A 114,303-nucleotide genomic window follows, 5' to 3' on the forward strand; every position below is an offset into this window, starting at 1 on the left:
ATATGGCGGCGACTCGGCGGCATCGAACGAGACCACGCAGATGATCGACACGCCGTGCAGGTTCACTTCGCCGAAGCGTCCGCGCGAGAAGCGTTCGTAGCCCGCCAGATCGGCGCCCAGCCCGTGCTTCCTAAAGAGTTGCACCGCGATTGTCGCGGCCAGATCGTCCAGTTCGCTGCGCCCTGCAATGCACAACACCGACGCCGTGTGACCTTCCGCTTGCGCGTCGAAATGCGGCGGCGGCGCTTCGTAGGCGAGCGGCACCGCTTCGTCCGGCGACTCCAGACTCGCGGGCGGATCTTCGCGATGAGGCGGCGGCAGCACGGCGGTATCGTCGGTTTCCTCCAGCCCTTCGATGATGTCGAGCGCCGACTCGTTGATGCGCCGCAACTGATCCACCGTCACCACGCCGCGCAGCACGTCGTTGTGCGCGAGCCGCAAGCCCTCGAGCGCGACTTCGTCGTAGTAAGCGATCAGCGAGCGTTCCGTCAGCAGCGATTCCGCTTGCGCCAGCGCTTCGTCGGGATCGTTGGCAAGCAGGCGCTGATAAAAATTTTCCGCAGGGGTGAGCGCTGGCCGGTCGCCGAACAGCACATCGAGAAATTCGAGGCGATCCACATGGCGCCCGAGAATCACGAGGCACAGCGTGAGCGGCGTCGACAGCACGAGACCGATTGGCCCCCAGATCCAGCTCCAGAAGATTGCCGCGACGATCACCGCGAACGGCGAAAGCCCGGTGCTGTGACCGTACAGGAGCGGCTCGACGATCTGTCCCGCGACGATGTCGGTCACGCCGAACAATACGATGGTCCAGATCAGCATGGTCCAGCCGGGGCCAACCGCCGCCGCGAATACCACCGCGACGAGCGCGGCGATCCACGTCCCGACGTACGGCACGAAGCGCAGAAGCGCCGTCATCACGCCGAACAGCAATGCGCCCGGCACGCCGATAACCGCGAGCCCGATCGAAATGATGATGCCCACGCTCACGTTGATGCCGAGCTGCGCCAGAAAATAGCGCGAAAGACGGCGCGCGGCTTCGTCCATCGCGGTAGTTGCCCGATGCAGATCGCGCGAGCCGAATAGACGGATCAGCCGGTCGCGTAGATCTTCACGCTGCAACAGGATGAACACGGCGACCACCAGCACGATGCCCGTCGTTTCAAGCGGACTGATGACCGGCGAGAGAAATCGCTGCGCCAGTTCCAGCGGCGACGGCGATGGTTCGTGCACTTCCACCGGCATCGGCTGATCGATCGGCGAGGCGGCGGGATTGTTTTCGGCGGTGCGCTGCTCCTGCTCGCGCGCGGGCGAAATGCGTTTGAGCGCACGCGATGCGCGCCCGAGAAATTCGTCGGCGCGACCGACTGTCAGGCGCTGCACGGAGTCGATCTTGCGTTCTACCGCAACCTGATACTTCGGCAGATCGCCCGCAAGTTGCGCGACCTGCGCGCCGATTAGCGCGCCGACAGCCGTCAGCACCGACAACGCCAGCAACACCGCGACGATCACCGATGGCACCTGCCCGAAGCGAATGCGCCGCAACATATCGACGAAAGGCGCGAGCAGAAAGCTCAGCAGAATCGCGAGGATGATCGGAATAAGTACCGCGCGCCCGAAGTACAAAGCGCATATGACGATGACACCAGTCACCAGCGACGCCAGCGCACGCAGACCGGGCGCGTCGGGCGGCAGTATTTTGGCGGGTGGACGGCGCGAGCCGGGTGCGGGAGGCATTTGAATTATTCGCTCGCTCGTGAGGAGGGAAAAGCGTCATCGGCGCAACGGACGTGTCACGCATTTGTCCGCATGAAGCAAGCGTCATGCCGCAATTCGGGTCAAAGGTGAGGGTTTGCGGGGCACCGCTAGGCGGCGCTATGAGGATCATCGAAACAATCAGTTGGCGACGCGGGCACGCAGCGTGCGAAATTGTTGGCCCACTGTCACGCCCATGCGGCACTTTCACGGATAAATCATGGGAGTCGATTCGCCCTGCATCAGCATCTGCAAGTTCGATGAAAAGACGGGCTTCTGCATTGGTTGCCTGCGCACGAAGGAAGAATGCAAGGAATGGAAGAAGATGAAGGACAAGCATCGCGTGCGGATAATCGATGAGCGCGGCAAGCGCAAAGCCAAACTCAAGAAACACAAGAAATAGCGCGCGCTTGAGACAAACGCTGGACTGGTCGACGGTAGGGAGATCAGCGTTCGTGGCACGGCGCGGGTCTAGACTCAAGCAATGCGGACCGCTTCGCGCCGCCACCTCGGGAGTTTTGTCATGAACGTTCGCCTTTGTGTTTTTACGGGCTTGTTGCTCGCGGCGTCGAGCGCGTTTGCGCAGTTGCATCCGCCGAGTGCGGAAACGGATATGAGCGCGCCTCAGAACAACCCCAAGCTCATGCCGGACGCGCCGCTTGGAAGCCAGTACCCGACGCACGGGAATGCGCAGGCGGGAGAGTTGAATTTGAATCCGAGCGATCCGCGAGCGCAACTAGTCAATGGACTGCCTAACAACGCGAATAGTGGCGGGTATGGGTCGCCGCTGGCGGGGAACAAGGCGAATGTGCCGCCGCAGAATTAAGGTTGCGCGTGGCCCGCGGCGTCTGGTGCGCGTAGCAGTCTCGTCAACAATGAGCGCGCTTGCCCGGTAACTATTCCAAATCGCGGCTGATACGACCGTTCGCTTCGTTGGCTCGGTCACACGGCGCAAGGCGCTGTGTTTATCGCGGGCTGATGGCACTGTCCTTGCATAGGAAGCTAGCAACTCAACCAACGCGCGAACGGGGCGACTTATGCAAATTCTGGTGTTGGACGACGATCGCGATTTCGCGGCAGGCATTGCTTCGCTGATCGGCAAACTGGGGCATCAGGTTCAGCTTGCTCACGATTGCGGCGTCGCACGCGAACTTGCGCATGCACATACCTTCGATGTGATCCTCGCGGATGTCGAGCTGCCCGATGGCGACGGCCGTGAAATGTGTGAGGGCTTGCGGGCCGAAGGCGCTTCTCACGATGCATACATGATCGCGATGACAGGGCGCACGGAATTGGGCGACAACGACTTTCCGTCGTTCGACGGGTATATGCATAAGCCGGTGACGTTTAGTGGTCTCGAACGAGCGCTGGAGGAATGGCAGGCTGCGGCGGGACTGGATTGAGAGCGTTGACGCGATGCTGATGGCCCGTGTTGTTATGCGGGCCAAGTCTAAGAAATGATCGACTTGCCTTTGCCATGCATACGCGGTATCGAGCCTTTGATGCCATACATCTCATAAAATCTTATTAATTTCGAGGCCATTGCGAGCTTGTATTCGCGAGGCAGCGCCGCGCTTTGCGCGTTCTCCGTATCCGCTCGGGAACGAGGAGTCTCTTCGCAAAAAGAAATCCGGGCTTCGTATCCGCTCGGGAACGAAGCGCCTTGCGACGCGCATTTCAAATGCGGTCGCTTGCAGTTCAATTAAGCTGCCCTTCCACCGCGCGCCTACTCAAGCGTGAATCAAAATCTCCCAAATACCTCACCGTTCTCCAAACAAGAACAGTGATTTGAATCCATCTGGTATTCAACTCAGCAGGACAAGTCCCCATACTTGGTTCGTACACGGAGAGACCCTCCGTAAAGGTCAGCAAAACGCGCCTCCGCGTCAGAAGACTGTCAAGAACCCAACATAAGGACAAGCCCGCCATGAAGCTCTATCACCATCCCCTCTCCGGCCACTCCCACCGGGCGCGGCTTTTCTTGCACCTTCTTGCCCTGGATCACGAAGAAGAAGTCGTCGACCTCGCCGCCAACGCGCACAAGTCGCCTGAATTCCTGCGCCTGAATCGCTTCGGCCAAATCCCGGTGCTTACCGACGGCGATCACGTCATCGCCGATTCGAACGCCATCCTCGTCTACCTCGCGAAGAAAAGCGGCGATGCCCGCTGGCTCCCCGAAACGCCCCTCGAAGCGGCCCAAGTGCAACGCTGGCTCTCCGTTGCCGCAGGCCAGATCGCCTACGGCGCATGCGCGGCGCGTCTCGTCACCGTGTTCGGCCGGAAGTTCGATACCGAAGAAGTCATCGGCCGGGCGCACGCCTCGCTCGAAGTCATCGACGAAGAATTGCAGTCGCGCGACTGGATCGCCGATATCGGCAGCTCGCATCCGACCATCGCGGATGTCGCGCTCTACAGCTACATCTCCAGCGCGCCCGAAGGCAACGTCGATTTGTCCGGTTATCGCCATGTGAACGCGTGGCTGGCGCGCGTGGAAGCGCTGCCCGGATTCATCGAGTTCCAAAAGACGGCGGCCGGGCTGCGGGCCTGAGACGATCATGTCCTTCTCCAGTCCCGTCACGATGGACGCGCCGTGGCATCGCGGCGAAATCACGCTGCAGAAAACCGCGGGCGTCTACGAGCGCATGCAGGAACAAGGGCGGCGCGTGGTGCGCAGCTTCATGCCGGAGCAGCATCGGCAATTCTTCGCGCAGCTGCCGTTCATCGTCACGGGCGCGGTCGATCGAAACGGCGACGCCTGGGCCACGCTCCTCGCGGGCCGTCCCGGTTTTCTGCAAACGCCTGACGCGACGACTCTCGCCGTCAGGCATCCGCGCGACAAGAACGATCCCGCCGATGCCGGCATGAACGATGGCGCATCGGTCGGCATGCTCGGCATCGAACTGCATACGCGGCGGCGTAACCGCATGAACGGCGTGATTCATCGCCATGGCGACCGCGCGTTCGAAGTGGCCGTCGAACAGAGCTTCGGCAATTGCCCGCAATACATTCAACTGCGCGATTTCGAATTCGTGCGCGAGCCTTCCGAGCCTTCGAGCTCGAAGCCGGTCGAAGAAGATCCGCACTCGCCACGCACAAGGGCGATGATCGAACGCGCCGACACCTTCTTCGTGGCATCGTATTTCGACCGCGAAGACGGGCATCGTCAGGTGGATGTGTCGCATCGCGGCGGCAAGGCGGGTTTCGTGCGCATCTCCGACGATGGCGTGCTCACCATTCCCGACTTCGCGGGCAACCTCTTCTTCAACACGCTCGGCAATATTCTTGTGAACGGACGCGCCGGTCTGCTCTTCACGGACTTCGAAAGCGGCACGCTGCTGCAACTTACGGGCGACGCCGAAGTGCTCACCGATTCACCCGAAATCGCCGCGTTTCAAGGCGCGGAAAGGCTGTGGCGCTTCACGCCGCGTCGTGTCGTGCTGCGCGAGAATGCGCTGCCCTTGCGCTGGGCGCTGCGCCGCGAAGGCTTTTCGCCCAATGCGCTGATGACGGGCGACTGGGCGAAGGCATCCGAACGCATGAAGGCGGCCGCGCTCGCCAACGCGTGGCGGCCGTTCAGGGTGAGCCGTATCGTCGATGAAAGCGATGTCATCCGCTCTTTCCATCTGCAACCGGCGGATGGCGCGGGCATCGTGGCGCACGCGGCCGGCCAGCATTTGCCGATTCGCGCGCATCTTCCCGGCGAAGCGAAGCCGCTGATCCGCACGTACACGCTGTCGGTGGCGCCATCGGACGGGATGTATCGCATCAGCGTGAAGCGCGAAGGACGCGTGTCCGCGCATCTGCACGACACATTGAAAGTGGGCGATGTCGTCGAGGCGCGCGCGCCGGCGGGCGACTTCACCATCGACGCGCTGGAGCGACGCCCGGCCGTGCTGATCGCGGCGGGCGTCGGCATAACGCCGATGATCGCGATGCTGCGGCACGTCGTCTACGAAGGCCTGCGCAAGCGCCGCATCCGCCCGACGTGGCTGATCGTATCGGCGCGAACGCTCGCCAATCGCGCGTTCGCCGCCGAGATCGATGCACTCGTGCAAAGCGCGGGCGGCGCGGTGCGCGTGATTCGCGTGCTGAGCGACCCGCAAGGCGCGACCTTCAAGGAAGATTACGAGGTCTCGGGGCGGATCGATATCGACTTGTTGACGAGCTTTCTGCTGTTCAACGACTACGACTTCTATCTGTGCGGACCGGGCGCGTTCATGCAATCGCTCTACGATGGCTTGCGCGCGCTCAACGTGGCCGACACGCGCGTCCATGCCGAAGCCTTCGGTCCCGCATCGCTGCTACGCACGGCCGATCGCGGTAGCGAGACGAAGCCGATGCCGCCAGCGGCAACGCAAGCCGTATCGGTGAGCTTCCTCAAGTCGGACAAGCGCGTGCAATGGTCGCCCGAAAGCGGCTCGTTGCTCGATCTGGCCGAAGCAAACGGCATCGACGCGGAGTTCAACTGTCGCGGCGGAACGTGCGGCACGTGCAGGACGCGCATCAGGGAAGGCGCTGTGACCTATGCAAGCGAGCCCGCGTTTCATGTCGGCGACGACGAAGCCTTGATCTGCTGCGCGCTTCCCGCGGAACAAAGCGCGCCGCTGCTACTCGATCTCTAGATTGCGCGGCGCGCCAGCATGCCCGAGAATGCACGGCAACTTCCCAGCCCGCAGGCCGTGCGCCCCAACATGGATCGTTTCCAGGCAATGTCGACCTTCGTCACCGTGGTCGAAACCGGAGGCTTCGCGTCCGCCGCGCGCAAGCTCGAAGTGTCGCCATCGGTGGTGAGCCGCGTCGTCACGGAACTCGAAGAACGGCTTGGCGTGCGGCTGCTCACGCGCACCACACGCGTCGTGCGTCTCACCGACGCAGGCCGTGGCTACTTCGAGGACTGCCGCCGCATTCTCGGCGAACTCGACAGCGCCGACCTCGCCGCGACCGGCACCCATTCGTCGCCGCGTGGCGTCCTCGCCATCACCGCGCCAGTCATGTTCGGCCGACTGCATGTCATGCCGGTGATGCTCGACTACCTTTCGCGCTATCGGGAAGCGGACGCCAGTTGCTGGTTTGTCGATCGCGTGGTGAATCTCGTCGACGAAGGTATCGACGTGGCGGTGCGGATCGCGGAACTGCCGGACTCGTCGCTGCAGGCGATTCCCGTGGGCCACGTGCGGCGGGTGCTGTGCGCGTCGCCCGAATATCTCGATGAACACGGCACGCCGCAACATCCCGACGACCTCGATGACCATACGATCATCACGTCCACCGGCTCCTCGACGCCGCCCGAATGGCGTCTTTACGAGGGCGAGCGGCATATCGTCGTGCGCGCGCGGCCGCGCCTTTCCACCACGACCAACGACTCGGCGATGGAAGCCGCGCTCGCGGGCTTCGGCATTGCGCGGCTGCTTTCTTATCAGATCGCGTCGCATCTGAACGAAGGCGCGCTCGTCACCCTTCTCGCCGATTTCGAACCGCCGCCGCTGCCGGTGCATCTCGTGCATCGCGAAGGGCGCCATGTCGCGCAGAAGGTGCGCGCGTTTCTCGATCTCGCCGTGCCTGCGTTGCGCGCTAATCCATCGCTGAACTGGCGTTAGTTTTTGGTTGCGCGCGGCGGGCAAGACACGCGCGCTTCGAAGCTCGTCCGCTCGAATCGAACGGCCGTTAGCGCGCGCCCCGTGCAAAATGCCGGCAAACCATGCAACATAGCTCTCTCGACCGGATGTCACGGTCGCCGCGCTTCGGCTTTCCTGAACCTTCAACGGCTCACGCACCATGACGAATCAAACATCTTCCTCGAATGAACGCCCGCTCGACATGATCATCTTCGGCGGCGGCGGCGACCTTGCCGCACGCAAGCTGCTGCCCGCGCTCTACATGGCTCATTCGCATTGCAATCTGCCGCCCGACACGCGCATTCTCGCGATCGGCCGCAAGGACTGGACGCGCGAAGACTATCTGAAGAATTTCATGGAGAAGCAGTCGCGCCCGTTCATCGACGAAAAAGGCTTCGATGCGCAGTCGTGGGACAAATTCCTCGCGCTGTTCGACTACGTGCGCGTGGATGTCGAAAACCCGGACGACTTCCGCCGTCTCGCCGAAGCATCGCGCGAAAACGCGCAGCGCGTGTTCTATCTTTCGACCTCGCCGGAACTGTTCACCACCATCTGTGACAATCTCGCGGCAGCGGGTCTCGTGGACGAGCAGTCGCGCGTCGTGCTGGAAAAGCCGCTCGGTCACGATCTCGCCTCGGCGGTCGAGATCAACAACGCCGTCGGCAAGCGCTTCAAGGAAGAGCAGATTTATCGCATCGACCATTATCTCGGCAAGGAGACGGTCCAGAACCTGATGGTGCTGCGCTTTGGCAACGCCATCTTCGGTCCGCTGTGGCAAGCGCCTTACATCAAGAGCGTGCAGATCACGGTGTCGGAAACGGTGGGCGTGGGCAGCCGCGCGGGCTTTTACGATCACACCGGCGCGCTGCGCGACATGGTGCAGAACCACTTGCTGCAACTGCTGTGCATCGTGGCAATGGAACCTCCCGTCTCGCTCGATCCCGACGCCGTGCGCGACGAAAAGCTCAAGGTGCTGAAGTCGCTGCGGCCCATGTCGGTCGCGGATATCGCCCGCGACACCGTGCGCGGTCAGTATGCGGCGGGCGCGGTCGGCGGCGAGGCGGTGAAAGGCTATCTGCAGGAAGACAACGTACCCGCCGAAAGCCGCGCCGAGACCTTCGTCGCATTGCGCGCGCATATCAACAACTGGCGCTGGGCCAACGTCCCGTTCTTCCTGCGCACCGGCAAGCGCATGCAGAACCGGCGCTCGGAGATCGTCATCGACTTTGCCGACTTGCCGTTCTCGATCATTCCGGCGGGTCCGCGTCATTACGGCAACCGGCTCACCATCACGTTGCAGCCGGAAGAATCAATCCAGTTGCAGATGATGGCGAAGGAACCCGGCAGCGGCATGCAAATGCTGCCCGTCAATCTGAACCTCGATCTGCAGCAGGCGTTCACCGAGCGCCGCGCGGAAGCGTATGAGCGTTTGCTGATCGACGTGATTCGCGGCCGTCTCACGCACTTCATGCGCCGCGACGAACTCGAAGCGGCTTGGGCGTGGGTCGAGCCCATTCTCAACGGCTGGAAGGAACTTGGCGACAAGCCGCGCGGTTATACGGCGGGAACGTTCGGCCCGGCGGCTTCATCGGCACTGATGGCGCGCGAGAATCTCGCGTGGGCCGAGGAAGCGTGATGCGTTGACTTCGCGCTGACTTCGCGGCGGGCGCTTTATCGCATCATCGAGCGAGCGCCCTGCCGCGCGGACCACGCCGTGCCGACCGCCATCACCCACGCGAGCACGACGATCCCGCACAGAATGCCGGACAGCCGCAGCACGGCGGGCATCGGGTCCGACGACCAATGGTGGTCCTGCACGAAGACCATGATGAACGCGATGCTGAACTGCCGCCCGACATAGCTCGCGCCCTGCGAGCCCGTCTGCACGTGACAGCCAAGCCACACGCCCGCGCACAGCGCGAGCATGCAGGCGAACGCGTTGTCGCCCAGCAGTGGCAAAAGCGCGAGGCTCACCGCTCCCGCCAGCAGACAGCCGACGAGCCGCTGCACCATGCGCTGCGTGACGGGTTTTTTCGTCGGCTTGTCCAGTGCGGATGCGGGCAAGATCAGCACGGCAACGGCCGTTACCATCGCCTGCGCGAAGCCGGGCAAATTCCACGCATACGCGAGCGCCGCGAGAATCATGATCGACCACGCGGACTGCCATGCCAGGCGCTTGCGCATGACGTCGGCAACGTGCTGCGCGTGCGCGGCTTCGAGCGCTTGCACGGCTTGCGCGGCATCGGAGGGAACGAGCGTGATGGCATGCGTGACGGCGAGGCTGTTGGCATTCACCCTGTCGGCCGTGGACGATGCCTGCGCGCCCGGCACGAGCGCCGCGCCACGCTTTTTCCGATAATGCTGCACGCCCGCGTGAAAGAGCGCCGACACGGCCACACACGCCACGGTGCCAACGATCACCTCGACCACGCGCAGCACCGCGAACGAAGCCGTCGCCGATGCCGAATCGAGCCGATGCGCCTCGAACGTCACCATCAGCGCGGTCACCGCGCCGAGCACCCAGGCGTAGCCGGCATCCGAGACGAGCGCGCGAAACACCGAGAAGCCTGCGATCAACCCGAGCAGCGGCACGAAGAGCCACGGCACATCGCCGATGAGCGGCCCAGCCACCGCCCCGAGCAACGCGCCCGCCACCGTGCCGAGCACGCGATGCACGCCGCGTTGCGCGCACGCGGAGAACTTGGTCTGCATGACGGCGAAGCCGCTGATGGCGGCCCACCAGATGTGCGTCAAGTGAAACGCGTAGGCCAGCGCGACCGCGAGCGCCACCGAGAACATCGCCTGCGTGGCGAAGAGCGCGCGCTCGGGCGTCGGTTTGATCGCGATGAGTTCGCGGCCCAGCGAGACGAAGGCATCGCGCAGAACGGGCGCGAGCGCGTCCACGCCGCTCAGGGCGTCACGTTCGAGCGGCGGGGCGGCTCGGGTCGAGTTTTCGTTGGGCATTGTCCGGGCGTCTTCGAGGATGCACTTTGCAGCGTAGTCGCGATGCGGCCCGAGCGCAAAGGCAAGACAAAAAGACGGCGGTTTGCGTCAAACCCGCGAAGTCAGCAGTCGAATGCCTGCGACTGCGAAGACGAGCGCGAGCGCGGCGTCGAGACCGCGCTGGATGCGCGTGTAGATGCGGCGCGCCGATGCCATCGAAAAAAGCGCGGCATAGCCGCCGAACACGCATACGCCGATACACAGACAGCCCGCGACGACCGCGAGCATGTGCGCGGTGCCCTCGCCCGCCGATGAGCCGAGCGCCGCCACCGACATCCATACGAGAATGGCCTTCGGATTGGTCAGATGCAGCAGCGCGCCGCGTGCATAGAGCTTGCGCGTGTCTGGTTGCTCAGTCGTTTCCACCGACGATGCACGGCGCGCCGGCCGCCACGCCGAGCGGCCCGACTTGAACGCGAGCCACAAGAGATACACGCCGCCACACAGCTTGACCGCGACGAGAAAGCCCGTGTATGCCGTCAACACGGCGGAAAGGCCGAGCGCGGCGAGCATCGCCCAGAAGAAGGAGCCGGAGATCACGCCCGCCGCGAAAGCGAACGCCGCGCGCCGGCCGAAAGTGCTCGCAATCGACATGATCGCGAGATTGCTCGGGCCGGGGCTTGCCGTGCCGACGAAATAAGCGGAATAGGCCAGCAGAAGGTTGGCGCTGACAAATGCGTGAGCAGACATGGAGTGGCTCCGGCGAGTCGAGTGTTTGCCGATGAGCGCGAGCTTTCGCGCCCGCCGATATTCTCGCCGACCGAAGCACCCCCGCACATGCACGATTCCCACGTGAACCGGCAGGCCAGTGCGTGATCAGTCCGCATAGCGCTCGATGCCATCCGCCAGCGCGTCGAACACGGCGCGGCAGCGCGGACTGCCGCGCAGATCTTCGTGCATCGTCACCCAGGTTTCGAGCTGAAACGTGAATATTTTCGGCAGCACGCGCACGAGCGAATCGTTGCGCCGGGCGAGCGCCACCTGACACATGCCGAGGCCCGCGCCCGCGCGGATCAGCGCAAGTTGCGCGAGGTCGCTGTCCGAGCGCAGGGCGAACGTATCGCGCGAAAATTCCGGCAGCGACTTGCTCGCTTCGCGTACGAAGGCGTTCGGCTGATCGAAACCGGTGATCGCATGCCGATCCAGCGCCGCCACGTTGCGCGGCGTGCCATGCTTCGCGAGATAGTCGCGATGCGCGTGCAAGCCCACTTCGATCCGCCCGACGCGCCGCGCGACGAGTTGCGTTTGCTTCGGCCGCACCATGCGCACGGCGATGTCGACTTCGCGTCTGAGCAGGTCCTGCACGCGATTGCTGAGGACGAGTTCGATCACGAGACGCGGATGCCGCTCGCGCAACGCCGCGAGAATGGGCGGCAACACTTCGACGCCCACGACTTCGCTCGCCGATATCCGCACGGCGCCCTGCACGCTTGCGCCATCCGCATGACCCGTCGCGGCGCGTTCGAGCGATGCGGCCGTGCTGTGCATCGCCTCGGCATGCGCGCGCAGGTCGAGCGCGACATCGGTAGGTTGCAGGCCGGTTTGCGAGCGCGTGAACAAGCTTACGCGGAGCGCCTTTTCGAGCGCCTCGATATGCCGTCCCGCAGTAGGCTGCGTGATGCCGAGCGAACGCGCCGCGCCCGAAAGCGAACCTTCCTGCAAGACCGCCAAAAAAGTGCGGTACAGCTCCCAGCCAATACTCTCTGCCATACGAATTTGTATATCTGCTCAACGAGGTTAGGCAATTTTATTGTATCGCTGCACGGCACAGAATAAGGTCTTCGATCCATAAGAGGCGCAAGACATGACACACGGCGAACAGGCATTGGTGCTCGGGGCGAGCGGCGGAATTGGCAGCGAAGTGGCCCGGCAGCTGCGCGATGCGGGCTGGCGCGTGCGCGGCATGAAGCGGGGCGCACCCGACGCGCGGCCCGACATGCATGGCATCGAATGGATTCAGGGCGATGCCATGAACCGCGCGGATGTCACGCGCGCCGCACGGGGCTGCGCGGTCATCGTGCATGCGGTGAATCCGCCGGGCTACAAGCGCTGGGCCGACTTCGTCTTGCCGATGATCGATCACACCATCGCCGCCGCGAAAGCCGAGGGCGCGACCATCGTGCTGCCGGGCACGGTGTACAACTTCGGGCCGGACGCGCTGCCCTTCATCGATGAGCGCGCGCCACAGCGTCCGCTCACGGAAAAAGGCGCGATACGCGTGGAGATGGAAGCGCGACTGGAACGCGCGAGCAAGGAAGGCGCGCGCGTGCTGATCGTGCGCGCGGGCGATTTCTTCGGGCCGAAAGCGGGCAACAACTGGTTTTCGCAGGGACTCGTGACGCCGGGCAAACCGGTCAGGAAAATCAGTTGTCCCGGTGCGCGCGGTGTCGGACATGAATGGTCGTATCTACCCGATGTGGCGCGCACGATGATCGAGTTGCTTCGACGCCGCGATACGCTCGCACCCTTCGCGCGCTTTCACATGGGCGGACATTGGGACGAAGACGGCATGCAGTTCGCTCGTGCTATCCAGCGCGTCGCCGCGCGCAACCGGCCGCGCATCGTCGGGTTTCCGTGGTGGTTGCTCGCGCTGGCATCGCCCTTCAATACGACGTTTCGAGAGCTGCGCGAGATGCGCTACTTATGGCGCACGCCGGTGCGCATGAACAATGCCTTGCTCGTCCATACGCTCGGCCACGAACCGCACACGCCGCTCGATGAAGCCGTCGAAGCCACGCTCGTCGGACTCGGCTGTCTCGATCTCGGCGAGCGCGCGTGACCGAAGCGCGGACTACTTCCGGGCGCAATGAAGCTCGGCTTCGTAAGCAGCTGAAGACGACGGCTCCCGAAAGCGCTCACCTTTAGACGCTCGAAAGCCGCCAAATCGATGGAAAAGCCCTTTGTTTTCAAGGCTCCGTGCCAACCGCGAACATGCCTCCCGAATACCCTCACCTTTCGCGCTAATACGCGTCATGCGACTCGCACGCGCTAGCGGCTTTTTGCCTGCGCTATGCTGCCTTTCCTTCCAACGGCGATTGCAGGAGACAAGTCCATGAGCATTACCGCGCCCGCGCCCAAGCAGCAAAGCGACGCTTTTCCGCCGCAAGGTCTCACGCCCACGCGCGAGCAGATCATCCGGCATCTGCGGCATTCGAGCGTTATCGCCGAGCGTGCAACCTTGCTCGGTCATCATCCGTTCGGCGCGATCCTCGTCGGTCCTGACCAGGAAACCGTGTTGATGGAGCAAGGCAATGTCGATACCGTGAATCACGCGGAGTCGGTGCTCGCGCGCGTCGCGGCGCTCAACTTCACGCCAGAGTACTTGTGGAGCTGCACGCTCTATACGTCCGTCGAGCCGTGCTGCATGTGCGCGGGAACCGCGTATTGGGCGAATATAGGACGCGTGGTGTATGGACTGACGGAAGCGCGTCTGCTGGAAGCCACCGGCAATCACGAAGAGAATCCGACCATGAGCGTCTCGTCACGCTACGTGTTCGATCACTGCCAGAAGCCCGTCGAACTGATCGGCCCGGTTGCCGAAGTAGAAGACGAGGTGCTACGCGTGCAACGCGAGTTCTGGGCCAAACGCTAGACAAGCCGCTTGCAGTGCAACATGGAGCAAGCAAGATGCATTAGCCGTCATGCGTTGACTGCATGCATGAGCCGGGTTCATGCATGGATGAACATCGATCGTTTGTCATCGGATCGCGGCGGGGAGACTATAACGATACGAGGCAACAAACATTGGAGACCCGCCATGAACGAAGTGCTCGAAAAACCCACATCGTCGATCGTCAAGGAAGGCAAGGTATCGATCTATCAGCCGGAGCAGGAAGGGCTGATCTTTCCTGAATTGCCGGAATTCAAGAATGCGGCCGAACATCGGCAGTATTTGAAAGAGCGGCTAGTGGGTGCATGTCGCGCGTTCGCGCTGCAAGGCTTCGATTACGGTTTCGCCGGGCATCTCACCGTGCGCGATCCGGAAAACCCGGGCCTGTACTGGACTAATCCGATGGCCATTCACTTTTCGCAAGTGAAGGTGTCGAATCTGATCTGCGCGGATCACAAGGGCACCGTCGTCGAGGGCAATCACGCGATCAATCGCGCCGGCTTCGTGTTGCATGCGGCCGTGCATGAGATGCATCAGGATATCGTCGCCATGTGCCACGCGCACACGCTCTACGGCACCGCGTTCGCGTCGCTCGGCAAAGCGCTCGAACCGATCTCGCAAGACGCGGCTGCGTTTTTTGAAGATCACGTCGTGATCGGCGAGGAAGCGGGCAAGGTTGCAGTGGAAGTGAAAGGTGGCAACAAAGTCGCGCTCGCCTTCAAGGGCGTGAAAGCCGCGATCCACCAGAACCACGGGCTGCTCACGGCGAGCCGCCACAGTATCGACTCCGCGGCGTTCTGGTTCATTGCGCTGGAGCGCTGCTGCCATCAGCAACTGATGATCGAGCAAACCGGCATCACGCCGAAGCTCGTCACGCCGGACCGCGCGCGTTATAGCCGCGAACACGTGGGCAGCGACTATATCGGCTGGCTGCACTTCCAGACTATCTGGAATGACCTCGTCGCCACGCAGCCGGACATGTTCGACTGATCAGATCACGTTGAGCATGTTCAACGCCGTCTCCTGAAGCGGCGGCAAGACCCGAGCGAGCGCAGCCTCGCTCGTTTCTTTTCCGATCGGCATATTTGCCGACAAAGCCGCGACCACTTGCCCGTGACGGTTCTTCATCGGCACGGCGATCCCGCGCACGCCCACCTGCAATTGCTGTTCGATTGCAACGTAACCCTCCACGCGCGCCGCGCGAATCTTTTCGTACAACCTTTCCTTGTTGGTGATGGTGAGCGGCGTGAACGGCTTGAACTCCGTGGCGTCGAGCCACTTGCGCACCGCTTCCTCGTCCGGCTTGTGCGCGAGCAGAACGATGCCGCCCGACATCAACGCCGCCGGCACGCGCGCGCCGAGCACGAACCCGGTGGTCATGACGCGCGTCGAGCCGTTTCGCGCGATGATGACGAGATCCCATTCGTCCAGCACACTCACATACACTGACTCGTGGATCAGCGCGCTCAACTGCTGCAGATAAGGCTGCACGATACGCGGCAGCCGCGCCGAGTCGAAGTACGACCAGCCCACGCGCAACACGCGCGGCGTCAGGTTGAAGAGCTTGCCATCGGTTTGCACGTAACCGAGATGTGCCAGCGTCAGCAAATAGCGGCGCGCGGCCGTGCGCGTCATGCCGGTGCGCACGGCGGCTTGCGTCGGCGTCATGCGAGCGTGCTGGTCGTCGAAGGCTTCGAGAATGGCCAGACCTTTCTCCAGTCCGGCGATCCAGTCGCGCTTGTCGAGTGTCGATGTTTTCGTCATGTTCGTTGCTCGAATGGGGCAGCCGGCGTGCGCTGACAAAGCCGAAAGGTCAGTGCTAACCCCCAATTCGGTCGATTATCGGACACACGCGTACGATTATCGCGCAAAATGCGTCATAAGTCGTTGCCGCGATCAGCCAGCGCTCTTATGCTCGAAACACTCTGAGCGAGGCGTATTCCGGTGATCCGAATGCCCTGCCGCTCGGCCACGAGCAGCAGGCCAGAAAGCGGCGGCCTCGGTGGCAAACGGGTTCTACTCATAACCATTGTCGGAGACATTACATGGCTAGCCTTCAGGACGAAGCACACGGCGGCCGCCAGGCGAAGAAAGCGACGGCGAGCGGCTGGATCGGCTCGGCGCTCGAGTACTACGACTTCTTCATCTACGCCCAGGCGGCAGCGCTCATCTTCCCGCAGTTGTTCTTTCCCTCGGGCAATCCGAAGGTGGCTATCGTCGCGTCGCTCGCGACTTACGGCGTGGGTTATGTCGCGCGTCCTATCGGCGCATTCGTGCTCGGCCATCTGGGCGACACCCACGGCCGTAAGAACGTCCTGTTGGTCTGCATGTTCCTGATGGGCTTTTCCACCATGGCCGTGGGCCTGTTGCCGACATATCACAGCGTCGGCATGCTCGCACCGACCTTGCTCGTGATCTTGCGTCTGGTTCAGGGCTTCGCCGTGGCCGGCGAAATCTCCGGCGCAAGCTCGATGATTCTCGAACACGCGCCTTTCGGACGACGCGGCTTCTTCGCGAGCTTCACGTTGCAAGGCGTGCAGGCGGGCCAGATTCTCGCCGCCGCCGTGTTCCTGCCGCTCGCGTACTTCATGCCGGAAGACACGTTCAACTCATGGGGCTGGCGCATTCCGTTCCTGCTGTCGGCGGGCGTGCTGGTCGCGGGTTACATCATCCGTCGCGAGGTTCACGAAACGCCGGCGTTCACGGCAGAAGGCAAGCACGGCGATCTGCCGAAGTCGCCGATCAAGGAAGCGTTCGCCAACAGCACGCCTGACATGCTGCGCGTGATCTGCATGGCGCTCATGAACGTCATTCCCGTGGTCGCCACGATCTTCGGCGCGGCTTACGCGGTGCAGGCTTCCTACGGCATCGGTTTCTCGAAGAGCGTGTATCTGTGGATTCCGGTCGCGGGCAACATCCTCGCCGTGCTGGTGATTCCGTTCGTCGGCAATCTGTCGGACAAGATCGGGCGCCGTCCGCCGATCATCGTCGGCGCTATCCTGTCGGGGCTGCTGTCGTTCGCTTATCTGTGGGCGATCAGCATCCACAACGTGCCGGTTGCCATCGTCATGTCGCTGCTGATGTGGGGTCTCGTGTATCAGGGCTATAACGCGATTTTCCCGAGCTTCTTCCCGGAACTGTTCCCGACGCGCTCCCGCGTTTCGGCCATGGCGATCGCGCAGAACATCGGCACCACCATTACCGCGCTCTTGCCCGCCCTCTTCGCAGCGGTCGCGCCGCCGGGATCGAACAATATTCCGATGACGGTCGGTTGCATCACGCTGGTGGTCACGATCATCGCGGCGCTCGCGGCATGGTCGGCTCGCGAGACCTTCCGCGTTCGCCTGAACGATCTGGGCAAGCCGGACGCCGTGCCGATGACCCAGCAGGAATACGACCGTCAGCGCACCGACTCCATGGCCGTGGAAAAAACCGCCAAGGCGCACGCCTGATCAGAAAGAACACGCGATGTTGGAGTGATTGCCGGGCTTTTCGAAGCCCGGCTTTTTTTCGTCCGGCACGAACTCATCTGTCGATACGCACGCCCGACAGACGCTCGCAAATGCCGATGAGGCGGTCCTGCATGGCTTCGTCGCGCGCGGCCGGATCGCACGAGCGCTCACGCAGATGGAAGAAGTAGCGGCCCGATACGCGCGCCTTGTCGTCGTCGCTGGCCGCGAGCCACGCTTGCGTGCGATGCGCCTTGTCCATGTCGTCGGGCGCGGAAGCGCCGCCCATCTTCGTCGGCACCCAGCCGGGTTCTAACGCGTTGGACAGCACATCCGGCCAGTAGCGCGCCACCGCCAGCGCGAGCAGCACGTCCATGAACTTGCTTTCCGCATACGCGAGCGAGCCGTTCCAGCGGCGTTGCGTCCATTCGATGTCGTCGAGATTCGCGGGCGTGCCGTGATGCATGCCGGAACTGAGATACACGAGCCGCGATGGCTTCTCGATCAGCGCCGTCAGCACGTACGGCGCGAGCACGTTGATGGCGAAGACATGCGGCAGGCCATCACAGGTTTCGATACGGTCCGGCTCGCGATACCCCACGCCCGCGTTATGAATGACGGCATCGAAATGTCCCAGCCGGTTGACTTGCTCCGCCACGCCGCGCGTGGCTTCCAGATTCGCGAGATCGCCCGTGACGACGCCTTGCGCTTGCGGCAGGACAGTGCGTGCGTCCTCGGCGCGCGCCGCGTTGCGCGCATGCAGCACCACGGCATGCCCTTGTTCGATCAAAAGACGCGCGGCCATGAGACCGAGCCCGTCGCTCGATCCGGTGATGAAGATTCGTGACATGCAACGCTCCTATGGCGATTGATCCAGAGCCCATTCTGCGCGTGAAGGCGCCGCTTCGCGATAACATGAAAGCCATTTCATCGATGACGCGGAGGCATGAATGGCGGGCTTCAACGAACGCATCCTGAACGGCATCAGCGTGTTCGCGGCTATCGTCGATGCAGGCACGTTCGCCGCCGCGGGCAACCGTCTCGGCATGTCGCAGCCCGGCGTGAGCCGCGCCATCGCCCGCCTGGAAGCGCGTTTGAGAGTGCGGCTATTCGATCGCACGACGCGCAGCGTGTCGCTCACCGACGACGGCCGGCGCTTCTTCGAACAAGTCATGCCGCATCTGAACGGACTGGAAGAAGCGGCGGCCACCGCTTCGGGCGGCGCGACCGCCGTGCGCGGCCGGTTGCGCGTGAATGTCGATCCCATTTTCTCGCGCCTCGTGCTCGGGCCGAAGCTCTACGCGTTCATGGACGCGCACCCGGAGATCGAACTCGAACTGATCACGAGCGACCGCCTTGGCGACATGATCGCGGACGGCTTCGATCTGGCGATCCGTTTTGGCGAGCCGCGCGACTCGAGTCTCGTCGCTCGCAAGCTGCTCGACACGCCGGTGCGCACCGTGGCCGCGCCTTCATACATCGCGCGATGCGGACGGCCCGCGACACCGCAAGCGCTGGAAAGCGACGCGCATACGTGCGTCGAGTTTCGCGATCCTGAAACAGGGCGTCCGTTCGTGTGGGAGTTTCACCGCAAGAAGAAGCGCATGACCGTCGATACGCGCGGCCGCCTCACGCTCAACGATGTCGGCACCATGTTGAGCGCCAGCCTGTCGGGCTATTGCGTCGCGCAGATTCTCGAACTCGGCTCCGAACATCTGTTCACGGAAGGCAAGTTGATCGACCTTTTTCCCGACTGGCCCGACGAGCGCTTCCCGCTGTACGCGTACTATCCGTCGCGGCATCATCCGCCCGCGAAGACGCGGGCGTTTCTCGATCTCGTGATTTCGCTTGCGCAGACGAAGTGAGGCCGTTCGTCATTCAGGCGAGCGCCACGGACTTTCCAGTGCGAGCGCTTTCGATGATAGCGGCCAGCGTCGCCGCGTTATCGAGACTCGCCTGCGCGTAGAACTCGATGGCCGCCGTATCGTGCGTGGCGACCATGCGGGCGAACGCTTCCGCCGTGAAGAAGAAGCCGCTGCCCGTGTCCGCCTGCACTACTTCGAACGGCACCGAATTGGGAATGCCGCGCCGCACGCGCAACTGGCTCGGCAGATAGCCATACGGATGCCCGTGCGTCAGATCGCTCGTATGGTTGAGATACTCGGTATCGATCGTGCCTTCGGAACCGATGATCGTCGCATATCGATGATTCGCGCCATCCATTGCGCAGGAGAGTTGCGCGCGGCGGCCATCGGCATAGATGAGCGTCGCCATGAGGCTGATGTCGACCTTGGTATCGGCCCACGTCGCCACGGCCTGCACGCTTTGCGGTGCGGTTCCGGTCACGAGGCGAATCAGGCTTAGCGGATAGCTGCCTGCATCGAGCAGCGCGCCGCCGCCGAGTTCCGGCTTCATGCGGATGTTCGCGCCCGGGTTGCCCACAGTGAAGCCGAAGTTCGCCTGAATGGCGCGCACCGCGCCGATGGCGCCTTCGCCGATCAGCGACATCATCTGCGCGGTCTGCGGCTGGAAGTACCACGGGAAGGCTTCGAGCAACAGCACGTCGTTGCGCTCGGCGGCCTCGAACATGCTGGCGGCTTCGTCGCGGGACAACGCGAGCGGCTTCTCGCAGAGGACGTGCTTGCCGTGGTTTGCTGCCTTGATTGCCCATTCGGCATGCAGGCTGTTGGGCAAGGGAATGTAGATGGCATCGACATCGGGGCTGGCGAGCAGTGCTTCATAGCTGCCGAACCATGCGCCGATGTCGTTCGCTTCCGCGAATGCTTTTGCGTTGTCGTCGCTGCGGCTCGCCACCGCGACGATGCGCACGTTTTCGCTTGGCTGCACGTCACGCGCGAATTGCCTGGCGATATTGGCGCCGCCGAGAATACCGAGGCGCAAGGGCGATGAGGCTTGAATCGATGACAAGGCAGCTCCTTACTTGAACGAGAGAAATGAGTGGAATCGATCAGGAACCGTATCACAGCTTGACTGCGCGGCGCTTCATGTACGTGTGAAAGGTGAGGGTTTGCGGGATCGTGTGTTTGTGCGCTTCAGTTGCCTGGATTTCGCTTCATTGGATGCGCTGCTCGAAGCGCGCGGAGCATTGCTGCATAAGGACAAGCGGCATGACGCTTGTTTTGCTCAAGCTCCGCGTATGGACGCGCTCTTCGACCAAAGGTGAGCGTTTTCGGGGAGCATGTCTGCAGACAATTAGCGCGATAACCTTAGGCGCCCTTGGGCTTATCGCTTAAGCTCAGGATGAAGCTTAAGGCGCGTTGCCCGTGCAAACACAGAGAGTCGTTGGCGTATGAAGTCGTTGAAACTGCAGGAAATGTCTGGATGGGCTCACGTGTGCACGTCGGAGAACGTGCCGTGCGAAGCGGCGCGCGCCGTTTCGTATGGAGATAGACGACTCGTCGTGTGGCGCGATGGCGAAGGCGGCATCCATGTCTGGGACGATGCTTGCCCGCATCGAGGCAATGAACTGTCGACAGGACGCGTGACGGGCGGGTTGATCACGTGCGCATCGCATGGCTGGCGCTTCGATAGCAACGGTCAGCATGTGCGACCGCTGACGGTCGCATCGTCGTGCCGCGATGACTCTTACGCGAAAACATATGAAGCGCGCGAACACGACGGCACGATTCTCGCGATGCTTTGAGGACCGCGGTATCAGCGAAAGAGCGGTGACGAATCCACATCCGCGAGCTTCGACAACTCTTCGCCACGTTCGTCGCATGACTGCCGGATCTGGCCGCCGTAGCCAATCCATATCGCGAACGATGCCACCGACACGCTGCCAAGCAGCATGAACGCAACCGGATAGCCGAACAGGTGCGCGAGCCATCCGCCAATAAGCGGACTCAGACACGCGCCCGCCGCCTGAACGCCCTGCACCGCGCCCTGCCCCAGATTCACGCGACCGCTGCCATGCAGAAGATGCACGACAAGCGCCGGCACGGCCACGCTTTGCAAACCGGCGCCAATGCCGTCAAGAATCTGCACGGGAAGAATGCCCCATGGCGGCTCTAACCACGCTGCCGTCACCGCGCGCAACGGCAAGGTCAGAAGCGTGACGAAAATGGTCCACCAGAAGCCGAAGCGCCGCGTCAGACGGCTCGCGAAAGCCGCCGCCAACAACATGACGACCTGCGCGATCACGATATTCGCCGCCGTGATCTGGCTTGCGCCCGCTTTGTGTGTCGATGCGACCGCGAGACTGTAGAGCGGCAGCATCGCCGAATTGCCGAGGTTGAACGCGGCAAGCGCGATGGCCAGCAGGAGCAAGGGCCGATTGCGCACGAGGATACTCGCGCTGTCGGTTTGTACCGGCGCGTTGTCGTCGTTGTCATCGCGAGCAATACCGCGTGCGTGATGCCTATGCACGGAACGCGCGGGAATCAGGAACGCAGTAAGCATGCAGCCCACGCCGAAAGCCGCGCTCAAGGCAAACACATAGACGATGCCAAGGCACGCGCCAAGCCATCCAGAAAGCAAGGCAGCAGCAATATTGCCCGCATGATTCGCCACCTGATTGCGGCCGAATTGCCGGTCGAAGTTTTGTCTCCCGACGATGCCAAGCGTCAGCCCCGCCAGGGCCGGTCCCATGGCGGCGCCCGCCACTGCCGTGGCGATCTGCGAAAGCGTGACAGGCCAGAAGCCTTGGCCCAGCCAGATGATCACCGCCGCCAGCACCGTCAGCGCGCCGCCCGCGGCCACGATGCTGCGGCGGCGCGTGGTGGCGTCGACGAGCGCGCCCGCGGGCGCCGTCACCAACATGCCGACGATGCCCGCGATGGTCAGCACCGTGCCGATCTTTTCCGACGTCCAGCCATTGGCCAGCAGATAGATGCCAAGGAACGGCCCGACGCCGGCTTGTACATCCGCTGCAAAGAAACTGACGGCGATTAGAGGAAAAGTCGGCTTCACGCGATAAACCGCCGCGATGCAGGCAGTTCGAGGTCAGGCGGATAAGCGCAGGTCACTTGCTGATCTCCCGTAGTTGGCGGTCGAGGAGCAAAGTTCGCGCCAGTGATCGGTCGTCGCGCATCCGCCAGACACGTCTTGCCGCGCGACGGTACGCCGATTGCTCGAACAATGACGATGCAATCGAACCATCGCGACCAGGTGACGAAATGAAGCGCACTGCCCTGCCGACACTCATCCTCGCCATCGCGATGGTCTCGCTCATAACCGGCTGCAAGCGCAACACGGACACAGCCGCTTCGACCACGCCCACATCTTCCGCGCCCGCAGCGGCAAGCTTCCCTGCGACGGCCGCGAGCGATACGCCGGGCGGCGCCAGCCAGTAAGCCATACGGCTCGAATGCGGCACAACGAATGCTTATTGGATTTTCAAAGTTCATCGACCTCCACGAATCATGAAAGAGCCAGTTTCCGGACGAGCCAAGCTCGTGCTGTTCCCGCATAAGAAGGATCGCAATGCAAAGCCGGGTTTGACCGATGACGACTACGCGATTTACGCGTCATATCGGCCGCATGTGGGAGGCGGTTATGTCGGCACGCTGAAAGTCGTGCGCTTGACGGATGCCCGCTTGCTCTTTCCCTTCGAGGGCGCGGAAGATATTGGCCCGTTCGATTCGAAGCAGACGGCAAAAGATGCTGCCGTGCTGCGCGGCCGGGAAATCGTCCAGGCCGATTTGCAGGTTCCCGAGCTTTAAACGCAGCATTCTTTATCTCTGCTACGTTGCGACATCGCGACGTACGCGTGCGCTTTTTGCTTCGTCATCCGGAGAAAAATTCCATGTCCACTACTGTCGGCGATTTTCTGATCGACCGTCTGCACGCCTGGGGCGTGCGCCGTATTTATGGCTATCCCGGCGACGGAATCAATGGCGTCTTCGGCGCCATGAATCGCGCGAAAGGCAAGATCGAATTCATTCAGGCGCGGCACGAGGAAATGGCCGCGTTCATGGCATCCGCACATGCGAAGTTTACGGGCGAACTGGGCGTGTGCATCGCGACATCGGGACCGGGCGCGGCGCATCTGATCACCGGCCTTTACGATGCGCGGCTCGATCACATGCCAGTGCTCGCCATCGTCGGCCAGCAGGCGCGCGCCGCGCTTGGCGGTCATTATCAACAGGAAGTCGATCTGAGCGCGTTATTCAAGGATGTCGCGGGCGCGTTCGTGCAACAGGCAAGCGTGCCTTCGCAGATACGGCATCTCGTCGATCGCGCGGTGCGCATCGCCATTGCCGAGAAGCGCGTGACCGCCCTCATCCTGCCGAACGATCTGCAGGACCTCGACTATGAAGCGCCTGGCCGCAAACACGGGACCCTGCATTCGGGCGTGGGCTATCGCGCGCCGAAGACCGTGCCGTATCCCGATGACTTGCAGCAAGCCGCCGATGTGCTCAACGCCGGCAAGAAAGTCGCGATACTCGTCGGCGCGGGCGCGTTGCAGGCAACCGATGAAGTCATCGCCATTGCGGAAAAACTCGGCGCGGGCGTGGCCAAGGCGCTGCTGGGCAAGGCTGCATTGCCGGACGATTTGCCTTTCGTGACCGGTTCCATCGGCTTGCTTGGCACCGAGCCGAGCTACAAGCTCATGACCGGATGCGACACGCTGCTCATGATCGGCTCGGGTTTCCCTTATGCCGAATTCCTGCCGAAGGAAGGCGCGGCGCGGGGCGTGCAGATCGACTTGAAGGCGGACATGCTGAGTATTCGCTACCCGATGGAAGTCAACCTCGTCGGCGACAGCGCCGAAACCTTGCGCGCACTTCTGCCCTTGCTTGAAGAGAAGACGGATCGCGCGTGGCGCAAGGACATAGAAGGATGGATGAGCGACTGGTGGAAGACGCTCGAAAAGCGCGCGCTCGAACCCGCTACAACCGGCGTGAACCCGCAGCGCACCGTGTGGGAATTGTCGCCGCGCGTGCCGTCGAATGCCATTGTCACGAGCGATTCCGGCTCGTGCGCGAACTGGTATGCGCGCGACCTCAAGGTGAAACGCGGCATGATGTGCTCGCTCTCGGGCGGCCTTGCATCGATGGGCGCGGCCGTGCCCTACGCCATCGCGGCGAAGTTTGCGCATCCCGAGCGGCCGGTGATCGCGCTCGTCGGCGACGGCGCCATGCAGATGAACAACATGGCCGAACTCATCACCGTGGCGAAGTACTGGAAACAATGGTCCGATCCGCGCTGGATCTGTCTCGTGCTCAACAACCAGGACCTGAATCAGGTGACATGGGAGCAGCGCGTGATGGAAGGCGACCCGAAGTTCGAGGCATCGCAGGACATTCCATCGGTGCCGTATCACAAGTTCGCCGAGATGATCGGCCTTAAAGGCCTGTATGTGGACGATGCCGAACGCATGGCCGCCGTGTGGGACGAGGCGTTTGCATCGGACCGGCCTGTCGTGATCGAAGTCAAGGCCGATCCCAATGTGGCGCCGCTGCCGCCGCATATCACGCTGCAGCAAGCGAAGGCGTTCGCGACCACACTCTTGAAGGGCGATCCAAACCAGGGCAACGTGATCGTCGATACCGCGCGGCAAGTCCTGGGCGCTGTGCTGCCGGGGCATCGGGACAAATAGCTTTCGATGCGACGTGATGCATTGCGGCGGCATAACCGTTGCTGCGTTATTTGCGTAACCGTTGTAACTGTGCGGCCGACCTTCGGCGCACTGATCCTCGATCAGGAGTAAAGAAATGAATAGCGAACCTTCGGACCCGGTGGAACGCGCGGACCAGCGTCGCGAAGCGATTGGCAAAGGCGACGTGAAGGAGAAGGCCGACGGCACGATCGAACAGCGCGAACACGGAAACATGGATGCATCGCTAGTCCCGAAGGGCAAGGACCATCCAGAGCAAGGGCCTTACACGCCGGAGAACGATCATATCGATCCCGATGTCGATCCGGACGCCGGGCCCGATCATCCATCGAGCAAGCGCGATTCGGAAGCGTGAGTCTTATCGAAAAGGAGAGATGCCATGAAGATCAGCAAGCAACTCGTTCTATGCGCACTCATGTCGGGATTGTCCGGCGCGGCGGTCGCGCAAAGCGCGCAGACACAGCCGGGTGCGAGTCATGGTCCGGCCAGCCCCGGACAGGTCAATAGCGATATGACTCGTTCGGGCACCGCCGATATCACTACTGGTAAATCGGCAACGGGTGGGTCCTATAACGGCACGAGTGCCGCGGGTCGTGGCACGAATCAGGGCTCGGGCGGCATGCAGCCGCGCGTAACCGGATCGGGCGGCGGTAGTTCGAATGGTGGAACGAGTCCTTCAACCAATGGCGGCGGTGGACAGGGCTTCTGATAACCGATCGCTTGAGCGCAATGCGGCGGTGTTCGATGGTTCGGACACCGCCGCTTTTTTTATTACGCGCTTGAGGAAGTTATGCGGTGTGGACCGCATATCGACTGTCATTGAAGCTTTCGAATAACCATCGAATTAACTTTCAACTAGCATTCGTTCCGAGTGCTCGACCGTGCTCCTACGTGCGTTCGATGTTCCTCCTATTAGTTAGGATGCCGACTATTTTCACGATTCTCCCGTTGCTGATCGATGCATTTCTCCCATTGCGGCAAGGCAAAATTTCCGCTGATGATCGGCTCCACGTGGTAACTGCAACCGTGTCTTTTGTGGCTTATGCAAACGTTTTCTGAGAGGTCGCGCACGCCCTGCTACATGGCCGCCCGGCGCTAGGTTGAGTAACGCACAGAACGACATCCTGAGACTGCCATTCTTGCCCCACATCGCGTTAAACGCCTCACCGAAGCGTCGCGATAGCCAAACTACGGGGAAGACATGAGGAACCCAAACAAATACAAATTGAGGACGGCGCTCAAGCTTAGCGTGATCGTTATCGCGGCTGCGGTGTCGAATCTTTCACATGCTCAGATAGCCACGGAGGCTTGCAATAACCTGACATCGGCGGCATGCGCGAATGGTGTCATCGGGGTTGCGCCGGCGGCGGTGTCTGCTGCAACGGACCCGCAAACGCGCGCTCAAGCCGCCGTTTTGCCGGGACGGATGGTTGGACTTCCAGCGGGTAACCGGAGCGGGACATCCGCTGGTGCTGCGGGTACTTCGAGCAGCAATGGCGCGAGCACGGGTAGTGGAACCGCTAGTGCTGGAACGGCGGCTGGTCAGGGATCGACCGGAGGGCAAGGTGCGGGGTCGACTGGTTCGCATGGTGGCTCGAGTTCCGGTAGTACGGGGTCTGGTTCTGGGTCGGGTTCGAGTTCGGGTGGCGGGAGCACGGGGTCGGGTGGTGTAGGCGCTGGTGGTGGTAGCACGGGCGGTGGCAGCACGGGCGGTGGCAACACGGGTGGTGGCAGCACGGGTGGTGGCAGCACGGGCGGTGGCAGCACGGGTGGTGGCAGCACGGGCGGTGGCAGCACGGGCGGTGGCAGCACGGGCGGTGGCAACACGGGCGGTGGCAACACGGGTGGTGGAAGCACGGGCGGTGGCAACACGGGCGGTGGCAGCACGGGCGGTGGAAGCACGGGTGGTGGTAGCACGGGCGGTGGCAGTACGGGTGGTGGAAGCACGGGCGGTGGCAGCACGGGTGGTGGTAGCACGGGCCATGGCGGCGGCAGCTCCGGTCACGGCGACGGCGGTCATGGCGATGGTGGTCACGGCGACGGCGGTCACGGCGACGGCGGTCACGGCGACGGCGGTCACGGCGACGGCGGTCACGGCGATGGCGGCCACGGCGACGGTGGTCACGGCGACGGCGGCCACGGCGACGGTGGTCACGGCGACGGCGGTCACGGTAACGGTGGCGGCAACGGCAGCAGCGGTGGTCACGGTGACGGCGGCCATGGCGACGGCGGTCACGGTAACGGTGGCGGCAACGGCAGCAGCGGTGGTCACGGTGACGGCGGCCATGGCGACGGCGGTCACGGTAACGGTGGCGGCAACGGCAGCAGCGGTGGTCACGGTGACGGCGGCCATGGCGACGGCGGTCACGGCGATGGCGGTCACGGCGATGGCGGTCACGGCGACGGTGGTCATGGCGACGGTGGTCACGGCGACGGCGGTCACGGCGACGGCGGTCACGGCGACGGCGGTCACGGCGACGGTGGTCACGGTAACGGTGGCGGCAACGGCAGCAGCGGCGGTCACGGTGATGGCGGTCATGGCGACGGCGGACATGGCGATGGTGGCCACGGCGACGGCGGCCACGGTAACGGCGGTGGCAACGGCAGCAGCGGCGGTCACGGTGATGGCGGTCACGGCGACGGCGGTCATGGCAACGGCGGCGGCAACGGCAGCACCGGCGGTCATGGCAATGGCGGCGGCGATGGTGGTGGCCACGGTGATGGCGGCCACGGTAACGGCGGTGGCAACGGCAGCACCGGCGGTCATGGCAATGGCGGCGGCGATGGTGGTGGCCACGGCGACGGCGGTCATGGCAACGGCGGCGGCAACGGCAGCACCGGCGGTCATGGCAATGGCGGCGGCGATGGTGGTGGCCACGGCGACGGCGGTCATGGCAATGGCGGTGGCAACGGCAGCAGCGCTGGCGGCCACGGCGACGGCGGTCATGGCAACGGCGGTGGCAACGGCAGCAGCGCTGGTGGTCATGGCGATGGCGGTGGCCACGGCGACGGCGGTCATGGCAACGGCGGTGGCAACGGCAGCACCGGCGGTCATGGCAATGGCGGCGGCGATGGCGGTGGCCATGGCGACGGCGGTCATGGCAACGGCGGCGGCAACGGCAGCACCGGCGGTCATGGCAATGGCGGCGGCGATGGCGGCGGCCACGGCGACGGCGGTCATGGCAATGGCGGTGGCAACGGCAGCAGCGCTGGCGGCCACGGCGATGGCGGTCATGGCAATGGCGGCGGCGCAGGTAGCACCGGCGGACACGGCAATGGCAGCAGCGGCGGTCACGGCAATGGCGGCGGCGCGGGCAGCAGCGGTGGCCACGGCAACGGCGGCGGTGGTCACGGTGGTGGTGGTGGCGGTGGTGGCGGCGGCGGCGGTGGTGGTGGAGCAGGCGGCCGCTAACCCACCCTTCACAAACGCGTCGATCGGACCGCAATCCGGTCGACGCGAATCAAAAGCGAAGCCAACGCAAAGCGCTAAAAGTACCCAATGCTGCCTTTGCAGCATCAAACGGATTCAAACGTCAATCGACAACCGCGGGCCCGATGCAATGCGCCCGCGGCCGCAACAAACTTCCCTCCTCGATCTGCTCCATCGAATGCGCCATCCATCCCACGCTTCGCGCGATGGAGAACAACGCGAACGCCGCACCCTCCGGTAACTCTCAATGCCCAACGAGCGCAGCCAGCGCGACGTCGATCACGGGCTTCCTGCCTGTCAGACGCTCGGCTCAATCGATCAAAGCACGCGCCACATCGGATGCCTCGAAAGCGCATAAAAGATCCGCGCGGGAATCGCCCTGCGGATAAGGCTCGGCGTGACGCGAGGCATGCCAAGCGCGCGCAAGACGCATACGCATCGGACGAGCAGCGAAAGCAAGCTCGACAAAGCTGCTCGCGAGCCGGCCGATAAGTTCGGCGGCGCACTAGAACATGCCTGCGAAATCGGCATATCGGTTTGAGTACGGAAGAAACGCGCCAAGCGATGGCCGAACGTAGTCGATGCGCTGGCCAAGCATTCCAACATTGCCAGGCCGCGCGATGAATCGAAACGACGTGCGGCGCGTATCGCCTGACGCCGGACGCCACAATCAGTGCGAACGCCCCGCCTTTGCAATCATCACGCCGCGTCCATCGCGCGGCTTCATGGCCGCGAAGAAGACGAGCGCCGCGGCCACGACCGACATCGCGGCGAGCCCCGTGAGGCCGCCTTCGATCGATCCCGTCTTCTGCTCGAGAAAGCCGAAGGTCGCGGGCGCCACGAAGCCGCCGAGATTGCCGAGCGAATTGATGAGCGCGATGACCGGCGCCGCGATGCGCGCGTCGAGATAGCCTTGCGGAATAGGCCAGAACAGCGACGACGCGGCCTTGAAACCCATCGCCGCAAAACAGATCGCCACGAACGAAAACACCGCGCGGCCCTGCCCCGCCGCATACATGCCCAGCGCGGCGATGATCAACACCACCGCCACCCACGCCTGCTGAAATTTGAAGCGCGCCGCGAGCATGGCGAAGACGTACATCGCTGCAATGGAGATGATCCACGGAATCGAATTGAAGAGCCCGACCTGGAAGTCGTTGAAGTGCCCCATCTTGCGGATGATGCTCGGCAGCCAGAACGTTGCGCCGTAGATCGTCAGCGACACGGAGAAGTAGATCAGGCAGAAGATGAGAATCTGCGGATCGCGCAACAGGCTCCACGTGGATGGCTTGACGGTATGCGACGCGTCACGTTCCACTTGTTCGCGCTCGATCTCGTCGATGATCGCGTCCTGCTCCGCACGCGTGAGCCACTTCGCATCGCGCGGCTTCGAATCGAGCCAGAACCACACGAAGGCCGCGAGCACCACGGAAGCGGAACCTTCGATCAGGAACATCCACTGCCAGCCATGCAGACCCATGCCGTCTATCAGCATGAGCGCGCCGGAGATCGGCCCGGATAGCACCGAAGCCAACGCGGAGCCGCTCAAGAAAATCGCCATGGCACGGCCACGCTGATTGCTCGGCAGCCAGCGCGTGAAGTAGAACACCACGCCGGGAAAGAAGCCCGCTTCAGCCGCGCCGAGGACCAGGCGCATGATGTAGAACGAAGTCTCGCCGCGCACGAAAGCCATGCCGACCGCCGCCAGTCCCCAAGTAATCATGATGCGCGTGAGCCACGCCTTCGCGCCGAAGCGCTGCAACAGCATGTTCGACGGCACTTCGAACACGGCATAGCTCACGAAGAACAAGCCCGCGCCCAGTCCATAAGCCGCAGCGCCGATCCCGAGATCAGCGCTCAGATGCTGACGCACGAAACCGATGTTCACGCGGTCGATGTAATTGACGATGAACATCACGACGAAGAGCGGCAGGATATGCCACTTGATCTTGCTGACGGCGCTCGTCAGTGGATTCGTCGGTTCATCCGCGCGATCTGGCGTCGAACTGCTCATGGGCTTGTCTCCTCGTTGATCGTGCGTGCCGCTCAGAAGCGCGGATTCTTGCCGGTGAATTCCGGCTGATATTTGCGCATCTGCTTGAGGTCGTCACGATTGCGCACGCCGCACGAGAGATATTGCTCATGCAGTTCCGCGAGCCTGTCGCGGTCTAGTTCGACACCGAGACCCGGCGTCGTCGGCACGCGCACCGCGCCGTTATCGAACTTCACCCGACCGCCCTTGATGACTTCCTCTTCCTGCCACGGATAATGCGTGTCGCATGCGTAAGTGAGATTGGGGATACTCGCGGCGACATGCGTCATCGCCATCAGGCTGATGCCCAGGTGCGAGTTCGAGTGCATCGACATGCCAAGCTCCCACAGGGCGCACATGCGTGCAAGCGTCTGCGTCGCGCGCAGGCCGCCCCAGTAGTGATGATCCGACAGCAGCACCTTCACCGAGCCCATTTCGCAGCCGCGCCGGAAGTCGTCGAAAGTCGTGATGACCATGTTGGTCGCAAGCGGCAACCGCGTGTGCTTGGCGAGTTCCGCCATGCCTGCGAGACCCGGACACGGGTCTTCGTAGTATTCGAGCAGTTCGTCGAGTTCGGGCGCGGCCTCGATGCTCGTTTCGAGCGTCCAGTTGGCGTTCGGATCGAGCCGCAGCGGCGTGCCGGGAAAAGCCTCGGACAGCGCGCGCATGCAGGCAATTTCATGCTTCGGCTCGAATACGCCGCCCTTGAGCTTGATACTCTGAAAGCCGTACAGATCGATCATGCGGCGCGCCTGCGCCACGATCTGTTGCGGGCTGATGCCTTCGCCCCAGGCATCCGGCGCATACGGCTTGTCGATGTGTTCCGCATACTTGAAGAAGAGATAGGCGCTGTACGGCACCGCGTCGCGCACCTTGCCGCCGAGCAGATCGACGACAGGCGCGCCGACCATTTGCCCTTGCAGATCGAGCATCGCGACTTCCAGCGTGCTGATCACTTTCGACGCGTTCTTGGCCGTGTGCGAGCCGGGTGCGAGTTCGAATTCCACCGCGCCCGGGCTTGGCTTGATGCTCGCACGCACGCGCTCCTCCATGCGGTTCAACTCAAACGGCGAGAGTCCGATGGCCAGTTCCTTCGCTTGTTCCAGCACGCGCAGCATCGGCTCATCGCCATAAGTTTCGGAGGTACCGACGCGCCCGTCGCTCGTTTCCAGTTCGACGATGGCGCGCAACGCCCACGGCTCGTGAATACCGGCCGCGTTCAGGAGCGGACCGTCGCGAAAGGCGATCGGCGTGATGCGGACTTGCGTGATGGTGACGCTGCGGCTCATGGGAATCATCCGGGAGTGGAATCGATGTCCGCATCATAAACACTAATATATTAGTGCGTCAGTGGGGAAAGTACCCATCGTCACTGCCGCGCCATACGGCCGGAAATCGCTCTTGCAGGCCTTAAAATCGCGATATCGCAATCAAACAGTCCACCATGAAACTCATCGACGCCCCGGCTGCGGCAACCCGACAAGGCCTCGACCGGTCGCGCCACGCCGCGCCGCAAGTGTTCGAGCAGTTGCGCGCGCGCATTCTTTCGCTCGAACTCGCGCCGGGCACGGTGCTGTCGCGCGCCGATCTCGCCGCGCGTTATGGCCTTTCCCAAACGCCCGTGCGTGACGCGTTGATGAAGCTGGGCGAGGAAGGTCTCGTCGACATCTTCCCGCAGCACGCCACCGTGGTTAGCCGCATCAGCGTGACTTCGGCGCTGCAAGCGCATTTCCTGCGCCGCTCGATCGAGCTGGAAGTGGTGCGCACGCTGGCGAACGCGCGCAATGCCGAGTTGGTGGAGCGGCTGCGCACGACCATCGAGAAGCAGATGGAGCTGCGCGACCTCAAAAACTACGAGCAGTTCTCGCTACAAGACCAGGCGTTTCACCGGCAGATGTACGAAGCCGCCGGCGTGCCGCAGTTGTGGGATCTGGTGCGCCGGTTGAGCGGCCATATCGACCGGTTGCGGCGGCTGCATTTGCCTGTCGAGGGCAAGACGCTTGCCGTGGTGCGCGATCACACCGAAATCGTCGATGCCATCGCGAATGGCGACGCCGAAGCCGCCGACGCCGCGTTGCGCAAGCATCTGTCCGGCACGCTGCATCAGATCGATCAGATTCGCACGCGTCATCCGACCTTTCTGGCGGACGACTGAGCGCGCTACCAGCACGCGTCGCCAATAGCGGTCAGCTTGTCGCGTCCGGCGACCTTCGCGCGATACAGCGCCTTGTCCGCGCGTTGCAACGCATCCTGAAAGCCTTGCTCGCCTTCGCTCACCTGCGCGACGCCGATGCTCATCGTCCATTCCGGCATGCCTTCCGTGAACGAGCGGCACGCGCGATGAATCTGGTTGGCGCACGCCTGTGCATAAGGCGCGCGCCATTCCGGCAGGATCGCGATGAACTCGTCGCCGCCCAGCCGCCCGAACTCGCCGCCGAGCGAGCCGACTTCCGCGCCCGCCAGACGTGCCAGTTCCATCAGCACGTTATCGCCCGCGAGATGGCCGTGACGGTCGTTGATCTGCTTGAAGTGATCGAGGTCGATGGCGAGGATGGTTGCGCCCGGCGCGATCAACGGCCGCGCGTGTTGCTCAAAGCCCGCGCGATTCCATACGCTCGTCAGCGGATCGCGCAACGCGGCGTCGCGCAGACGCTGCTGCGCGCGTTCCGCCGGAATCGCGAGCAGGCCAAGATTGAGCACGGCCAGAAGCAGTTGATCCGAAAGCATTGGAATGACCGCGAGAAAATTCACGCGCGAGTCGCCCCACGCCAATGCCGCGAGCGTGATCGCGTAACCCGGCAGATAACCGAGCATCGCAAGACCGGCGATGCGCCCGCCCCGGCTCCTCAGGCGGCGCGCGTCCAACACGAGCATGGCGCCCGCGATCAGCGCCGATATCGCGATACCGATGGTATCGCCCGCGCGCGTCCAGGCGAACACCGCCGGCCGTGCGCCGAACATCCACGTGGGAAGCACGTGGACCAGCACGGAGCCCGCGATGGGCGCGAGCATCCACCAGCGAAAAGGCGGCTTGCCGTCGAACGCGCGCATGCCCGTGATCAGCAGCATATTGCTCGCCGCCAGGCCGCCCAGCAGCAGGCCATCTAGGAATAAACGGTCTTCCCAAAACTCGAAGCCGACCAGAACCGCCGCATAGAGAAACGCGCTCGCCGACCAGTGCGCGAAGTAGCGTTCCGCGCGCGGTTCGAAGCGCACGAGCGCAAAGACGAGTCCGAACGCGCTGCTCGAAAGCACGCTGCAAAGACGTAGGGTTTCGGTGTCGGGTGTGGGGAACATGACCGGGCGACGCGGCCTGCGCGCGCGAGGGAGAAGGACACCGGTATATCGGCAGCCAAATCGTGGAACTTGAGCCACGGCGCGACGTTTTCGTGCGGCATAACCCTTGCTCGCCTTCAAGACGCCAAATCAACGAAACCAAGGAGGGGCACACGATGAAACTCTATTACGCACCCGGCGCATGCAGTCTCGCGGATCACATTGCCATGCACGAGGCAGGGCTCGATTTCGAACGCGTGAAGGTCGATCTGAAGACCAAGCTGACTGAAGACGGCCGTCCATTCGACGAGATCAACCCGAAAAGCTACGTGCCGGTAGTCGAATTGGACGATGGCCGCCGTCTGACCGAAAACATCGCGATTCTCTCGTGGGTCGCGCGTCAAAAGCCCGCGCTCGCACCATCCGACGATGAAGGCGGCACGCGTCTGCTCGAATCGCTCGCCTTCATCTCGACCGAAATCCACAAGCAGTTCGGCCGCGTGTTCCGCCCGACATCGGACGCGGAAGCGTCGGCGGCGCGCGAGAAGATCGGCCAGCGTTTTACGCTCATCGACAAGATGATGAAAGGCGACTATCTCTTCGGGGAATCCGCAAGCGTCGCGGATGCTTACCTTTTCACGATGCTGACATGGGCCAACAAGATGAGCATCGAAGTGCCGGCAAAGCTCAAGGCGTTCTACGAGCGCATGCGCGAGCGGCCCGCTGTCAAGCTCGCCCTCGAACACGAAGGCATTTCGCTTTGAACCTGACCATCTAACCAAATACGAAATCAGGTAAGAAGCATCGTTGAAATGATCGGTTTGCGATGACCGCAAGCAAGGCGAAGATGGGCGACTCCGCTTTCGAAACACTTCGTCCATGCTCCTTTCCGCCATCGCCACCAACACACCGGGGCGGCGCGCATGAACGCGTTGCCCCGGCGCCTGCCCGCCTCGTTCCCTGACGTTTTCCGCGAATCTTCGGCCGGTCGCCTCGACAACCGGCTGTGTGGGCGCGCGCGCCGCGTACTTTCCAACCATTCATCGGAGTAAGCCATGAGCAGCACATTCAAGGACCAGGTTGTCTGGGTGACGGGCGCTTCCGGCGCGCTGGGCGCGGCCACCGCGCGCACGCTCGCCGATGCGGGCGCGACGGTCGTCGCATCGTCACGCAGCGTCGATGAGCGATTGTTCGCAGCGTCGCCGAACGTGGTCCCGCTCAAGGTCGACATCACCGATGACAAAAGCGTGAAGGCGGCGTTTGCGCAGATCGAAGAGCGCTTTGGGCGCCTCGATGGCCTCGTCACCAGCACCAACGTCTCCACTTTCGGCGACTTCCTCGAACTCACCGACGACGACTGGCAAAGCGTGATCGATGCCAAGCTGCTCGGCTCGGTGCGCCCGATTCGCGCCGCCTTGCCACTCTTCATCAAGCAAGGGCGCGGCGCGATCGTGGCGATCTCGGGACGCGGCGGCATTGCGCCGCCGCCGAATCATTTCCCCGGTTCGAGCGTAAACGCGGCTATCGATCTGCTCGTGCAAGGTCTCGGCCGCCGCTACGGTCCGCAAGGCGTGCGCGTGAATGCCGTCGCGCCCGGTCCGATCCGCTCGCCGCGCTTCGATGCGCTCGCCGGCGCGCAAAGTCAGAACGAGCCCACGCGCCTGACCGCGCTCGAAGGTCCCGGCACGCCGGAAGACGTCGCGGCCGCGGTCGCATATCTGCTTTCGGACGATGCCCGTTTCGTCACCGGTTCGCGTCTCTATGTCGATGGCGGCGGGCCGCCCTACGCGTAACTCGTAACGCGTGACGCATAGCGCCCGATTCGCCACGTCAACCGAAACCCATCCAAGGACCTTCTTCATGTCACGTTTCGTTTCGCCCGCGCAATTGCGCACCCTGATCGCTCAACACAATGAACTCGCGGTGCTCGACGTGCGCGAAGAAGGCGTGTCGTCGAAAAAACGCCTGTTCTATTCGTCGGTCGCGCCGGTCGGACGCCTGGGTCTCGTGATCGATCGGCTCACTCCACGGCGCGGCACGCCCGTCGTTCTCGTCGATGCCGAAGGCGCCGAGGACGGCTATGCGCAACGCGCCGCCGCATTGCTGGCGCGCTGGGGCTACACGGACGTGTCGATTTTGGATGGCGGCGTGCAAGGCTGGGCGCGCGCCGGCTTCGAAATTTTCAGCGGCACCAACGTGCCGGGCAAGGCGTTCGGCGAACTGATCGAGCATCGGCTGCATACGCCCAACATCGACGCCGAAACGCTTAAGGCGCGTCAGGATGCGGGCGACGATCTGGTCGTGCTCGACTCGCGCCCCTTCGGCGAATTCAACAACTTCAATATTCCCGGCGGCATCGACTGCGCGGGCGCGGAGTTGGTGTATCGCGCGCTTGCGGCGGCGCCTTCGCCGGATACGCTGATCGTCGTCAATTGCGCCGGCCGCACGCGCAGTATTCTCGGCGCGCAATCGCTCATCAATGCGGGCGTGCCGAATCCGGTCGCCGCACTCACGGGCGGCTCGATGGCTTGGCTGCTCTCGGGCCTCGAACTCGAACACGGCGAGATTCGCACCGCACCGCGTCCCGAAGGCGCGAGCCTCGCGACCGCGCGCGAACTTGCGGCGGCCGCCGCGCGCAAGGCGAACGTGCCCGTGATCAACGGCGAAACGCTCGCGGCGCTCGAACGCGAAAGCGGCGAGCGCACGCTGTATCGCTTCGATGTGCGCGATCCGCTCGAATACGCGGCGGGGCATCCGGCAGGCTGGCGTTCGGCGCCGGGCGGTCAACTGGTGCAGGCGACCGACGAGTACATCGCCACGCTGCATGCACGCGTGGTACTGCGCGACGACGATGGCGTGCGCGCCCGCATGACCGCGTCGTGGCTCAAGCAACTCGGCTATCTCGATGTCCGCGTGCTCGACGATGCCGCCAGCGCCGCCCTCACCCACGACGCGCTCGAAGCCGGTCCCGAGCCGTTGCGCGTGCGTCCGCATGGCGCGCGCACGCGCTGGATCGAGCCGGATCATCTGCAACGCGCGCTCGATGCCGGTCGCGCGCAAGTGATCGATATCGACGCGAGCATTGCGTATCGCAAAGGCCATGTGCCGGGCGCACGTTTCGTGGCGGCAAGCGCAGTGGAAGACCACCTGCGCTCGGGCGTTTTCAAGCGCGATGCGCCCGTCGTGCTGACTTCGGAAGATGGCTTGCTCGCCGGACTCGTCGCCGCCGAACTCGCGCCGCGCTGGCCGGAGATCGCCGCGCTCGTGGGCGGCACGGCGCGCTGGAGCGCGATTGGCTTGCCGCTCGAAACCGGCGACGCGCACAACCTGACTGGCGACGACGACGCGTGGTATAGCCCGTATCACGTCGAGAAGGAACGCGTGGCCGAGCAAATGAATGCGTACCTCGCGTGGGAGCTGCAACTGGTCGAACAGGTAGAGCGCGACGCGATTGCATCGATCGATGTGCTGGACTTCAAGACGGCCACGGACAAGCGCAGCCGCGAACGCCTGGCATCATGACTTCACCGACGATACGCCCTGTCTTCGACGGTTCGACGAGTCCCGCCGACATTCCCGGCAGCGCGCTTCACGGCGCGTTTCAGCAACCGTTGATGCTCGGCCTCTTCTTGCCGATTCAGAACGGCGGCTGGTCCATCTCGACCTTGCCGCGCTCGACCGACTGGCGCTTCGACTACAACGCGCGGCTCACGAAGACAGCGGAAGCGCTCGGCTTCGATCTGGTCTTCGGCCTCGCGCAATGGCTTGGCAAGAACGGGCATGGCGGCGCGCTCAAGTATCGTGAGCAATCGCTCGATGCGTTCATCGCGACGAGCGCGCTTGCCGCCGTCACCGAGCGCATTTTGCTGATCTCGACGGTGCATGCGCTCTATGGTCCGTGGCATCCGCTGCATCTCGCCAAGTTCGGCGCGACGCTCGACCATATCTCGGGCGGACGCTGGGGCATCAACCTGGTGACGGGTCACGTCAAAAGCGAATGGGCGATGTTCGGCCAGCCGATGATCGAGCACGACACGCGCTATGAACGCGCGGCCGAATTCGTCGCCGTGCTCGATTCGTTGTGGCGCAGCGATGCGAATCAGAACATCGATTCTCCGCACTGGCAGTTGCAGGACGCGTTCGTGAGTCCGCGACCGCGCTTTCATCGGCCGGTGCTCGTGAATGCGACCGCGTCGCCCGCGGGGATTGCGTACGCGGTGCGTCACTCGGACCTGATCTTCATCACGAGCCCCGCAGGCGCGGATTTCCACGACGCCATCGGCGCCCTGCCTGCGCATACCGCGACCATTCGCGAAGAGGCCGCGCGGGTGAAACGCAACGTGCGCACGCTCATCAATCCGACCATCGTATGCCGGCCGACCGAACGCGAGGCGCGCGAGTATCGCGATGCCATCGTCGCTCACGCCGATGAAGGCGCGCTCGACGGCTTCGTCGGCCAGCACGGCCGCAGCGACGCGAAGGCATGGGCGAATCACAAGCGCGAGCAGCGCATTCTCGGCGGCAATCTGCATCTGATCGGCTCGCCCGAGCAGATCGTCGATCAGTTGCTTGCATTGAAGCGCGCCGGTTGCGATGGCGTGCAACTCACCTTCTTCGACTTCGAACCGGACCTCGCGTATTTCGGCGAGGCCGTGTTGCCGCTTCTCGTCGATGCGGGCTTGCGACTGCCCGTGCCCGCAGCGAACTCCTTACCTCGGACGACGTCATGACCAAACATCGCCAATTGCATCTGAACACCAACATCACGGGCGTCGGGCGGCATCCCGCAGGATGGCGCACATTGGACAACCCGCGCGCGATCATCGACTTCACGTTCTTTAGGGAGATTGCAACGACAGCAGAGCGCGGCAAGCTCGACGCCGTGTTTCTCTCGGATGCGCTCGCCCTGCGCAATCACGCCGAAGGTCCGCAGCAATCATTCGAACCGACAGTGCTCCTCACCGCGCTCGCGGGCGCGACCGAGCATGTCGGTCTCATCGGCACGGCATCGACCACGTTCAACGATCCGTTCAATCTGGCGCGGCGCTTCGCATCGGTCGATCACCTGAGCGGCGGGCGCGTCGCGTTCAATGCCGTGACGACCTACGACGCAGCCGCCGCCGCGAATTTCAGCTTCAACACGCCGCTTTCCACGGAAGAGCGCTATGCACGCGCGCAAGAATTCGTGGATGTGGTGACGAAGCTCTGGGATAGCTGGGAAGACGACGCGCTCGTCGCCGATCAGGCCACGGGACGTTATGCGGACCCGTCGCGCGTGCATGCCATCGAGCATCGCGGTCAGTACTTTTCGGTGCGCGGCCCGCTCAATGTGCCGCGCAGTCCGCAAGGAAGGCCCGTGCTCGTGCAGGCGGGATCGTCCGAAGGCGGACGCGCGCTTGCCGCCCGTTTCGCCGATGCGGTCTTCACCGCGCAAACCACTCTGCCGAGCGCGCAGGCGTTCTACAAGGAGATGAAGGAACGCGTGGCGCGGCATGGGCGCAACCCCGATCACTTTCTGCTGTTGCCGGGCCTGTATCCGGTGGTCGGCGGAACCGAACAGGAAGCGCGCGCGCATAAAGCCGAACTCGATGCGCTGCTCGACACCGACCGGGAAGTCGCGCGGCTGGCCGGCGCGCTCGGGCTCTCGCCGGTTGATCTGCATATCGACAAGCCGCTGCCTTATGAGCGCATCGAAAAGGTCGTGCGCTCGGACTTGCCGCGCGGCTTCATCGACTCGACGGTTGCGCTTGCCAAGGCCGAAAACCTGACCGTACGCGAGTTGCTCGATCGCAATCCGGGCGCGCATCGAATCATTGTCGGTACGCCCGAGCAGATTGCCAACGACATCGCGCAGTGGTTCGAGGAGCGTGGCGCGGATGGCTTCAATCTCAACGCGGATGTGTTTCCGAGCGGCCTTGCGGCGTTCGTCGATCACGTCGTGCCGCTCTTGCAGCGCAAAGGCATTTTCCGCACCGATTACGAAGGCACGACCTTGCGCGAACATTATGGTTTGCCGCGTCCCGACAGCCAGTATGCAAAGAGGCGCGAGGCCGCCTGATCTTTTATCGTCCGAGCCTCTAAGGGAGTTTCATGTCTTCTACTCTGGATCAACCGACTCGCACGCAAGAAGCGCATCGCATTCGTACCGATGCAGAAGCGCTGGAAACGGCACAACGTCTCGAACATGCGTTCGCGCAGGAAGCGTCGGAGCGAGATCGCGAGCGGCGCTTGCCGCGTGAAGAACTCGAAGCGTTCAGCGCATCGGGACTGTGGGGCATCTCGGTTCCCAAGGCATTCGGCGGCGCGGATGTTTCCGTATGGACCATCGCGCAGGTCTTCGAACATATCTCGGCAGGCGATTCATCGCTCGGCCAGATTCCGCAGAATCACTTCGCCAATCTGGAACGCCTGCGGCACGACGGCACGCCTTCGCAGCAGGCGTTTTTCTTCGAACGCGCGCTTGCAGGCGAGCGACTCGGCAATGCGACGGCCGAACCCGGCGATCGCTTGCCGGGCTCGCATGAAACACGCGTGCGGCGCACGACGCGCGGGCTCGTCGTATCGGGCAAAAAGGTGTATTCCACAGGCGCGCTCTTCGCGCACTGGATACCCGTCGCCGCGCGCGATGACGATGGCTCGCCCGTGTTCGTCTACGTGCCGCGTCATGCGCGCGGCGTCGAAGTGATCGACGACTGGTCGGGCTTCGGGCAACGCACGACTGCAAGCGGTCGGGTGCATATCGACAATGTCGAAGTGGACGCGGTGCAAGTGGTGCGTCGCGAGCCAGGCGGCGAGATCGATACGGGCAACGCGGTTTCGCAGCTGATTCATGCGGCGATCGACTTGGGTATCGGCCGTGCCGCGCTCGATGAGACGAAGCGCTTCTTGCGCACGCTTGCGCATCCGGCACGAGGAAGTGGCGCCGCACATGCCACGGACGATCCGTTCACGTTGCGCGATATCGGCAAGCTGACCGTGGACCTGCACGCTGCGCGCGCGTTGACCGAGCGCGCAGCGGTGTTGATCGAAGCGGCGCGTGTGCCCGGTTCAGCGCGTGACAGAGTGAGCGCGGCCATCGTCGCGACGGCGGAAGCCAAGATTCTCACGACACACCTCGCGCTCGATGCATCGAACAAACTCTTCGAGCTTGCAGGCACGCAATCGACACTCGAAGAGCATAACCTCGACCGACACTGGCGCAATGCGCGCACGCATACGTTGCATGACAGCGTGCGCTGGAAGTATCACGCGGTGGGGCAGTATGCGCTGAACGACTTGCTGTGCGATCCCTTCAGCTACGCGCATCCTTATACGGCGGTGAAGGAATGACCAAGCGGGCGTGTTCTGCGCACGCCCGCTTCAGGTATCAACGCGCGGCGACTGCTTGCGAATCGAATACCGGATTGAACTCGATATCCACCTTGATGTTGTTCTTGATATCGCCGGACTTGTAGAGCGTGTCCGCAATCTTCTGCTCGCGCGCGACGAGCGTCTTGTCGAGCGGATAAAACACGGAGCGTCCATTTTCCGCCGAGAACTTCGCTCGTGCCGGCGACTGCTTCATTTTCTCCGCATAGATCTTTTCGACGGCCGGCACGTTCTGCGCCCACCACGTCCACGAGCTCTTGAGACGTCCCAGGAAGTCACCGATGGCCTTGCTCTTCGCGGGATCGCGCAAGACATCGGTGCGGGCCGCGAACACCGAGAGCGCTGGAATATCCAGTTCGTCGCTCTTGACGATCACGCGTGCATCGCCCTTATCGACCGCTTCCTTCACCGGACCAAAGCCACCCGAATAAACCGACACCTGTCCCGCGTTGAAAGCGGAAGCCGACACGTTGCCATCGCCGAACTTGACCGCTTGGAAGTCCTTCGGCTTGAGATCGGCCTTCACATACGACAGCACGTATTGCAGATAATTGAAGCCGCCGAAGTTGTAGCCCCAGGTCTTGCCGCGCAGGTCCGCGAGCGTCTTCACGTTGGCTTCCTTTCGAACCACGGTGACGATAGGCGGATACGCGTTATCCGGGTTGCGCCATCCCGCGATGATCTGCAAGGGCGCGGTCTCCGGCGTCCATGTCTGACGCGCATTCCCCTGTTCGATGATGAGCGAGGTATCGCCCATCAGACCCACGTCGAGCACTTTCGAATAGAGCGCGGACAGTTGCGCGGCGGGTCCCGTGAGCACGGCCCACTTGACCTTGTACGGCGCGCCATCCAGCACGTGCGATGCCTCGACGATCAATGGCCACGCGGCATCCTGCGTGCCGATCTGAATGGTGAGCGGCTCTTCCGCGAACGCCGAAGTCGATAAAGCGAGGTAGCCCGTAATGAAGAGTGCGGTTAAGCTTTTCTTGATGCGCATGAAGTGAGTGGTCGGTTAAGGAAAGGAATGTCAGGCCGCGCTTGCTGTCGCGGCTCGTTGTGGTTCTTCTGTCGTCACGCCGAGCGCTTCCAGCAGTTTTGTTCTGAGTGCTATGGCGTTGCCGTCCGCACGCGAGCGCGGCCGCGGAAAGTCCACGGTGAAGTCCGCGCTTATCTCGCCTTGCGACAACACGACAATGCGGTCCGACAAGAGAATGGCTTCGTCGATGTCATGCGTCACCAGCACGACCGCCGGCATATGCGCGCGCCACAAGCGTGCGACAAGGTCGTACATGCGCATGCGGGTCAATGCATCGAGTGCGGCGAAGGGTTCATCGAGGAGCAAGAGACGCGGCTCGCGCACGAGCGCTCGGGCCAATGCAACGCGTTGCGCTTCGCCGCCCGAAAGCGTCTTTGGCCAGCCTTCCGCGTGACTTGCAAGACCCACTTCGTCGAGCGCGGCGAGTGCGTCGTTTTTTGCGGCGCCCAACCTGTCATGGCCGATGACGACGTTCTCCCACACGCGCCGCGCCGGCACGAGACGCGGTTCCTGAAACACGACGGAGCGCGCATTCGCCACGCGCACGCGTCCTTCATCGGCCTTGTCGAGGCCCGCGAGAATACGTAGTAGCGTGGTCTTGCCGGCGCCCGATGCGCCGAGCATCGATACGAATTGGCCGCGCCTTATGTTCAGCGATACGTCCTTGAGTACTGCACGTCCGCCGAAGCGACGGCTCACGCCTTGCAATTCGAGTGCGATTTCACGATGATCGCGTGCGTTCTTCAAGGCATCGATATCAGGCGAGTTCAAAGCGCGGCCTCCACGGAAGCGCGACATGTTCGAGACCGCGCATGATGAGATCGGTGAGAATGCCGAGCGCCGCATAAACCAGAATGCCCGCGATGATGATGTCCGCGCGCTGGTTCTGGTTCGCATTGACGAGGATGTAGCCAATGCCGTTCTGCGCGTTGATCTGCTCCGCGACGACGAGCGCAAGCAGCGCCACGGCGGACGCATAGCGCAAGCCGACGAGTATGGAAGGCAGCGCGGTCGGCAGAATGATGCGCAACGCTACTTGCCGGCTCGATAGCCCGAACACGGTGGCCGCTTCGAGCAGCTTGGGATCGACACCGCGCACGCCCGCGTAGGTGTTGAGGTACATCGGGAAGATGGTCGCGGCGAGAATGACCGCGATCTTCGCGCCCTCGCCGATACCGAACCACGTGATGAAGAGCGGAATGAGCGCGATGAATGGAATCGTGCGCAACATCTGCAAGGGCGCATCGACGACTTCTTCGCCTACGCGCCACAGTCCCGCGAACAAGCCCGCAATCAGGCCGATACCGCCGCCAATGGCAAGGCCGGTCGCCGCACGCGCCAGCGATACGCCGATAGCGCTCTGCAATTCGCCATCCGCGACGAGTTCCTTCAATGCAGCAAGAATGACGGTCGGCGGCGGCAGCGTTTCGGGCGCGATGAGTTGCAGCGACGACACGAGTTGCCACAGCACGACAATCGCAATGGGCACGCCCACGCGCAAACTGCGCGAGCGGATGAGCTTCCAGTTCAGTGTCGTGGTACGGGCACGTTCGCGTGTGGGCAGTTCGACCAGCGTCTGTGCGCCGGATGCGCGTGGCGCGGGCTGTTCGAGCGGCGTGCCCGGATCGAGCTCGAGTGTCGCCGAGGAAAAGCGAGGGGCATTCATGGGCATTCTTCGAGTGAGAAAGAGAACACCCGATACTACGTTCGTGTTTGCCCCACGCAAACCAACGGTTTGCCAGATGCTATCCAAGGATCGCGCAATATCGTTTTGCGCGCCGCTGGCTCACATTCAGACGAGATCCGTGCTGGTTTCCTCTTGCGTCACCGCATAGCGAGAACGCGGTCTTTCGAGACCAAGATGATCGCGCAACGTGCGCCCTTCATAGCCGTGTCGGAAGAGCCCGCGCCGGCGCAATTCAGGCAGCACCAGTTCAATGAAATCATTCAGCGAATCGGGCAGCAACGCGGCCATGACGTTGAAACCATCCGCCCCGTAATTGACAAAGCGCTCTTCCAGCGCATCCGCAACCTGCACCGGCGTGCCGACGATTTGCCAATGACCGCGCGCGCCCGCAATGCGCAAATAGAGCTGACGTATGGTCAGATTCTCGCGGCGCGCCAGATCGATCATCAAGCCCTGGCGGCTCTTGCTGGCATTCGTTTCCGGCAAATCGGGAATGGGTCCGTCCAGCGGATAGCCCGAGAGATCGAAGCCGCCCGTGAGCGTCGAGACCATCGCTAGGCCGACCACGGGATCGATCAATGCCTGCAGTGCATCGAACTTTTCGCGTGCTTCTTCTTCCGTGCGTCCGACTATGGGCATGACGCCCGGCATGATCTTGAGCGATTCGGGATCACGTCCATATTGCGCCATGCGTCCCTTTACATCGGCATAGAACGCAACGGCATCTTCGAGCGTCTGCTGCGCGGTGAAGATCACTTCGGCGGTGCGCGCGGCAAGCGCCCTGCCCGCTTCAGACGATCCCGCCTGCACCACGACTGGATGACCCTGCGGCGCACGCGAAACGTTCAGCGGACCATGCACCTTGAAAAACTCGCCGCGATGGTCGAGCACGTGCCGCTTGTCGGGATCGAAATACCTGCCCGATGTTTTGTCGCGCACGAAGGCGTCGTCGTCCCAGCTATCCCACAGGCCCGTCACCACTTCGGCGAATTCCTCCGCGCGTTCGTAACGGTGTGCATGCGCGAGATGCTGATCGAGATTGAAGTTGCGCGCTTCATGCTCGCTCGACGAAGTGACGAGGTTCCAGCCCGCGCGGCCGCCGCTGATGTGATCCAGCGACGCGAACTTGCGCGCGATGTGATAAGGCTCGTTGAACGATGTCGATGCCGTACCGACCAACCCGATGCGCTCGGTCACGGCCGCGAGCGCGGACAACAGCGTAAGCGGCTCGAACTGCGCGACATAGCTGTGCGCGGTGCGGCTCAGGAACGCGGCATCGTCGCCGCGCGTGCCGGAGCCATCGGCGAGAAAGACGAGATCGAAGCTCGCCGCTTCCGCTGCCTGCGCGAGCGCTGTGTAATGCTTGAAGTTGACGCCGGCATCCGCGACGGCATGCGGATGACGCCACGCGGCAATGTGATGTCCCGTCGGATAAAGAAACGCGCCCAGGCGCAGTTGTCCGCTTCGTTTTGCCATGGCGTCGTCGATCAGTTGAGTGCGACAGCGGCCGCGGCACCCACCGGCGAGCCTTCGATTGCCACCGATGATTGACCGTCCGGTCCCACTGGAATATCGCCGACAAGCGTCGTGCGATATAGCTGTCGATCGAAATCCAGATCGAAGATATCGGTCGGCGCGAGATGCGCGGTCGTGCGGTTATCCCAGAACGCGATGCTGCCCGGCTCCCACTTGAAGCGCACGGTGAATTCCGGCCGCGTCACGTGTTCCCACAGCAGTTCGAGCAACGCCTGACTCTCGCGCGGCGCAAGACCCGCGATGTGCTTGAGAAAGCTCGGGCTTACATACAGCGCGCGTTCGCCGGTTTCAGGGTGCACACGCACGAGCGGATGCTCGCTCACGAGCGTGTGCTGGTCGACCGCTTTCGCGAAAGCATCGGTGCCGGCGGCGCCTTGCGGCGGCGCGAAGCGATGCACGCCACGCAGGCCATCGACGAATGCGCGCAGCGGCGCCGAGAGCTTTTGGTACGCGGCCACGAGGTTGGTCCATTGCGTATCGCCGCCATACGGCGGAATGGTCACGCCGCGCAAGATGGATGCATACGGCGGATTCACGGCAGCGGTGACGTCCGTATGCCAACCGGTCCACGGACGCAATACCGACTGCCCTTCGAAGCGCGTGGCCTTGCGGAACTTGGAGATCGAATAAATCTCGGGATGCCCGTCCACGTGACCGAAGACAGGGTGGCCCACCGTCAATTGGCCGAACTGCGCGGAAAACGCGACATGCTGTTCATGACTCAGGAATTGCTCGCGAAAGAACACCACGCGCCACTTCAGAAGCGCGTCGCGAATGGCCTTGACCTCGTCCTTCGACAAGGGCCGCGTAAGGTCGACACCGCTGATCTCCGCACCGATATGCGCGGACAACGGCTTCACTTCGACACGCGCTGCGTGTTCGATGACGGCTGCGTTCATATGCCTGTCTCCTGATTGATGTTGATGCCGGCGCGGATGCTCGCGTCAACTGCCTTGCGCGTTTGCATCGTCCACGAAAAAGTAGTCGCGCCAGGACTTCGGTTCATGATGAATCACGCCTACGCGATAAAGAAAAGCGCCTAATTGCAGCGTGTTTTGCGGCGTCGTCGTGAAGCTCACGTCTTTGTCGCCGAGAATGCGTGCGACGAAAGCGGGCGTGAGTTTCGACTCGTCCTGACGAAGATAGATGGCTGCGGCCTGTTGCTTGTCGCTCGTAACGAGCTTTGCGGCATCGACAAGTGCGGCGCGTACGGCTGCATAGGTCTTCGGATTGTCCTTGCGCCATTTCTCCGATGTCACGACCACGCTGCCCGTCGATGGACCGCCGAGAATGTCGGTCGAGCTGATGACCTTGTGGATCTTCGGATCGTCGAGTTCCTGATACTGATACGGCGCGTTCGAGAAATGCAGGTTGATGACCGAGTTGCCCGAGAGCATCGCGGTGGTTGCATCGGCATGCGGCATGTTCACTTCGAAGCGGTCGAGTTGCGCGTAGTTCGCATCGCCGTATGCCTTGGCCGATGCCATCTGCAACAGCCTGCCCTGCTGCGAGACCGCGACGGAAACTACCGCGATGCGGTCCTTCTCACCGATATCCTTGATGCTGCGAATGCGGGGGTCGTTCGAAACGAGCACGACCGGAACCGAGCTTTGCGCCGCGATTGCACGGAAATTCTGGTGACCTTGCGTGCGGTCCCAGATCGTCATGAGCGGTCCGATGCCGAGCGTGGCGATATCCGCCGCACGCGAAAGCAGCGCTTCGTTCACGGCCGCGCCGCCGGAGAGCGTGTGCCATTCCACGTCGATCTTAATTCCGGCGCGCTCGCCTTCCTTCTCGATGAGCTTCTGGTCCTTCACGACCTTCAGCAGCAGCGAGCCGATGCCGTATTGATCGGCGACTTTCACTTCGCCTTCAGCATGCGCGCATTCGAAGGGAAGCGCGATCGATGCGATCAGCGCGAGCGCGGCCATGCTGCGATTGCTTGAGCCTTTGATCGTCATGCGGGGATTTTTGCCGTGGATTCGTCGCGCCAAGACGATGAAATGTACAAGCCGTCTCGTCACGCGCGAACCAAGAAAACGCCATACGGTTATCTCCGTGCGAGATAAGGTGCGCGGCACGGCACTTGCACATGCTTACTGAATATCCTTAGCGCAAATCATGCGTTCCGATACGCACGTTCGCTGGCTATCATGTTTAGTCTGTCGGCTCGCCGTAAAACGAACGCGCGCGCTGCTTTACCTTTCATGGAGCGTTCACCTTGACTCGAAACACCTCATCGCGTCAGCCGCTGGTTGTCGGTATCGGCGGAACGACGCGGCCGGCATCGTCGACCGAGCGTGCGCTGGCTTTTTCGCTGCGCGGCGCACAGGAATCCGGCGCGCGCGTGCAGTTGTTCGGCGGCGCGTTCCTGCATAGCCTGCCGCACTACGCGCCTGAGCATCGCAATCTGACCGACGAGCAGCACGAACTCATCGAGGCGGTGCGTATCGCCGACGCAGTGATCATCGCGACGCCGGGCTATCACGGCGGCATCTCGGGGCTGGTCAAGAACGCGCTGGATACGCTGGAAGAGCTGCGTGAGGACGAACGCCCTTATCTGGATGGGCGCGCAGTCGGCAGCATCGTGACCGCTTACGGATGGCAGGCAGCAGGCACCGTGCTGACGTCGCTGCGTTCGATCGTGCACGCGTTGCGCGGCTGGCCGACGCCTTTCGGTGCGACCGTCAACACGCTTGAAACGCGTTTTGAAACCGCCGATACGTGCTCCGACCCGAAGGTCGTCGAGCAGCTGCGCACCGTGGGCCGTCAAGCATCGAGCTTTGCGCTCGCATTCGCCGCACACGATAGCGACGCTTATCACGATGTCGAACGACGCGTGGCCGTCGCGCAGAGTTAAACGACCTCGCTTTAACGAAAAAGCCTTCGCCATGAGTGGCGAAGGCTTTTTTTCATGGGCGCTACGGCTTGTTCGCGCTCACTATCACTAAGCCGATTCGGGCCATCCACCGAACTTGGCGATCTCGTCCAGCGCAAGGCGCGCACGTGGCGCCTGCTCACGTTCGGCAAGCGCTTCGGGCAACGCCTCTGCCTCGCCATGATGCGCGATGGAGATCATGCTCAAAGCCTGATAGCGCTCGGGAATGGCGAAGGTATCGCGGAATTTCGCTGCATCGAAGCCGCCCATCGCATGCGCGGCGAGGCCGAGTGCATGCGCCTGCAACAATACGGCAAGACCCGCGGCGCCCGCGTCGTAACTCGCGCTTGGATTGATGGTGCCTTTGGCCGTGAGCGTGTCCGCAAGAACGGCGATGAGCACCTGCGCATGCGCGTTCCACGACTGATTGAACGGCACGAGCGTGGCGAATGCGCGCTCGAAGGCCGCTGCATCTTGGCCCTTCTCGAACACCACGAAACGCCACGGTTGAACGTTATAAGCGGACGGCGCCCAGCGTGCGGCTTCCAGAACAGCGACTACCTGTTCATGCGCTACGGGCTGTTCTGCATACGCGCGCGGACTCCAGCGGCCTGCAAGCAGCGGATGAATGTCGATATCGGTTGGAGCGGGACGATGTGTCATGCGTTTATCTTCGATGGATATGACCATGCTTCATATGCGAAGCTTGGCAGTCAAGGGAATGCATCAAGTGTCGCCGATGCGCGCGGCATGGACAAGTCGCTTCAGGCGTTCATCTGTTCGAGATGCGCGAGCAGCTTTGTCACCATCCACACGACGGTAAGTCCAAGCAACACGAAGAACGCTGCAAGCGGCGCCAGGATGTGGACCGATACGAAGCCCGCGAGTCCCATCATCACCGCCGATACGAGCAGCAATGCGCAACCGAGTATCGCGCTCGTCAGTCCAGCAATGTGGGGAAACAGCGAGTTGCCCTTGGCCATCAATGTCGGATACATGGCCCCTGCGCAGAAGCCCATTACGAGGACCGGTAGCGCAAGCGTCCACACTTGCAGACCTATCGTCAACGAAAGCAATAGCATCACGATGGATGCGCCCGCCATGATCCGCGAGCCATACTTGAGCCGTTGTTCTGCTGTCGGCAGACGCAGGCTGTGAATACGGTTGGACAGGCCGCCGAGAAAGTACATCAAGCCGATGCCAAGCGCGAGGTAACCGAAGTAAGTCGGCGGCTTATGCAACGTGTTCTGCACCATGAAAGGCCCGACGATGTTGAACACGAGCAGAATGCTGTAGCACAGTCCTTGCGCAAGAAAGCAGCTCTGAAAAACCGGGCTCGACAAGACCTTGCCCGTGTTCGCGACGAGCGTACGCAATTCGAGTCGAACAGGCTTGGGTAATGTCTCGCGATAACGCCACACGAGCACCCACATGACGATCGAATACACGAGCAGAAACACGAGACAGGCCTTCCAGCCGAACCACTCCTGCAAGTGCGCACCGATCACGGGCGCAATGATCGGCGCGAGTCCCCAAGCAATCGACATGTAGGTGAATGCGTGCAGCAGCGCCTGGCCTTTGAATGAATCGGTGATAATCGCCTTGGCGAGCAGATTGGTGGCCGCAATGCCGAAGCCCTGCAGACAGCGCGCCAACAGGAATGTTTCGAGGCTCGGCGCGACGAGTGACAGCAGACAGCCGACCGTATAGACGACGAGTCCGAAGGCCAGCACCGGCTTGCGGCCGTATGCGTCCGCTATCGGACCAAAAACGAGTTGGCCTAGCGCATAAGCGGCCATGTAACTGGATACGCTCGACTGGATCGCTTGCGGCGAGGTATCGAAGAAACGCGCCATCGCGGGCAGCGCGGGAACATAGATGTCGATTGCGAGCTGCCCTGCCGAAGCGAACAGGCATACGAGAAACAACAGATAGCGCGGCGAATTCGATACGCGCGCGACGGTACTGGTGCGGCTGGGAATGTCGGATGGCATGGAGGCGTCGGGAAGCGGGTGGCGATGTGCGATGGCATCGCAACGTATTGTGCCTGCATGAGCGGGATTTGGCGTAAATGTCCACTGCACGCGCGGGGATTGGTACGATCTCAGGTTCGAGACCATGAATGCAGCACTGAGGAGAAAGGAGCAAAAAATGCTTGAATTAAGGCCCGGTTGCGAATGTTGCGACAAGGACTTGTCGCCCGCTTCATCGGAGGCATTCATCTGCTCGTTCGAATGCACATTTTGCAGCGATTGTACCGAGCAAGTGCTAAAGGGCACGTGTCCGAACTGCGGCGGTGAACTGGTGAAGCGTCCGCGACGACCGGCGGAGAAACTGGAGAAGAACCCGGCATCGACGAAACGAGTCTTTAATCCAGCGTGCCGTTGATTAGTTCGGATGCCGTATAAAATCGAGTTTGACGGTCAAAACTTGACCTTGATCTGAAAGCCGAGCGTGAACGGCAAGTCGCTCGAAGGAATGGGCGGAATGAGGATGATGTTCGCGCCCACACGCTTATAGTCCACCATGATGAGCGGCGCGGCCACGGGGCCAAGCGTGTGATTGTGCCCAATGCCCCAGCGGCCGTAGTCATAACCGGAGATCAAGCCACCCATGGCTGCGAGCCGCACGAAGCCCCAGTGAAGGAACTCGGGCGCCCAGACGCCGCCGCCGTAAAACGAAGGCTTCGAGAGCGAGTTGCGGAAATAGCCGCCGGTCACTGCCCATTGCGGCGAGACCCAGCATTCCACGCCAATGCCGGGATTGAACTGCTCGAAGTGCTTATCGGGATGAACGTGATGCGAGCCGATCATCGCATCGATCCAAACGCCGTCAGAGCACAGCGCGGCGTGCGCCGACGGCGTCCAAGATACCGTGATGGCAGCGAGCACCGCCGCACCCGCGGCGCGAGCGAATCGGAAACAGAGTGGCCATGAGCGCATGATTTAGGCGTCTTATTTTCGAGATGAAGGTCGTCGCGAACTCTACCTGATCGTGCCATTTTCGTGTGATGAACTGACACGCACGTGACGAATGCGCACTTTCCTTTTTCGGAGGAAACTCGTTTTTCGCGTCAAGGAGATACAGATCGATGAAAGTTTGGAAAAGCTTGCAATGCGTCGCGCTATTCGCGTTGATCGCAACGAGTGGATGCACGCCGCTTGCGGTCGTCACGCACAGTGTGTCCGCGAATGAATCGAGCGTGCTGCCCGGGATGTATCAGTTAGATGCGCATCACTGGAATGTGAGCTTTGACGTCGATCATCTTCATTATTCGCGCTTTGTCATGCGTTTCGACAAGACGGCCGGACAACTCGACTGGAGCGCGGATGGCATGACGGGGAGCACGGTACATGTGACTATCGACGCCGCGAGCGTCAATACGAATGTGCCGTTGCTCGACCGGATGGTGAAGGGCCCCGACATGTTCGATGTCGCGCGTTATCCGAACATCGAATTCGTCAGCACCGGCTTCACGCGTACGGGCAACGACAAGGGCACACTGGCAGGCAATCTCACGATTCGCGGAACGACACGACCCGTCACTCTGGATGTCACGTTCAACGGGCATTCGGTCGATCCACTGACCAAGCTGGAAACGTTAGGCTTCTCGGCCGACGGTCATTTCAGCCGCGCGCAGTTCGGACTGACGACGTGGTATCCGGCAGTCGGCGACGATGTTCACGTCGCCATTCAGGCCGAGTTCGCAAAAGAGAAGCAGTGAAGCGCTGACACTTACGCCGCGGTCCAGTCGAGCACGACCTTGCCGCTGTTGCCCGAAAGCATGGTGTCGAACGCGCGCTGGTAGTCGTCGACGGGGAATGTGTGCGTGAGGATCGGCGAAAGATCCAGACCACTTTGCAGCATCGCGACCATCTTGTACCAAGTCTCGAACATTTCGCGCCCGTAAATGCCTTTGAGCTCAAGACCTTTGAAGATAACTTGATTCCAGTCGATCGCAGTTTGCGCGGGTGGAATGCCGAGCAGAGCGACTTTGCCGCCGTGGTTCATCGCTTCCAGCATGGCGGTGAAAGCGCTCGGTACGCCGGACATTTCCAGGCCGACGTCAAACCCCTCGGTCATGCCGAGTTCTTGCATGACATCGCGCAAATTTTCGTTGGAAACGTTGACCGCTCGCGTTGCACCCATCTTGCGGGCAAGTTCGAGACGATATTCGTTGACGTCCGTAATGACGACATTACGCGCTCCGACGTGCTGCGCAATGGCGGCGGCCATTACACCGATGGGTCCGGCGCCGGTAATCAGCACGTCTTCGCCGACAAGATTGAACGAAAGGGCAGTGTGCGTCGCATTGCCGAAGGGGTCGAAGATCGCGGCGAGGTCGTCGGAGATATCGGGCGGAATTTTGAACGCGTTGAAGGCAGGGATCACGAGGTATTCGGCAAACGCGCCTTCGCGATTCACGCCGACGCCAACGGTATTGCGACACAAGTGACGGCGACCTGCGCGGCAATTGCGGCAGAATCCGCATGTGATGTGACCTTCGCCGGAAACGCGATCACCGATGGCAAAGCCGCGGACTTCCTGTCCCATCTCGACGATCTCACCGACATATTCATGGCCGACGTGCATCGGCACCGGTATCGTCTTCTGCGCCCAGTCATCCCACTTCCAGATGTGGATATCCGTACCGCAGATTGCAGTCTTACGGATGCGGATAAGGACATCGTTATGTCCGACTTCCGGCCGCTTGACGTGAGTCAAGGTAAGACCGGGGGCGCGTTCGAGTTTGGCGAGTGCTTTCATTGTTGGTGTTCCGGGCGGTTGTGTCGCGGCGCTGCTTGTGACCGCGCCGTGCATCTAAAGGTCGCGTGACGTGTCCTGACTTTATGCGCATAAAGGACCCTGCGAAGCGTGAGTCCTAACGGATCACACCAAGCGAGCGGCCCACGCGCGCGAATGCATCGACTGCGCGGTCGATGTGTTCGCCAGTGTGGGCGGCGCTCATCTGCGTGCGGATGCGCGCGCGGCCCTTGGGCACGACAGGGTATGAAAATCCGATCACATAAACGCCTTCGTCGAGAAGCGCGTCGGCCATATTCGAAGCGAGTTGTGCATCGCCAAGCATGACGGGAATGATCGGATGCTCGCCGGGCACTAGATCGAAACCTAAAGCGGTCATCGCTTGCCGAAACCGCGCGCCGTTTTCGCGAACGCGTCGCCGGAGCGCGGCGCCTTCATTGCTATCCAGCAACTCAAGCACTTTCAGCGACGCTGCCGCAATGCTCGGCGCAAGCGTGTTCGAGAACAGGTACGGCCGGCAGCGCTGCCGCAACAAGTCGATAATCTCCTGATGCGCAGCCACATATCCGCCTGACGCACCACCGAGCGCCTTGCCGAGCGTACCCGTGATGATGTCGATTCGATCGAGCACGCCGCAATACTCGGGCGTCCCGCGTCCGTTCTCCCCGATGAATCCAACGGCATGCGAATCGTCGACCATCACCAGCGCGCCGTAGCGTTCAGCCAGATCGCAGATGCCAGCGAGATTGGCGATGATGCCGTCCATCGAGAACACGCCGTCAGTTGCGATCAATTTGAAGCGGGCGCCGGCTGCATCGGCTTCCTTCAAGCGCGCTTCGAGGTCTGCAAGATCGTTGTTCTTGTAGCGCAAGCGCTTTGCCTTAGAAAGACGCACGCCATCGATGATGCTCGCGTGGTTCAACTCATCGCTGATGATTGCATCATCCTCGGTCAGCAACGTCTCGAAGAGCCCGCCGTTCGCGTCAAAACAGCTTGAGTAAAGAATGGCGTCGTCGGAGTGGAGAAACTTCGCGACTTGTTGTTCGAGCGCTTTGTGGACTGTTTGTGTTCCGCAAATAAAGCGAACGGATGCCATGCCAAAGCCATCTGCTTCAAGTCCGGCTTTTGCGGCATCGACCAAGCGAGCGTCGTTCGCAAGACCGAGATAATTGTTCGCGCAAAAATTGAGGACGGTGCTCCCGTTGGCAAGGCGGATCTCCGAGGACTGCGGGCTAGCGATGACCCGCTCGCTTTTGTAAAACCCGGCGGCGCGAATCTCGTTAAGCGTAGTTCGCAAATGGGAGAGGTATCGGTCTTTCATCGGCATCTTTCCAGTATCCGGCTGTTTAGGAGTCGATGCGGACCAGCCAGGCTCGGCCACACCTTTAGCCCTGTTATAGTTCATTCATTGCATTGGACAGGTTCGGTATTTCGAACAAATTTCCAATATACCGAACACTCTAAAGGAATGCAGCGTTCATGACAAGTTCTGTCACAAGCGGCAAGGCCGGTGATTCCTCAGCCAGCGGAACTGCGCCACCGCGCGTTGGCGAGCAGATTCAGCGTCTACGCAATGAAAGGAAATTGACACTCGATGACTTATCCAGGGCCGCTGGCGTTTCGAAATCGATGCTATCGGAGATCGAGCGGGACAAGGCCAATCCAACTATTGCCGTGGCGTGGCGGCTAACGAACGCACTGGGTATTAGCCTCGATCAGCTATTTGCGCAGCAGAAGGCCGGTGACGTCATACGCGTTGCAGGTCCGCATGAGATTCCGACGTTGAATGGTGATAACGGCGGCTATCAGCTTCGCGTGTGGGGACCGATTGAGCTGGCTGGAAAATTCGAATGGTACGAGCTCACGCTGCACGCGGGTGCGGCGCTCATCTCGGACGCGCATGAGCCAGGCACGCGGGAGCATTTGACCGTGTTAAATGGCGCGATCGAAATCGAAGCATCAGGTGCTGCGAAGCGACTGAAGGCGGGGGAAACCGCACGTTACGCTGCCGACGACGGTCATGTCATTAGGAATGTCGGGCGAGGCGAAGCAAAGGCTTTGCTCGTGGTTATACATGGGTAATGGCCCGACTCGCGAGTCTGCGGTTTTCCGCGAGCAGGTGCTCCGCCTCTCCTCCAGCGCACAGCAACGGTGGCATGGCACTTCTTTATGCGCATAAATTTCTGGCGCGTCCTGCGAAGACGTAGCATCCGTCTGCGTCGCGCGGCCGCCTTACGTGACTCGCCGCGCACTCCCACGCAGGACTGAACCGCCCATAAGCGAAACCGCACATACACGCAAGGCGACTGGCGAGACCCTACTTTCATGGCGGCAAGTACTGTATATTTATACAGTACAAAGACCAGTCGGAAGGGGCGAATCATGGAGTCGAACGGCGAGCATCTCAGCAGGAAGCAGTTTGCACGTGCGGTACAAGATCTGGACCGCATTACGCGACAGATTGCGGGCCGATACATCGATCTGGGCGTGCCGTTGACCTGGCGTTTGCTGCACGCCATCGAAGCGGAAGCCGTGGCGGACCTGGGCTTCGCTGGCCGGCACGAGGCTGCGTTGCGCGAACTTTTTGCCCGCCCCGACGACTTCCATTTCCCCGAAACCGACGACGTGGTCGATGTCGCCTCTTCCGACGCTTTGCCGGCAGTATTCGCATTCGCCGTCGACGCCTACGAATGCGCTGCACGACAAGGCCGACCGCAACTGGCCATCGCCGCACACTGACATGCGAGCGATGCACGCCGCACATCGCTAGTCATCAGGCGGCAAAGTCCGCCGCCATGTCCGCATCCGTGCGCGCCATAAGTCTGCCGCTGCGGCAGGCCAAGCGGAACGCGTCGTAATCTTTTTCGACTTGATCCGCATAGGAGCTCGCGTATCGGACGAGCACTTCCGCCATGCGATCACCCGAACCCAGAAAGCCGGAAATCTCAAGCGCGCAGCCGCTTGCCTTGGCATGCGCGCGCGCGAGCGCCCAGCCGCATAGCGACGCGTATCCGCGAAAGGCCTCGCCGCTGAATGTTTCGAGGTCGGCGGATATTTTCATGTCGCGCAGTTGGCGAACATAAAGCGGGCGTCCAACCGGGCCCGACGCCCAGCCTAGAAAAGGATCGCTCGCCGCCTGCATCAGGCGTTGCCCGTGAACGATGCGATGCCCGTCGTGCGTATGTTTCGTCGCGCCGACGTAGCGCGCCACCACGGCCGTCGATGCCTCTTTCAACTGCAGGAAGAGCGCCTTACCAAGATGATCGGTAAGCAACAACACGAAGCATCGCGTTCCGACACTTCCCACTCCAACCACTTTGAAAGCGATGTCCTGAAGCGCGAATTGCGACAAAAGCGCGGCGCGCTCGGATGTCAGCGTCGAAACGTAATCGCGTATGAGCGGAGTCAGGATCGTGTGCGAATCGCCTTCGAGCTTCATCCACTCGTCGTCCTCGTCGACGAGCGTGCTTGCGCCGCGAATATGAAAGATCGCGGGCGGCGCGTCGCGAATTCGCCAGGCATCGCCCGATCGATCGGCGAGCTTCGGCAGCAGCTTTTCATGCGTGCGCCGGCTCGCGCGTTCGCTACCGCGCTTGATCCGACGTTTCACGTCTTCGTTTTGCACATCGTCGTACATCCTGTCGAACGTAATTCGTTCGTACCAAAGATCCAGCACGCCCATCTCGGCATACTCGCGCATGTGCTGCTGATAGCTCTGGGCCGCTTCGAAGCAGAGTGCTTCAGAGCCCGCGCGGCCGTGGCCCAGATGCCTGCCCGCGACCGCCACGCTCGCGACGAGTCGCTTGACGTCCCATTCCCATGGACCTTGTGCGGTTTCGTCGAAATCGTTCAGATCGAATACGAGCGCACGCTCGGGCGTCGCGAACCCGCCGAAGTTTGACAGGTGGCAGTCACCGCAGATTTGAACGGTCAATCCACTCGAAGGTGTACTAGCTAGATCGTGCGCCTGAACAATCGCGCTGCCACGAAAAAAAGCAAAGGGCGATGCCAACATGCGGCCGTATCGCAGCGGAATCAGCGCAGGGACGCGACCCATGCTGCTTATTCGCAGCAACTCGATGGGATCGCGATCGACGTCGCCGACAGCCTCTTGCGTGCCTCGTGGTGTTCGCTGACGCGCGGCACGTCCGCTAGCCCGGCGTTCCTGCCACGTAAACGTCGATTGCCCCGAGTCTGATGCAAAGCCTTCGCCCATGGATCACCTCTCGTTATTATTCGAAGTACGTCACATCGAAAACAGTAGTCGACGATTGCAAACACCGCTACAAGACACTTCACCACACTTATCCTGAAGAGTGCCCTTGACGGAATCAGTCCGAAGTCCGACGCTGTTCGCAACGCAACATGACGCTTAGAAGCGCACTTTGAACACCATGCCGAACACTACCGATCTCTTCGACCAACAGCGCGCCGACTGGCAAGCGGACCCGCATGCTGCTTTCGATGCGTGGCTCGCGCAACAGCAGTTCCGGGCATCGTCGGCTGATGTCTATCGGGCGCAATGGGGCAACTTTCTTGAATGGCTCGCGGCCAGGCGCACAACGCTTCATACGGTGCAGCGACCGGTCATCGAGCAGTTCGTCTCTCAACTCGAGATTCGGCGGCCACAGCGCATGCGCTATCTACGCTTGATCGAACGCGTGCTGGATCACGTGCGCGAGATCGAATCGGCGTCGACGAATCCGGCTCGATTTATCGCGCAGGACGGCGAGGCGGCGTGGCGCAAGGCACGCGACAACGAGCCGACCGGCTTTCTCACGCATGACGAACGCGGCTTGCTGATCGCGCGACTCGATGCGCCGCTTGGCGCCTTGTCGAGTGTGCAGCGGTGGCGCGAGCTTCGCGATCGAGCGCTCGTCGCGGTGTTTCTAGGCGCAGGGGTGAAGACCGGTGAGGCGGCGCAACTCACTATCGATTGCTATGCGCGCGGCGCGCCGTATGTCACCGTCGACGCCTCGAATCCCATGCTGATCCGGCAGGCCCGGCTCGCGCCTTTTGCCGTCGATGTGCTGGATCGGTGGATCGACGAACGCAAGGTCGCCGGACTCTCGGGCGCGCTGCTCTTCCCGGCCGCGCCCGCCGGTCGGCCGATGCACAAAGCGACCATGCTGCGCGCCATCGATGCGGTGGTCGCAGCGGCGGGAATCGCCGAGTCACGCGCCGCGCGCGCGAGCCCGCAAACGCTGCGCAATACCTATGCGGCTGAACTTTTCGAGAACGGCACAGACCCTGAACGCGTTGGACAATGGCTCGGATTCCAGCAGATGATCTCGGTTCATCGCCTGCATCGGGCGTGGCAGGACTGGATGGGTGAGCAAATACGGGAGCGCGATATGGCCGAGGCTTGCGGGCAAGACGGGATGGAAGATCGGTTCATCGATCCCGAAAACTCTCACCTTTGACCTTCGATACCCGCGTGCGGGCTAATCAGCCTTCAATCGCGGGGCTTCGATGAATCTTTCGATTGCGGCCAGCTTCGACGCGGCGGCGCCCGAAGTGCGCTCGCAATTCGGACAAGAGAGCTCGAACTCGTCTTCGTGACGCTGCAGTTCTGGCTCGCCGATTTCGCAGGCCGGGCACGCGGTGGGGGTCACGAAATACGCATCGACCTGGGTGCCGAGCGCCGCCAACTCTTCGGGGTTCAGTCGGCCGTCCTGGGCCATCGACGCCAGCAGTTTGCCAATCTCGGCACTCATGCCCGCTCTGACGCGATGCGCGTCTCGCTCGCGAACCAGGGCATCGATCTCGTCCGACTGCGTGCGGACCTGCGATTCCAGCCGATCCGCGCGGCCCCTCGCGGCGCTAAGTTGTTGAATGAATTCGAATTCTTTCTGACCTGCTTCTCGCGTGCCGGCCTGATACGTCGCCGCCATGCCGCGTAACGCATCCAGTTCGACGAGCATGGGCTTGACCCGGCGCTCCGCTTCCTTGACTGCATCCTTGATCTGCTGCGCGTAGTGCTCGCTATTTCGACGCGATTCGTCCTGAAGCGCATCGATGCGTTCGCGCAGCCGCGCGCCATGCGCTTGCTCTTGCAAAAGACGATCGGAAAGGGACCCGTTTTCCTTTTCCAATCGCGCGATGACTTCACGCAGGCCTGTCTGCGCATCGATCTGCTGCTCACGGGCCACTCTCAAGTCGGCTTCAAGATTTGCGATTTGCGCCATCGCCGTGTCGAGATGCGCTTTTGCTTGCTGATGCGCTAGCTCGATCGCTTCCCTCCGGATTTCGGCCTCGCGCGCTTGCATTTGAGCCGCGCTGACAGTGGCATCGACTTGCGTGCGCTCGGCATTCAGCTTCGAGCGGGCTTCTTCTTGCGCATGTACGAATAGTTCCGTGAGCAGCTCGCCAGCGCGCTCCTGTAAGGCTGCAGGCAGCCCGCCGGCATCGATTCGTACGCGCATCGACGAGCGCACGGTGGACCAGAACGCTTCAATGTCTTTGGGAATGTCGCCAGCGCTACCCGTCTGCGTGAACTCTCGGACCGTCGTAACTGACGGACGAATGCCAAGATCGAAAAACAGGCGCTTACACGCGTGCATGGACAAGTCCTGCCTGCGTGCGCCTGACGCCCTCATCTGTTCTATTTCTTCGCGCAAGGACTCGCGAGTCGCCATTTTCATATCAAGTTCCAGCGCATTTGTATCGAACGGTACGTTTTACGTTTTGAGCGTTATACGGCAGCAGTTCCACTCGAGTCAAGAGTTGTCGATGTGCGGTGGCACCGACTGAGTACTACAAATCTTAGTGCTTTGAACATCAGAGCGTGAAACATCCTTAGCGTTTCTATCTATCATGTTGATATTCTTGAATAATTTCTGCTGCGACTGGTTTTTGTGAGGTTTCACGTCGTACAGAGCCGGGACGGATCGTTTTGTTTAGAGCCAGATGCTCGCGGGGCTCGTTTGAGAGTAATAAAAGTAAACACCTTTGAAACCTTGTTAACCCTGTTAACGCCTTGGCAAAGCCTTACTGCATAAGGCTTTCCAGGCCGTCGGGTGAGATGTTTCAGGATAGAAGGTGAACCTATTCGGGACAATCTGGTGATGTCCTTCAGGGCCGTACGTGAGGACTCGCGGGAGGCTTGGTGAGCGGATTCAGGGAGCCCGTTTTTGATGTAGGTGAGATTTTCCGGGGGCTTAGTGCCTCAGTTCTCCCGCCATGGTTGGATTGTGGTCGAAATCCTCGATCAACCGAGGTGAGCCTTATCGGGATTGGCCGATTTGTGTCCGTCACCGGCTAAAACGGGTCGATTTTACCGATAGGTGAGGTATTTCAGGCGCCAAAGTGTTCGTGCGGTGAGACTTTGCAGGACCAACGGCCATAAAACGAGCGAAATCGGATCCCGAAGCCTTGGAGGTGAGGTTTTACGGGGAGAGGTGAGGCCAGAGAGACCGCCACGCTTTGTGCAATGCTTCCCTTGAAGCGGGCCAAAATAGGAGAGGTGAGCTTTTACGGGGGCCTACTCGTGGCAAATCTAGCCTCATTCCCGCATTGGCTTGCTCGACGGAAAACACTTCCTTTGTCCTACTCCGAAATAGCGTGACATCGCTGAACTCGGTTGAAACACCTCATCTTCAGAATACCTCCTTTAAACAATGAGTTAGCACAAGCGCATGGGTTATGCCGGCGTTAGGGTGAGAGTATTCGGGACCTCGACGCGATAAGGCAGCGCTCAAGGAATATCTTCTAGGGTGAGAATATTCAGGACCGGTCATTCGTCACGTAAGCCTTTTCAGCCGTCTTCGGAGCCTTATAGGGGGAGTCCCCAGCAGACGTAGACCGCAAAGGTGAGCTTTCTCAGGAGCTTCAAGTGAGCCTTTGCAGGACCGAAACGCGCCCCGAATTTTCCTTCAAGGTGAGCCCTTTCGGGATGCCAACACGCATGAACCAAGACGGCGTCTAGAGACGGCTTTGCTCACGTTTGTCCTATATTCCGCTTAAGGTGAGGTATTACAGGAGCGTTTTGAAGTTCGTCGAATTAAGGAGATCCACATATGCCCTTTTTCTGTTGCTTTTGGCGACGATCGTCATCCCAAATGAACGCGTCGTGCGTGTGCGACACGCCATTTTTGGGGAAAATTTTTTTCGGTGAGATTTTTCGGGACCTGTGCCGCGATGCCGTGATGCCCCCTGGCGCTCGCCGCTCCTGTTTACCCGCGTGGTTTCTAGGGATGGCGCCTGACGCTCAAAGGTGAGTGGTGAGAGTTTACGGGACCGCACCGCAGTGAGCTTCCGTTTGTTCTCGTACTTCACCCCAAACGGTGAAGGCCACCCCGTAGACGTTGATCACCGCACTCGGTATGCTGCTGGCAATCCCGATACTGTCCGACGCATGGCAACCAAACGCGCAAAGAAAACCGATGTTGTCAGCCCGAGCTCGGCTGAGTTGCGCAAGGCGGTCGAAGCCATCGCGATTCAACCGAAGAGCGGCAAGATCACGCTGCTTACTCGCAAGCTCTTCAACGTTCTGCTCGCCGTGGCGCAGCAGGCGGACGAATCTGGCGACACCTACCGCGCGTTGCTGTCCGACATTGTCGCGAATTCCGCATTCGATTCAAACGATACAGCGCTGGTCAAGGAGCATCTGCGTCGCATGGTGTCGGTGCAGGTCGAGTGGAGCACGGGCACGTCGAGCCAGAAGCCCGGCCGCAAGTGGGGCATCTCGACGCTCATCGCCGACGCGGAAATTCTCGAGGACCCGACGACGCGCCGCGTATGGGTCGAATTTTCCTTCGCTCCAAAAATCAAAAAGAAGCTGCTCGATCCGGTGCAGTATGCGCGTCTGAGCCTGCAGTTCCAAAGCCAGTTGCGCAGCAGCGCGGGTCTTGCGCTTTATGAAATATGCGTGCGTTATCTGACCAACCCCAGCCATCTGACGATGCGCGAAACGTGGGAGTGGTGGCGGCCGATTCTATCCGGCACGCCAGATACCGAGGCCGGAGACGAGGCCAAGCGAGAGTACAAGTATTTCAAGCGCGACTATCTTCGTCCCGCAATCGCGGAAGTCAACGCCGTCACCAACATTTTCGTTGAACTGGTGGAACATCGAGAGGGTCGTCGCGTCGCCGAGATTCAGTTCCGCGTCACGGAGCGCAAGCAGCCGATGCTGGCGCTCGACGAACATCCGAACGTCTTCGACAGCACGCTGGTCGACAGGATGGTAAAGATCGGCATTCCGTTGAAAGAGGCGCAGACGCTGTACGCCGACAGCGAGGAAAATCGCATTCGGGCGGCGTTGCAGATGACCGAGCAACGGTTGCGCAGCACGACGCTTCCGCCTATCAGAAGCGCGGCAGCGCTGTTCAAGGACGCGCTCAAGAAGGGCTACGCGCCGCCGCTCGAAGCGCTACCGCCGGCAACGGCCAACGGCGCGCCGCGGTCGACAGCGGGATCGGCATCCGGCGCCGATGATCTCAAGGCACGCCTGCTTGGCGAGTTTTCGGCATATAGAAGGAAGGAAGCGCGTGCGCTCTACGACGAGCAAGGTGAGCGGGAACGGGAGCTGGCGCGGCAAAGTTTTGAAGACGACGTGTTGCCGGAACTCGGTACGCATATGCGCGACGATTGGCGTAAGCGCGGCCTCGATTCGAAGCTGGCGGAAACGTCATTTTTCGACTGGCTGGCTAGGAAGACGTGGGGCGAGCCGACCGATGGGGATTTGCTCGCCTTCACACTTAGCCAGACACGCGCTAACTGAACGCGTCTGGCAGAGGGCGGACGCTGTTATTTCTTCTCTTCATTGAACTGAAGCATGGTTTCGATCTGACGCAGCAGTTCATCTCGTCGATCCCGCGACAAACCGCGCAACCGCAACTCAAGGCGATCCTCGCCATATGACTTGAGATCGCCGACCGCGACGCCGTCCAGTTTAATCTCCATTCGTTGGGCATAGCGTTGCCGGCCGGGTGGCTTGGGCACTTCTTGTCCGCTTGCGCGTCCCTTCACGATATCCGCAACTTGTCGCGTGCTCAGATCATCCGACGTGATCTTGTTGATGAGGCGCAGCGTGGCATCGCTGCCACGCGCCGAGTGGTAGCGCGTGATTTGATAGGCCATGTTCGACCCGAATCGATCAGGCCGAGCGACCATTTCCTGCATGACGTTTTCAGGAAGCTTCGCAACCGATAGCGCGACTGCGATAGTAGATTCGTCTAGCCCAAGATGGTCGGCCAATTCTCGTTGGCTCTGGAAATGTTGCTCGTCCAGAAAGCGTCGCCAGACGACGGCATTATCGAAGACGGTTTGCGAATCCCGCTGAACGTTTAGATCGTAGCCAAGCTTGTAGCTTTGAATTCCAATAGGCAGGTCGACGACGATCGCTTTGACGGTTTCCTTGTTGGCTTCCTTGAGCGCACGGACGCGACGGCCACCGTCGCTTACGAAGAAGGTCCCAGCGTTATCGTAGTCGGGGATGACGTGGATGGCCTGCTGCTGTCCCTGCCTTGCAAGGTTGACGGCTAGCTCCGCGATTGATGCTTTCAGATAGAAATGGCGCGGATTAAACGGGCTTGCTTTGATCGCCTTTAGCGGCAACTCGATGACCTGCCCAGCCGTGTAGCGGTTCGCCCGTCGCCACGCGCGAAACTGCTCGGATTCGGTGCTGACCTCTGCGTCGGGCTGCTCGTCGGATACGAAGGCGCTTGCGCGTCCATTCGCGGCCTGTCCGACGCTTTGTATATCGACGATTCCATCGATGGCGTTCAGGCGATCTAGAGCGGTTCGCTTCTCGCTGCTTGTCGTGTCGGGGCGGGCCTTGAAGCCTTTTGCCAGTTGGGACGGTTTCATTCAGGGTCCTTTATGCGCATAAAGTCAGGAGAGCATGCCGAGGATTTCATCGGCGCACGCGCGAATCTCGGCAGCAGCGAGGCGCGAGCCGCGGTCGGACATTTGCAAAACGGTTTGTCCTAGCGCCATGGCCTGCTTGTAGCACTCTCGGGTTGGGATCTGCGTTTTTAGTAGCGGAAAGCCCAGTTCTTCAAGAGCGACCTTCAGCTCGCGCGTGAGCATCCGCTTCTCTTCCGTCTTGTTCAGCAGAAACACCGCGCGCAGATCTTCGTTCATCACCTGCGCTTGCTGAACCAGTTTGACGAGGCCGACGCTCGACCAATAATCGGCTGGCGATGATGAAGTCGGAATCACTGCCACGCTCGCGGCTAGCAGAACGACGCCTGACACCTTCTCTGTAATTGACGGCGGGCAATCCACCACGATGATGTCGTAGTCATTCACGAACTTCCTGATTTCACGATGGATTTGTCCGCCCGCTTCCGAAAGATTCACGACAGGAAAGGGGATGCCGTTCGCTTCGTCTGACGCAGCGCTCGACCAGTGGATTAACGTGTTTTGACCGTCTGCATCGACGACGAGCACGCGCTTCTTCTTTTCGTGAAAAGCTGCGCCCAGGTGCATTGCAATCGTGCTCTTGCCAACGCCGCCCTTCTGCTGCGTGATCGCTATGATTTCCGCCGCCACTTTAATGCTCCAGTTTTTGCAGGCGGTTGAATTTTACATTGAGGTTTAGTAATTTCAACTTTAATTCGACATTAAATGTGTCGTTAGCCATTTGGCATAGGGGTGAGCTTTAGTTGATATTGTGAAAGCGCGGACGTGGGCCTGATGGATGCAGTTTTAAATCAAACATCATGCTCGACAGCAAGAAGCTGAGACGTAAGACCAATATCTCCCCGTCACGGCTTTAGGCGTCTTGGAAATTGTTAAGCGGTGCCGCGCGGCCGGACCAGCTTTATGCGCATAAAGTCACGGCATCCCCGAAGCCCCGAAGCCCGAAGCCCGAAGCCCGAAGCCCGAAGCCCGAAGCCCGAAGCCCGAAGCCCGAAGCCCGAAGCCCGAAGCCCGAAGCCTCGCAGCCCACAGCCCACAGCCCACAGCCCACAGCCCACAGCCCACAGCCCACAGCCCACAGCCCACAGCCCACAGCCCACAGCCCACAGCCCGCAACGACACCGCACGCCGCACCCCGCACCCCCAAAATCGCCTATCCTAACCCTGCCTCAACCGCCAATCGCCGACCGAGTCTGGAGCTCCGTAATGACCGTTCGCAACCTGGACATCCTGTTCGCGCCGAAGTCAATCGCAGTGATCGGCGCATCGACGCGGCCGGGCAGCATCGGCGAAATGGTATGGGCCCGCGCCAACAGCGCTGGATTCAAAGGCCCAATCTGGCCAGTAAATCCAAAGCACCAAACCATAGGCGAACAGCCGAGCTTCGCCGACATAGCTCACCTCCCCGAAGCGCCGAGCGTTGCGGTGCTATGCACGCCCCCTAAAACCTGGCCTCAACTAGTTGAACAACTCGGAGACCGTGGGACCAAAGCTGTCGTCGTTATTGGAGAGGCAGCGAGACACCCCGCGAGAGCCGAATTCATCTCCAATGCAGAGTCCCACGAATGGACTGCCCGTACCCTTGCCACCGCGCGTCCCTTCCTACTGCGCGTGGTAGGACCAGGAAGTCTCGGCGTAGTGTCTCCCGCCGTCGGCGCATGCCTCGGGGCGCCAGCGTGCAGTGTCAAATCGGGCGGCGTCGCTTGGGTATCAGGCTCGAACGCGCTAACCAATGGCGTGCTCGGCTGGGCCCGCGCGCGGGGCCTCGGCTTCTCACGCATCGTCGCGTTGGGCGACGAAGCTGACGTCGATTCCGGCGATATCCTCGACTTCCTCGCCACCGACGCATCGACCAAAGCGATTCTTCTTGCAATCGAAACCGTCCGCGCCGCACGCAAATTTATCTCCGCCGCGCGCGCCGCCGCGAGGAATAAGCCGGTACTCGTTCTACGAACCGGACACGACGACCCATTCGATCGCCTATACGGTGCAGCCTTCCGCCGTGCCGGACTTGTACGCGTGGATTCGCTCGACGATCTGCTCGACGAAATCGAAACCCTGGGCGTAGGAAGCGTCGCAGCCGGCGACGTGGCAACCGTCATCACCAGCGATCGCGGCGTCGCCACTTTGGCAAGAGATGCGTTCAGCAAGGCCGGCGATGATCTGGCGCAATGGCCACTCGCCGCACGCGACGCCGTCTCGCTCGCGTTACCCCGAGCCGAATCCGGTAATCCCCTTTTGCTCGGCGACGATGCATCGCCCGCCGATTTCGGCATCGCGGTGGAAACGCTGGCTCCGCATCGCGACACCGGCACCATCTTCGTCGTACACGCGCCGACGCATAGCGCGCCCGTCGCGGACGTCGCTCGCACATTGATCGCCGCGCGCCGCCAGGCTCATCGCGGATTGCTCGCGTGTTTCTTCGGTTGCGTGGATGCCGCCACCCGCGACGCACTCCACGCAAATGGCATCCCGGTTCACACTACCCCGCAGCGGCTCGCACGTGGCTTTGCACGCCTCGTCGATTTTCGTCAGGGACGCGAATTGTTGATGCAAACACCCGACGGACTTCCAACGGAAATTCCAGAAGAAATCGATATTGCGCAAAAGGAAATTCGAATCGCGTTGGAGAACGGCATTGCGGAATTGAATGGTGAACGTGCGGCGCGCATCCTCGCCCGCTTCGGCATCACGGTGAAGCCGGGACCGCCCGATTCCTTTTCCGCCGATGCAGTCGAGATACAGGCGCGCCTGCTCAACCATCGCGTCTTTGGACCGGTGTTCGAATTCAAGGCCGAAGGCGCGCTCGGACTTGCCGATGCGCTTCATGAATTTGCGCTGCCTCCGCTCAACCCTGTCCTTGCGCGCGATCTCGTCATGCGTTCGCCGCGCTCGCGCGAGTTGCCCACCGACATGCTGTTGAACGCGCTGACCGCGCTGTCGCAAATGGTTTGTTATATAGAGGAGATCGTCGCACTGCGGCTGACGTTGCGTGTCACGCGCGATTCGGTTGCGGTGCACGAGCCGCAACTGACCTTAGGCGCGCACCGCAAGCAACTAGCAATCGTGCCGTATCCGCGATGCATGGATGAGACGCTCGACTGGCGCGGCATGCGTATTACCGTGCGGCCCATTCGTCCCGAGGATGAAGATGCGCATCGCGCGTTCGTATCGGCGAACACGGCCGAAGATTTGCGCTTGCGCTTTTTCGGTGCCGTGCGCAGTTTCGATCATTCGCAACTCGCGCGGATGACCCAGATCGACTACGACCGCGAAATGGCGTTGATCGTGACGCGGAGCATTGCGGAGGGCGCCACGGAAACGCTGGGCGTCGCACGCGCCATTTCCGATCCGGACAACGAGACTGCGGAGTTTGCCGTCGCCGCGCGCTCGGACATGAAAGGGAAGGGCTTGGGCTCGCTGCTGCTCACGCGAATCATCGACTATGCGCGAGAGCGCGGGACACGCTGGCTGGTGGGCGAGGCTTTGCGCGAGAACACGGGGATGATCGCGCTCGCGCGCAAAGCCGGTTTCGAATTGATCAGAACCGAAGATCCGAGCGTCGTTGGTTTTCGGATGCGGCTTGGTGAAAAATCGACCTAGCCGGCCGTTCGCAATTGGCCGGCCAATCGCCCGGACGCCTCGTCGATCTGCGCTCTCGTTATCGCCAACTCTTCGAGCAAAGCATCGGGATACGAACTTCCCGTTTCCTTTTCGAGTCTCGCGATTGTCAGCGCCGAGCGCGCCGAGTCTTTCGGCGTCGCGATGAACGACTTCACGGAATGTCCCGCCGAGAATGCTTCGAAGAGCGGTACACGAATCTCTTCCGGCAGCGCACGCGAAGTCCATTGATAAGGCTTGCCGTTATGCGTCAGTTGCGGCGGCAGTGTGCGTTCCTTCTTCGCGGCCGGAATAAGGCCGAAATTGCGCGCCGCTTCCGCGATCTGCTCGGCGGAAAAAAGCTCGTCCGGCGTGATGTCGAACTGTGCGATATGCGCTTCGAGCGCTTGCATTGCAGCGGCGCGATCGTCGCGCTTCTTCTGTGCGCGCGCGACGATATCGCGCAATTCGTCGGCCTCGTCAGGCGTGATCGTAAAGCTCGCCTGTTTCTGTTGAAGTTCGGAAAAACGCTGGAATTCTGAATCGGAAAGGAGTTTTGCCATGAACCGTGAAGATAGAGCGCGGCGTGCGCGTGAACCGGCTGCCGCTTTTTAGGAGGGCCGCCATTCTAACGCGTGTATCAGCCGTGATTCAGTCTCGCGTCATCGAAAGCTCGCTCGCGGCGCCTCGCAAAAGCGCCGTCACTTCTTCGATGGAAGGTGCGACGTATTCGTCGATACGCCGCATGAAAGGGCAGGTCAGCGCCGCGATGGCTTGGCCCGATGGCCCAAGCAACGGAAAAGTCACATCGGTGACGCCGAAGGTCTGTTGGCTGTCCTTTTGTGAATAGCCGAGCTCGCCGATCTTTTCGTAGTCGGCATCGAGCACCGCGCGATCGAGCGCCAGTTCGCCTTTCACCTTTGTATGTTCCGCCAGCATGTGCTCGCGCTGCTCCTCGGTTTGAAACGCGAGCACCACGCGACCGGAGCCGGTGTCGATAAGGCCGACGCGTGACCCCAGCCGGACCGAAATTCCCCACGTGCCGGGACCGTCCACTTGCGCGATCACCAGCAGGTTGCCGCGATCGTAGACGACCAGATGAACCGACTGCTCGGCGGCATCGGCAAAACGTTGCATCACGGGCAGAGCCTCGGCAATCAGCCGGTTCATCGGCGGATGCCGGTGCGCAAGCGCGTACAACTTCAGGCTCAGCGAATAACGGTCGCCCTCGGGCGAGCGCACGACGTATTGTCGCGCGACCAGCCGTTCTAGCATCCGATACATCTCGCTTGCATTGCGCCCGAGCATCTTCGTGATCTCGGCGCGCGTCAGTCCCGATTTCTGTTCCGAGAGTAGTTCGAGAATGTCGAGTCCCTTGTCGAGCGCGGGCGCGCGATAGCGATCCGCGTCGCCATCGGTGTCGGTTACTTCAACGTCCATGTTGGGTATGCGTTGATTCATGAATTGGCGCCGAGTTTAAGCCTTTCGTCAGCAATAGCGTTGCCCGCGCTAGGGAAAGCACCAACTGACTTCTGATTGTCCGTATATGAATAATACGTTCACTGATAAATATGCGTATCGACAGTTTCCCGTAGTCACCCACACGGCCGTAGTCGCAAAAAACACAAGATCAGGAGACAAGCATGACGTCCTCAACTTCCTTTCGCCGCCTGGCCGTAAAAGCCGGCGTGGCGCTCGCCGTACTTTCGACCACCGGTGCAGTTGGCCTCGCGCAAGCCGCCGATGCCGGCAAGGTCGGCCTCGGTCTCCCGCTTCTGACTTCGCCGTTCTGGCAGTCGTACAACAACTATCTGCCGAAGTACGCGAAGGACATGGGCATAGACATCCTTGCGCCCGTCAACTCGAACGGCGATCCCGCGCAGCAGATCACCGACATGAACAACCTGCTGAACCTGGGCGCGAAGGGCATCGTGGTCGGCCCGCTGGATTCGGCCGCAATCAGCCGCGCGCTCGACGCCTCGGCGGCGAAGAACGTGCCGGTCGTCGCCGTCGATGTCGCGCCGACGCAAGGCAAGGTCGCGATGGTCGTGCGCGCCGACAACCGCGCGTATGGTTCGAAGTCGTGCGAGTACATTGGCGAGCACGTGAAGTCGGGCAAGGTCGTGCAGATCATGGGCGATCTGGCATCGGTCAATGGCCGCGATCGTTCGGAAGCGTTTCGCGAGTGCCTGAAGAAATTCCCGTCGCTGAGCCTGCTCGAGATTCCCGCCGCATGGAAGGGCGAGGCCGCCGCGACCGCGCTCGACAGCCTGCTCACCGCGAACCCCGACGTGAAGGCGATCTATATGCAGGCGGGCGGCGTCTATCTGTCGCCGACGTTGCAGACCTTGCGCCGCAAGCAGTTGCTGGTGAAGGCGGGCGATCCGAAGCACATCGTGATCGTGAGCAACGACGGCATTCCGCAGGAATACGACGCGATCCGCCGTGGCGATATCGACGCGACCATCTCGCAACCCGCCGATCTCTACGCAAAGTATGGCCTTTTCTATATCAAGGCGGCTCTGGCGGGACAAACCTTCAAACCGGGCCCGACGGATCACGGCAGCACGATCGTTCAGCGCGGTCCAGGCATTCTCGAAGATCAATTGCCCGCGCCGCTCGTGACGAAAGCCAATGTCGATGACAAAACACTTTGGGGCAACACCGTCAAATGAGCGCGCCCGTCGTTGAGACAGTTGGCCTGACAAAGCGCTATGGCTCGACGCCCGCACTCGCAGATGTAAGTATGCGCGTGCTGCCCGGCGAGTCGCATGCGCTCGTCGGACGCAACGGCGCGGGCAAATCGACGCTCGTGTCGATGATCACCGGCCTGAAGAAGCCGGACGCTGGCGAGATCCGCTTCAACGACGCGCCCGCGCCGCCGCTCGCCGACCGCGATGCATGGCGCGAGCGCGTCGCCTGCGTCTATCAGCATTCGACGATCATCCGCGAGTTGTCGGTGGCCGAAAATCTGTACATCAATCGGCAGCATCAGAAGGGCGGCGTGATCGACTGGCGCGCCATGCGCCGTGATGCCCGCGCGCTGCTCGACCACTGGAAGATCGACGTGCGCGAAGACGCACGCGCGGGCGATCTGACAGTGGAAGCGCGGCAGTTGGTGGAGATTGCGCGGGCGCTGTCGTACGGTGCGCGCTTCATCATTCTCGATGAACCGACTGCACAGTTGGACGGCGAGGAGATCAAGCGTCTCTTCAAGCGTATTGAAGAGTTACAGCGCGAAGGCGTCACTTTCCTGTTCATTTCGCATCACTTGCAAGAGGTGTACGAAATCTGTCAGGCAGTGACAGTTCTGCGCGACGCTCGGCATATCGTCAGCGCGCCGGTTTCGGCATTGCCGCGCGACCGGCTCATCGAAGCGATGACGGGCGAGCAGGGAGGCCTTGCCGTCGCGGATGCCGCCGCGCGCGCGCCCCTGCCCGCTGGTGCGCCGCAAGCGCTGCGTGTCGAAGCGTTACGCGGCGACGACTACGAGAACGTCACGTTGAGCGTTCGCAAGGGCGAAGTGATCGGCCTGACCGGCGCGACGACGAGCGGCCGGACGAGCGTCGCCGAAGCCATCGCCGGATTGAAGGCGCAACGCGCGGGCACGATCAGCGTCGATGGCCGCGTGCTGCCGCCGGGCGACGTGCCGGCCGCGCTGGCGCATGGTGTCGGCTGCGTGCCGAAAGACCGGCATCGCGAAGGCTTGGTGCTGTCGCAATCCGTCGCGGAAAACGCGTCCATGACGATCGCGCGATTGCTCGGCCGCTTCGGTATTGCGACGCCCGCGAAAAAGAACGCCTTCGGACGCCGCATGATTGCCGCGCTCGGCATCAAGACGCAGGGCCCGGAACATATCGTGTCGGGCTTGTCGGGCGGCAATCAGCAAAAAGTGGTGATGGCGCGCGCACTCGCCACTGATCCGGACGTGCTCGTTCTGATCGATCCCACCGCTGGCGTCGATGTGAAGTCGAAGGAAGCGCTGCTCGGCGTCGTCGAACGCGTGCGCGAGGAAGGAAAGGCGGTGCTCGTCGTATCGGGCGAGCTGGACGACTTGCGCACGTGCGACCGCGTCCTGGTGATGTTTCGCGGCGCCATCGTCGCCGAATTCCCTGCCGGATGGCAGGACCATGAACTCATCGCATCCGTCGAAGGGGTGAATCTCCATGAAGCATGACGTACCCAACCCGGCGATGAACGGCGCGAGCATGGCCGTGGCGCGCCCGCGCATCGAACTGGCGCGTTTTCGCGACCTCGCATTGCTGCCCGCGCTGGCGCTCTTGCTTGCCATCGGCGCGTTCGTCAGCCCGAGCTTTCTCACGCAGGCGAATCTCATCAGCATCCTTGGGGCATCGGCGGCGCTTGCGCTTGTCGTGCTGGCCGAATCGCTGATCGTTCTGACAGGCAAGTTCGATTTATCGCTCGAATCGACGGTCGGCATTGCGCCGGCTGTCGGCGCGATGCTCGTGATGCCGGCGGCGTCGGCGGGCTTCGGCTTCGAGTGGCCGGCGGCAGCGGGACTTGCGGCGATCGTCGTGGTCGGCGCGCTGATCGGCTTCTTCAACGGCTTTCTGGTCGTGCGACTGCGGCTGAACGCGTTCATCGTCACGCTCGCAATGCTGATCGTGCTGCGCGGCATGCTCGTCGGCGCGACCAAGGGCGGCACGTTATTCGACATGCCGCCTTCGTTCTTCACGCTGGCCACGACACTCGTGCTCGGTCTGCCGATCTCGGTATGGCTCGCGGCGGCCGCGTTCGCCGTTGCCGCGTTCATGCTGCGTTACCACCGCCTCGGCCGCGCGCTTTACGCGATCGGCGGCAATCCCGAAGCGGCGCGCGCGGCAGGCATTCGCGTGGAGCGCATCACGTGGGGCGTGTTCGTGCTCGGCAGCGTACTGGCGTCGATTGGCGGTTTGATCGTCACAGGCTACGTCGGCGCGATCAATGCGAACCAGGGCAATGGAATGATCTTCACGGTGTTCGCGGCGGCAGTGATCGGCGGCATTTCGTTGGATGGCGGCAAGGGCACGATGCTCGGCGCGTTATCGGGCGTGTTGCTGCTGGGCGTCGTGCAGAACTTGCTGACCTTGGCGCAGGTGCCATCGTTCTGGATTCAGGCGATTTACGGCGCGATCATCCTGGGTTCGCTGATGGTGGCGAGACTGGCGGGTGGAGATGCGCAGAACTGAAGCGGGAGCGCAGCCGCACGCGTGTCGCGAGATCGGCTGACGCGTCCAGCGCCCGGACGACGAACGTCAACAGGCGGCTGCTGAAGATGCCGCGAGCATACGGCTCAATGTCCACGACGACACGGATTTCAGAAGGAACGAGATGCCCGACACAGAGACAAAAACGACCGACCCCCGCCTGATCCTCTTGAGCAAAGAAGACAACTGTCTGATAGCAGCAGCCCGCCTAATCGCAGGCGAAACGCTTCAGATAGAAGGCGAGCCAGTCAAGCTGGAAACGACGATAGAACTGGCTCACAAAATAGCCCGCCGCGCGTTGAAGAAGGACGACAAAGTCCTGCGCTACGGCGCGATCATCGGCCACGTGAGCACAGACGTTCCCCGCGGCGCGCATCTCCACACTCACAATCTGGAGAGCGACTACATCCCCACCTACACGCACGACGCCGGCCACGCCTACGTGCAGCATTGAGAGCCATGAACACATCAACATTGCTGGGCTTCCCAAGATCCGATGGCCGCAAGGGCATCCGCAACATCGTCGCGGTGGCGTACATGGTCGAGTGCGCGCATCACGTTGCCCGCGAGATCGTCACGCACTTCCGCCCATCGTTCGACGCGTTCGACGCCGCGCAAAACGAAGCGCCGCCCGTGCACCTGATCGGCTTCCCCGGCTGCTATCCAAATAGCTACGCCGAAAAGATGCTGGAGCGCATCTGCACGCATCCGAACGTAGGCGCGGTGCTGTTCGTGTCGCTTGGCTGCGAAAGCATGAACAAGCACTATCTCGCCGATGTCGTGCGCGCGAGCGGCCGCCCCGCCGCCGTCGTGACGATCCAGGAAAACGGCGGCACGCGCAGCACGATTCAGCACGGTCTCGACTGGGTACGCGAAGTGCGCGCGACGCTCGCCGCGCAAGAGAAAGTGCCGATGGCGCTCGATGAACTCGTCATCGGCACGATCTGCGGCGGCTCGGACGGCACGAGCGGCATCACGGCGAACCCAGCCGTGGGCCGCGCCTTCGACACCTTCATCGACGAAGGCGCGGCGTGCATCTTCGAGGAAACCGGCGAACTCGTCGGCTGCGAATTTCATATGAAGACACGCGCGGCGCGTCCCGAACTCGGCGATGAAATCGTCGCGTGCGTGGAAAAAGCCGCGCGCTATTACACGACGATGGGCCACGGTTCCTTCGCGGTCGGCAACGCGGACGGCGGGCTCACGACGCAGGAAGAGAAGTCGCTCGGCGCGTATGCGAAGAGCGGCGCGTCGCCTATCGTCGGCATCATCAAGCCGGGCGATGTCCCGCCGACCGGCGGCCTTTATCTGCTCGATGTCGTGCCCGACGGCGAGCCGCGCTTCGGCTTTCCGAACATCAGCGACAACGCTGAAATCGGCGAACTCATCGCGTGCGGCTCACACGTAATCCTCTTTACGACGGGGCGCGGCTCGGTGGTCGGCTCGGCGATATCGCCCGTCATCAAGGTCTGCGCGAATCCGGCGACGTATCGCAACCTGTCCGGCGACATGGACGTGGATGCCGGCCGCATCCTGGAAGGCCGCGCGACGCTCGACGAAGTAGGACGCGAAGTGTTCGATGTCACCGTGGCGGTGGCGGCGGGCGCTGCGTCGAAATCGGAGTCGCTGGGTCATCAGGAATTCATCCTGACTTACAAAACCTTCGAGCCCGTCGGCCCCGCGTGTTTGCCTGGCGGCGCGCAACGCGTTAGTGTTGCGTCTCGCGGCACCGCAGAAGTCGTTTCGAACTGAACAATCGACTGAGGGTTGCACAATGAACGGAGACACGCAGGAGGCCGTCACGCGCCGACGCAAGATCGGGCGGACGGATCTGGAGGTGACGGCACTTTCGCTCGGCACGGCGCCGCTAGGCGGGCTATATCACGAACTGACGGAAGACGAGGCGCGCGCTACAGTCGATGCCGCGTGGCAAGCGGGCATCCGTTTCTTCGATACCGCGCCGCATTACGGACACACGAAAGCAGAACATCGTCTTGGCGATGCCCTGCGACGCCACGCGCGAAGCGACTACGTGCTCTCGACCAAAGTGGGCCGCCGCTTCGTGCCGCGCACCACGCCCGACGACGGCAGCGAAGGCTGGGCCGCGCCGCTACCGTTCCAGGCCATTTACGACTACACCTACGACGGCATCCTGCGCTCGTTCGAAGACAGCCAGCAGCGGCTCGGCATGATCGACATCGATATCGTGCTGATACACGACATCGGCCGTGTCACGCACGGCGAAAAAAACGCGCATTACTGGCGTCAGCTCACCAGCGAAGGCGGTTTTCGCGCGCTCGATGAACTCAAACAGTCGCGCGGCGTGAAAGCAGTCGGCCTCGGCGTGAACGAAGGCGCGGCGGTGCGCGAGGCAATGGCCGAATACGACATCGACTGCGCGTTGCTCGCTGGCCGCTACACGCTGCTCGAACAGAACACACTCGACGATCTCCTGCCCGAGTGCGAACAGCGCGGTGTGAGCATCCTGCTTGGCGGCGCGTTCAATTCGGGCATTCTCGCGCGCGGTCTCGATGCCGACGCGCAAGGCGATCTCAAGTTCAACTACGGCGATGCGCCCAAAGAGATCGTCGATCGTGTGGCGAGGCTGGAACGCATCTGTCGCGAGTATGGCGTCGCGCTGTCGACGGCCGCACTGCAGTTTCCTTATGCGCATAAAGTCGTCGCCACGGTGTTGATGGGCGCGCGCAAGCCCGAGGAAGTGCGTGAGAATGCGGCGTCATTCGCTACACCGGTTCCTTCGGCGTTGTGGAACGCTTTGCGTGCGGCTGGCTTGCTGCATGAGAAGGCGCCAACACCGCAATGAACATCGACGCTCATCAACATTATTGGGACCCGGCGCGTGGCGATTACGGTTGGCTCACGCCCGATCTCAAGCCGCTCTATCGCGTCTTCGGTTCCGATGATCTGGCGCCGCTCCGCAAGATCACGAATGTCAAGCAAACGGTCGTCGTGCAAGCGGCGGCGACCGTCGATGAAACGCGTTATCTGCTCGATCTGGCGCGCGATGACGAATCCATTGCGGGCGTCGTCGGCTGGGTTCCGCTCGATTCCGTCGACGCGGTAGAAATCATCGAAGAATTTGCGCGCGACAAAAAATTCAAAGCCGTGCGGCCGATGCTGCAAGACCTGCCCGACGATACGTGGATAGACCACGCGCCGCGCCCGGAAGCCATCCAGCGTCTGATCGAGTTCGATCTTGCTTTCGACGCGCTCATCTTCGCGCGCCACGTGCCATCGCTCGTCGAGTTCGCCGGGCGTTATCCAGCGTTGCGTATCGTCGTGGATCACGGTGCGAAGCCGCCCATCCGCGATGGCGAAGCGGGCTGGCAACCGTGGGCCGATGGCATCGCGCAACTCGCTGCCTTGCCGCAGCGCCTCTATTGCAAGCTATCGGGGCTCGCGACAGAAGCGTCGCCTAGCTGGACCGCCGACACGCTCGCGCCTTACGTCGCGCATCTCATCGACCAATTCGGACACGAGCGCCTCATGTGGGGCAGCGATTGGCCGGTACTGAACTTAAACGGTTGCTACACTGATTGGCACGCCGCCGCGAGGCGCTTGGTCTCGCATCTCGAAAAAGCCGAGGAAGACGCGATTTTCGGCGGAAACGCCCGTGCGTTCTATCGCCTCTGAAGCCGCTGATATACCCGGCATGTCTTAAAATCAACTTCCACTGGAGCAGTAGATGGTACAAAGACTGGCAGGCAAGACGGCGCTGATCACCGCGGCGGGACAAGGAATCGGGCTCGCGACGGCCGAGCTTTTCGCGGCGGAAGGCGCGCGCGTGATCGCAACCGACATTCGTATCGAAGGGCTCGAAGGCAAGCCGGTCGAAGCCCACAAGCTCGACGTGCTCGACCCCCAAGCCATCGAGGCGCTCGCGAAGGAAGTCGGCGCCATCGACGTGCTCTTCAACTGCGCGGGCTATGTGCATCCCGGTTCGATTCTCGAAGCGAGCGAAGCGGACTGGGACCTCGCCTTCAATCTGAACGCGAAGGCCATGTATCGGACGATCCGCGCGTTCCTGCCGAAGATGCTGGAAAAGGGCGGCGGCTCGATCGTCAATATGTCGTCGGCGGCGTCGAGCGTGAAGGGCGTGCCGAATCGCTTCGTGTATGGTGCGTCGAAGGCGGCGGTCATCGGGCTCACGAAATCCGTCGCGGCGGATTTCGTCACGCGCGGCATCCGCTGCAACGCGATTTGTCCGGGCACGGTGGAGTCGCCGTCGCTGAAGGACCGCATCGCCGAGCAAGCCAAGGCGCAGGGCGCGACGATCGACCAGATTCAGGCGGCTTTCGTTTCGCGTCAACCAATGGGCCGCGTCGGCCGCACGGAAGAAATCGCGGCGCTCGCGCTGTATCTCGCCTCGGACGAGTCGTCGTTCACGACGGGTCAGGCTCACGTCATCGATGGCGGCTGGTCCAACTAAGACCGGCCGCTGCGTTTTCAACCTTTGAATTTCGAAACACGAGGATCTATTCAGATGAAGCTGCTTCGTTACGGCCCCAAGGGTCAGGAAAAACCGGGTTTGCTGGATGCCGAAGGCAAGATTCGCGATCTGTCGAAGGTCGTGGACGACATCTCCGGCGCTACGCTGACCGATGCGGGCCTGGCCAAGCTGCGCGCGACCGACCCCGCGTCGCTGCCGGTGGTGGATGGCAATCCGCGTATCGGGCCGTGTGTCGGACGTGTGGGCAAGTTCGTGTGTATTGGCCTCAACTACGCGGATCACGCCGCCGAATCGAATCTGCCCGTGCCGACCGAGCCGGTCATTTTCGGCAAGTGGACGAGCGCCATTTGCGGCCCGAACGACGACGTGGAAATTCCGCGCAATTCGAAGAAGACCGACTGGGAAGTCGAACTCGGCGTGGTGATCGGCAAGGAAGCCAAGTATGTCGATGAAGCCAACGCGCTCGACTACGTGGCCGGTTACTGCGTGATCAACGACGTCTCCGAGCGCGAATGGCAGCTCGAACACGGCACGCAATGGGACAAGGGCAAGGGCTTCGACACGTTCGGCCCGCTCGGCCCGTGGCTCGTGACGAAAGACGAAGTCGCCGATCCGCAGAAGCTCGATCTCTGGCTCGAGGTGGACGGTCACCGTTACCAGAACGGCAACACGAAGACCATGGTCTTCACCGTCGCGCAACTGGTCGCGTATCTGTCGAAGACGATGAGCCTGCAGCCCGGCGATGTCATCTCGACCGGCACGCCGCCGGGCGTCGGCATGGGCGTGAAGCCCAGCGCGGTGTACCTGAAGTCCGGGCAGACCATTCGCCTTGGTATCGAAGGTCTCGGCGAGCAGCAGCAGAAGACGGTCGACGCGTAATTGCTTCGCGCCGTGAAAGCAAAAAACCTCGCTGCGGCGAGGTTTTTTGTCTTCAGGACGGAAGGTTGAAATTTAGGCGTTATAGAGCGCTTCGGCCGCGCTTTCGCTGATGCGCGTGATCGTGCCTTGCGCCACCGCGACGAGCGTTTCGGCATTGCCGTCGGTGACGAAGACATCGCACTGGCAGGTTGCCTGCGTCATGCCGGCATGCACCACGCGCGCCCGCGCCATCAGCGTGCCGGAAACCGCCGGGCGCAGATAGTTGATCTTGTATTCGCCGGTGACGACCTTCGGACCGAGCCTCAGCGCGCCCGCGAACGTCAGCGCGTTGTCCACGAGATAACTCACCACCCCGCCGTGCACGAAACCGTGTTGTTGCCTCAGCTCATCGCGGATCGGCAGACACAGCGTGAGACTCGCTGCATCGACCTGCATCAGTTTCGTTCCGAGCAAGGCGCTAAACGGTTGCGCATTCAACGCACCGCGCGCGATATCGACTAATTCGGCCATTCGGACACTCCTTGGGGTGGGTTCGGCGCCGTCCTGCAAAGACAATAGGTAGGGTTTCTTCGCACTGCAAGGACGTTCGACAAAAATCGTGCGAACGCAGCATGCGCGCGCCCGCCGTTTCGGCAAGCGCGCCGGTCATCCCGCTCGCGCAAAGCGGCATCGACGCAAAACAATTCAAGCTGGCGCGCTTCACTGCCGTAAACCCGGACTTCCGCCGTAGTCATACGGCTCATTCGTTTGTTCGGGTTCTTGAGAAATGTTTGCAAAGATCAAGGTTTCATCCGGTTTGCTCGCCGTGCTGGTGGTGTTTTGCCTATTCCAACTGGTCACCGAAGGGCTTGGCTTCTGGTCGCTTTCGCGCACGCATGACGATGTGGGCAACCTGTCCGATATCGCGCTCAAGCAAGTCAACGCGGTCAACAAGACCACGCAGCATCTGATGGATGCGCGCATCAACCTGTCTCGCGCCGGCACGCGCATGGTGCGCGGCGGGACGGAGCCGGTCGAGATCGTGCAGCACGCGCGCGAGCAGATCGCGCAGGCGGACAAGTCGTTCGCGGCCTTCCTCGACGCGCCGAAGACCGGCGATGAGAACAAGGCGCGCATGGCCGCGCTTCAGGCCAAATACGCGGAGTATTCGAAGGCGCTCGGCGAACTCGTCCAGTATCTGGATGCGGGCAACATTCAGGCGTTCCTCGATCAGCCGACACAGGGCTTTCAGGATCGCTATCTCGCCGAACAGCAGAACTTCGTCAACTTCGGCAATGCGGCGAGCAGTGCGTATCTCGAATCGATCGATACGCGCTACGCCTGGTTCCGCGCGGTCGGCATCGTCATTTTCGTGGCGCTGGTCGCGGGTGTCGCGGCGGTGCATTTTGCGCTGCGCCGTGGCGTGATCGCGCCGCTGGAAGAAGCGGGACGCCATTTCGAGCGCATTGCGCAAGGCCGCCTCGACGAACGTATCGCGGAACGCGGCAGCAATGAAATCGGCAGGCTCTTCGCGGGACTCGCGACGATGCAGGCAAGCGTCGCCACGACGGTAAAGACGGTGCGCGAGACGTCCGATTCGATCAACTTGGGCGCCGATGAAATCGCGAGCGGCAACGCCGATCTGTCCGCGCGCACGGAGAATCAGGCGGCATCGCTCGAGGAAACGGCGTCGAGCATGGAAGAATTGACGGCGACGGTGCGTCAGAACGCCGAGCACGCGCGCGAGGCCAACACGCTGGCGGGCGTGGCGCTCGAAGCGACTTCGCGCGGTTCGGGCGTGGTGGATGACGTCGTGGAGAAGATGCGCGGCATCGCTAAAAGCTCGGACAAGATCGCGGAAATCATCTCGGTCATCGACGGCATCGCGTTTCAGACCAACATCCTCGCGCTGAACGCGGCCGTCGAAGCGGCGCGCGCCGGTGAGCAAGGGCGCGGGTTTGCAGTCGTCGCGGGCGAAGTGCGCGGCCTCGCGCAACGCTCGGCGCAATCGGCGAAGGAAATCAAGGAACTGATCGGCGAATCGGTCGCGCAGGTCAGCGACGGCTCGACGCTGGTCGAACGCGCGGGCACGGCGATGCGCGAGGTATCGACCTCGATTTCACGCGTCACGCAGATGATGGCGGAGATCAGCGCGTCGTCGCTGGAGCAGAGCGTGGGAATCGAGCAGGTGAACCAGGCCGTGACGCAAATGGACGAGATGACTCAGCAGAACGCCGCGCTCGTGGAGCAGGCCGCGGCTGCCGCGCAGTCGCTCCATGAACAGACGCGGCAGTTGAAGGATGCGGTTTCGGTGTTTCAGGTGGCTTGACGAGTGGATGACTTCGGCGTCTGTCGGGCGCCTGAATTTTCACGGCCCTGACGCTTTCGCTCGTCGCGAAGGCGATCCAACCGCTCAATCCGGCAACGCCGCGTATGCCGTCGCCAAATGATACGGCGTGGTCGAAGGCATCTCCGACCTTGTGATCGCGCCGTCAGCCGAGCGGCACTCGATCCACCCGCGCGCATGTAGGAACCGTGCGCCGAAGCGTTCGATCTGTTCGCCGACGGCTTCGCCGCGCGTTGCCAGCGCGCGTAGATATTCGGTTTGCGCCCAGATGCGCTGCGTGCCGTCGATCACGCGTCCCGCTTCGTCCAGCGCGGCGCTCACGCCGCCAGTCGACTTGTCGACGCCATGTTCCCGCGCGAAGTCGAACGCCCGTTCGAGCCGCGCGTTCAGTCCCGCCGCCTCGAATGCGGGATGGCCGCTGCCGATTGCCAGGAAATACCACTCGAATTGATGTCCCGGCTCCAGGCGATTGCCCGGCGCGCCAATCGGCAATTCGGCGATACTGCCGGTCGCCTCGTGCACGAACGTGCGCGCGACCGATTGCGCCAGCACGGCGAGCCGCTCGTCGAAAGCGATGTTGCCCGTGGCATCGCGCGCGGCGAGCCACGCTTCGCTCAAATGCATGAGCGGATTTTGCAGCGGACCTTCGAGCATCGCGCCGAAGTCTTCGCTGTACGCGGCGTTCAGCAAGCCGCCATCGCTACCCGCGAACTTCGTTTCGATGAGCCGCGCGGTTTCATCGAGCAAGGCGAATGCGTCCGCCGATCCGCTCTTTTGCGCGAAATGCGCGCACGCATACGCCACGAACGCGTGCGTATAAAGGTCCTTCTGGCGCTCGTAGGGCGCGCCGTTTGCATCGACGCTATAGAACCATCCGCCGTTTTGCTTGTCCTGAAAATAGTGTCGCAACGATTCGAACAGCACCGACGCGTGCGCGAGATCGCCTGCATCCGTGAAAGCGAACAACTGACGGGCGCATGCCATCGCGCGATAACGCTTAGGTGGCAACGGCGCGTGATCGTCGGGCGTAACGGCTTCGAATGGCAGGTGAAGCGCTGTGTTGAAGCCGGGACCGCGCCAAATGGGCAGCACGATGCTCGTGTAGTGTTCGCGCAATGAAGTGCCGTTTGAGTGCTGTTGCTGCATAAGACAAGTTCCAGCCTGATGGTTCGGAAGAGATGAGCCCTTTGAAAACGGCTCGGCACAGCCGGATAAGCATAGCAAAAGCGCTCCGGCAGGAGACCGGCCACGACGACAGGAGGTCAAAGATGTTGGGCAACGTAGAACTCGTTTCACGACTCATCATGGCCGCGGCGCTCGGCAGCGTGATCGGTTTTGAGCGCGAACGGCTTTCATGGGCGGCGGGCTTGCGCACGCACATGCTGGTGTGCGTTGGCTCCGCGCTCATCATGATCGTGTCTGCCTACGGTTTCGAAGAGGCGCTCAAGGCGGACCACGTCGTGCTCGATCCATCGCGGATCGCGGCGCAGGTCGTGTCCGGCATCGGCTTTCTCGGCGCGGGATCCATTCTGCTGCGCGGCGAGATCGTGCGCGGGCTGACCACCGCCGCGAGCTTGTGGTCGGTCGCCGCCATCGGGCTGGCGGTAGGCGGCGGGCTGTACACGGCATCGATCGCGGCGACGGCCATCATCCTCGTCATTCTGGCGGGACTCAAACCGCTGGAGCGGCGCTTCATCAGCGTCAAGCAGCAGCGGCAATTGACGATGCTGGTCGATCGCGGCTCGCTGTCCTTTCACGGCCTGCACGAAGCGCTCGGGCCAGGCAGCGTGCGCGTGAAGCAGTTCGTCGTGCAGCAAAGCGACGAATCGCCGGAACTCGATGAAGTGCAGGTCGTGCTTTCGCGGCTTTCGACGCAGGAATATCGGTCGATTTGCGAGCGGCTCAAGCATCTGAGCGTGGTGCGGGAATTCCACGAAGAGGATGGAAGCTGACGGCATCGCCCGCGCGGCGCAAGACATGCACGAACACGATGTGGGATAAGCCGCCGCGCCGTGCGACAATGCCGCCTCTCGAAAATCATTGCCGAACCGCATGTGCGCATTTCGCGCCGGTTGTCCCGGTCACCGCCTTTCGACCTATGCCAGATCCTGCTGTTAAGCGTCACCGCCATACCTTCGATACACCCGCCGACGCCGTCGCTCCTCTCACGCGACCGCGCCGTGGCCGCACCGCCGAGGCGTCTTCGGCCGACAGCGCCGACACCGAAAAGAAACTCGCGCGCGCCGTGCGTTCGGCGCAGCGTCTTGCCCAGTTGAGCGCAACGCAGCGCTGCGCGGGCGAGACGCTCGATCTCTTCGCCGAAGACGCCGAGCGCGCCAACCTTCAGGCGCTGAACACCGACATTCGCCAGGGCACGTTCGAAGGCTTCGAACTGCCGGACGTGTTTTTGGCGGCGGTGCAATCGAATGGCGCATTGGCCGTGAACAAGCGGATGGCGCCGCGTTCGGAAGCCGCGCCGCATCCGGCATCGGTTCAGGACGAGCTTCTCGTCGTGGCCGAAGGCGATGAAATCGACGCTGCGCCGCCAACTCATGCGCCAGGCGAACTTGCTGCATCGATCGACTCGCATTCCGCGGATATCGTCGCAGGTTCATTGAGCGCCGCGCTCGTTGATGCACGCATTGCGCACGAGGACGCGTCCTTCGACCCGGTGCTGGATCGCGCACGCGTGACGGCGTTCACCGACACCATCGACGCGTTACGCGCCGTGATCTCGGAGCAGCGCGGATCGACTGCCGCGCACGCCCGCCGCATGAAGACGCTGCTGACGATCATCGTGTGCGTCACGCTGCTGACGGTGGCGACCGGCGTCGTGCAAACGGTCGTGCTGATGCGTATGGGTCGCGACACCACGTTGCAGCAGGAGCGCATGGAGCAACTCATGCTCCATCAGCAGGCGACACTTGCTTCTCTCTTCGACGCGGATTCCGAAACCGCCGCCATTAACGGCCCTACGAATAGAACGATGGCGCCTACGGTCCACTCGCAATGTCACACGCGCTGATTCCCGCCAAAAACTGTTACTTTGACGCGACATTCCGTCTCAAGACGGACTGTCGCGTAATTTTTTTCGTCACTTTCTGCGTGCTTGCCGGAAGGCCGTCTCCGAGCTGTCCCCGTTTTCGCGAGAAACAGTCACACTAAAGAATGTAGAAAAACTACCAATTTGTTCGGTCGTAAATTTTGCATTGCACTAGGAATAGCTAAGGGCAAACCCTATAATCGGTCCTAAGGGAAAACCCTCTTATCACCAACCGGAGTTTGACATGAGCTACCTCTTCGCCTTGCTGCAAAAATTCGCTTCGCTGTTCGAATCGCCGCACCTGCCGATGGACAGCGACTACTCGTATCAAGCGCGTTTCCGTGAATCCGAGCGTCAACGCAAGTCACGCGGTACCGCTTTCGGCGTTCGTCTGTAATGCGTAACTAATGGCGGTGCGGGACAACCACAAATAGCAATGCGAGACGGCCTGACGCCGTAGACCCCGCCCGCCGATTAGTCTTAAGTTTGTAGTTTTTCTAGCGGATTCTCGCTGACTTTCCGCCTTTAAGATCGCCCCGACCGAGCAATTCGGCCGCACGATCATCCTTCTTCCCCGCATCTGCATCGCAAACGCGCGAACACTTGTTCTTGCGCGACACGCGCAATTCGCCGAATCTTGTCCATTCGACGCCAAAAAATCCTTGCGTCACAAGGGCTTACCCGCGCCCGTCCAGAATCCTCCTTATTCCATTGTCGTATTTCGACATGCAGTTGTCGCAAATAGTCGGCTAGCGATACTTTTTTCTGGCAACTATGTATGCACAGCGCGGACGCACGTCCGCCACGCTATGGAGATTTCGATGAATTCCCCAAAGGTAGTAGTCGAAGGGCTATGCAAGGTGTTCGGCAACAGCCCCAAGCAGGCGATCGACATGCTCGCCGGCGGCGCGACGAAAGAAGAAGTCTTTGCGCGCACCGGGCAGATCGTCGGCGTACATAACGTTTCCTTCGACGTCAAGGAAGGCGAGATTTTCGTGCTCATGGGCCTTTCCGGTTCCGGCAAATCGACGCTGATCCGTTTGATCAACCGTCTCGTCGATCCCACCGCCGGCAAGGTGCTGATCGATGGCCGCGACGTGGCGGCCGTGCCGCGCTCGGAACTCACGGCGTTGCGCCGCAAGGACATGAGCATGGTGTTTCAGTCCTTCGCGTTGATGCCGCAGCGCACCGTGCTTTCGAACGCCGCGTTCGGTCTGGAAGTCGCGGGCGTCGGCAAGAAGGAACGCGAGAAGCGCGCGATGACCGTGCTCGAACAAGTCGGCCTTGCATCGTTCGCACAGAAGTTGCCAGCGCAACTATCGGGCGGGATGCAGCAGCGCGTGGGGCTTGCGCGGGCGCTGGCGGTGAATCCCTCGCTGATGATCATGGACGAAGCGTTCTCCGCGCTCGATCCGCTCAAACGCAAGGAAATGCAGAACGTCCTGCTCGACTTGCAACGTGAGCAGCAGCGCACGATTCTCTTCGTCTCGCACGATCTCGAAGAAGCCATGCGTATCGGCACGCGCATCGCGATCATGGAAGGCGGCCGCGTGGTGCAGATCGGCACGCCGCAGGAAATCATCCAGAACCCCGCCGACGACTACGTGCAAGCGTTCTTCGACGGCATCGACACCAGCCGCTATCTGACCGCCGGCGACCTCATGCAGACCGATGTCGTGCCGCTCATGAAGCATTCGCCGCAGATCGACGCATCGAGCGTGGCGGAGACGCTCAACGGCAGCGCGGACTATGCGTTCGTGCTCGACGGCGAGCGGCGCATTCGCGGTTTCGTCGGCCGTGATTCGAACGGCAATCCGGTGCCGCAGATCAATCACATCGAGTGTATCGAGCGCAACATGACGCTCGATGACGTCGTGCATCGCGTGGTCGCGAGTCCAGCGCCGCTGCCGGTGGTCGACGCCGAGGGTTTCTATTGCGGTTCGGTCAACAAGTCGAACGTCCTGAAGGTCTTAACCCGCCATCGAGGTTCCCATGTCTGAAATCATTCCGCTCGGTAGCTGGGTCGATCACGGCGTCCATTACCTGCTCGACCACGACGCCAAGACGTTCGATTCAATCGGCAAGGTCATCGAGAGCTTCGCCGCTTTCATCGAACACAGCCTCCAGGCCGTCCCGATGTGGGCGCTCATGGCCATCTTCGTCGGCATCGGCTTGTGGCGCGTGGGCTGGCGCTTTGCCGCCTTCACGTTGCTCTCGCTGTTGCTGATCTACGCGACCGGCTTCTGGGATCAGATGGTCATCACGCTCGGTCTCACGCTCTCGTCGACCTTCATCAGCCTGTTGCTCGGGATACCGCTCGGGATCTGGACGGCGAAGAGCAAGGTCGTTGAGATGGCCGTTCGTCCCGTGCTCGACTTGATGCAGACGATGCCCGCCTTCGTGTATCTGATTCCCGCCGCGATGCTGTTCGGCCTCGGCCGCGTGCCCGGCATTCTTTCGACCGTGATCTTCGCGATGCCGCCCGCGGTCCGTCTTACGTCGCTCGGTATCAAGCACGTGAACCGCGAGATCGTGGAAGCGGGTCAGGCGTTCGGCTGCACGCCGTGGCAACTGCTCTACAAGGTGCAGATTCCCAACGCGCTGCCTTCGATCATGACCGGCGTGAACCAGACGATCATGATGGCGCTGTCGATGGTCATCATCGCGTCGATGGTGGGTGCGGGCGGTCTTGGCAACGACGTGCTCGCGAGCATTCAGCGTCTGGATATCGGCCTCGGCTTCGAGAGCGGCTTGTCCGTCGTGTTGCTGGCGATCATTCTGGACCGTATCACCGAGAGCTTCGGCCGTTCGCCCGGCATGGCGCGCGCCCCGCTTCTTTCGGGCATTCGCAGCGTCATGAAGGTGCGCCGCGCACCGGCCGCGCAACAAGGCTGATGCGCTCATGAAACGCGACGCGCTCGTTCCGGCTGCCTTGGAATCGCCGTTGTCCAACCTCGCGCACTTCGGCTTCCTCACGCTGCCGAATTTCTCGATGATCGCGTTCACGAGCGCGGTCGAAGTGCTGCGCATGGCCAACTACGTCGGCCGCGCGCAGCACTACACGTGGTCGGTCATCACACCGGATGGCGAGCCTGCTCGAGCAAGCAATGGCATCACCGTGAAGCCGACCACGACGCTCGACGAAGCCGGCATGCCCGATGTGCTCATCGTCTGCGCGGGCTGGCACGTGACGGATCACGTGGACGATACGATCATCGAGCTATTGCAGCGCGTGCACGAAGCGGGCGTTCCGCTCGGCGGCATTTGCACTGGGCCTTATGCGTTGCTCGCGGCGAAGCTGCTCGACGGCTATCGCTGCACCGTGCACTGGGAAGACATGTCGCCGCTCAACAAGCGCTTCCCGCATGTGCGTTTTGCCGATGAGCTCTTCGTGATCGACCGCGACCGCATGACTTGCACGGGTGGCACGGCGCCGCTCGATCTCATGCTCAATCTCGTGAGCTTGCGGCTTGGCCAGGCGCATGCGGCGCAAGTGTCGGAGCAGTTCATCGTCGAACGCATTCGCTCTTCGACGGACTATCAGCACATTCCCGTCGATGCGCGCGTCGGCTTCTCGCGTGCCGAACTCGTCGAAGTGGTGCGCCTGATGGAAGCGAATATCGAAGAGCCGCTTTCGCTCGAAGAACTCGCGCGGCTCGTGCATCTGTCGCAACGACACTTGCAACGCATGTTCAAGATGTTCCTCAATGTATCGCCGACGCATTACTACTTGACGCTTCGCTTGCGGCGCGCACGCGAGTTGTTGCGCAACACGGATGCATCGATTGCACGCGTCACCAGCATCTGCGGATTCCATTCGCCTTGTCATTTCAGCAAGGCGTATCGCGCGCAATTCGGGCACGCGCCGAGTGTGGAGCGGCGTCTGTCTGCTTGACCTAATCGACATCGTTCTGGCTTCGCACGTTCTTCATGGACCGCGCGTGAGCCTCTCATCGTCAATTGAAAACAGCAACGGGAGATAAGGCATGAATCGTTCGTGGATCGCATCGTTTGCTTTCGCGGTAACTTGCGCTGCGAATGCGGCCGAACCCGCTGCATGTAAGAACGTGCGTTTCGCCGATGTCGGATGGACCGACATTGCCGCGACCACCGGGCTTGCATCGACGGTCCTGCAGGGACTTGGTTATAGCCCGACGAAAACGATCGCATCGGTGCCGATCACCTTCGCTGGCGTGAAGAGCAAGCAGATCGACGTGTTCCTCGGCTACTGGTCGCCGACCATGGATCCGATGATCGATTCGTTCAAGAAAGCGAATCAGGTGAAGGTGCTGCCGACGCCGAATCTCATCGGTGCAAAGTACACGCTCGCGGTGCCGGAATACGCGTACAACGGCGGCATCAAGACGTTCAGCGATATCGCGAAGAACTACGACAAGCTCGACGGCAAGATCTATGGTATCGAGCCGGGCAACGACGGTAACGCGCTCATCAAGAAGATGATCGACAGCAATCAGTACGGGCTCGGAAAGTTCAAGCTGGTTGAATCGAGCGAGGCGGGGATGCTTGTCGAAGTGAATCGCGCCATTCGCGACAAGAAGCCGATAGTGTTTCTGGGCTGGGAACCGCATCCCATGAACGTGCAGATGAAGATCGATTATCTCTCGGGCGGCGACGATGTCTTCGGCCCCAACTACGGCGAAGCGCGCGTGCTGACCGTGACGCCGACCGATTACGACACACGTTGCCCGAATGTCGCGAAGTTCGTATCGAACCTGCGGTTCACGACGGACATTGAGAATCACGTCATGCTGCCGATCATGAACAAAACCGACGCCAACAAGGCCGCGCGCGAGTGGTTGAAGCAGAATCCCGCGGTGCTCGATAAATGGCTCGCAGGTGTCAAAACCTTCGATGGCAAGGACGGGTTGCCGGCGGTGAAGGCTTATGTCGCCGGCAACTGAAGGTCAGGTGCGATAGTCCGTCTTGCCGCCCTCGATCATGCGCAAGGCGGCTTGCCATTGCAGCGCGATGATCCCTTCCGACTCGTCCCTGCGATACTGCGCGGCAGTCGTTTCGCAAACCTTCTGCGAAGGCAGATTCAGCTCGCCGCCGCCCGCGAGCGCACGCAGTTGAATCTCGCAGGCGCGTTCGAGGAAATACATCTCTTGAAACGCCGAGGGAATCGACGGGCCGCAAGTGAGCAGCCCGTGATTGCGCAAGATCATCGCGTTATGCAGGCCGAGATCGTTGACGAGCCGGTCACGTTCCGCGAGATCGAGCGCAATGCCTTCATAGTCATGGTAAGCAATGTGCCCGTAATACTTGAGCGCATGCTGGCTGATCGGCAAAAGCCCCTGTTTTTGCGCCGATACCGCCGCGCCCGCCGCCGTATGCGTATGCACGACGCACACGACATCGTGTCGCGCCATGTGAATGGCCGAGTGAATGGTGAAGCCCGCCGGATTGACGAGAAATTGCTCCGGATAATCCCGCGCCGCCGGATCCACCGCGCGTCCTTCGCTATCGATCAAAACAAGGTCCGACGCGCGCATCTCGTCGAAGAGCACGCCGTATTTGTTGATGAGGAAGTGATGCTCCGGCCCCGGCACGCGCGCACTGATGTGCGTGAAGATCATGTCGGTCCAGCGAAAATGCGCAATCACGCGGTAGAGCGCCGCCAGATCGCAACGCAGCGCCCATTCTTCCTTCGAATAACCGTGGTTCTCCATGCCGTTCCTCCTTGGGTTGTAAGCCGCGGATAACGTGGATAGATCGTGTTAGATCGCCTGTGCGCGGCCCGGGAAAGTCTCGTCGTAGTCCAGCGTCTGATTCTCTTCTTCGGCGTTGCCAGAGCCGCCTTGTTCACGATACATCATCGGCGGAAGACCGTATTGCTTGCGGAATTCGCGGCCGAGATGCGAGGCATCGGAAAAGCCGCAACTCGATGCAATATCCGCTACCGTCTTGTCCGAACTCGTGAGCAGCCACGCCGCCGTGCGCAAACGCACTTGCTTTGCGTAGGCTTGCGGCGCCTTGCCGGTTTCCGCCTTGAACAGACGTTCAAGCTGACGCGTTGAAAGGTCAAGCTTGTGCGCGAGTTCGTCGAGCGTGAGCGAGCGTCCCACGTGCTGTTCCATCAGCAGAATGGCGCGCTTGACCTTGGGATGCGTCGCCGGCGCAAGTCCCGGCGGATGCGGCTGAGGCGCGTTGCCCTTCTGCATGTCGTCGACGAGGAGAATGCGCAATGCCTTTTGCACCGTCGCGGTCTCGAAGTGACGCAGCAGGATGGCCGCCGCGACATCGATGGATGCGCGTCCGCCCGAACACGTAATGCGCCGCCTGTCGATCACGAAGAGCCGGTCCGCCACGAGCGCCTGCTCATCCACGTGCGGAAAGCGTTCGACGAAGTCCCAGTAGTGAAACCAGCTCACGCAGATTCGATGCCCTTCCAGCACGCCCGCACGCATCAGCGAGAACACGCCCGTGCACATGCCGACGATGGTTGCATCGAGCGCGGCGGCGCGGCGGATGAACTGCAAGGTGGCATCGCTTGCGGAGGGCCCCGAGTGCAAGAGACCGCCGACCACGACGACGTAATCGAAGTGCTCGGCCTGATCGAAAGTCTCCCACGGCGTGATCTGGATGCCGCAGCTTGCGCGCACGGGTGCGAGCGTCTCGCCAATCACGCTCCACGAACAGCGCACGGGGCGGCTGAAATCGCCTTCATCGGCGGAAAGGCGCAAGAGATCGACGAAACCGGAGAACGCGGTCAGCGTGAAGTTCGGCAACAGCACGATGCCGAAGCGAATACGCGATTTGGATTGACCGTCGATGGAAAGCGGCGGAAGCGATTCTGCGGGGTTCATGCGCGTGAAGTGCGGCGGCCTGGAAGTATGCCGCGAGCATATCACTCGTGCGTGGAGCACGGGCGCATGGTCAGAAATGAGAAGGGCCGCAATACGGCGGCCCTGAAGGAAGACTAGTTGCCCAGCACGGCGATGGCCCAGGCGAACGCCGAGCCGACGAGTGCGCCGGTGGTTCGACCGAGCAGGCTTGCGACGGTGTAGTCGGCCCAGCGCTGTTCGACTTCGGCCTTCAATACGCCGAAGTAACGCAAGGCGGGATCGACGCAACACGCGATCATCAACGCGGCCCAGGTGGGCGCTTCGCGCGTGAGAACGTGTTCGGGAGAAATGATGTCGATGGCCTGAAGCAAGCCGACCACCGCGGCGCCGACAATGAAAGCAAGAGTCCAGGATTTGAAGAACTGATCGGGAAGAGCAGAGCTTTGCATGGATACAGAAGACGAAGGAACAACAGGGAAACGAGCGACGCGTCAAGCCTTGAAGGGTGGCCGCTCACGGACTTAGGGAATATACCGAGACGTCCTCTTTCGGCCCGTAGGATCAGTCTCAAAAATCCCGCGATCTGCAACGAAGCTGCGCAAAAACGCGCCAACCTCGAAATGCTCTGCTACCGCGCGCGTTCGCGTGGCGGACTCATGCGGCGACTTTCGATCAAACGTCATGAACCTTGGTAAATCCGTCATTGGGGCGAGCGTTCCCGCGCGCTGACGCCGCCATCCCATTTCGATGCCGCTTTTGTTCTATCGGACGGATTTGCGGTTTGGTGCAATGAGCACAGTCGCGAAAGGTGGGCAAGCGGCCCATGATCCAACCAGGAATGCACATGAACGTCAGCGTTTTCGATCTGTTCAAGATCGGCATCGGTCCTTCCAGCTCGCATACCGTCGGGCCGATGATCGCGGCGTGCCGCTTCGCCTCGCACATCGAGGACGCGAATCTGCTTGGCTTCGTCACGCGGGTGCGCGCTGAACTGTTCGGCTCGCTCGGCGCCACCGGCAAGGGCCACGGCACCGACAAGGCCGTGCTGCTCGGCCTGGAAGGCAATCTGCCCGATCTGATCGATCCCGACCTGATCGCGCCGCGCCTCAAAGAAATTCGCGAGACGAAGCGCCTGATGTTGCTCGGCAAGCATGCGGTCGCGTTCGAAGAGCGCGAACACATCGGCTTTTATCGCAAGCTGATGCCGGGTGCGCCGGGATCGAGCATCGTGCATCCGAACGGCATGCGCTTTCAGGCGTTCGACGAGAACGGCCAGCTGCTCGTCGAGAAAGAATACTTCTCGGTCGGCGGCGGTTTCGTCGTGAATCGCGAAGGCGATCGCGTCAACGGACTGCGCGCGGGCGGCAGCGTGCCGTATCCGTTTCGCACCGGCGACGATCTCATGCGCGTGTGCAAGGAGACAGGTCTGTCTATCGCCGATATCACGTTGCAAAACGAATGCGCGAATCGCAGCGAACAGGAAGTGCGCGAGGGCATGCTCGCCGTGTGGCGCGTGATGGCGGCATGCGTCGAGCGCGGCTGCAAGGAACGCGGCGAGTTGCCGGGACCGATGCACGTCAAGCGTCGCGCGGCGGATCTTTCGTCGCAACTGCGCTTTCGTTCCGAAGAGTCGTTGCGCGATCCGCTTTCGATGCTCGACTGGGTCAACCTCTATGCAATGGCCGTCAACGAAGAGAACGCGGCGGGCGGCCGCGTCGTCACCGCGCCGACCAATGGCGCAGCGGGCGTGATCCCCGCCGTGCTGCACTACTACGTGAAGTTCATGCACGGCTCGAACGACGATGGCATCGTGCGCTTCCTTCTTACGGCAGCCGCCATCGGCATCATCTACAAGGAAACGGCTTCGATCTCGGGTGCCGAAGTGGGCTGCCAGGGCGAAGTGGGCGTGGCCTGCTCGATGGCCGCCGCCGCGCTGGCATCGGTCATGGGCGGCACGCCCGCGCAAGTCGAAAACGCCGCCGAAATCGGCATGGAACATAACCTTGGCATGACCTGCGACCCGGTGGGCGGCCTCGTGCAGATTCCCTGCATCGAGCGCAATGCGATGGGCGCGATCAAGGCCATCAACGCCGCGCGCATGGCGATGAAGGGCGACGGCCAGCATTACGTCTCGCTCGATTCGGTCATCAAGACCATGCGCGAAACCGGCGCCGATATGAAAACGAAATACAAGGAGACGTCGCGCGGCGGACTGGCCGTCAACGTCATCGAATGCTGAATTCAGTACGTCACGAAGGAAAGGAAACACCATGACCCGCTATTCGATCTTCAGCCTCTTGCGCAACGGCATGTCGTATCACGAGAACTGGGAGCGCCAGTGGCGAAGCCCCGAGCCCAAGCGCGAATACGACGTGGTGATCGTCGGCGGCGGCGGGCATGGTCTTGCGACGGCGTATTACCTGGCGAAGGAACACGGCATCACGAATGTCGCGATTCTGGAGAAGGGATGGATAGGCGGCGGCAATACCGCGCGCAACACGACGATCGTGCGCTCGAACTATCTGTGGGACGAATCTGCGGCTTTATACGAAAAGGCAATGAAGCTGTGGGAAGGCCTTTCGCAAGACCTCAACTACAACGTCATGTTCAGCCAGCGCGGCGTGATGAATCTCGCGCATACGCTGCAGGACGTGCGCGATACCGAACGCCGCGTGAACGCCAACCGTCTCAATGGCGTCGATGCCGAGTTCCTCACGCCCGCGCAGATCAAGGAAATCGAGCCGACTATCAATCTCAATAGCCGCTATCCGGTGTTGGGTGCGTCGATTCAACGGCGCGGCGGCGTCGCGCGTCACGATGCCGTGGCGTGGGGCTTTGCGCGCGGCGCGGATCAGGCGGGCGTGGACATCATCCAGAACTGTCAGGTCACGGGAATTCGGCGCGACGGCAGCCAAGTCACGGGCGTCGATACCACCAAGGGTTTCATCAAGGCGAAGAAGGTCGCGGTGGTCGCGGCGGGCAATACGACATCCCTTGCGGATATGGCCGGCGTGCGTCTGCCGCTCGAAAGCCATCCGCTGCAGGCGCTCGTTTCCGAGCCCATCAAGCCGGTGGTCAACACGGTCGTCATGTCGAACGCGGTGCACGCTTACATCAGCCAGTCCGACAAGGGCGATCTCGTGATCGGCGCGGGCGTCGATCAATACACGGGCTTCGGGCAGCGCGGCAGTTTTCAGATTATCGAAGGCACGCTGGAGGCTATCGTCGAAATGTTCCCGGTGTTCTCGCGTGTGCGCATGAATCGCCAGTGGGGCGGCATTGTCGATGTCTCGCCGGATGCTTGCCCGATCATCAGCAAGACGGATGTAAAGGGCCTCTATTTCAATTGCGGCTGGGGCACGGGCGGCTTCAAGGCGACGCCGGGCTCGGGCTGGGCGTACGCGCACACCATCGCGAAAGACGAGCCGCATGCGCTGAATGCGCCGTTCTCGCTGGAGCGCTTCTATACGGGTCATCTGATCGACGAACACGGCGCGGCTGCCGTGGCGCACTAATCGCACTTTAGGGAGTTAGGAACATGTTGCTGATCGAATGCCCCTGGTGCGGCCCGCGCGCCGAAAGCGAATTTTCCTGCGGCGGCGAAGCGGATATCGCGCGCCCGCTCGAAACGGACAAGCTCACCGACAAGGAATGGGGCGATTACCTCTTCATGCGCAAGAACTCGCGCGGCAAGCATCGCGAGCAATGGATGCATGCGCAAGGCTGCCGCCGCTGGTTCAAGGCGCAACGCGATACGGTTTCATACGAGATTCAGGGCTACGAGACGTTCGACCGTCCGCTTGCCGTGATGGACACGAATAACGGAGGCACGTCGAAATGAGCCAGAAAGACCGACTCGGCGCGGGTGGACGCATCAACCGCGCGATTGCGTTGACGTTCACCTTCAACGGCAAGTCGTACCAGGGTTTTCAAGGCGATACGCTTGCCTCCGCGCTGCTCGCCAACGGCCAGCATTTCGTTGCGCGTAGCTGGAAGTATCACCGGCCCCGCGGCATCGTCACGGCAGGTGTGGAAGAGCCGAATGCCGTCGTGCAGTTGGAAACCGGCGCGTACACGGTGCCCAATGCGCGTGCCACCGAAATCGAGCTATATCAGGGACTCGTCGCGACGAGTGTGAATGCGAAGCCGAGCATCGAGAACGATCGCATGGCCGTGAATCAGAAGATCGCGCGCTTCATTCCAGCGGGCTTCTACTACAAGACCTTCATGTGGCCGCGCAAATTCTGGCCGAAGTACGAAGATGTGATTCGCGATGCAGCGGGTCTCGGCAAGGCGCCCGAGCAACGCGACGCGGATCGTTACGACAAGTGCTTCGCGCATTGCGACGTGCTCGTGGTCGGCGGCGGTCCTTCGGGACTCGCGGCGGCGCATGCGGCGGGTTTGTCGGGCGCGCGCGTGATTCTCGTCGACGATCAAAGCGAACTCGGCGGCTCGTTGCTCTCGTGCCGCGCGGAGATCGATGGCAAGCCCGCGCTGCAATGGGTGCAGAAGATCGAAGCCGAACTGCGCAAAATGCCCGACGTGAAGGTACTTTCGCGCAGCACGGCGTTCGGCTATCAGGATCACAACCTCGTGACCATCACGCAGCGTCTGACCGAGCATCTGCCGGTGTCGTTGCGCAAGGGCACGCGTGAACTGCTGTGGAAGGTGCGCGCCAAGCGCGTGATTCTCGCGACGGGCGCGCACGAGCGGCCTGTCGTGTTCGGCAACAACGATTTGCCGGGCGTGATGATGGCTTCCGCCATATCGACGTATCTGCATCGCTATGCGGTGTTGCCGGGACGTCGCGCGGTCGTGTTCACCAACAACGATGACGCGTATCAATGCGCGCTCGATCTGAAGGCGGCCGGCGCGGACGTCACGGTCGTCGATCCGCGGCCGGCGGAAACGAAAGGCGCGTTGCCTGCTGCCGCGCGTCGCTATGGCGTGCGTGTCATCAACGATGCGGTCATCACGGCGGCGCACGGCAAGCTGCGCGTGTCGTCAGTGGAAGTCGCGGCTTATGCGAAGGGGCAAGTCGGCGCGAAGCAGTCCGACCTGCAATGCGACCTCGTGGCGATGTCGGGCGGCTGGAGTCCCGTGTTGCATCTCTTCGCGCAATCGGGCGGCAAGGCGCACTGGCACGAGGATAAAGCCTGCTTCGTCCCCGGCAAGGCCATGCAACTGGAAAGCAGCGTGGGCGCATGCGCGGGCGAGTTCTCGCTGGCGCGCGGCATCCGCTTCGCACTCGATGCGGGCGCCGACGCAGCGCGCGCGGCAGGGCTTATCGTCGCGCGGCCGAATCCGGTGCAAGTGGCCGAGATCACGGAAGCGCCGTTGTTGCCGTTGTGGCTCGTCGGTGGACGCGAACTCGCGACGCGCGGCCCCAAGCAGTTCATCGACTTCCAAAACGACGTCTCCGCCGCCGACATCTTTCTCGCGGCGCGTGAAGGCTTCGAATCGGTCGAGCACGTGAAGCGTTATACGGCGATGGGCTTCGGCACCGATCAAGGCAAGCTCGGCAACATCAACGGCATGGCGATTCTCGCGCAAGCTCTGAACAAGACGATTCCCGAGACCGGCACGACGACCTTCCGCCCGAACTACACGCCGGTTTCCTTCGGCACGTTCGCGGGCCGCGAACTGGGCGAGTTTCTCGATCCGGTGCGCAAGACGGCGGTTCACGAATGGCACGTTCAGAACGGCGCCGCGTTCGAGGATGTCGGCAACTGGAAGCGTCCCTGGTACTACCCGAAGGCGGGCGAGGACATGCACGCGGCAGTCGCGCGCGAATCGCTCGCAGTGCGCGAAAGCGTCGGCATTCTCGATGCATCGACGCTCGGCAAGATCGACATTCAAGGCCCGGATGCGGCTCAGTTGCTGAACTGGGTCTATACGAATCCGTGGAGCAAGCTCGAAGTCGGCAAGTGCCGCTACGGTCTCATGCTCGACGAAAACGGCATGATCTTCGACGACGGCGTGACCGTGCGCCTGGCCGACCAGCATTACATGATGACGACCACCACGGGCGGCGCGGCGCGCGTACTCACGTGGCTCGAACGCTGGCTGCAAACCGAATGGCCCGACATGCGCGTGCGGCTTGCCTCCGTGACGGATCACTGGGCCACGTTCGCGGTCGTGGGACCGAACAGCCGCAAGGTGCTGCAAAAGGTGTGTCACGACATCGACTTCGCGAATGCCGCGTTCCCGTTCATGAGCTATCGCGAGGGCACGGTGGCGGGTGCATCGGCGCGCGTGATGCGCATCAGCTTCTCGGGCGAACTCGCGTATGAAGTGAACGTGCCGGCCAATGTCGGACGCGCGGTGTGGGAAGCCATCATGGAAGCGGGCGCGGAATTCGACATCACGCCCTACGGCACCGAAACCATGCACGTGTTGCGTGCGGAGAAGGGCTACATCATCGTCGGCCAGGATACGGATGGCTCGATGACGCCTTACGACCTCGGCATGGGCGGGCTAGTCGCGAAGTCGAAGGACTTCATCGGCAAGCGTTCGCTCACGCGTTCGGACACCGCCAAGCCGGGACGCAAGCAGTTCGTCGGTCTGCTCTCGGACGATCCTTCGTTTGTCATTCCGGAAGGCTCGCAGATCGTCGCGGGTCCGTTCCAGGGCGACTCGGCGCCAATGCTCGGTCATGTCACATCGAGCTATTTCAGCCCTATTTTGAAGCGCTCGATTGCGCTTGCCGTGGTGAAGGGCGGTCTCGACAAGATCGGCGAGGCGGTCACCATTCCGCTTTCGAGCGGCAAGCAGATCAACGCAAAAATCACCAGTTCGGTGTTCTACGACAGCGAAGGAGCACGTCAGCATGTGGAATGAAACCAGAGGTTCCTCGACGGTCGTCGATCGCGTCACGGTTGGACAAGGGGTGTGGCAGGAGTCACCGCTCGTCGGCGCGGATGCGTTGCTGAAGGCGCATCAGGCGGGCTCGCCGAAAGCGTTTCGTCTTTCCGAGCGGCCGTTTCTCCAACTCGTCAACGTGCGTGGCGATACGCGCGATGCGGCCTTCGTGCAGGCCGTGCAAAGCGTGATTGGCTGCGCGCCGCCCGACAAACCGAACACCACCGCGCGCGGCAATGGCTACGACATGCTGTGGCTCGGCCCCGATGAATGGCTCGTGCGCTCACTGACCGCGCACGATGCCGCACGCCCCGCGCCGCTCGAAGCGAAGTTGCGCGACGCGTTCAAGGGCGCGTTCGCGGCAGCGGTGGATATCGGCAGCGGCTATACGGTGCTCGAAATCGATGGGCCGCGCACGCGCGATGTCCTTTCACGCGGATGCCCGCTCGACCTGCATCCGAAAGTATTCGGCGAAGGCCAGTGCGCGCAGAGTCATTACTTCAAGGCTTCGCTCACGCTCGTGCCGTTGGGCGGTGACCGCTTCGAACTGATCATCCGCCGCAGCTTCGCGGACTACTTCGTGAAGATCATGCTCGATGCCGCCGAGCCCTTGCTCGCATGAAGCCGTTCGAACCGCTTGCCATGGGCGGACAGGGCTGGCGCGTCGTCGTCGATGAACTGATGGTGACGACGCGCGTCGGCTTGTACGAGCATGAGCATCGTGCGCCGCAGCCGGTTGCTATCGATGCAAGCCTGCGCTATCGAAGCACGCCGCATGAATCGACGGATGGTCTTATCGATTACGAAGCGTGGTGCGACCGCGTGAGTGCGTTTCTCGAAACGAAGCCGCATACGCGTTTGCTCGAAACGCTCGCGATGGAAATCGCCGCCTTCTCCTTCGATGAATGGCCCGCGCTCGACGGTCTCACGCTCGCGTTGCATAAGCCCAAGATTCGCGAAGGCACGCGCCGTCTTGCGTTGGAACTCGACTGGCGTCGTGCCGATTTCGACGCGTGGCGCGCACAGAACGCAGCCGCGCTTCAAGCTTCCTGACCTTCACGACGATGACTTCATCGCGCGACACGGCGGCGTTGCTTTCCGAGCGCGCGGTCAAGGAGCGCGATGCGAACGCGGCGCTCGCGCTTCTCGAACGCAGCATTGCGTTGAAGCATCGGCGGATTGCGTTGATTCGCTATCTGCATGCGCAGTATCTCGACGCGCCGCTCGATGCGCGTCACCACGAGTACGTGAAGGCCATCGCTGCAAGGCTCAGCGTTGATGCGCTCATGCGTATTGCCGCGGCGGCGCGCGCACGCTATGACGCATGACGCGTACGTTCCATCCCGATGACGCGAATCTTCTATGTTGCGGATTTATGTCGGCGTCTACTGAAAACGCTTTTACTTCCGTACGCCACGTCCACGCGGTTAGCGCCGCATCGAGAGAGGGATGACATGTCCACCGCCACGCAATCGCGCGCGAGCGCTGCTGCACGGCTAGAACGCCTGCCGTTCTCCGGGTATCACCGCACCATTTTCATCATCATTGCCGTTGCGTTTTTCTTCGATTCGGTGGACCTCGGCACGATGACCTTCGTGCTCGGTTCGATCAAGACGGAGTTCGGTTTGTCGACCGCGACTGCGGGCCTCGTTGCAAGCGCAAGCTTCTTCGGCATGGTGCTCGGCGCGGCCGTCGCGGGCTTGCTTGCGGACCGCTTCGGACGCCGGCCCGTGTTCCAGTGGAGCATGGTGCTGTGGGGACTGGCGTCGTACCTGTGCTCGACGGCGCATTCCGTCGATGCGTTGATCTTCTATCGCGTGCTGCTTGGTATCGGCATGGGAATGGAGTTTCCTATCGCGCAGACGTTGCTCTCCGAGTTCGTGCCGACGGCGTCACGCGGCAGACTGATTGCGTTGATGGATGGCTTCTGGCCGCTGGGATTCATCGCGTCGGGCGTGGTGTCGTACTTCGTGTTGCCGCAGTTTGGCTGGCGCACCGAGTTTGCGTTGCTCGCAATACCCGCGGTGTTCGTGCTGATCGTGCGGCGCGTGGTGCCCGAGTCGCCGCGATGGCTCGAACATCACGGACGTATCGAAGAAGCGGATCGCGTGCTCGATGAAGTCGAGGCGAAGGTCATGAGGGCTAGCGGCTTGCGTGCGTTGCCTGCGCCTTCGATGCTGGCGGAACCGCCTGTCAGGAAGGGCTCCGGAGCGTTTCGTGAGATCTGGAGTGCGGCATACAGGCGTCGCACGATCATGGTTTGGGCGCTTTGGTTCTTTGCGTTGCTTGGCTTCTATGGATTGACGTCGTGGCTCGGCGCGTTGATGCAACAGGCCGGTTTTGCCGTGACGAAGTCCGTGCTTTATACGGTGCTGATCTCGCTTGGCGGCGTGCCGGGTTTCTTGTGTGCGGCGTGGCTCGTGGAACGGTGGGGACGCAAGCCGACTTGCATCGCATCGCTTTTGGGTAGCGGGTTGATGGCGTACTTGTATGGCCAAACCGCGTTGCATGCCGAAACGCCGACGCTCCTGATCTGCGCGGGACTTGCCATGCAGTTCTTCCTCTTCGCGATGTGGGCCGTGCTTTATACCTATACGCCAGAGTTGTATGGGACCGGCGCGCGCGCGACGGGGTCGGGGTTTGCATCGGCGATCGGGCGTGTCGGGTCGTTGATCGGGCCTTATGTCGTTGGCGTCGTGTTGCCGGTCTTCGGACAGGGCGGAGTCTTTTCGCTGGGCGCCGCCTGTTTTGTGGTGGCGGCGTCGGCGGTTTGGATTCTTGGGATCGAGACGCGCGGGCTCGCGCTGGAGACGCTGGTTTCGGAGGCGGAGGTGGTGGAAGGGAGCGGGGTGCTGGTTTCGGCTCGGGAGTGAGGAGTCGCGGCGCGGCCCACACCGATGATCCCGAAGGCCGATGGTACGATGTAAAAAAACGAACATCTCACTTCAAAACGAAAATCGGCGAGAGACGGGACAAAGCCAGCGTATGACACGTTTATTCTTGCCCGGACCCAAGCGGCAACCAGTCCCGCGCCATGTTGTTCGATCGGCCACGCGCGCGGGATTTCCCCGATGAACAAGCATCCCGCGCAGCCTGACATGCAGGCGATCACGCCGCCCGATCGCGCGACGCTCCTGCGCGAAATCGACCGGACCGCGTGCTGGGATATCGTGGTGATCGGCGGCGGCGCGAGCGGTCTAGGCACGGCTGTCGATGCCGCGTCGCGCGGCTATCGCACCTTGCTGCTCGAAGCGCGGGACTTCGCGAAGGGCACGTCGAGTAAGGCGACCAAGCTCGTGCACGGCGGTGTGCGTTATCTCGCGCAAGGCAACATCCCGCTCGTGCGCGAGGCTTTGCATGAACGAGGCCTGCTTGCACGCAATGCGCCGCATCTGGTGAACGCGCTGGGTTTCGTCGTGCCCGCTTACCGCTTAACCGACAAGCTGTTCTACGGCGCCGGCCTGAAGGTCTACGACCGGCTTGCGGGCGCATTGAATCTCGCGCCGAGTCGTGGTCTCGGTCTGCGCGAAACGCACGACAAGGCGCCCATGCTCGCCGGCAATCTGCAGGGCCGTGCGCTCCGTGGCGGCACGCTCTACTATGACGGCCAGTTCGACGACGCGCGCCTCGCCATTGCACTCGCGCGCACGGTTTTCGATCTCGGCGGCATCGCGCTCAACAATGCGGCAGTGCGCGGTATCGAGGTGGATCGCGAGGACAGGACGCATCGGATTGCCTTCGAAGACACCGAAACGGGCGATGCCTTCTCAGTGCGCGCCCGCTGCGTGGTCAACGCAACCGGCGTCTGGGTGGATGCCATTCGCGCAATGGACGATCCCCGCGCGCGTCCCATCGTGGCGCCGAGTCAGGGCGTGCATCTCACGTTGCCCGGCCGCTTCCTCAAAAGCGATAACGCCATTCTCGTGCCGAAGACGAAAGACGGCCGTGTGCTGTTCGTGGTGCCGTGGCATGGGCAGACTATCGTCGGCACGACGGATACACCGCAGAGCGACGTGCCGCTCGAACCGCGTGCAAGCGACGCGGAGATCGACTTCATCCTGAGTTCGGCGGCAGATTATCTCTCGCTCAAACCGACGCGCGACGATGTCTTGAGCGTGTGGGCCGGCCTGCGTCCGCTCGTGAAGGGCGATAGCGGCGCGTCGACGGCGGCGCTGTCGCGCGAGCATACGATCGAATCGAGTTCCACCGGAATGATCACGGTGACGGGCGGCAAGTGGACGACGTATCGACTGATGGCGGAACAAGTGGTCGATCTGGCCATTGCAAACGGTCTGTTGGCGGCTGCGCCATGCCGCACGCGCTCGTTGCCCTTGCATGGCGCAACGGGCGTGCAAAGCGGGTACTACGGTTCGGATGCGGGGATCGTCGAACGATTGCCGGGCGCGGACACGTTGCTCGTCGAAGCAGGCGGCCTGACCGAAGCGCAAACGCGTTTCGCGGTGCGCGCGGAGCTGGCGCGTTCGGTCGAAGACGTGCTTGCGCGCCGTAATCGCGCGCTCTTTCTGGATGCCGCCGCAGCACGTGCGGCGGCGCCCGAAGTGGCGCGCATCATGGCTCAGGAACTCGGCCGCGACGCTGCGTGGCAGTCCGCGCAAGTTGCCAGTTTCGAAGCCTTTGCCCGAAACTGGACCTTGCGTTGATGCGCTGAAGTGAGCGTCAGAACGCGTGCCGCATGCCGATCATCGCGATGAACTGCGACGGCCCGGACGACGGCGTGGTGTTCTGCGAATCGCCGACCACCGCGACTGCATCCGAAATTCTCACACGGCCCGCGCCATTCGCGATCAAAGACTGACCGCTCGCGTGCTGATAAGCCTGCAACGCGTAGAACGTGGTGCGCGCGGACAAAGCATACGTCTGCTCCAGCGAAATCTGTTGATAACGCGCCGGGTCATTCACGCCGTTCGACTTGCTGGCCCGTGTGTAGCTGTAGCCCGCCGCTGCGGCGAAAGCAGGCGTGAAACGATACGACGCAATCGCGCCGTACGAGTTGAACACGGCTTCGTCCGAGAACAATGAGTGCGCGCCCGGTGCGTATTGCACGTTCGAATAGTTCAGACCCACCATCAGGTCCTTGAGCGTGTAGCGCGCGGCAGCGGCGATCATCTGCACGCCGCCCGACGTGGCGTAGCCGTTGTTGACCGGCGAATTGTTGGCGAAGCTGCCGATGGCGCTGCTCGTCGCGACGTCTTTAAGGTGCACATAACCCGCTGCGATCGAGACGGGCTTGAAGTCGTAGCGCAACGCCGCGCTGAGGTTGGAGCCGCTCGCAATGCTGCCGGCTTCGCCGCCGAGCCCGGCTTGTGCGGCGAGCGTCAGACCCGCGATGTTCGGCGAGACATACGAGACCGAGTTATTGAAGCGCAGTGTGGTGTCGAGCGCATCGACATCGCCGGGATGTGCGCCGGTCGCGCCCGTGAGCGCGCTGGTCGGACCGAGCGCGCCGACGAGATTGAAGTAGGGCGTGTATTGCCGCCCGAGCGTCAGCGTTCCGTAACGGTCGTTGGAGAGACCGGCATAGGCTTGTCGATTGAACATGCCCGCGGAGCTTGCCGCTGCGCCGTTCAGGGAATTGAAGCCGCTCTCCAGACGAAACACGGCTTTTGTGCCGCCGCCGAGATCTTCCGCGCCCAGCAGGCCAAACTTACTCGCCTGCAAACTGCCTTGCGACATATACACGTTCGACGAGCCGCGCTGATTGCTGGCATAGGCGAAGGCGTTATCGACTACACCGTACAACGTGACGCTGCTCTGCGCTGCCGCCGATGCGGACACGACCGCCGCTGCGAGCGGCAGACACGCGATGGCAAGCGCGCGCGTGGATTGAAGCTTTGAGACTTGCATTGCTACTTCGGTCCTTCAGTTTAAAAGTGTTGATCAAATGTTGATGTTAAAGGTCAGATGTAGCCAACCCTGTTCGGTGCGCTCAATGATCCCCGTGCCATTCGTGCATGAAGCACGGCGCGCGTCGGAAGCGGGCACGCTGATGCGCACTTCGTTCTGCGAGCGCGGCATGTTACCTGCTCGTTCGACGGCGATTCGCAACGTTTCGTGGTCGCTGTGTATTCGCACGCGCTAGCGGCCTTGTTCGCCGCGACGCCATGCTTCGCTTTCGCCGTCACATTTATTTCCATTCGGTACGGCGACGGGAACGATTCGGAATACGAATGGGCTGCGATCGTAATAATTGAGATGAAGACGAGGCACTAGGGAAAACCATGCGTCGGATGCAAAGGTCGCCGCCGGTTATCGAGCCGAAGAGTTCGGCTCGGAGGAGGTTTCTCTGGAAATGCTCAGATGCGCGAGGTGGCGGAGTCGCTCGTCACGTCACTTTTCGCACGCTCGACCAGTTCCTTCTGCAACCAGCCGCTGTCGCGCGCGCGCTTGCCGTTCGCCACGAAGTACGGCGTCTCGACGCGTGGCAAGGCTTCGCGCCCGCGAATGCGATCCGCGATCTTTTCCGCGAGCATGATGGTCGGCGCGTTGAGATTGCCCGTCGTGATCTGCGGCATGATCGACGCATCCACTACGCGCAAGCCTTCCATGCCGTGCACGCGTCCTTCGGCATCGACCACGGCCATATCGTCGTAACCCATCTTGCACGAGCACGACGGGTGATATGCGGTCTCCGCTTTCGCGCGGATAAAGGCATCCAGATCCCGGTCGCTCATGCGCTCTGCGCCGGGATTCAACTCGCGTCCGCGATATTTGCTGAGCGCCGGCTGCTGCATGATCTCGCGCGTGATGCGAAGCGCATCGCGGAACTCGCGCCAGTCGAGCGGATCGGCCATGTAGTTGAAGAGGATGCCCGGATGCGCGTGCGGGTTGCGTGACGTGAGCTTGACGCGTCCACGGCTGGGCGATCGCATCGACCCGACATGCGCCTGAAACCCATGCATCTCGATGGCATTCGAACCGTTGTAATTGATCGCCACCGGCAGAAAGTGATACTGGATGTTCGGCCACGGATCGTCATCGCGCGTGCGGATGAAACCGCCCGCCTCAAACTGATTGCTAGCGCCTATGCCCGTGCCCTTCAGAAGCCATTCGAGCCCGATAGCAGGCTGATTACGCAGTTGCAGCGCGGGATAAAGCGAGACCGGCTCCTTGCATTCGTATTGCATGTACATCTCGAGGTGATCTTGCAGATTCTCACCGACTCCCGGCAGATCGTGCACCACGGGAATCTCGAGTTCCCTGAGCCAGCTCGAACGCCCGACACCGGAACGCTGCAGCAATTGCGGCGAAGCAATGGCGCCGCTGCATATGAGCACTTCACGCCGCGCATGCGCGCGCACGCGTTGCGCGCCATGCAGATAAGCCACGCCAGACGCGCGCTTGCCCGCGAACAACACACGGTCAGTAGTTGCATGCGTAACTATCTTGAGATTGCCGCGATGCTTCGCGTGATCCAGATAACCACGCGCCGTGCTCGCGCGCCTTCCGTTCGGCGTCACGGTACGATCCATCGGTCCAAAGCCTTCTTGCCGATAGCCGTTGAGATCGTCCGTACGCGGATAACCCGCCTGCACGCCTGCTTCGACCATCGCCGCGAAGAGTGGATTGTTGCCGGGTTTGCTGGTCGTGACATGAACGGGACCGTCGCCACCGTGATAATCGTTCGCACCGATATCGCGTGTCTCCGCTTTGCGGAAATACGGCAGACAGTCGAGATAGCTCCAGTTTGCAAGACCCGGCCGCATGGCCCAGTTGTCGTAGTCGAGCGCATTGCCGCGTATGTAGCACATGCCGTTGATGAGCGACGATCCGCCGAGTCCCTTGCCGCGTCCGCATTCCATGCGACGATCGTTCATATGCGGTTCGGGCTCGGTTTCATACGCCCAGTTGTAGCGCCGCCCTTGCAGCGGATAAGCAAGCGCCGCCGGCATCTGCGTGCGAAAGTCGAAGCGATAATCCGGGCCGCCCGCTTCGAGCAGCAGCACCGTCACGTCCTCGTCTTCGGTGAGACGCGAGGCAAGCACGTTGCCCGCCGATCCCGCGCCCACGATGATGTAGTCGTATTCCATCGCGCTCATCGAAAGCTCCTTAAAACACGGGCTGATAAGGCCCGAGCTCGACCTGCACGGACTTGATGCGCGTGTGGGCATTGAGCGTCACTATGCCGTTTTCGCGCCCCACGCCCGATTGCTTGTAGCCGCCCACGGGCATTTCCGCGGGCGATTCGCCCCATGTGTTGATCCAGCAGATACCCGCTTGCAACCGATGAATCACGCGATGCGCACGCGATATGTTCTCCGTGACCACGCCCGCCGCAAGTCCGTATTCGGTATCGTTCGCGCGCGCGATGACTTCGTCTTCGTCGTCGAAGGCAAGAATGCTCATCACCGGTCCGAAGATTTCCTCGCGCACGATACGCATGTCGTCGCGGCAATCGGCAAACACGGTCGGTGCGACATACTGGCCGCGCGCGAATGCACCATCGCTCATGCGCGCGCCGCCGGCGATAAGTCGCGCGCCTTCGCGCTTGCCGCTTTCGATGAAGCCGAGCACTTTATGCAGTTGCGCCGCGCTTGCAAGCGGGCCGAAGTTGGTGCGCGGATCATCCGGCGCGCCAATGCGAATACGCTTTACGCGCTCCAGCACCAGCGCTTCGAAGCGTTCGATCACGCCGCGCTCGACGAACACGCGCGTGCCGTTCGTGCATACCTGTCCCGAGCTAAAGAAGTTCGCGCTCATGGCAATGTCGGCGGCGCGTTCGAGATTGGCGTCGTGAAATACGATGAGCGGCGACTTGCCACCCAGTTCCATCGTCACTTCCTTGAGCGTCGAGCCGCCCGCATGCGCCATGACCTTCTTGCCGGTTTGCACGCCGCCCGTGAACGATATCTTCTCGATACCCGCATGTTCCGCGAGCATGGCGCCCACGCGGCCATCGCCTTGAACCACATTGAAGACGCCGGCGGGCACGCCCGCTTCGGTATAAATCTCCGCGAGCTTCAGCGCGGTGAGTGGCGTGATCTCGCTTGGCTTGAAGATCATCGCGTTGCCGGCCGCGAGCGCGGGCGCAGACTTCCAGCAAGCTATCTGGATCGGATAATTCCATGCGCCGATGCCCGCGCACACGCCAAGCGGCTCGCGTCGCGTATAGACGAACGACGATTCGCGCAGCGGTATCTGCGTGCCTTCGATGGCCGTCGCGAGTCCCGCGTAATACTCGATCACATCCGCGCCGGTGACGATATCCACGGCGCGCGTCTCCGCAATCGGCTTGCCGGTGTCGCGCGTTTCGAGTGCGGCGAGTTCGTCGTTGCGCGCGCGTAGCAGGTCGACGGTGCGTCGCAAGATGCGGGAGCGCTGCATCGCGGTCATGGCGGCCCATTCGCGTTGCCCTTCGTGTGCTGCGCGCACGGCGCGATCGACATCCGCTTGCGACGCCTGCTGGACGTGCGCGATGGATTCACCAGTGGCGGGATCGAGCGTGACGAAGGTTTCGCCGCTCGTGGCATCGACGTATGCGCCGCCGATGTAAAGGCGTTGCTCTTCCATGTCGTGCTCCTTTGAGGATGGAGGGTTTTAGCCGCGCGCTTCGAGCACCAGGTCGATGTAGTCGTAAGCGAGGCGCAACGCCGACTTCGTATCGAACGGTTCGCCTGCAAGCGCGCCGCGCAGCCAGAGACCGTCGATAAGCGCGGCAAGACCGCTGGCCGCACGGCGCGCGGCGGGCTTCGTCAAGGCGCGCGAGAAGTCCGCGCATAGATTCGAATAGAGTCGCCGCGTGTTGACACGCTGCAAACGCCGCAACTCGGGCTTGTGCATGCTCTCGGACCAGAACGCGAGCCATGTCTTCATGGCGGGGCCGTTCACCTGTTCGACATCGAAATTCGCGGCGACCACTGCGCGCAACTTCGCCCGCGGCTCGGCTTTCGCGGCCTTGCGGCGACGCGACGTGGCCTGCCAGAGATTACGCAGCACATGACGCATGGTGGCTTCGAGCAGCCCGTCCTTGTCGCCGAAATAGTGACTGACGATTCCCGTCGATGTGCTCGCGCGCTGCGCCACCGAGGCGAGCGTCGCACCGCCGAGGCCCGCTTCGTCGATGGTCTGCAAGGTCGCGTCGATGAGTTGCGCGCGACGAATCTCGCGCATTCCGAGTTTGGGCATGGTCGCTTCGGCTGTCAGTTCGATTCGATGTTAGGGGGTTTTATATTGAACGGTCAATCAATAAAAACCGCCGAAGAGCGTCATGTCGGTTTGAGTCAAACCCGCGTCGCATTGGAGATCGGTCGTGCGCGACTAGCGGCGCTACGCTCGACGAACGGGCGCGATGAACCGTGACGGTGCATCGCGCGAGCCGTCCACGAGACATGGAGACGATCAATGAGCAGCAATCGCGGCGTCGTATATCTGGGGCAGGGCAAGGTGGAAGTGCAGTCCATCGACTATCCGAAGATGGTCGATCCACGCGGGCGCGACATCGGCCACGGCGTCATTCTTCGCGTAGTCAGTACCAACATTTGCGGCTCGGATCAGCATATGGTGCGCGGCCGCACGACGGCGGAAGTCGGCCTCGTGCTCGGGCACGAGATCACGGGCGAAGTGATCGAAATCGGCCGCGATGTGGAGACGCTTGCCATTGGCGATCTCGTTTCGGTGCCGTTCAACGTGGCATGCGGGCGCTGCCCGACCTGCAAGGCGCAACATACGGGCGTATGTTTGAACGTGAACCCGTCGCGTGCTGGCGGCGCGTATGGTTATGTCGATATGGGCGGCTGGATAGGCGGCCAGGCGGAATACGTGATGGTTCCGTATGCCGATTTCAATCTGCTGAAGTTTCCGGACAAGGCACAGGCCATGTCGAAGATACGCGACCTCACGTGTCTCTCCGACATCTTGCCGACGGGTTATCACGGCGCGGTGATGGCGGGCGTGAAACCGGGCGCGACGGTCTATATCGCGGGCGCGGGACCGGTTGGAATGGCGGCGGCGGCATCGGCGCGCATCTTGGGCGCAGCGTGCACCATCGTCGGCGACATGAACGAAGAGCGCCTGGCGCACGCGCGCAAGATGGGTTTCGAGACCATCGATCTCTCGAAGGACGCGACGCTCGGCGAGCAGATCGAGCAGATTCTCGGCAAGCCGGAAGTGGATTGCGCGGTCGATTGCGTGGGCTTCGAGGCACACGGTCACGGCAGCGGCAGCGGCGAGGAAGCACCGGCCACCGTGCTTAATTCGCTGATGGAGATCACGAAGGCAGCGGGCGCCATTGGCATTCCCGGCCTCTATGTCACCGATGACCCCGGCGCCGCCGATGCCGCCGCGCGCAAGGGCAGTCTCAGCATTCGCTTCGGCCTTGGCTGGGCGAAGTCGCATTCGTTCCACACGGGACAGACGCCCGTGATGAAGTACAACCGCAATCTGATGCAGGCCATCTTGTGGGATCGTTTGCCGATTGCGGATATCGTCAACGTGTCCGTGATTTCGCTCGATGAAGCGCCCGAAGGCTACAGAAAGTTCGATGGCGGCGCGCCGAGGAAGTTCGTGCTCGATCCGCACGGATTGTTGAAAGCGGCGTAATCGGCCTGGAATGAAGAGAGCCGCTGGCTATTGCAAGCCAACGGCTCTTTTTGTCCGAACCGGTATCAGGCAACCAGCGCCGAAGGTGCAACCGCCGCAAGCGAAGGCGCTTGCTTGCGGCGTTCGCGCGTGGGCGCGGTTCCGAAGGCATCGCGATAACTCTTCGAGAAGTGGCACGCCGACTGGAAGCCGCAAGCCATGGTGATATGCATGATCGACATATCGGTTTGCAGCAGCAGTTCGCGCGCGCGCCGCAGACGCAGCGTGAGATAGTAGTGCGTCGGCGTCATGCCGAGATGCTCGCGAAAGAGCCGCTGCAATTGCCGTTGCGACATGCCGGCAAGGCGCGCCAGTTCCTCGCGCGACAGCGGCTCCTCGATGTTGTTCTCCATGAGCGAGATCACTTCGAAGAGCGACTTGTTGGCCGATCCGAGTCGTGCCACGAGCGGCATGCGCTGCTGCGCGCTCGTATCGCGTACATGTTCGACGATGAATTGCTCGGCGATCTGTGTCACGCGCGCCGTACCCACGCGGGATGCGATGAGATTGAGCATCATGTCGAGCGGCGCGACGCCGCCGGTACACGTGACGCGATCGCGGTCGATCACGAACAGTTCCTTCAGGAAGCGCGTGTCGGGAAACTCTTCCTTGAGCGCCGACATGTTCTCCCAGTGGATCGCGCACGCATAGCCCGCGAGTAAGCCCGCACGAGCCAGTGCATAAGTGCCGGTGCAGAGGCTGCCGAGCACGCTGCCCATGCGGGCGAAGCGGCGCAGCGCGGCGAGATGTGCGGGCGTGGTCGCGCGCTGCACATCGATGCCGCCGACCACGAACACGATATCGGGTTGTCCCACGCATTCCACCGGACCTGTATCGACGGACAAGCCGTTGCTCGCGGTGACGGGACCGCCATCGGGACTCACGATCGACCAGCGATACAACGGCTGCCCCGTCAGATAGTTCGCCATGCGCAGGACTTCGATCGCGTTGGTGAAAGCGATCATGGTGAAGTTGGGAAGCGGCATGAAAGCGAAGTGCGACAGCGACGCCGTGCGATCGGGGGACATGTGAGGAATGATTCCTTCGAATCTATTGTTTGACGCCGTCAGATGCGGCGCTTTGCCGCTTTTTGCATTTTGGTTTCGTTTGCAACTACCATGCCATCAGGCTAAACCCTGAGCCTCGCGAGGCATCGTGCATGCTTCATATAGACGCGATTTCCTCGCCGACCCGCCACGAGCAAGGGCGCGCACCTTCGAAGCGCACGGGCGTTCCGCGACAGTGCAGCGGCGCACCGAATAAATCGCTACACCGAAATCCATCGGGCCACTTGTCGAAAAAAGACGCGCATGTCGGAAAAGGCCAAGAACACGTCTAAATTCGTAAATTGACCGGCAGGACGAACGTCAAGAATAGACGCAACGATTACGGCCGCGACGGCAAACGGAAAAGTATCCGAAGAGCCACCCGCACCGCCGTCGAACGACCGTCACACTTGACCCACGGACCTGCCAATGTCGAACTCGAATCCCTTCTTCGAAGCCCCGCTTGCATCCAGCGACGCTTCGGTGCGCGGCGCGATCCTGAAAGAACTGGAGCGCCAGCAATCGCAAATCGAACTGATCGCGTCGGAAAACATCGTGTCGCGCGCCGTACTGGAAGCGCAAGGCTCGGTGCTCACGAACAAATACGCGGAAGGGTATCCGGGCAAGCGCTATTACGGCGGCTGTGAATTCGTCGATGAAGTCGAGGCGCTCGCCATCGATCGCATCAAGCAGCTCTTCAACGCGAAGTTCGCCAACGTGCAGCCGCATTCGGGCGCGCAGGCCAACGGCGCCGTGATGCTTGCGCTCGCCAAACCCGGCGACACCATTCTCGGCATGTCGCTCGATGCGGGCGGTCACCTCACGCATGGCGCGAAGCCCGCGCTTTCGGGCAAGTGGTTCAACGCGGTGCAATACGGTGTGAACCGCGACACCATGCTGATCGATTACGAGCAGATCGAGGAACTCGCGAAGCAACACAGGCCGTCATTGCTGATCGCGGGATTCTCGGCGTACCCGCGCAAGCTGGACTTCGCGCGTCTGCGCAAGATCGCCGATAGCGTCGATGCGAAGCTCATGGTCGATATGGCGCATATCGCGGGCATCATCGCGGCGGGGCGTCACGATAACCCCGTGGATCATGCGCACGTGGTCACGTCCACCACGCACAAGACCTTGCGCGGTCCGCGCGGCGGTTTCATCCTCACGAACGACGAAGACATCGCCAAGAAGATCAACTCGGCCGTGTTCCCCGGCCTGCAAGGCGGCCCGCTGATGCATGTGATAGCAGGCAAGGCGGTGGCCTTCGGCGAAGCGCTGCGGCCGGACTTCAAGACGTATATCGACAACGTGCTCGCAAATGCGCAAGCGCTCGGCGAAGTGCTCAAGGAAGGTGGCGTCGATCTCGTCACCGGCGGCACGGACAACCATCTGCTGCTCGTCGATCTGCGCCCGAAAGGCCTCAAGGGCAATCAGGTCGAGCACGCGCTGGAACGCGCGGGCATCACCTGCAACAAGAACGGCATTCCCTTCGATACCGAAAAGCCGACCGTCACCTCGGGCATTCGCTTAGGCACGCCGGCAGGCACGACGCGCGGCTTCGGCGTCAACGAGTTCCGCGAAACCGGCCGCCTGATTCTCGAAGTCTTCGAATCGCTGCGCGAGCATCCGGAAGGCGATCCGCAAACCGAACAACGCGTGCGCCGCGAGATCTTCGCGCTGTGCGAACGCTTCCCCATCTACTAAGCACACGGAGTTATCAACGATGAGCACTCTGCACGACAACAGCATCATCATCGACGGCCTGAACATCTCCAAATTCGAGCGCTCCGTGTTCGAGGACATGCGCAAAGGTAACGTCACCGCGGTGAACTGCACGGTTTCGGTCTGGGAGGACTTCCAGAAGACGATCGACAACATCGCCGAGATGAAGCAACAGATTCGCGAGTACAGCGAGATTCTCACGCTCGTGCGCACGACCGACGACATCCTGCGCGCAAAGAAGGAAAACAAGACAGGCATCATCTTCGGCTTCCAGAACTCGTATGCGTTCGAGGACAACCTCGGCTATATCGAAGTTTTCAAGGAGCTCGGCGTGAACGTGGTGCAACTCTGCTACAACACGCAGAACCTGGTCGGCACGGGTTGCTATGAACCGGACGGCGGACTCTCGGGTTATGGCAAGGAAGTGATCCACGAGATGAATCGCGTTGGCATCATGGTCGATCTTTCCCACGTGGGCGCGAAGACTTCTTCCGATGCCATCGCCTGCTCGAAGAAGCCTGTCACGTACTCGCACTGCTGTCCCTCGGGACTCAAGGACCATCCGCGCAACAAGACCGACGATCAGCTGAGAGAGATCGCGGACGCCAACGGCTTCGTCGGCGTGACCATGTTCTCGCCGTTCCTGAAGAAAGGCCCGGACGCGACCGTCGACGATTATCTCGAAGCCATCGACTACGTGATCAACGTGATCGGCGAAGACAAGGTGGGCATCGGCACGGACTTCACGCAAGGCTACAGCACCGAGTTCTTCGACTGGATCACGCACGACAAGGGCCGTTATCGCCGTCTGACGAACTTCGGCAAGGTCGTGAATCCGGAAGGCATTCGCACGATCGGCGAGTTCCCGAACCTCACGGCCGCGATGGAAAAAGCGGGCTGGGGCGAGACGCGTATCAAGAAGGTGATGGGCGAGAACTGGATGCGCTTCTTCGGCGAAGTCTGGAGCGTCTGACTCCAACAAGAACAGGGAACCCGCGATGCAACCGCAACTGCCTATCGACGTCGATCAAGAAACGGGCGTCTGGACTACCGACGCGCTGCCCATGCTGTATGTGCCGCGCCACTTCTTCACCAACAACCACGTGGCCGTGGAAGAAGCGCTCGGCCGCGAAGCGTACGCCGCGATTCTCTACAAGGCGGGCTACAAGTCCGCTTATCACTGGTGCGACAAGGAGGCGGACAAGCACGGCATAGCGGGCATGGCGGTGTTCGAGCATTACCTGAAGCGCCTGTCGCAACGCGGCTGGGGTGTCTTCGATATCGTCGAATCCGACCCGCAGAGCGCCATGGCGCGCGTGCATCTGCGTCACTCGTCCTTCGTGCTCGCGCAACCGGGCAAGCACGGCAAGCTTTGCTACATGTTCGCCGGATGGTTCGCCGGCGCGCTGGACTGGGTCAACGACACCGCACCCGACAGCACGAAGAAGGGGCCGCGTTCGCACTCGATCGAAACGCAATGCGCCGCGGAAGGCTGCGAGCATTGTGTGTTCGAAGTGTCGCCGCTCGCATCGAAATAAAGGCTTCAAAGCAAAACCTTTCCGAGGTCGCCCGCAATGCGTTACCCGAACCTTTTCAAGCCACTCACGCTGAACAAACTGACCTTGCGTAACCGTATCGTCAGTACCGCGCATGCCGAGGTCTATGCCGAGCCAGGCGGTCTGCCCGGCGACCGGTATATCCGCTATTACGAAGAGAAGGCGAAGGGCGGCGTGGCGCTAGCCGTTTGCGGAGGTTCGAGCCCGGTGTCGATCGACAGCCCGCAAGGCTGGTGGAAGTCGGTGAACCTGTCGACCGACAAGGTCATCGACCCGCTCTCGCGGCTGGCCGAAGCGATGCATCGGCATGGCGCGAAGATCATGATTCAGGCAACGCACATGGGCCGGCGTTCGGCGTGGCAAGGCGAGAGCTGGCCGCATCTGATGTCGCCTTCGGGCGTGCGGGAGCCGGTGCATCGCGGCAACGCGAAGATCATCGAAGTGGAAGAGATCAAGCGCATCATTCAGGATTTCGCGGCGGCCGCGAAGCGCGTGAAGGATGCGGGCATGGATGGCGTCGAGATCTCGGCGGCGCATCAGCACCTGATCGATCAGTTCTGGAGTCCGCGCACCAACTTTCGCACGGACGAATGGGGTGGTTCGCTCGAAAACCGTCTGCGCTTCGGTAAGGAAGTGCTGCAGGCCGTGCGCGAAGCCGTGGGCGCCGACTTCGCAATTGGCTTGCGCATGTGCGGCGACGAATTCCATGAAGACGGTCTCGATCACGAACAATTGAAAGAGATCGCTCAAGCGATGGCTGAAACGGGCCTCATCGATTACATCGGCGTGATCGGTTCGGGCGCGGATACGCATAACACGCTCGCCAACTGCATGCCGCCGATGGCGCTGCCACCCGAGCCTTTCGTGCATCTCGCGGCGGGCATCAAGTCGGTCGTGAAGCTGCCGATCATGCATGCGCAAAGCATTCGCGATGCGGGTCAGGCGGAACGTCTGCTCGCCAACGGCATGGTCGATCTGGTCGGCATGACGCGTGCGCAGATTGCGGACCCGCATATGGTGATCAAGATTCGCGATGGCCGCGAGGACGAGATCAAGCAGTGCGTCGGCGCGAACTACTGCATCGACCGGCAGTACAACGGACTCGATGTGTTGTGCGTGCAGAACGCGGCGACATCGCGTGAAGCGACCATGCCGCATGTCATCGAAAAGACGCGCGGGCCGAAGCGCAAAGTCGTGGTGGTCGGCGCAGGGCCCGCGGGACTCGAAGCGGCGCGCGTGGCGAAGTCGCGCGGTCACGATGTCGTGCTGTTCGAGAAGAACGATTACGTTGGCGGCCAGATCAT

The 114,303-nt window shown here is 61.8% G+C and carries 105 protein-coding genes (2 of these 105 running past the window's edge); 65 read left to right on the forward strand and 40 right to left on the reverse strand.

Annotated features, from left to right (window positions below):
- A protein-coding gene (locus NCT03_RS14970) for an AI-2E family transporter (RefSeq protein ID WP_244828937.1) crosses the window boundary here: on the reverse strand, positions 1-1,737 show its 5' portion. The gene continues 279 nt to the left of window position 1, outside the view; only the first 1,737 of its 2,016 coding nucleotides appear in the window; the start codon lies at positions 1,735-1,737; the stop codon falls past the left edge of the window.
- A gap of 238 nt (positions 1,738-1,975) precedes the next feature.
- Between NCT03_RS14970 and NCT03_RS14975 the strand changes: the two genes are divergently transcribed.
- The 7 genes from NCT03_RS14975 (at position 1,976) to zwf (ending at position 9,006) form a co-directional block, all read left to right on the forward strand.
- Positions 1,976-2,158: a DUF1289 domain-containing protein gene (locus NCT03_RS14975; protein WP_244828938.1), complete on the forward strand. Its 183-nt coding sequence runs from the start codon at positions 1,976-1,978 to the stop codon at positions 2,156-2,158.
- A gap of 120 nt (positions 2,159-2,278) precedes the next feature.
- A complete protein-coding gene (locus NCT03_RS14980) occupies positions 2,279-2,581 on the forward strand; it encodes a hypothetical protein (protein ID WP_250467680.1) in 303 nt (100 codons plus the stop codon).
- Positions 2,582-2,792: 211 nt separating this feature from the next.
- Positions 2,793-3,158 carry a response regulator gene (locus NCT03_RS14985; protein ID WP_244828939.1) on the forward strand — a complete coding sequence of 122 codons (366 nt, stop codon included), beginning with the start codon at positions 2,793-2,795 and terminating at the stop codon, positions 3,156-3,158.
- Positions 3,159-3,682: 524 nt separating this feature from the next.
- Entirely contained in the window at positions 3,683-4,303 is a 621-nt protein-coding gene (locus tag NCT03_RS14990; protein WP_250492989.1) for a glutathione S-transferase family protein, read from the forward strand.
- A 7-nt stretch (positions 4,304-4,310) separates the two neighbouring features.
- Entirely contained in the window at positions 4,311-6,377 is a 2,067-nt protein-coding gene (locus NCT03_RS14995) for a 2Fe-2S iron-sulfur cluster-binding protein (protein ID WP_250492990.1), read from the forward strand.
- A gap of 69 nt (positions 6,378-6,446) precedes the next feature.
- Positions 6,447-7,352: a LysR family transcriptional regulator gene (locus tag NCT03_RS15000; protein ID WP_250493093.1), complete on the forward strand. Its 906-nt coding sequence runs from the start codon at positions 6,447-6,449 to the stop codon at positions 7,350-7,352.
- A gap of 178 nt (positions 7,353-7,530) precedes the next feature.
- Positions 7,531-9,006 (forward strand): glucose-6-phosphate dehydrogenase, encoded by a 1,476-nt coding sequence (gene zwf / locus NCT03_RS15005; protein WP_244828944.1) that lies wholly within the window; start codon positions 7,531-7,533, stop codon positions 9,004-9,006.
- A gap of 35 nt (positions 9,007-9,041) precedes the next feature.
- Here the strand turns inward: zwf and NCT03_RS15010 are convergent, their stop codons facing one another.
- From NCT03_RS15010 to NCT03_RS15020, 3 genes are all read right to left on the reverse strand, one after another.
- Entirely contained in the window at positions 9,042-10,334 is a 1,293-nt protein-coding gene (locus tag NCT03_RS15010; RefSeq protein WP_250467683.1) for an FUSC family protein, read from the reverse strand.
- 87 nt (positions 10,335-10,421) lie between these two features.
- Entirely contained in the window at positions 10,422-11,063 is a 642-nt protein-coding gene (locus NCT03_RS15015; RefSeq protein ID WP_250492991.1) for a LysE family translocator, read from the reverse strand.
- Positions 11,064-11,189: 126 nt separating this feature from the next.
- A complete protein-coding gene (locus NCT03_RS15020; RefSeq protein WP_250492992.1) occupies positions 11,190-12,083 on the reverse strand; it encodes a LysR family transcriptional regulator in 894 nt (297 codons plus the stop codon).
- 94 nt (positions 12,084-12,177) lie between these two features.
- Between NCT03_RS15020 and NCT03_RS15025 the strand changes: the two genes are divergently transcribed.
- From NCT03_RS15025 to NCT03_RS15035, 3 genes are all read left to right on the forward strand, one after another.
- Positions 12,178-13,152 carry an NAD-dependent epimerase/dehydratase family protein gene (locus NCT03_RS15025; protein WP_250492993.1) on the forward strand — a complete coding sequence of 325 codons (975 nt, stop codon included), beginning with the start codon at positions 12,178-12,180 and terminating at the stop codon, positions 13,150-13,152.
- Between the two features lie 273 nt (positions 13,153-13,425).
- Positions 13,426-13,965 carry a nucleoside deaminase gene (locus tag NCT03_RS15030; protein WP_250467687.1) on the forward strand — a complete coding sequence of 180 codons (540 nt, stop codon included), beginning with the start codon at positions 13,426-13,428 and terminating at the stop codon, positions 13,963-13,965.
- A 165-nt stretch (positions 13,966-14,130) separates the two neighbouring features.
- On the forward strand, positions 14,131-14,973 hold the full coding sequence (locus NCT03_RS15035) for a class II aldolase/adducin family protein (protein WP_250492994.1): 843 nt from the start codon (positions 14,131-14,133) through the stop codon (positions 14,971-14,973).
- Here NCT03_RS15035 and NCT03_RS15040 read toward each other — a convergent pair whose 3' ends face one another.
- Entirely contained in the window at positions 14,974-15,747 is a 774-nt protein-coding gene (locus NCT03_RS15040) for an IclR family transcriptional regulator domain-containing protein (RefSeq protein WP_244828951.1), read from the reverse strand.
- A 281-nt stretch (positions 15,748-16,028) separates the two neighbouring features.
- Here NCT03_RS15040 and NCT03_RS15045 point away from each other — a divergent pair, with 281 nt between their 5' ends.
- Positions 16,029-17,435, forward strand: coding sequence for an MFS transporter (locus NCT03_RS15045; protein WP_250492995.1), 1,407 nt, complete (start codon positions 16,029-16,031; stop codon positions 17,433-17,435).
- Between the two features lie 73 nt (positions 17,436-17,508).
- On the opposite strand, the gene NCT03_RS15050 is transcribed toward NCT03_RS15045, so the two are convergent.
- Positions 17,509-18,282, reverse strand: coding sequence for an SDR family NAD(P)-dependent oxidoreductase (locus NCT03_RS15050; RefSeq protein ID WP_250492996.1), 774 nt, complete (start codon positions 18,280-18,282; stop codon positions 17,509-17,511).
- A 100-nt stretch (positions 18,283-18,382) separates the two neighbouring features.
- On the opposite strand from NCT03_RS15050, the gene NCT03_RS15055 reads away from it, so the two are divergent.
- Complete coding sequence (locus tag NCT03_RS15055) at positions 18,383-19,297, forward strand: LysR family transcriptional regulator (RefSeq protein WP_250492997.1); 915 nt, start codon at positions 18,383-18,385, stop codon at positions 19,295-19,297.
- A 13-nt stretch (positions 19,298-19,310) separates the two neighbouring features.
- Here NCT03_RS15055 and NCT03_RS15060 read toward each other — a convergent pair whose 3' ends face one another.
- A complete protein-coding gene (locus tag NCT03_RS15060; protein WP_250492998.1) occupies positions 19,311-20,360 on the reverse strand; it encodes a Gfo/Idh/MocA family protein in 1,050 nt (349 codons plus the stop codon).
- A 382-nt stretch (positions 20,361-20,742) separates the two neighbouring features.
- On the opposite strand from NCT03_RS15060, the gene NCT03_RS15065 reads away from it, so the two are divergent.
- Positions 20,743-21,096, forward strand: a complete 354-nt coding sequence (locus NCT03_RS15065) for a Rieske 2Fe-2S domain-containing protein (protein ID WP_244828956.1) — start codon at positions 20,743-20,745, stop codon at positions 21,094-21,096.
- 11 nt (positions 21,097-21,107) lie between these two features.
- On the opposite strand, the gene NCT03_RS15070 is transcribed toward NCT03_RS15065, so the two are convergent.
- Entirely contained in the window at positions 21,108-22,364 is a 1,257-nt protein-coding gene (locus NCT03_RS15070; RefSeq protein ID WP_250492999.1) for an MFS transporter, read from the reverse strand.
- Between the two features lie 206 nt (positions 22,365-22,570).
- On the opposite strand from NCT03_RS15070, the gene NCT03_RS15075 reads away from it, so the two are divergent.
- The 6 genes from NCT03_RS15075 (at position 22,571) to NCT03_RS34110 (ending at position 28,426) form a co-directional block, all read left to right on the forward strand.
- Entirely contained in the window at positions 22,571-22,747 is a 177-nt protein-coding gene (locus tag NCT03_RS15075) for a hypothetical protein (RefSeq protein ID WP_250493000.1), read from the forward strand.
- A 69-nt stretch (positions 22,748-22,816) separates the two neighbouring features.
- Complete coding sequence (locus NCT03_RS15080; RefSeq protein ID WP_244828959.1) at positions 22,817-23,116, forward strand: DUF6723 family protein; 300 nt, start codon at positions 22,817-22,819, stop codon at positions 23,114-23,116.
- Positions 23,117-23,199: 83 nt separating this feature from the next.
- A complete protein-coding gene (locus tag NCT03_RS15085) occupies positions 23,200-24,996 on the forward strand; it encodes a thiamine pyrophosphate-requiring protein (RefSeq protein ID WP_250493001.1) in 1,797 nt (598 codons plus the stop codon).
- A gap of 115 nt (positions 24,997-25,111) precedes the next feature.
- Complete coding sequence (locus NCT03_RS15090) at positions 25,112-25,369, forward strand: hypothetical protein (RefSeq protein WP_250467697.1); 258 nt, start codon at positions 25,112-25,114, stop codon at positions 25,367-25,369.
- A gap of 24 nt (positions 25,370-25,393) precedes the next feature.
- Complete coding sequence (locus tag NCT03_RS15095) at positions 25,394-25,723, forward strand: hypothetical protein (RefSeq protein WP_250493002.1); 330 nt, start codon at positions 25,394-25,396, stop codon at positions 25,721-25,723.
- A 492-nt stretch (positions 25,724-26,215) separates the two neighbouring features.
- Complete coding sequence (locus NCT03_RS34110) at positions 26,216-28,426, forward strand: hypothetical protein (protein ID WP_350030149.1); 2,211 nt, start codon at positions 26,216-26,218, stop codon at positions 28,424-28,426.
- 121 nt (positions 28,427-28,547) lie between these two features.
- On the opposite strand, the gene NCT03_RS34115 is transcribed toward NCT03_RS34110, so the two are convergent.
- From NCT03_RS34115 to NCT03_RS15120, 3 genes are all read right to left on the reverse strand, one after another.
- The gene (locus NCT03_RS34115) at positions 28,548-28,640 is read right to left on the reverse strand and encodes a hypothetical protein (protein ID WP_350030150.1); all 93 of its coding nucleotides are present in this window, start codon (positions 28,638-28,640) and stop codon (positions 28,548-28,550) included.
- A gap of 474 nt (positions 28,641-29,114) precedes the next feature.
- Positions 29,115-30,458: an MFS transporter gene (locus tag NCT03_RS15115; RefSeq protein ID WP_250493003.1), complete on the reverse strand. Its 1,344-nt coding sequence runs from the start codon at positions 30,456-30,458 to the stop codon at positions 29,115-29,117.
- A 32-nt stretch (positions 30,459-30,490) separates the two neighbouring features.
- Positions 30,491-31,765, reverse strand: a complete 1,275-nt coding sequence (locus NCT03_RS15120) for a glucarate dehydratase family protein (protein WP_250493004.1) — start codon at positions 31,763-31,765, stop codon at positions 30,491-30,493.
- Positions 31,766-31,920: 155 nt separating this feature from the next.
- On the opposite strand from NCT03_RS15120, the gene NCT03_RS15125 reads away from it, so the two are divergent.
- The gene (locus tag NCT03_RS15125) at positions 31,921-32,631 is read left to right on the forward strand and encodes a GntR family transcriptional regulator (RefSeq protein ID WP_250466325.1); all 711 of its coding nucleotides are present in this window, start codon (positions 31,921-31,923) and stop codon (positions 32,629-32,631) included.
- A 5-nt stretch (positions 32,632-32,636) separates the two neighbouring features.
- Here NCT03_RS15125 and NCT03_RS15130 read toward each other — a convergent pair whose 3' ends face one another.
- The gene (locus NCT03_RS15130; RefSeq protein WP_250493005.1) at positions 32,637-33,773 is read right to left on the reverse strand and encodes a GGDEF domain-containing protein; all 1,137 of its coding nucleotides are present in this window, start codon (positions 33,771-33,773) and stop codon (positions 32,637-32,639) included.
- A 155-nt stretch (positions 33,774-33,928) separates the two neighbouring features.
- Here NCT03_RS15130 and NCT03_RS15135 point away from each other — a divergent pair, with 155 nt between their 5' ends.
- From NCT03_RS15135 to NCT03_RS15160, 6 genes are all read left to right on the forward strand, one after another.
- The gene (locus NCT03_RS15135; RefSeq protein ID WP_250493006.1) at positions 33,929-34,516 is read left to right on the forward strand and encodes a glutathione binding-like protein; all 588 of its coding nucleotides are present in this window, start codon (positions 33,929-33,931) and stop codon (positions 34,514-34,516) included.
- A 291-nt stretch (positions 34,517-34,807) separates the two neighbouring features.
- Positions 34,808-35,545, forward strand: coding sequence for an SDR family NAD(P)-dependent oxidoreductase (locus NCT03_RS15140; RefSeq protein WP_250493007.1), 738 nt, complete (start codon positions 34,808-34,810; stop codon positions 35,543-35,545).
- 67 nt (positions 35,546-35,612) lie between these two features.
- A complete protein-coding gene (locus tag NCT03_RS15145; protein ID WP_250493008.1) occupies positions 35,613-37,274 on the forward strand; it encodes a rhodanese-like domain-containing protein in 1,662 nt (553 codons plus the stop codon).
- Positions 37,271-38,482, forward strand: a complete 1,212-nt coding sequence (locus NCT03_RS15150) for an LLM class flavin-dependent oxidoreductase (protein ID WP_250493009.1) — start codon at positions 37,271-37,273, stop codon at positions 38,480-38,482. Before NCT03_RS15145 ends, NCT03_RS15150 begins: the two co-directional genes overlap by 4 nt.
- Positions 38,479-39,810, forward strand: a complete 1,332-nt coding sequence (locus tag NCT03_RS15155; protein ID WP_250493010.1) for an LLM class flavin-dependent oxidoreductase — start codon at positions 38,479-38,481, stop codon at positions 39,808-39,810. The genes NCT03_RS15150 and NCT03_RS15155 overlap by 4 nt, the downstream gene beginning before the upstream one ends.
- A 32-nt stretch (positions 39,811-39,842) precedes the next feature.
- Positions 39,843-41,081, forward strand: coding sequence for an SfnB family sulfur acquisition oxidoreductase (locus NCT03_RS15160; RefSeq protein WP_250493011.1), 1,239 nt, complete (start codon positions 39,843-39,845; stop codon positions 41,079-41,081).
- 37 nt (positions 41,082-41,118) lie between these two features.
- Here the strand turns inward: NCT03_RS15160 and NCT03_RS15165 are convergent, their stop codons facing one another.
- The 6 genes from NCT03_RS15165 to NCT03_RS15190 all read right to left on the reverse strand — a co-directional run bounded on the left by NCT03_RS15165 (position 41,119) and on the right by NCT03_RS15190 (position 47,340).
- Complete coding sequence (locus tag NCT03_RS15165; protein WP_250493012.1) at positions 41,119-42,117, reverse strand: ABC transporter substrate-binding protein; 999 nt, start codon at positions 42,115-42,117, stop codon at positions 41,119-41,121.
- Positions 42,118-42,147: 30 nt separating this feature from the next.
- Positions 42,148-42,927, reverse strand: coding sequence for an ABC transporter ATP-binding protein (locus NCT03_RS15170; RefSeq protein ID WP_250493013.1), 780 nt, complete (start codon positions 42,925-42,927; stop codon positions 42,148-42,150).
- Positions 42,914-43,822, reverse strand: coding sequence for an ABC transporter permease (locus tag NCT03_RS15175; protein WP_250466342.1), 909 nt, complete (start codon positions 43,820-43,822; stop codon positions 42,914-42,916). Before NCT03_RS15175 ends, NCT03_RS15170 begins: the two co-directional genes overlap by 14 nt.
- A gap of 126 nt (positions 43,823-43,948) precedes the next feature.
- Positions 43,949-45,319, reverse strand: a complete 1,371-nt coding sequence (locus NCT03_RS15180; protein ID WP_250493014.1) for an LLM class flavin-dependent oxidoreductase — start codon at positions 45,317-45,319, stop codon at positions 43,949-43,951.
- Positions 45,320-45,330: 11 nt separating this feature from the next.
- Complete coding sequence (locus NCT03_RS15185; protein ID WP_250493015.1) at positions 45,331-46,278, reverse strand: TauD/TfdA dioxygenase family protein; 948 nt, start codon at positions 46,276-46,278, stop codon at positions 45,331-45,333.
- A 45-nt stretch (positions 46,279-46,323) separates the two neighbouring features.
- Positions 46,324-47,340, reverse strand: coding sequence for an ABC transporter substrate-binding protein (locus NCT03_RS15190; protein WP_250466347.1), 1,017 nt, complete (start codon positions 47,338-47,340; stop codon positions 46,324-46,326).
- Positions 47,341-47,600: 260 nt separating this feature from the next.
- Between NCT03_RS15190 and NCT03_RS15195 the strand changes: the two genes are divergently transcribed.
- Positions 47,601-48,239 carry an NADPH-dependent FMN reductase gene (locus NCT03_RS15195; RefSeq protein WP_250493016.1) on the forward strand — a complete coding sequence of 213 codons (639 nt, stop codon included), beginning with the start codon at positions 47,601-47,603 and terminating at the stop codon, positions 48,237-48,239.
- A gap of 87 nt (positions 48,240-48,326) precedes the next feature.
- Here the strand turns inward: NCT03_RS15195 and NCT03_RS15200 are convergent, their stop codons facing one another.
- On the reverse strand, positions 48,327-48,920 hold the full coding sequence (locus tag NCT03_RS15200; RefSeq protein ID WP_250493017.1) for a nitroreductase family protein: 594 nt from the start codon (positions 48,918-48,920) through the stop codon (positions 48,327-48,329).
- A gap of 101 nt (positions 48,921-49,021) precedes the next feature.
- A complete protein-coding gene (locus tag NCT03_RS15205) occupies positions 49,022-50,251 on the reverse strand; it encodes a multidrug effflux MFS transporter (RefSeq protein ID WP_244828984.1) in 1,230 nt (409 codons plus the stop codon).
- Between the two features lie 157 nt (positions 50,252-50,408).
- On the opposite strand from NCT03_RS15205, the gene NCT03_RS15210 reads away from it, so the two are divergent.
- A complete protein-coding gene (locus NCT03_RS15210) occupies positions 50,409-50,645 on the forward strand; it encodes a DUF1272 domain-containing protein (protein ID WP_244829738.1) in 237 nt (78 codons plus the stop codon).
- A 35-nt stretch (positions 50,646-50,680) separates the two neighbouring features.
- Here NCT03_RS15210 and NCT03_RS15215 read toward each other — a convergent pair whose 3' ends face one another.
- Positions 50,681-51,199 (reverse strand): hypothetical protein, encoded by a 519-nt coding sequence (locus NCT03_RS15215; RefSeq protein ID WP_250493018.1) that lies wholly within the window; start codon positions 51,197-51,199, stop codon positions 50,681-50,683.
- A gap of 149 nt (positions 51,200-51,348) precedes the next feature.
- Here NCT03_RS15215 and NCT03_RS15220 point away from each other — a divergent pair, with 149 nt between their 5' ends.
- The gene (locus NCT03_RS15220) at positions 51,349-51,981 is read left to right on the forward strand and encodes a YceI family protein (protein ID WP_250493019.1); all 633 of its coding nucleotides are present in this window, start codon (positions 51,349-51,351) and stop codon (positions 51,979-51,981) included.
- Positions 51,982-51,992: 11 nt separating this feature from the next.
- On the opposite strand, the gene tdh is transcribed toward NCT03_RS15220, so the two are convergent.
- Together tdh and NCT03_RS15230 are read right to left on the reverse strand one after the other, a co-directional pair.
- Positions 51,993-53,024 (reverse strand): L-threonine 3-dehydrogenase, encoded by a 1,032-nt coding sequence (gene tdh / locus NCT03_RS15225; RefSeq protein WP_250493094.1) that lies wholly within the window; start codon positions 53,022-53,024, stop codon positions 51,993-51,995.
- Between the two features lie 115 nt (positions 53,025-53,139).
- Positions 53,140-54,342 carry a glycine C-acetyltransferase gene (locus NCT03_RS15230; RefSeq protein WP_250493020.1) on the reverse strand — a complete coding sequence of 401 codons (1,203 nt, stop codon included), beginning with the start codon at positions 54,340-54,342 and terminating at the stop codon, positions 53,140-53,142.
- Positions 54,343-54,500: 158 nt separating this feature from the next.
- Between NCT03_RS15230 and NCT03_RS15235 the strand changes: the two genes are divergently transcribed.
- Complete coding sequence (locus tag NCT03_RS15235; protein ID WP_250466360.1) at positions 54,501-55,103, forward strand: helix-turn-helix domain-containing protein; 603 nt, start codon at positions 54,501-54,503, stop codon at positions 55,101-55,103.
- 300 nt (positions 55,104-55,403) lie between these two features.
- A complete protein-coding gene (locus NCT03_RS15240) occupies positions 55,404-55,760 on the forward strand; it encodes a DUF2471 family protein (RefSeq protein ID WP_250493021.1) in 357 nt (118 codons plus the stop codon).
- Between the two features lie 34 nt (positions 55,761-55,794).
- Here NCT03_RS15240 and NCT03_RS15245 read toward each other — a convergent pair whose 3' ends face one another.
- A complete protein-coding gene (locus tag NCT03_RS15245; protein WP_250493022.1) occupies positions 55,795-57,237 on the reverse strand; it encodes a DUF2252 domain-containing protein in 1,443 nt (480 codons plus the stop codon).
- A 178-nt stretch (positions 57,238-57,415) separates the two neighbouring features.
- Here NCT03_RS15245 and NCT03_RS15250 point away from each other — a divergent pair, with 178 nt between their 5' ends.
- A complete protein-coding gene (locus NCT03_RS15250; RefSeq protein WP_250466365.1) occupies positions 57,416-58,444 on the forward strand; it encodes a tyrosine-type recombinase/integrase in 1,029 nt (342 codons plus the stop codon).
- Between the two features lie 21 nt (positions 58,445-58,465).
- Here NCT03_RS15250 and NCT03_RS15255 read toward each other — a convergent pair whose 3' ends face one another.
- On the reverse strand, positions 58,466-59,665 hold the full coding sequence (locus NCT03_RS15255; RefSeq protein ID WP_250493023.1) for a DNA-binding protein: 1,200 nt from the start codon (positions 59,663-59,665) through the stop codon (positions 58,466-58,468).
- A gap of 1,712 nt (positions 59,666-61,377) precedes the next feature.
- Between NCT03_RS15255 and NCT03_RS15260 the strand changes: the two genes are divergently transcribed.
- On the forward strand, positions 61,378-62,742 hold the full coding sequence (locus NCT03_RS15260) for a replication initiation protein (protein WP_244828994.1): 1,365 nt from the start codon (positions 61,378-61,380) through the stop codon (positions 62,740-62,742).
- A 26-nt stretch (positions 62,743-62,768) separates the two neighbouring features.
- On the opposite strand, the gene NCT03_RS15265 is transcribed toward NCT03_RS15260, so the two are convergent.
- On the reverse strand, positions 62,769-63,830 hold the full coding sequence (locus NCT03_RS15265; protein WP_250493024.1) for a ParB/RepB/Spo0J family partition protein: 1,062 nt from the start codon (positions 63,828-63,830) through the stop codon (positions 62,769-62,771).
- Positions 63,831-63,854: 24 nt separating this feature from the next.
- Positions 63,855-64,517, reverse strand: coding sequence for a ParA family partition ATPase (parA, locus tag NCT03_RS15270; protein ID WP_250493025.1), 663 nt, complete (start codon positions 64,515-64,517; stop codon positions 63,855-63,857).
- Between the two features lie 576 nt (positions 64,518-65,093).
- Here parA and NCT03_RS15275 point away from each other — a divergent pair.
- Positions 65,094-67,490 (forward strand): bifunctional acetate--CoA ligase family protein/GNAT family N-acetyltransferase, encoded by a 2,397-nt coding sequence (locus NCT03_RS15275; protein WP_250493095.1) that lies wholly within the window; start codon positions 65,094-65,096, stop codon positions 67,488-67,490.
- Here NCT03_RS15275 and NCT03_RS15280 read toward each other — a convergent pair.
- The gene (locus NCT03_RS15280) at positions 67,487-68,050 is read right to left on the reverse strand and encodes a hypothetical protein (RefSeq protein ID WP_250493026.1); all 564 of its coding nucleotides are present in this window, start codon (positions 68,048-68,050) and stop codon (positions 67,487-67,489) included. The two genes, NCT03_RS15275 and NCT03_RS15280, sit on opposite strands and share 4 nt — an antisense overlap.
- An 88-nt stretch (positions 68,051-68,138) precedes the next feature.
- Positions 68,139-68,927, reverse strand: coding sequence for an IclR family transcriptional regulator (locus NCT03_RS15285; protein WP_250509754.1), 789 nt, complete (start codon positions 68,925-68,927; stop codon positions 68,139-68,141).
- 203 nt (positions 68,928-69,130) lie between these two features.
- Here NCT03_RS15285 and NCT03_RS15290 point away from each other — a divergent pair, with 203 nt between their 5' ends.
- The 9 genes from NCT03_RS15290 (at position 69,131) to NCT03_RS15330 (ending at position 78,044) form a co-directional block, all read left to right on the forward strand.
- Positions 69,131-70,162: a sugar ABC transporter substrate-binding protein gene (locus NCT03_RS15290; protein WP_244829000.1), complete on the forward strand. Its 1,032-nt coding sequence runs from the start codon at positions 69,131-69,133 to the stop codon at positions 70,160-70,162.
- A complete protein-coding gene (locus NCT03_RS15295) occupies positions 70,159-71,664 on the forward strand; it encodes a sugar ABC transporter ATP-binding protein (protein WP_250493028.1) in 1,506 nt (501 codons plus the stop codon). The genes NCT03_RS15290 and NCT03_RS15295 overlap by 4 nt, the downstream gene beginning before the upstream one ends.
- On the forward strand, positions 71,654-72,676 hold the full coding sequence (locus NCT03_RS15300; RefSeq protein WP_244829002.1) for an ABC transporter permease: 1,023 nt from the start codon (positions 71,654-71,656) through the stop codon (positions 72,674-72,676). The genes NCT03_RS15295 and NCT03_RS15300 overlap by 11 nt, the downstream gene beginning before the upstream one ends.
- A gap of 142 nt (positions 72,677-72,818) precedes the next feature.
- Positions 72,819-73,148 carry a UxaA family hydrolase gene (locus NCT03_RS15305; RefSeq protein WP_244829003.1) on the forward strand — a complete coding sequence of 110 codons (330 nt, stop codon included), beginning with the start codon at positions 72,819-72,821 and terminating at the stop codon, positions 73,146-73,148.
- A gap of 5 nt (positions 73,149-73,153) precedes the next feature.
- Positions 73,154-74,446, forward strand: a complete 1,293-nt coding sequence (locus NCT03_RS15310) for a UxaA family hydrolase (RefSeq protein ID WP_250493029.1) — start codon at positions 73,154-73,156, stop codon at positions 74,444-74,446.
- Positions 74,447-74,468: 22 nt separating this feature from the next.
- Positions 74,469-75,518: an aldo/keto reductase gene (locus NCT03_RS15315; RefSeq protein WP_250493030.1), complete on the forward strand. Its 1,050-nt coding sequence runs from the start codon at positions 74,469-74,471 to the stop codon at positions 75,516-75,518.
- Positions 75,515-76,348: an amidohydrolase family protein gene (locus NCT03_RS15320; RefSeq protein ID WP_250493031.1), complete on the forward strand. Its 834-nt coding sequence runs from the start codon at positions 75,515-75,517 to the stop codon at positions 76,346-76,348. Before NCT03_RS15315 ends, NCT03_RS15320 begins: the two co-directional genes overlap by 4 nt.
- A gap of 52 nt (positions 76,349-76,400) precedes the next feature.
- The gene (locus NCT03_RS15325; RefSeq protein WP_244829007.1) at positions 76,401-77,144 is read left to right on the forward strand and encodes an SDR family oxidoreductase; all 744 of its coding nucleotides are present in this window, start codon (positions 76,401-76,403) and stop codon (positions 77,142-77,144) included.
- Between the two features lie 54 nt (positions 77,145-77,198).
- Entirely contained in the window at positions 77,199-78,044 is an 846-nt protein-coding gene (locus NCT03_RS15330) for an ureidoglycolate lyase (protein ID WP_244829008.1), read from the forward strand.
- Positions 78,045-78,116: 72 nt separating this feature from the next.
- On the opposite strand, the gene NCT03_RS15335 is transcribed toward NCT03_RS15330, so the two are convergent.
- A complete protein-coding gene (locus tag NCT03_RS15335) occupies positions 78,117-78,554 on the reverse strand; it encodes a PaaI family thioesterase (protein WP_244829009.1) in 438 nt (145 codons plus the stop codon).
- 256 nt (positions 78,555-78,810) lie between these two features.
- Between NCT03_RS15335 and NCT03_RS15340 the strand changes: the two genes are divergently transcribed.
- Positions 78,811-80,352, forward strand: coding sequence for a methyl-accepting chemotaxis protein (locus tag NCT03_RS15340; RefSeq protein WP_250493032.1), 1,542 nt, complete (start codon positions 78,811-78,813; stop codon positions 80,350-80,352).
- An 84-nt stretch (positions 80,353-80,436) separates the two neighbouring features.
- Here the strand turns inward: NCT03_RS15340 and NCT03_RS15345 are convergent, their stop codons facing one another.
- Positions 80,437-81,516 carry an AGE family epimerase/isomerase gene (locus tag NCT03_RS15345; protein ID WP_250493033.1) on the reverse strand — a complete coding sequence of 360 codons (1,080 nt, stop codon included), beginning with the start codon at positions 81,514-81,516 and terminating at the stop codon, positions 80,437-80,439.
- Between the two features lie 122 nt (positions 81,517-81,638).
- Here NCT03_RS15345 and NCT03_RS15350 point away from each other — a divergent pair, with 122 nt between their 5' ends.
- The 7 genes from NCT03_RS15350 to NCT03_RS15380 all read left to right on the forward strand — a co-directional run bounded on the left by NCT03_RS15350 (position 81,639) and on the right by NCT03_RS15380 (position 88,335).
- On the forward strand, positions 81,639-82,322 hold the full coding sequence (locus tag NCT03_RS15350; protein WP_244829012.1) for an MgtC/SapB family protein: 684 nt from the start codon (positions 81,639-81,641) through the stop codon (positions 82,320-82,322).
- Positions 82,323-82,468: 146 nt separating this feature from the next.
- Entirely contained in the window at positions 82,469-83,395 is a 927-nt protein-coding gene (locus NCT03_RS15355) for a hypothetical protein (protein WP_250493034.1), read from the forward strand.
- 262 nt (positions 83,396-83,657) lie between these two features.
- Positions 83,658-83,810, forward strand: a complete 153-nt coding sequence (locus NCT03_RS15360) for a hypothetical protein (protein ID WP_250466395.1) — start codon at positions 83,658-83,660, stop codon at positions 83,808-83,810.
- 424 nt (positions 83,811-84,234) lie between these two features.
- Positions 84,235-85,413, forward strand: a complete 1,179-nt coding sequence (locus NCT03_RS15365; RefSeq protein ID WP_250466396.1) for a quaternary amine ABC transporter ATP-binding protein — start codon at positions 84,235-84,237, stop codon at positions 85,411-85,413.
- Positions 85,406-86,308, forward strand: a complete 903-nt coding sequence (gene choW, locus NCT03_RS15370; protein WP_244829016.1) for a choline ABC transporter permease subunit — start codon at positions 85,406-85,408, stop codon at positions 86,306-86,308. The genes NCT03_RS15365 and choW overlap by 8 nt, the downstream gene beginning before the upstream one ends.
- A 7-nt stretch (positions 86,309-86,315) precedes the next feature.
- Positions 86,316-87,308, forward strand: a complete 993-nt coding sequence (locus NCT03_RS15375) for a GlxA family transcriptional regulator (protein ID WP_250493035.1) — start codon at positions 86,316-86,318, stop codon at positions 87,306-87,308.
- A gap of 91 nt (positions 87,309-87,399) precedes the next feature.
- Positions 87,400-88,335 carry a choline ABC transporter substrate-binding protein gene (locus tag NCT03_RS15380; protein WP_250466400.1) on the forward strand — a complete coding sequence of 312 codons (936 nt, stop codon included), beginning with the start codon at positions 87,400-87,402 and terminating at the stop codon, positions 88,333-88,335.
- Positions 88,336-88,338: 3 nt separating this feature from the next.
- Here the strand turns inward: NCT03_RS15380 and NCT03_RS15385 are convergent, their stop codons facing one another.
- The 3 genes from NCT03_RS15385 to NCT03_RS15395 form a co-directional block, all read right to left on the reverse strand.
- The gene (locus NCT03_RS15385; RefSeq protein WP_250493036.1) at positions 88,339-89,103 is read right to left on the reverse strand and encodes a class II aldolase/adducin family protein; all 765 of its coding nucleotides are present in this window, start codon (positions 89,101-89,103) and stop codon (positions 88,339-88,341) included.
- 48 nt (positions 89,104-89,151) lie between these two features.
- Positions 89,152-90,240 (reverse strand): GlxA family transcriptional regulator, encoded by a 1,089-nt coding sequence (locus tag NCT03_RS15390; RefSeq protein WP_244829020.1) that lies wholly within the window; start codon positions 90,238-90,240, stop codon positions 89,152-89,154.
- Positions 90,241-90,353: 113 nt separating this feature from the next.
- Positions 90,354-90,668: a hypothetical protein gene (locus NCT03_RS15395; protein WP_250466403.1), complete on the reverse strand. Its 315-nt coding sequence runs from the start codon at positions 90,666-90,668 to the stop codon at positions 90,354-90,356.
- A 395-nt stretch (positions 90,669-91,063) separates the two neighbouring features.
- Between NCT03_RS15395 and NCT03_RS15400 the strand changes: the two genes are divergently transcribed.
- The 9 genes from NCT03_RS15400 to NCT03_RS15440 all read left to right on the forward strand — a co-directional run bounded on the left by NCT03_RS15400 (position 91,064) and on the right by NCT03_RS15440 (position 101,741).
- Positions 91,064-92,458: an L-serine ammonia-lyase gene (locus tag NCT03_RS15400; protein WP_250493037.1), complete on the forward strand. Its 1,395-nt coding sequence runs from the start codon at positions 91,064-91,066 to the stop codon at positions 92,456-92,458.
- Between the two features lie 31 nt (positions 92,459-92,489).
- Positions 92,490-93,734, forward strand: a complete 1,245-nt coding sequence (locus NCT03_RS15405; protein WP_244829023.1) for a sarcosine oxidase subunit beta family protein — start codon at positions 92,490-92,492, stop codon at positions 93,732-93,734.
- Positions 93,735-93,757: 23 nt separating this feature from the next.
- On the forward strand, positions 93,758-94,060 hold the full coding sequence (locus NCT03_RS15410) for a sarcosine oxidase subunit delta (protein ID WP_244829024.1): 303 nt from the start codon (positions 93,758-93,760) through the stop codon (positions 94,058-94,060).
- The gene (locus tag NCT03_RS15415; protein WP_250493038.1) at positions 94,057-97,059 is read left to right on the forward strand and encodes a sarcosine oxidase subunit alpha family protein; all 3,003 of its coding nucleotides are present in this window, start codon (positions 94,057-94,059) and stop codon (positions 97,057-97,059) included. The genes NCT03_RS15410 and NCT03_RS15415 overlap by 4 nt, the downstream gene beginning before the upstream one ends.
- Positions 97,049-97,702, forward strand: coding sequence for a sarcosine oxidase subunit gamma (locus NCT03_RS15420; protein WP_250466411.1), 654 nt, complete (start codon positions 97,049-97,051; stop codon positions 97,700-97,702). Before NCT03_RS15415 ends, NCT03_RS15420 begins: the two co-directional genes overlap by 11 nt.
- A complete protein-coding gene (locus NCT03_RS15425) occupies positions 97,699-98,133 on the forward strand; it encodes a dihydroneopterin aldolase (protein WP_250466413.1) in 435 nt (144 codons plus the stop codon). Before NCT03_RS15420 ends, NCT03_RS15425 begins: the two co-directional genes overlap by 4 nt.
- A gap of 11 nt (positions 98,134-98,144) precedes the next feature.
- Positions 98,145-98,408 (forward strand): hypothetical protein, encoded by a 264-nt coding sequence (locus tag NCT03_RS15430; protein ID WP_244829028.1) that lies wholly within the window; start codon positions 98,145-98,147, stop codon positions 98,406-98,408.
- Positions 98,409-98,534: 126 nt separating this feature from the next.
- The gene (locus NCT03_RS15435) at positions 98,535-99,953 is read left to right on the forward strand and encodes an MFS transporter (RefSeq protein WP_244829029.1); all 1,419 of its coding nucleotides are present in this window, start codon (positions 98,535-98,537) and stop codon (positions 99,951-99,953) included.
- 198 nt (positions 99,954-100,151) lie between these two features.
- The gene (locus NCT03_RS15440) at positions 100,152-101,741 is read left to right on the forward strand and encodes a glycerol-3-phosphate dehydrogenase/oxidase (RefSeq protein ID WP_250493039.1); all 1,590 of its coding nucleotides are present in this window, start codon (positions 100,152-100,154) and stop codon (positions 101,739-101,741) included.
- 16 nt (positions 101,742-101,757) lie between these two features.
- On the opposite strand, the gene NCT03_RS15445 is transcribed toward NCT03_RS15440, so the two are convergent.
- The 5 genes from NCT03_RS15445 to betI form a co-directional block, all read right to left on the reverse strand.
- On the reverse strand, positions 101,758-102,945 hold the full coding sequence (locus NCT03_RS15445) for a porin (protein WP_244829031.1): 1,188 nt from the start codon (positions 102,943-102,945) through the stop codon (positions 101,758-101,760).
- A 33-nt stretch (positions 102,946-102,978) separates the two neighbouring features.
- Positions 102,979-103,116: a hypothetical protein gene (locus NCT03_RS15450; RefSeq protein WP_250493040.1), complete on the reverse strand. Its 138-nt coding sequence runs from the start codon at positions 103,114-103,116 to the stop codon at positions 102,979-102,981.
- Between the two features lie 278 nt (positions 103,117-103,394).
- Complete coding sequence (gene betA / locus NCT03_RS15455) at positions 103,395-105,137, reverse strand: choline dehydrogenase (protein ID WP_250493041.1); 1,743 nt, start codon at positions 105,135-105,137, stop codon at positions 103,395-103,397.
- Positions 105,138-105,147: 10 nt separating this feature from the next.
- The gene (betB, locus tag NCT03_RS15460; RefSeq protein ID WP_250493042.1) at positions 105,148-106,608 is read right to left on the reverse strand and encodes a betaine-aldehyde dehydrogenase; all 1,461 of its coding nucleotides are present in this window, start codon (positions 106,606-106,608) and stop codon (positions 105,148-105,150) included.
- Between the two features lie 27 nt (positions 106,609-106,635).
- Positions 106,636-107,223, reverse strand: coding sequence for a transcriptional regulator BetI (gene betI, locus NCT03_RS15465; RefSeq protein WP_244829035.1), 588 nt, complete (start codon positions 107,221-107,223; stop codon positions 106,636-106,638).
- A 216-nt stretch (positions 107,224-107,439) separates the two neighbouring features.
- Here betI and fdhA point away from each other — a divergent pair, with 216 nt between their 5' ends.
- Positions 107,440-108,636 (forward strand): formaldehyde dehydrogenase, glutathione-independent, encoded by a 1,197-nt coding sequence (fdhA, locus tag NCT03_RS15470; protein WP_244829036.1) that lies wholly within the window; start codon positions 107,440-107,442, stop codon positions 108,634-108,636.
- Positions 108,637-108,701: 65 nt separating this feature from the next.
- Here fdhA and NCT03_RS15475 read toward each other — a convergent pair whose 3' ends face one another.
- Positions 108,702-109,703, reverse strand: a complete 1,002-nt coding sequence (locus NCT03_RS15475; RefSeq protein WP_244829037.1) for a GlxA family transcriptional regulator — start codon at positions 109,701-109,703, stop codon at positions 108,702-108,704.
- A 447-nt stretch (positions 109,704-110,150) separates the two neighbouring features.
- Here NCT03_RS15475 and NCT03_RS15480 point away from each other — a divergent pair, with 447 nt between their 5' ends.
- The 4 genes in view from NCT03_RS15480 to NCT03_RS15495 are tightly spaced (at most 36 nt apart) and all read left to right on the forward strand, a layout consistent with a single transcriptional unit that may run on beyond the window.
- Positions 110,151-111,425: a serine hydroxymethyltransferase gene (locus tag NCT03_RS15480; protein WP_250493043.1), complete on the forward strand. Its 1,275-nt coding sequence runs from the start codon at positions 110,151-110,153 to the stop codon at positions 111,423-111,425.
- A 19-nt stretch (positions 111,426-111,444) separates the two neighbouring features.
- Positions 111,445-112,416 (forward strand): dipeptidase, encoded by a 972-nt coding sequence (locus NCT03_RS15485; RefSeq protein ID WP_250493044.1) that lies wholly within the window; start codon positions 111,445-111,447, stop codon positions 112,414-112,416.
- A 25-nt stretch (positions 112,417-112,441) separates the two neighbouring features.
- Positions 112,442-112,981, forward strand: coding sequence for a DUF5943 domain-containing protein (locus tag NCT03_RS15490; protein WP_250493045.1), 540 nt, complete (start codon positions 112,442-112,444; stop codon positions 112,979-112,981).
- Positions 112,982-113,017: 36 nt separating this feature from the next.
- Positions 113,018-114,303: the 5' portion of an NADH:flavin oxidoreductase gene (locus NCT03_RS15495; protein ID WP_250493046.1), read on the forward strand. 778 nt of this gene lie beyond the right edge of the window; 1,286 of the gene's 2,064 nt are visible here — the first part of the coding sequence; it begins with the start codon at positions 113,018-113,020; its stop codon lies beyond the right edge, outside the window.

This window comes from Caballeronia sp. GAWG1-1 (assembly GCF_023631465.1).
In the GTDB taxonomy this organism is placed as follows: Bacteria; Pseudomonadota; Gammaproteobacteria; order Burkholderiales; family Burkholderiaceae; genus Caballeronia.

Bases quoted from the DNA above. Each gene is read 5' to 3' on its own strand.
- NCT03_RS15425 (WP_250466413.1), top strand. From the start codon at position 97,699: ATGAAGCCGTTCGAACCGCTTGCCATGGGCGGACAGGGCTGGCGCGTC.
- NCT03_RS15185 (WP_250493015.1), bottom strand. From the start codon at position 46,278: ATGAACGCAGCCGTCATCGAACACGCAGCGCGTGTCGAAGTGAAGCCG.
- NCT03_RS15160 (WP_250493011.1), top strand. From the start codon at position 39,843: ATGTCTTCTACTCTGGATCAACCGACTCGCACGCAAGAAGCGCATCGC.
- NCT03_RS15475 (WP_244829037.1), bottom strand. From the start codon at position 109,703: ATGTCCCCCGATCGCACGGCGTCGCTGTCGCACTTCGCTTTCATGCCG.
- NCT03_RS15320 (WP_250493031.1), top strand. From the start codon at position 75,515: ATGAACATCGACGCTCATCAACATTATTGGGACCCGGCGCGTGGCGAT.
- tdh (WP_250493094.1), bottom strand. From the start codon at position 53,024: ATGAAAGCACTCGCCAAACTCGAACGCGCCCCCGGTCTTACCTTGACT.
- NCT03_RS15360 (WP_250466395.1), top strand. From the start codon at position 83,658: ATGAGCTACCTCTTCGCCTTGCTGCAAAAATTCGCTTCGCTGTTCGAA.
- NCT03_RS15375 (WP_250493035.1), top strand. From the start codon at position 86,316: ATGAAACGCGACGCGCTCGTTCCGGCTGCCTTGGAATCGCCGTTGTCC.
- NCT03_RS15450 (WP_250493040.1), bottom strand. From the start codon at position 103,116: ATGCCGCGCTCGCAGAACGAAGTGCGCATCAGCGTGCCCGCTTCCGAC.
- NCT03_RS15065 (WP_244828956.1), top strand. From the start codon at position 20,743: ATGAAGTCGTTGAAACTGCAGGAAATGTCTGGATGGGCTCACGTGTGC.
- NCT03_RS15485 (WP_250493044.1), top strand. From the start codon at position 111,445: ATGAGCACTCTGCACGACAACAGCATCATCATCGACGGCCTGAACATC.
- NCT03_RS14975 (WP_244828938.1), top strand. From the start codon at position 1,976: ATGGGAGTCGATTCGCCCTGCATCAGCATCTGCAAGTTCGATGAAAAG.
- NCT03_RS15190 (WP_250466347.1), bottom strand. From the start codon at position 47,340: ATGACGATCAAAGGCTCAAGCAATCGCAGCATGGCCGCGCTCGCGCTG.
- NCT03_RS15145 (WP_250493008.1), top strand. From the start codon at position 35,613: ATGTCACGTTTCGTTTCGCCCGCGCAATTGCGCACCCTGATCGCTCAA.
- NCT03_RS15030 (WP_250467687.1), top strand. From the start codon at position 13,426: ATGAGCATTACCGCGCCCGCGCCCAAGCAGCAAAGCGACGCTTTTCCG.
- betI (WP_244829035.1), bottom strand. From the start codon at position 107,223: ATGCCCAAACTCGGAATGCGCGAGATTCGTCGCGCGCAACTCATCGAC.
- NCT03_RS15165 (WP_250493012.1), bottom strand. From the start codon at position 42,117: ATGCGCATCAAGAAAAGCTTAACCGCACTCTTCATTACGGGCTACCTC.
- NCT03_RS15380 (WP_250466400.1), top strand. From the start codon at position 87,400: ATGAATCGTTCGTGGATCGCATCGTTTGCTTTCGCGGTAACTTGCGCT.
- NCT03_RS15265 (WP_250493024.1), bottom strand. From the start codon at position 63,830: ATGAAACCGTCCCAACTGGCAAAAGGCTTCAAGGCCCGCCCCGACACG.
- NCT03_RS15175 (WP_250466342.1), bottom strand. From the start codon at position 43,822: ATGAATGCCCCTCGCTTTTCCTCGGCGACACTCGAGCTCGATCCGGGC.
- NCT03_RS15275 (WP_250493095.1), top strand. From the start codon at position 65,094: ATGACCGTTCGCAACCTGGACATCCTGTTCGCGCCGAAGTCAATCGCA.
- NCT03_RS15420 (WP_250466411.1), top strand. From the start codon at position 97,049: ATGTGGAATGAAACCAGAGGTTCCTCGACGGTCGTCGATCGCGTCACG.
- NCT03_RS15490 (WP_250493045.1), top strand. From the start codon at position 112,442: ATGCAACCGCAACTGCCTATCGACGTCGATCAAGAAACGGGCGTCTGG.
- NCT03_RS15040 (WP_244828951.1), bottom strand. From the start codon at position 15,747: ATGACGAAAACATCGACACTCGACAAGCGCGACTGGATCGCCGGACTG.
- NCT03_RS15115 (WP_250493003.1), bottom strand. From the start codon at position 30,458: ATGAGCAGTTCGACGCCAGATCGCGCGGATGAACCGACGAATCCACTG.
- NCT03_RS15055 (WP_250492997.1), top strand. From the start codon at position 18,383: ATGGCGGGCTTCAACGAACGCATCCTGAACGGCATCAGCGTGTTCGCG.
- NCT03_RS15045 (WP_250492995.1), top strand. From the start codon at position 16,029: ATGGCTAGCCTTCAGGACGAAGCACACGGCGGCCGCCAGGCGAAGAAA.
- NCT03_RS15205 (WP_244828984.1), bottom strand. From the start codon at position 50,251: ATGCCATCCGACATTCCCAGCCGCACCAGTACCGTCGCGCGCGTATCG.
- NCT03_RS15430 (WP_244829028.1), top strand. From the start codon at position 98,145: ATGACTTCATCGCGCGACACGGCGGCGTTGCTTTCCGAGCGCGCGGTC.
- NCT03_RS15220 (WP_250493019.1), top strand. From the start codon at position 51,349: ATGAAAGTTTGGAAAAGCTTGCAATGCGTCGCGCTATTCGCGTTGATC.
- NCT03_RS15440 (WP_250493039.1), top strand. From the start codon at position 100,152: ATGAACAAGCATCCCGCGCAGCCTGACATGCAGGCGATCACGCCGCCC.
- NCT03_RS15130 (WP_250493005.1), bottom strand. From the start codon at position 33,773: ATGTTCCCCACACCCGACACCGAAACCCTACGTCTTTGCAGCGTGCTT.
- NCT03_RS15025 (WP_250492993.1), top strand. From the start codon at position 12,178: ATGACACACGGCGAACAGGCATTGGTGCTCGGGGCGAGCGGCGGAATT.
- NCT03_RS15300 (WP_244829002.1), top strand. From the start codon at position 71,654: ATGAAGCATGACGTACCCAACCCGGCGATGAACGGCGCGAGCATGGCC.
- NCT03_RS15365 (WP_250466396.1), top strand. From the start codon at position 84,235: ATGAATTCCCCAAAGGTAGTAGTCGAAGGGCTATGCAAGGTGTTCGGC.
- NCT03_RS15305 (WP_244829003.1), top strand. From the start codon at position 72,819: ATGCCCGACACAGAGACAAAAACGACCGACCCCCGCCTGATCCTCTTG.
- NCT03_RS15010 (WP_250467683.1), bottom strand. From the start codon at position 10,334: ATGCCCAACGAAAACTCGACCCGAGCCGCCCCGCCGCTCGAACGTGAC.
- NCT03_RS15235 (WP_250466360.1), top strand. From the start codon at position 54,501: ATGACAAGTTCTGTCACAAGCGGCAAGGCCGGTGATTCCTCAGCCAGC.
- NCT03_RS15310 (WP_250493029.1), top strand. From the start codon at position 73,154: ATGAACACATCAACATTGCTGGGCTTCCCAAGATCCGATGGCCGCAAG.
- NCT03_RS15015 (WP_250492991.1), bottom strand. From the start codon at position 11,063: ATGTCTGCTCACGCATTTGTCAGCGCCAACCTTCTGCTGGCCTATTCC.
- NCT03_RS15405 (WP_244829023.1), top strand. From the start codon at position 92,490: ATGACCCGCTATTCGATCTTCAGCCTCTTGCGCAACGGCATGTCGTAT.
- NCT03_RS15150 (WP_250493009.1), top strand. From the start codon at position 37,271: ATGACTTCACCGACGATACGCCCTGTCTTCGACGGTTCGACGAGTCCC.
- betB (WP_250493042.1), bottom strand. From the start codon at position 106,608: ATGGAAGAGCAACGCCTTTACATCGGCGGCGCATACGTCGATGCCACG.
- NCT03_RS15395 (WP_250466403.1), bottom strand. From the start codon at position 90,668: ATGCAAAGCTCTGCTCTTCCCGATCAGTTCTTCAAATCCTGGACTCTT.
- NCT03_RS15410 (WP_244829024.1), top strand. From the start codon at position 93,758: ATGTTGCTGATCGAATGCCCCTGGTGCGGCCCGCGCGCCGAAAGCGAA.
- NCT03_RS15200 (WP_250493017.1), bottom strand. From the start codon at position 48,920: ATGACACATCGTCCCGCTCCAACCGATATCGACATTCATCCGCTGCTT.
- NCT03_RS14990 (WP_250492989.1), top strand. From the start codon at position 3,683: ATGAAGCTCTATCACCATCCCCTCTCCGGCCACTCCCACCGGGCGCGG.
- NCT03_RS15080 (WP_244828959.1), top strand. From the start codon at position 22,817: ATGAAAGAGCCAGTTTCCGGACGAGCCAAGCTCGTGCTGTTCCCGCAT.
- NCT03_RS15290 (WP_244829000.1), top strand. From the start codon at position 69,131: ATGACGTCCTCAACTTCCTTTCGCCGCCTGGCCGTAAAAGCCGGCGTG.
- NCT03_RS15280 (WP_250493026.1), bottom strand. From the start codon at position 68,050: ATGGCAAAACTCCTTTCCGATTCAGAATTCCAGCGTTTTTCCGAACTT.
- NCT03_RS15245 (WP_250493022.1), bottom strand. From the start codon at position 57,237: ATGGGCGAAGGCTTTGCATCAGACTCGGGGCAATCGACGTTTACGTGG.
- NCT03_RS15120 (WP_250493004.1), bottom strand. From the start codon at position 31,765: ATGAGCCGCAGCGTCACCATCACGCAAGTCCGCATCACGCCGATCGCC.
- NCT03_RS15295 (WP_250493028.1), top strand. From the start codon at position 70,159: ATGAGCGCGCCCGTCGTTGAGACAGTTGGCCTGACAAAGCGCTATGGC.
- NCT03_RS15340 (WP_250493032.1), top strand. From the start codon at position 78,811: ATGTTTGCAAAGATCAAGGTTTCATCCGGTTTGCTCGCCGTGCTGGTG.
- fdhA (WP_244829036.1), top strand. From the start codon at position 107,440: ATGAGCAGCAATCGCGGCGTCGTATATCTGGGGCAGGGCAAGGTGGAA.
- NCT03_RS15135 (WP_250493006.1), top strand. From the start codon at position 33,929: ATGAAACTCTATTACGCACCCGGCGCATGCAGTCTCGCGGATCACATT.
- choW (WP_244829016.1), top strand. From the start codon at position 85,406: ATGTCTGAAATCATTCCGCTCGGTAGCTGGGTCGATCACGGCGTCCAT.
- NCT03_RS15335 (WP_244829009.1), bottom strand. From the start codon at position 78,554: ATGGCCGAATTAGTCGATATCGCGCGCGGTGCGTTGAATGCGCAACCG.
- NCT03_RS15315 (WP_250493030.1), top strand. From the start codon at position 74,469: ATGAACGGAGACACGCAGGAGGCCGTCACGCGCCGACGCAAGATCGGG.
- NCT03_RS15075 (WP_250493000.1), top strand. From the start codon at position 22,571: ATGAAGCGCACTGCCCTGCCGACACTCATCCTCGCCATCGCGATGGTC.
- NCT03_RS15095 (WP_250493002.1), top strand. From the start codon at position 25,394: ATGAAGATCAGCAAGCAACTCGTTCTATGCGCACTCATGTCGGGATTG.
- NCT03_RS15325 (WP_244829007.1), top strand. From the start codon at position 76,401: ATGGTACAAAGACTGGCAGGCAAGACGGCGCTGATCACCGCGGCGGGA.
- NCT03_RS15385 (WP_250493036.1), bottom strand. From the start codon at position 89,103: ATGGAGAACCACGGTTATTCGAAGGAAGAATGGGCGCTGCGTTGCGAT.
- NCT03_RS15480 (WP_250493043.1), top strand. From the start codon at position 110,151: ATGTCGAACTCGAATCCCTTCTTCGAAGCCCCGCTTGCATCCAGCGAC.
- NCT03_RS15230 (WP_250493020.1), bottom strand. From the start codon at position 54,342: ATGAAAGACCGATACCTCTCCCATTTGCGAACTACGCTTAACGAGATT.
- NCT03_RS15000 (WP_250493093.1), top strand. From the start codon at position 6,447: ATGGATCGTTTCCAGGCAATGTCGACCTTCGTCACCGTGGTCGAAACC.
- NCT03_RS15180 (WP_250493014.1), bottom strand. From the start codon at position 45,319: ATGGCAAAACGAAGCGGACAACTGCGCCTGGGCGCGTTTCTTTATCCG.
- NCT03_RS15435 (WP_244829029.1), top strand. From the start codon at position 98,535: ATGTCCACCGCCACGCAATCGCGCGCGAGCGCTGCTGCACGGCTAGAA.
- NCT03_RS15390 (WP_244829020.1), bottom strand. From the start codon at position 90,240: ATGAACCCCGCAGAATCGCTTCCGCCGCTTTCCATCGACGGTCAATCC.
- NCT03_RS15140 (WP_250493007.1), top strand. From the start codon at position 34,808: ATGAGCAGCACATTCAAGGACCAGGTTGTCTGGGTGACGGGCGCTTCC.
- NCT03_RS14980 (WP_250467680.1), top strand. From the start codon at position 2,279: ATGAACGTTCGCCTTTGTGTTTTTACGGGCTTGTTGCTCGCGGCGTCG.
- NCT03_RS15415 (WP_250493038.1), top strand. From the start codon at position 94,057: ATGAGCCAGAAAGACCGACTCGGCGCGGGTGGACGCATCAACCGCGCG.
- NCT03_RS15285 (WP_250509754.1), bottom strand. From the start codon at position 68,927: ATGGACGTTGAAGTAACCGACACCGATGGCGACGCGGATCGCTATCGC.
- zwf (WP_244828944.1), top strand. From the start codon at position 7,531: ATGACGAATCAAACATCTTCCTCGAATGAACGCCCGCTCGACATGATC.
- NCT03_RS14985 (WP_244828939.1), top strand. From the start codon at position 2,793: ATGCAAATTCTGGTGTTGGACGACGATCGCGATTTCGCGGCAGGCATT.
- NCT03_RS15250 (WP_250466365.1), top strand. From the start codon at position 57,416: ATGCCGAACACTACCGATCTCTTCGACCAACAGCGCGCCGACTGGCAA.
- NCT03_RS15020 (WP_250492992.1), bottom strand. From the start codon at position 12,083: ATGGCAGAGAGTATTGGCTGGGAGCTGTACCGCACTTTTTTGGCGGTC.
- NCT03_RS15090 (WP_250467697.1), top strand. From the start codon at position 25,112: ATGAATAGCGAACCTTCGGACCCGGTGGAACGCGCGGACCAGCGTCGC.
- NCT03_RS34110 (WP_350030149.1), top strand. From the start codon at position 26,216: ATGAGGAACCCAAACAAATACAAATTGAGGACGGCGCTCAAGCTTAGC.
- NCT03_RS15210 (WP_244829738.1), top strand. From the start codon at position 50,409: ATGCTTGAATTAAGGCCCGGTTGCGAATGTTGCGACAAGGACTTGTCG.
- NCT03_RS15255 (WP_250493023.1), bottom strand. From the start codon at position 59,665: ATGAAAATGGCGACTCGCGAGTCCTTGCGCGAAGAAATAGAACAGATG.
- NCT03_RS15350 (WP_244829012.1), top strand. From the start codon at position 81,639: ATGTTGGGCAACGTAGAACTCGTTTCACGACTCATCATGGCCGCGGCG.
- NCT03_RS14995 (WP_250492990.1), top strand. From the start codon at position 4,311: ATGTCCTTCTCCAGTCCCGTCACGATGGACGCGCCGTGGCATCGCGGC.
- NCT03_RS15050 (WP_250492996.1), bottom strand. From the start codon at position 18,282: ATGTCACGAATCTTCATCACCGGATCGAGCGACGGGCTCGGTCTCATG.
- betA (WP_250493041.1), bottom strand. From the start codon at position 105,137: ATGAGCGCGATGGAATACGACTACATCATCGTGGGCGCGGGATCGGCG.
- NCT03_RS15260 (WP_244828994.1), top strand. From the start codon at position 61,378: ATGGCAACCAAACGCGCAAAGAAAACCGATGTTGTCAGCCCGAGCTCG.
- NCT03_RS15345 (WP_250493033.1), bottom strand. From the start codon at position 81,516: ATGCAGCAACAGCACTCAAACGGCACTTCATTGCGCGAACACTACACG.
- NCT03_RS15125 (WP_250466325.1), top strand. From the start codon at position 31,921: ATGAAACTCATCGACGCCCCGGCTGCGGCAACCCGACAAGGCCTCGAC.
- NCT03_RS15035 (WP_250492994.1), top strand. From the start codon at position 14,131: ATGAACGAAGTGCTCGAAAAACCCACATCGTCGATCGTCAAGGAAGGC.
- NCT03_RS15400 (WP_250493037.1), top strand. From the start codon at position 91,064: ATGAACGTCAGCGTTTTCGATCTGTTCAAGATCGGCATCGGTCCTTCC.
- NCT03_RS15445 (WP_244829031.1), bottom strand. From the start codon at position 102,945: ATGCAAGTCTCAAAGCTTCAATCCACGCGCGCGCTTGCCATCGCGTGT.
- NCT03_RS15215 (WP_250493018.1), bottom strand. From the start codon at position 51,199: ATGCGCTCATGGCCACTCTGTTTCCGATTCGCTCGCGCCGCGGGTGCG.
- NCT03_RS15355 (WP_250493034.1), top strand. From the start codon at position 82,469: ATGCCAGATCCTGCTGTTAAGCGTCACCGCCATACCTTCGATACACCC.
- NCT03_RS15240 (WP_250493021.1), top strand. From the start codon at position 55,404: ATGGAGTCGAACGGCGAGCATCTCAGCAGGAAGCAGTTTGCACGTGCG.
- NCT03_RS15330 (WP_244829008.1), top strand. From the start codon at position 77,199: ATGAAGCTGCTTCGTTACGGCCCCAAGGGTCAGGAAAAACCGGGTTTG.
- NCT03_RS15085 (WP_250493001.1), top strand. From the start codon at position 23,200: ATGTCCACTACTGTCGGCGATTTTCTGATCGACCGTCTGCACGCCTGG.
- NCT03_RS15155 (WP_250493010.1), top strand. From the start codon at position 38,479: ATGACCAAACATCGCCAATTGCATCTGAACACCAACATCACGGGCGTC.